Source organism: Arthrobacter sp. ok362 (genome assembly GCF_900102785.1).
In the GTDB taxonomy this organism is placed as follows: Bacteria; Actinomycetota; Actinomycetes; order Actinomycetales; family Micrococcaceae; genus Arthrobacter.
This window is the reverse complement of the sequence record NZ_FNGC01000004.1, coordinates 167,080-279,560: the sequence shown is the minus strand read 5'-3', so window position 1 is coordinate 279,560 and position 112,481 is coordinate 167,080. Positions and strand designations below refer to the sequence as shown.

Below are 112,481 nucleotides of genomic sequence, written 5' to 3'. Positions count from 1 at the left end.
CAGCCGTGCTGGAGGACGGCCAGAAGGTCCTGGTGCCCATCCGCGGCGAACCAGATCAGGCCGATGCGTCCACGGGTGGCTCACCTGCGCCCGGTTCCGCCGCAGGCGGCACGAGGCCAGGCGGCGGTGGCGGAAAGGTCAACCTCAACACCGCCAGCCTCGAGGAATTGGGGACTCTCCCGCGCGTCGGTCCGGTCTTGGCGCAGCGCATCGTGGACTGGCGTCAACAGCACGGGCGCTTCAAGACTGTGCAGGAGCTCGACGCAGTTGACGGAATCGGTCCGAAGTTGCTCGAGGCCCTGGTCCCGTTAGTGGGCATCTGACATGGCACGGCGCGACGCCGACGTGGGGCGGCATGACGTGGCAGGGCATGACGTGGCACAGCGTGACGCGGCACGCCGTGGCGTGGGTCGGACCAGTCTGCGGGGTCCTGCCGCAGCCCCACAAAGCCGCTGGCAGCGCTACGTCGACGCAGCCGTCCATTCCCCGGCGCGCACGGAACGCGATGCCCCGGTGGGCGCCGGTCGGGTCCGCGGATCGGGCATGCTCACGCCAGAAGCCCACGGTCGGCTGCCCGGTGGCAGCTCGCCTGTGAGCCAGCCTGCCAAGCGCCTCTCGGGCACCCCGGGGCGCCGTGTGCGGCTCCCTCACGGGCACCTCACCGGCCGCCTGCTGTCCCGCTCGACGCGTGACACGGCCTTGCGTCGCCGCCTAACGGAACGGACACGGCGGACGGACCTTCGGCTGGTGCTGCCCGCCCTCCTTGTCTGGGGGACCGCTGTGTCCGGAAACTGGCTGTCCCCTGCAGAGCTGGCGGGTCTCTGCGCGGCACTGACGGCGGCCGCCGGAATCCTGCTCCTCTTTGCCGGTCGCGGCAAAGTGGGCCGGGTGGGGTTCGGTCACGGCAAAGTGAGGAGCGCCAGGCTTCGGAGCGCAAGGGCTGTGCGGGCAGCGGCCGGGCAGGGCCCCCGTCCCGGGCCGGCGGCAGCACGTAGCCTTCGCGCCACGGTGGCTGTGGCGCTGCTGCTGTCCCTCGCGGCGGGCGCACATGCCGCCCTGGAGGCGTCCCGGCGGCATGAAGGCGCCATCGCCGAGGCCGTGGCCGCCCGCGCGGCCGTCGTCGCGGAACTGGAAATTGCGGGCGCCCCGCGGCGGCTCAGGATACCCGGGCCCGGCGGACTGGCGGACCGCTGGGCAGTCCCTGTGATGCTGAAGACGATGACCTTCGGCGGCCACAAGGTTGCCGGAGGCGCCCGGCTCGTCGTCATGGGTGGGGCGGCGTGGGAACACGCAGTCCCGGGCCAGCGCCTGCGCGCCCCGGGCAAGCTCCGGCCGGCAGCGCCAGGGGAGCCGGACGCGGGAATCCTAACAGCCACGTCCGCTCCCACGGTGTTGCGGGGGCCCGGGCCCTGGCAGCAGGGTCCCGGTGAGCTGCGCCGCGCCTTCACCGCCGCGGCGGCACGGTTCGGGGGCGACGCCGCCGGGCTGCTGCCCGGGATGGTCACCGGCGACACCAGCGCCCTGGACGCGGAATTGGAAGCCGCCATGAAGACGGTGGGGATGACGCACCTGACTGCCGTCAGCGGTGCGAACTGCAGCCTGATCCTTGGCACCCTGCTGCTCGCTGCCCGCACGCTGCGCCTTCCGCGCACAGCAGCCGCCGTGGCCAGTCTCGCGGGGCTCGCGCTCTTCGTCCTCATGGTCGGACCGGATCCCAGTGTGCTGCGGGCCGCGCTCATGGGCAGCGTCGGCCTCGCATCCATGACCTTTGGCCGCGTAGGGCGCGGACTCAGCCTGCTGTGCGTTGCCATCATCGCCCTGCTGTTGGCACAGCCGGTCCTGGCCACCAGCTTCGGATTCCTGCTCTCGGTGCTCGCCACGCTGGGCATTGTGGTCACCGGACGTCGCATCATGGACTGGCTGCCACCCGCGGTGCCGCGCTGGGCGGCAGCGGGCGTTGCCGTACCACTATCCGCCCAGCTGTTCTGCGCTCCGGCGATCGTGCTGTTGCAGCCGCAGTTCGGCGCGTACGCCCTGCCCGCGAACGTGGCCGCTGCGGGGCTCGTGGCGCCAGTGACACTCCTCGGCACGGCCGCGGCGGCGCTCCTGCCCGCAGTCCCTGCCGCTGCGGAGCTCCTGATGGCCGCTGCTGCTTTCTTCGCGGGCGCTGTGGCGGGGATCGCCCGCTGGTTCGCGGCACTCCCGGGCGCCGCACTGCCGTGGCCGGAAGGGGCCTTCGGCGCAGCCACCATGGGCATCTTTTCCGCGACTGTGCTGGCAGCGGGGTGGCTGGCCCTGCACCCGGCCGCGGTTGTTCGGGCCGCTCTGGCGGCACACGCGCGTGTCGTTGCCGCCCTCGAAAGAAGGTCGCGTGCGGCGGCACGGACGGCAGCCCGGCAGGCCCTCAGGCGCGGCTTGGAGCACCGGTCCGGGCGTGGGACGCTTAGAGTCCGCAAACCAACTTCCGGGAGGAATCACGAGTGGCTGCTGCCCAGACCCAACGGCCCAGGACCTCGGCGTCGAACACCGCCACCTGGCGCGACGTGACACCGGCTGCCGTAGTCCTGGTCGGCGGCCCGGAAGACTATTTGGGCTCGCGTGCCATGGACCGTATCCGCGGGCAGGTCCGCGAGGCGGCGCCCGACGTCGAAATTACCCGGCTCAATGCCGGCAGCTACGCGGCCGGGTCGCTGGCCATGAACGTCAGCCCTTCACTGTTCGGCGAACAGAAGCTCATCGAGGTCGACGGGGTCGAGACGATGAACGATGCCTTCCTCGCCGATGCCCTGAAATATGTGACGCAGCCGGAACCGGACGCCGTGCTGGTGCTCCGCCACGGCGGGGGAGTCCGCGGCAAGAAGCTGCTGGACGCCATCAAGGCCGCGGGCTGGCCTGTAGTCGACTGCCAGCCGCTCAAGAAAGACGCCGAGAAGATCGCCTTCGTCACTGCCGAGTTTAAGGCGGCCTCCCGTCGTATCGACCCCGACGCCGTGCACGCCCTCGTCAATGCGGTCGGCGCGCAGCTCGCGGAACTCGCCGCCGCCTGCAGCCAGCTGATCGCTGATGCCAGCACCGGCGTGGACGCCGCCATGGTGGACAAGTACTACGGTGGCCGGGTCGAGGCAACAGCCTTCAAGGTCGCCGACGCCGCGATGGCCGGCAACGGCCCGCTGGCCCTCTCCACGCTCCGCCACGCCCTCGCCACTGGCGCGGACCCGGTACCGATAGTGGCGGCCCTGGCCTCCAAGCTGCGCTCCCTTGCCAAGGTGGCCGGCGCGCAGGGATCGTCCTCGCAGATCGCCAAGCAACTGGGAATGCAGCCGTGGCTGGTCGAACAGGCCCAGCGGGAAGTCCGGCGCTGGACGCCCGAGGGGCTGGTCCGCTCCATTCAGGTCACCGCCGAGGCCGACGCCCAGGTCAAGGGGCTCTCCCGGGATCCCGTCTATGCCGTTGAACATGCAGTAACGGTGATTGCCACCTCGGCCCGCAGTTCCTGACGCAGGGGTTCGGATCACAGGCGTTCGGACACCTGCCCGGCGTCTGCAGTTAGACCCGGCCGCGGCCAGCTGGCGGCCGCCGGGGCTAGGGACGCAACTTGCGGCTTAACTGGATGTGGCCGGCACCCCACGGGGTGCCGGCCACAATCATCAGTTCGAGTGAACTGGAAACCTTAGAGCGCGTTGACCTTCTTGGAGATGGCCGACTTGCGGTTTGCAGCGTTGTTCTTGTGGAGAACGCCCTTGCTGACAGCCTTGTCCAGCTTGCGGCTGGCAGAAAGCAGTGCAACAGCCGCAGCATCCTTGTCGGTGGACTCAACGGCGGTGTTGACGGCGCGGATGGCCGTCTTCAGCTCGGACTTGACTGCGTTGTTGCGCAGGCGAGCCTTTTCGTTGGTCAGGATGCGCTTCTTCTGGGACTTGATATTAGCCACGTGTGAACTCTCTTTTTCAATGCGGAAAATGGTCTAGAGGGCTTTCAGATTGGCCATTGACTGAGCGGCGTGGGGATACCTATGGCGACCAACCATCTGTGGCCGTCGACCTGCACGGACACACAGCTGTAAATAATAGCAGAGATGAACGTGCAGGCACGAGTACGGGTGGCGGTCTGCCGCCGCACCCGGGCTCTGGCGGGTCAGCTCCAGCCGCGGCGCTCCCGCAGGGCCGCTGCGATGAGGTTGAAGCGGCCTACGTCCAGGATCGCTCCCTCACGCCGGATGTCCTTGGCGTTGATCTGCAAAACCCGGTCCAGCTTCGCTTCGCTGGGCCGCCACTGGCGGTCCCAGGGGCCCGTGCCGATGTCCACGTAGTCATCCGACCGGCGGGAGTCGCCGTCGTGGTCCTTGCTGGTCAGCATCAGGCCCAGCAGATACCGGCCGCTGGTGCCCACCAGCAGCACCGGACGGTCCTTGCCCTGGGAATAGTCCTCTTCATAGGGCACCCACGTCCACACGATTTCGCCCGGCTCTGGCAGGCCGTTGGGCGCGGGGGCGTAGCGGACGGCCGCCCGCCCCAGGAAGTCGCCGGGATACGTCCCGGTCAGTCCGGCAGCCGGGGCGCCAGCCCGCGCCTGGCCCGGCCGCCGCTTCCCCGCCGGCGTCCCCGCCGGCTTCCCGGCAGGTTTTGCTGCCGGCCCGCGGGTGGTGCCCGGTGCGGAGCCGCCCAGTTTGTCCAGGTAGCGCAGGGCGTCGCGGACCGCGTTGCCGATCGATAGTAAGTTCCAAGCCATGGGGAAACCATACCGGCAACCCCGGCCCCGAGAGGGGAGCGGGAAGGCGGCGGGCAGGCGGCAGGTTGCCGGCCCGTGGCGGTCCCAGAGGCCACGCTGTGCTGGGAGATCCGCTGGGAGATCCGCGGGGAGGATCGCGGGCAGAGCCGCACGGGAATCGCGCGGAGAATCCACGGGACTGGCAAGAGCCCGCAACGCAATGCAGGGATGCACTGCCACCGGCCCGGACGTGGGAGACTATAGGAACGACAAATGCGCCACGTCGCAGGATGGGAAACCAGCATCCGGGCCGATCCGTGGACAAGCCAACCTTAATGCCAACAGTAAGGACCCTGCGTGTCTCCCATGGCCCGCACCGCCCCGGTGCCCGCCGCAACAGATCCGGCCATCATCCGGAACTTCTGCATCATTGCGCACATTGACCACGGCAAATCCACCCTGGCCGACCGGATGCTTCAATTCACCGGTGTCGTCCAGTCCCGTGACATGAAGGCCCAGTACCTGGACCGCATGGACATTGAGCGCGAACGCGGCATCACCATCAAATCCCAGGCCGTCCGCATGCCCTGGGAACTCGACGGCACCAGCTACGCGCTGAACATGATCGACACCCCCGGGCACGTTGACTTCACGTATGAGGTCTCCCGCTCGCTCGCGGCCTGCGAAGGTGCGATCCTGCTGGTCGACGCGGCCCAGGGCATCGAGGCCCAGACCCTCGCCAACCTCTACCTGGCGATGGAAAACAACCTCACGATCATCCCGGTCCTGAACAAGATCGACCTCCCGGCAGCCCAGCCGGAGAAGTACGCGGCGGAACTTGCCAACCTGATCGGCGGCGACCCCGACGACGTGCTCCGCGTCTCCGGCAAGACGGGCATGGGCGTCGAGGTCCTGCTGGACAAGATCGTCCGCGACCTCCCGGCCCCAGAGGGCGACCCGAACGCCCCCGCCCGCGCCATGATCTTCGACTCGGTCTACGACACGTACCGCGGTGTGGTCACCTACGTCCGCGTGGTCGACGGCATGCTGCACCCCCGCGAACGCATCCAGATGATGTCCACCCGCGCGACGCATGAGCTCCTCGAAATCGGGGTGAGCTCCCCGGAGCCCACCCCCTCCAAGGGCCTCGGCGTCGGCGAAGTCGGCTACCTCATCACCGGTGTGAAGGACGTCCGCCTGTCCAAGGTGGGCGACACCGTCACCAACCTGGCCAAGCCGGCCACCGAATCCCTCCCCGGCTATGCAGACGCCAAGCCGATGGTCTTCTCCGGCCTGTACCCGCTGGACGGCACCGACTATCCGGTGCTCCGCGATGCGCTGGAGAAGCTGATGCTCAACGATGCCGCGCTGGTGTATGAGCCCGAGACGTCCGCCGCGCTGGGATTCGGCTTCCGCGTGGGATTCCTGGGCCTGTTGCACCTGGAAATCACCCGCGAGCGGCTCGAACGCGAGTACAACCTGGACCTGATTTCCACCGCCCCCAACGTGGAATACGAGGTGACGCTGGAGGACAAGAAGATTGTCCACGTCACGAACCCCAGCGAATACCCCACCGGCAAGATCGCTGAAGTCCGCGAGCCGATGGTGTCCGCCACCATCCTTGCGCCGAACGAGTTTGTCGGCGCCATCATGGAGCTGTGCCAAAGCCGGCGCGGCGTCATGGGCGGCATGGACTACCTCTCCGAGGACCGGGTGGAAATCCGTTACCGCCTGCCGCTGGCCGAAATCGTTTTCGACTTCTTCGACATCCTCAAGTCCAAGACCCGCGGCTACGGGTCGCTGGACTGGAAGGCCGACGGCGAGCAGGTGGCCGACCTCGTCAAGGTGGACATCATGCTCCAGGGCGAGCAGGTTGATGCCTTCTCCGCCATCACGCACCGCGACAAGGCCTACGCCTACGGCGTGATGATGACCGGCAAGCTGCGCGAACTCATTCCGCGCCAGCAGTTTGAGGTGCCCATCCAGGCCGCCATCGGCTCCAGGATCATCGCCCGCGAAAGCATCCGCGCCATCCGCAAGGACGTCCTTGCCAAGTGCTACGGCGGTGACATCACCCGAAAGCGCAAACTGCTGGAAAAGCAGAAGGAAGGCAAGAAGCGCATGAAGATGGTGGGCCGCGTCGAAGTGCCGCAGGAAGCCTTTATCGCCGCGCTCACGACGGACGAGTCCAAGGACAAGGCCAAGAAGTAGCGGTGCTGGTAATGACTGTTGCTGCAGTGTCGGCAGGCCGGGCCCGTGCCTAGCGTTCTTCCTCTCGGTGACCCGGCGCCGCCGGACGGGCTCCTGCCCGCCCAGGCGCGCCAGGGCGCCGATCAGCGTGCCTTCGGGCTGTACGTGCACATCCCGTTCTGCGCGGTCCGCTGCGGGTACTGCGACTTCAACACCTACACCGCCACCGAGTTGGGCGGCGGGGCCTCCCAGGACGCCTACGCCGCCACGGCGATCGCGGAAGTGGGTTTCGCCGCCGAGGCCCTGAAGCGCAGCGGCCTGCCCGCGCGCACCCTCAGCACGGTTTTTTTCGGCGGCGGCACGCCCACGCTGCTGCCGGCTGAGGACCTGGCGCGCATACTCACCGCCGCGATTGGCGCTTGGGGCCTGCAACCCGGGGCCGAGGTGACCACCGAGGCAAACCCGGATTCGGTCACCCCCGACTCGCTGCAGCTGCTGGCCGACGCCGGGTTCACCCGGGTGTCTTTCGGTATGCAGTCTGCCGTGCCGCACGTCCTGAAGGTCCTTGACCGCACCCACACGCCCAGCCGGGTGCCCGAAGTGGTGCGGTGGGCACGGGACGCGGGGCTCGCGGTCAGCCTCGACCTTATTTACGGGACGCCGGGGGAGTCGCTGGAGGACTGGCGCTGCTCCCTCGAGACGGCACTGTCCTACGCTCCCGACCACATCAGCGCCTATGCCCTGATTGTTGAGGACGGCACCAAACTTGCGGCGCAGATCCGCCGCGGCGAAGTGCCGGAAATCGACGACGACGACCACGCTGCCAAATACGAACTCGCGGATGAGCTGATTTCCGCGGCCGGGCTCGCCTGGTACGAGGTCAGCAACTGGTCCCGCACCCCCGAACAGGCCTGCCGGCACAACCTTGCCTACTGGCGGGGGGACGACTGGTGGGGCATCGGACCCGGGGCGCACTCGCACGTCGGAGGCGTGCGGTGGTGGAACGTCAAGCACCCCATCGCCTATGCCAGCCGCCTCGGCGCCGGGGTCTCACCCGCGGCCGGACGCGAAACGCTGGACACCGAAACCCGCAACGTGGAACGCGTCATGCTCGAGGCCCGGCTGAACTCCGGACTCGACATCCCGAGCCTCGGTGGCCTGGGGGACACCGGCCGGCACGCCGTCGCGGGGCTGATCGCCGACGGCCTGGTGGACCCCGCGGCCGCTTTCAAGGGCACGCTCGTCCTGACGCTCAAGGGCCGGCTGCTGGCCGACGCCGTGGTCCGCAGAATCCTGCCGGACTGAGCGGGCCGACTAAGGCACGCGGGGTTGCCCGGCCGCCGGCCACAACGATGCAGCCACACAAAGAGAGCCGGCCGCTAGCCCTGACGGGCAGCGGCCGGCTCTCTTGCTTGGGTCCGGGCTGGGCTATTTGATCCAGCGCAGGTTGAATTCGTAGCGGTGCGGCTGGCCACGGTTGACGTGGATGCCGGCCGCCACCGAGAAGCACGTCACGGCGATCCAGATCACCGTGGCGAGCACGGCGAAGAGGTTGCCCACCACGGGAATAAAGACGAGCAGATTGGCGAGCACTGCGGCGATGGTCGGCGGCAGCGTGAAGTTGAGGGCTTCCTTGGATTCCTGCGCCGTGAAGGGGCCCCGGTCCTTGAAGATGAGGTAGATCAGCAGCGACGGCACGCAGCCGAGGATGCCGCCAAAGTGCGCCAGCGTGGCCCACTGCCGGTCCTCGCTGGCCGTCAGCGGCAGCGCATTAGCCGGAACGCCATGGTACGGGGGCTGGCCATGGCCGGCCTGGTTGTCCGTGTGTTCGCGTGCGTTATCTGCCACGGTGTAGCCCTTCGGATTGCGGTGATGCGTTGCTGCCTGGGTTGTGCCTGGAATAGCCGGAACCGCGCTGGGAGCGCGGCCGCCGTTCCAAGAATACTTGCTCGGGCGCGGAAATGGAGATCAGGGGGCGTCCGCCGCGGCGGTCTAAGGCACGGTGAGGAAGTCAATGACCTCTTCCACGCGGCCCAGCAGGGACGCCTCCAGATCCGCATAGCTGCGGACAGCCCCCAGAAGTTTCTGCCAGCCGAGGCCGATGTCCTCCTTTGTGGTGTGGGGCCACCCGAAAGCCATCAGGATCCCTGTCTTCCAGTCAACGCCGCGGGGGATTACCGGCCACTGCTCAATACCGAGGACCGCGGGCCGGATGGCCTGCCACACGTCCACATAGGGGTGGCCCACAATCAGGACGTTGCCGGCGGCGCCTGGTGAGGCCATGACGGCGTTGGCGATCCGTGACTCCTTGGAGTCGGCCACCAGGTGGTCTACGAGCACGCCGAGGCGGCGGCCCGGGCCCGGACCGAACTCCGCCACGGCGGCCGCGAGGTCGTCAATGCCGTGCAGGGGTTCGACGACGATGCCCTCCACCCGGAGGTCATCGCCCCAGACCTTCTCCACCAGTTCGGCGTCGTGCTTTCCTTCCACCCAGATGCGGCTGGCCCTTGCCACCTGTGCGCGGTGCCCCGCCACCCGGACCGAGCCCGACGCCGTGCGGCCGGCGCCGGCGGCCGGCGCCGCCTTCTTCGGGACCGGCGGCATCAGCCGGATCGGCTGGCCCTCCAACAGGAAGCCAAAGCCGAGGCGGAAGGACCGGGACTTACCCCTCCGGTCCTCCAGCGCCACCACATGCATGCCGCCGGACTTCTCCACCCGGGTCACGGCACCCACCCAGCCGGACTGGACCTCTTCGAGGACCATCCCGCGTTCCACCGGGACTTCCGGCAACTGGGTCTTGGCGGGGGCGGACAGGTCCTGGGGTCCCCAGTTCTGGTACGACATCTCTACACGCTTACTTTGCACTCGGAATGTACGGCGGTCGGTGGAACTCTCCGGGCCCGAACCGGACCGCGACGGGGCGGCAACGGCAGCGGCTGCCACGGTCTCGGCACCGGCGTGACGGGAATCGCGACCCCTCGGGCCACGCCTGGAGCGAATCCAATGCTAACAACGCGGCGACTCATATTAGACTGGTTAGCACTTAGGCATGTCGAGTGCTAACCCTTGTCCCCAAGTGGGCCGTCTCTGTATTACCTGTGGGTACTACTTCTGGACGCGACCGGACAACGCGGGCGGCACTGACTGCGGGACAGTCGATTGGAGGTGGAGCGTGAGCGAACCGCGCAAACTCGAAGTGCTGCGCGCCATCGTGGAGGACTACGTCCATTCGCGTGAGCCCGTTGGTTCCAAAGCGCTCGTGGAGCGGCACCATCTCGGCGTGTCCAGCGCCACGATCCGGAATGACATGGCGGCGCTGGAAGACGAAGGCCTGATCACGGCACCGCACACCAGCGCCGGCCGGATCCCCACCGACAAGGGCTACCGGCTCTTCGTCGACCAGATCTCAGCGGTGAAGCCGTTGTCACCGGCCGAGCGCCGGGCCATCCAGGCGTTGCTGGAAGGATCCGAGGACCTCGACGACATCCTCGACCGGACCGTGAGGCTCCTCTCCCACCTGACCAACCAGGTCGCCGTCGTGCAGTATCCGCTGCTTAGCCGCGCCAGGGTGCGGCACATAGAGTTCGTGCTGCTGGCCCCCCGGAAGGTGCTGATTGTCCTCATCGCGGACACGGGCAAAGTGGAGCAACGCGTCATCGACGTCGGGCAGGACCTTCCCGACGACGCCCTGGCCGAGCTGCGCACGCGCTTCCTGGCGAGCCTCTCCGGAACCCCGCTGAGCCTGCTGCCCCAGCTGCTGCCCGCCGTCGTCGCCAGTGGCCCGCCCGCGCGCCGTGGTGCGGCGCAGGCGCTGGCCCGCGGCCTGGAGGCCCTGGCCACGAGCAGCCGCGAAGAGCGCATGGTCATGGCCGGCACGGCGAATCTGGCACGATCCAATGTGGACTTCCCGCTCAGCATCGGCCCCGTGCTGGAGGCGCTCGAGGAACAGGTGGTCATGCTCCGCCTGCTCAGCGAAATGGCCGAAGACCCGCGCGGTGTGACTGTCAGCATCGGCCGCGAAAACCCGTACGACGGTCTCGCCGAGGCCTCGGTCGTGGCCACCGCCTATGGGCCGGACGCCACGGCCAAGGTCGGCGTCCTTGGACCCACCCGGATGGACTATCCCACCACCATGGCCGCCGTCCGCGCGGTGGCCCGGTACCTTTCGAGGATCCTGGGGCCCTGACGGGCCCGGGACCCAACGCGACTTCTTGCCCCACAGGCAATGCCCCAACTGCAGTACGAAAAGGAAGAGATACACACTTTGAGCAGCCACTATGACGTTCTTGGAGTCTCCCGCGACGCAACGGGGGAGGAGATCAAGAAGGCCTACCGGAAACTGGCCCGGACCCTGCACCCGGACGTGAACCCGGGAGAAGACGCCTCGGACCGGTTCAAGGCGGTCACCCACGCCTATGAGGTCCTCTCCGATCCGCAGAAGCGCCGTGTTTATGACACCACCGGCAACGAGAACGGCACCGACAACGGCTTCGGCGGCGGCAGCTACTCCGGCCAGGGCTTCGCCTTCCAAGACATCTTCGAGACCTTCTTCGGGGCGGGCGGCGGCCAGGGCGGCCCGGCGTCACGGGTCCGCCGCGGCCAGGACGCGCTGATCAGCGTGCGGATTGACCTCCGCGACGCGGTGTTCGGCGTGAACAAGAAGCTCGAGGTCGATACGGCGGTCATCTGTCCGACGTGCGAGGGCTCCTGCTGCCGCGAGGGCACCCACCCGGTGCGCTGCGACATCTGTGGCGGCAGTGGCCAGGTCCAGCGCGCCGTGCGCTCCATCCTGGGCCAGGTCATGACCTCGGCCCCCTGCGGATCCTGTGAGGGCTTCGGCACCGTCATCACGGATCCCTGCAACGAATGCAGCGGCCAGGGCCGGATCCGCAGCCGCCGCTCGCTGACCGTCAAGGTACCGGCCGGCGTCGCCACCGGCACCCGCATCCAGTTGTCCGGCCAGGGCGAGGCAGGGCCCGCCGGCGGTCCGGCCGGGGACCTGTACGTGGAGATCCGGGTCAACAACGACGCCACGTACGTCCGCGACGGCGACGACCTGCACGCGAGCCTCAACATCCCCATGACGGCCGCCGCACTCGGCACCGAAATCAGCCTCGACACCTTCGACGGGCAGCAGGAGATCGACGTCAGGGCCGGCACACAGTCGGGCGAGATCATCACCCTGCGCGGCCTCGGTGTCACCCACCTGCGCGGCCACGGACGCGGCGACCTGAAAGTGCACCTTCAGGTCGAAACGCCGGGCAAGCTCGATTCCGCCCAGGAAGACCTGCTCCGCCAACTGGCCAAGCTGCGCGGCGAACACTTCACGGCCGGAAAGCTCGCGGCCAGCGGCGGCGTCTTCGCCAAACTCCGGGACCGGCTCGGTAACCTGTAGCGGTGAGTAACCCGGTCTTCTTCACCGCCCCCGGCACCTTGGACCAGCAGGTCCCCGGCTCCGCCTTCGTCCTGTCGGGCCCTGAGGCCCGCCACGCCGTCACCGTCAAGCGGATCGCCGTCGGCGAGGCCGTGGACATCGCCGACGGCGCGGGTAAACGGCTGACCGGCACGGTGAGCGCCGTAGCGCCCGGTGAGCTGACCGTCGAGTGCCTCGACCTTGCGGATGAGCCCCGGCCCGGGACCAGGCTGGTCCTGGTCCAGGCCCTCGCCAAAGGCGACCGCGACGAACTTGCGGCCGAAACAGCCACCGAACTGGGCATCGACGCCGTCATTCCCTGGCAGGCGGAGCGGTCCATTGTGCGGTGGAAGGCTGAACGGGCCGCGAAGGCGCACGCCAAATGGCAGTCGGTGGTGGCGGCAGCGGCCAAGCAGGCGCGCCGTGCTTGGATTCCGGAGGTCCGGGCGGCGGTCGACGGCGCCGGGCTGCAGGCGGCCGTGGCGGCCGCAGACCTCGCGGTCATCCTGCACGAAGATGCTGTCCGCCCGCTGCGGCAAGTGCTGGAATCATGGCTGGAAACCGCGCCGCCCGGCGACGCCGGGTCCCGTGAAGTGCTGTTGATCGTGGGCCCTGAAGGCGGCATCAGCCCACGGGAGGTGACCAGGCTGTGCGACGCAGGGGCAGTCACAGCCCTGTTGGGGCACCATGTTCTGCGCTCGTCCACCGCGGGGCCCGCCGCCACCGTGCTGGTCAGCGACATCCTCGGCCGTTGGTGACCGGCTGCCGGCGTGGTGGCCTCTTGACGTGAAGGCTATTTGGCGCGCAGGACTATTCTTCGCGCCAGACTATATGACGCGCCAGACTATCTCCCAGACTATTTGACAGTGAAGCCGCGGGTGTCCTGGAACACTTCCTTGGCGCTGTCGGACGCGTCCACCTGGGACACCCGGACCTCGTAGCTGCCCGGGCCGAGGTTCACGGACAAGGTGAACAACCCGGACTGGGTGGAGTCGGCCGAGGCCGTGGCGTTGCCGTTGAGATAGGCCGTCTTAGTGTTGTCCCCGTCGCCGTCGACTTTAAGGATCGCCCAGCGGAGCTTCCCGCCCTGGACTGTGCTCCGGCCGCTGATCTTGACCGAACCGCCGGCCACGGACGTGCCTTCCTGCGGATCAATGATCCACACAGGTGCCACCATCCCGGCGCTGCGGGACGTGGGCTCGCCCAGCCGGACATGGTTGAAGGCCACGTAGTCCGTGTGACCGTCAACCAGCACAACCACCTGGGCCTGCTGTCCGGCATCGATGAGGCCTGCACTGGCCGCGGCAGCCGTCGCCGTGTAGATGAGCTGCTGGATGGCGCGCTCGGCCATGGCCGCATCCACGTTGCTGTTGAAGGCATCCGCGGAGACATCCACCGTGATGACATTCTTGCCGGAAATCGACGTCGCCAGCTTCTTCGGGTTCTGCCAGGGCGTGAAGAAATCCGGGTCCAGCGGCGTCTGGGACATCATCACCCGAAGGGCGCGGGTGACGGGGTTGTCCTGATCCGGAACGTCACGGAACTCGCGGTAGAGAAACGCGTTGTCATTGCTCCGGCCGATCCAATACACCGGAGCCTTGTTCGACGTCTGGGCTGTTTCGAGCGGAGCGCTGGTGGTGGGGACGCCCGAGGCCGGGACCGGAATGAGCTCCGACGGGCTGCTGGAGTTTGTGATGCCGTCCTGCGGCGTCGCCACGCAGCCGGACAGGAGGAGGGCGGCGGGCAGCGCCAGGGCCAGCGCGACGCGCCGGACGCGCCCCACCGACGACTGCTGAACTTCACGCTTCCTGATGCCGCTGTCCCTTCCTGCGCCCCGCGTTCCGCGGCGATGATCCGTGTGTAGCCGTCGTAGACCGCCGGTGGCCGCGCATGCTTCACCTGCCGGAGAGCGGCCCGGCCATCCTGGGACGGCCGGATTCCAGCATGGCACACGGGCCCGGCGCGACAGCCGGGTTTCGGCCCCGGCGCCGGAACTGCAACGGGAACGATATGAGGCCGATACAAAGTTGATACCTAATTCGCGCCAGTCATTGGTTCCTTGGCCGGCGTGGAAGGCCGGCTCACGTCCTTCTACAGCTCTATCCTGCGATGAGCTCCCGGACTGGCCCTTCGTGCAGGGCCAAGTAAACATCGTCTCGGATCTGATTCGCCTCTGGATCTGTCATGGTCCTAGCGAGCGGACGCAGCACCAGGCGTACCAGGGCATTGGCCTGGCCATCGCAGATGCGAAGTCGCTCCTGCGCTGTTACGGGGAGGTCGCGATACGGAGTTAGGGCCAAGAGTTCGACGCTTTCCAGATCCTCGGCCTTTTCGCCTAATGCTGTTCGCACTCGGTCGCCGAGCACTTCAGGATCCGTTTCCGCGGGCACCACGATGGAGATGTCCCTGCGGATAGAGGGCATTTGAGAGACCGGTTTCCACCGGGACAGGTCCAACATCTGCCGTTCGATTCTCTCGTCCGTAGACCTAAGCAACCTGATGTCGGGGATGCCTTTGCGGAGCATCAGGGCCCGGTCCAAACCCATCCCCAGAGCCAGTCCAGACCACCTTGTGGGATCCAGGCCAGCTTCGGAGAATAGATGGGGCGCCATGAGCCCGCATTCTGCTAGTTCGAGCCACTCTCCTTCCATGAGGACGTCGACCTGCAGGCCTGCTCTGGTGTAGGGATGAACGGCTGGAACTGCGCGCCATCGTGCACCCGGAAGCACCGCCTGCACCAGCGATCCGATCATTTCCTGCAGGTTGTCGGCGTCGAGTTGTTCCCGCGAGCTGACGCGCCACAGGTCGACTTGGTGGGGAGTTCCCACGTGGGTGCGGTCGATGCAGTCGCGGCGATAGACCAGACCGGGGATGGCCCAGAGCTCGTCCATGGAAGCGTCGTCGTCCAATGCCCGCAGTTGCGACGGGATGGAAGCCGACGTGTGACTGCGGAGCATGACCGTTGGGCTGAGGTAGTGGGAGTATCTTTGATCCCGCGTTACGTCCGACGCGTCGAACCCCAAGCGGTCGTAATTATCGGCCACACTCACCAGGGGGCTGTGGCGGACGATTCGTGCTGGCACTCGCCATTCGCGGCAGAGGGCGTCGATGATGCCCTGCAACAGCGTCTGCATCGAATGGGGCCCGCCGTCCGGATTTGACAGATCGCGGATGGTCAAAGCGTCGTGGAGCTCGCAGGGACGGAGATAAGTGAGCATTGCAGGTCCTTGTGTTCGGATTCGAGTGGTGGTTTTCTCCCCCCGACTCAACCCGGCGCCAGGACCTAGGCGCGCGCCTCAGAGCCCTCGCGACCGGAGACCGGTCGGGGGCATGTAAATCGTCGCGTAGACAGCATGCGATGACTATACCCCCAGTGCGCAGCGCGAGCGCGTTTGCCGCGGATCAGCGGTCTGGTTCTAGTTGGCTCTGAGCGTCAGTGTGTCTGCTCCGCTCGTCCACTTGAGCACTCCGTCGGCAGATGTCATCTCGACGGGACGCTGCAGGAACTGCAGGACCCACTGCTCCCGGGCTCCGACGTCCCCGGCACATCCCATGGCGCCGACCGCAATATTCCCGACGTGGAGCGTATTTCCACTGATCGTGGCGGGACCGCTTACCGGGTTGCATGGAGTTTTGACCGCCAGTTGGAGCGACCCGGCCACAGTGGTTAGCTGCGCGGTCACTGCTCCGGAGGCCAACCAAGGAAGATTTTTGCCGTTGGCCGTGCCGGAGATGCTGGCGTACGGGGAACAGGAGGCTGACGGCAGGAATGTAGCGCAGGTTTCGATTGGGGCCGTGGACTCTGTCTGCGAATTTAGGGGCCCGGCGGGCGGGGTGGGGCCGGCCATTCCGGGACCACTCGTGGTCCTGGCTGCGCAGGACGTCATTAGCATCCCGCAAAGCAGGACGGAAGAGAGGCATCGCCAGAACTGAGTGCGCTTCATCGTGTTCCCCCGACGGCCGACATTTGTCGGAGCCTATCTGCGGGTGCGAACTTGTCACGAAGCGGCAATCTGTGTCCTCTTCACTTGCGTCGCTTGTCCTTCGCCGTCAGAGGTGTCGAAGTACTTCGGTGTAGGAATCGTGCGCGAGGGACAGTCCAAGGGCATCGTCAGGGCTGAGCCAGCGTATTTCGGAGTGCTCGTCCGTGGCCAAGTTCGCAGGATCGCCTGACCACGTGTCCAGGACCCACCCTGAGAGCGCCAACCCGTGAGGTGAGCCCTCGTTGTCCTGGACCGTAAACGTGGGAGCGTTCCTGGGCGGGACTACTCTGACTGCGACTTCTTCGAGGAGCTCCCTGGCCAGCGCCTCGCCGGCTGATTCGCCATCCTCGATGTGGCCGCCCGGAAAGTCCCACATTGCCGGGTACCACTTCGCTGACGGGACCCGGCGGCACATCAGAACGCCTCGTGGCCCAATGAGTACGCCGACGGCAATGCGGTGGGTCATCGCTTGTGATCAACTCGGTGAGCTGAAAAGACGAGAGAATCCCGCCACTCACCACGAATGAGCTTGTCCGCCCTCCGCAATCCAACCTGGACCATCCCGATCTTCTCAAGCACTCTCGCCGAAGCGGTGTTTTCAGGTCTGCAGGTGGCCGTAATGTCCCGCAGTCTGAGGGTTTCTTTGCCGAACCTGAGGAGCGAGGCTGCGGCCTCTGTCGCATACCCGCGCCCCCAGTGATCAGCATCAAGCACATACCCGAGCTCGCCCCGGCCATGATCAACGGAGAGTCCGACAGAACCAAAGGGATCGCGATTGGGAAAAGTGACAGCGAAAGTGAAGGCGGTCCGCACCGAGTCGCCTTGGGCTGCAACGCACATTTCGAGGAATTCCTGAGTGTCGCCGGCCGTATTGGGTCCCCAGTCCACGTACTCGGCGATTCTCACGTCAGAAGCAAACGAATGCACCGCCGCGAAATCACCCAGGGTGTACTCGCGAAGCAGGAGGCGTTCAGTCTGCAATTCCATGCCTCCATCATGCCGTAGCCGACGCATCGGCCTAGCGGATGGTCCGGCAAGAGGTCCGCGTCGCATACGCCTCGCGGCCACAACCTGGTTGATTCCCGGTTGAGCGTTGAATTCAGAGAATGGGACTCTCGCGTGGGTCAAAACCTGAGAATGTTCAATTCCCCGGCCGGCTCGAAACCCAGCCGTGCGTAAAAGTCGCGTGATTCGGCTGAGGGGGAAAGCACCATCCGTACGGCTTTGATGCTTTGCGAGAACTGGATCGATGCGTCCACGAGCCGGCCGCCGATTCCGGCGTTCCTGAATTCCGGAAGCACGTAGGCGTTTCCCAGATAGACCCACCGGGACGATTCCGTCCCTGGTTTGGGCATCCGCTCGAAAATCATCAGGTTGAGCATCCCGACTAGTTCGCCGCCGTCATCGGCCACAAAGAACTTTCGAGGACTTGCATCCGTCCATTCTCTAAATACGGCATCGAAGGCTGGATCGTCCTTGAGCGCAGGCTCCTGTTCGGCCGCCCACGTGGTTCTTAGCGTCGCAAGGCCGGCCACATCACTTGGGCGTCCTTCGCGAATGATGAGCATGGAATTACCCTACGTTGGCGGTGCGGCCGCATCCCATCGCTGGGTCCGCGGGGCGACATCAAAGGCGGATCTAAAGTCGATTAGGTTGAACATATGTTGATCACCAAGCTGCACGACGCAGAGCCTGACATCGACACACAGCAGGTCAACCTCATCGTCGCCTGGAACCTGCTCGAGGACGAGGGGCGCGCCGCATTTCGGGACGCTGCAGGCGTTGACCAGGCGACGTGGGAACGCGGCCGCGCCTGGGCTCTGTCGATTGGCGTCATTGCCTATCCCTACTATCTGCACACCAACCCAGCGTAGGCCCGGGTTTCGAGATATCAAATCGAGCAGGTCGTCACCGACATCTCGCGGACGGCATGAAGCATCTCGACTGCGCCCTTGAAGACCAATTCACCGGCAGTCATGGCCTGCGGACACGTCAACGCCCCTACGAGGGCCCGAAGGGTTTGTCGACGAGGATGGCGGCCTGCGGGTGGTTCTCCATGGTTCTTGGTGAACGCACAAGCTGGGCGCGCATCACAAAACCCTGCTCGGTGAACCGGAGCGCCACGTCGTCGGGGGCGTGCAGTTCTGCACGGAGTTGGACATCGTGTCCGTAGGCCCGGTCAATTGTGCGGTGACCGCTGCCGGCGTGGAAGGCGATCAGCGCCGAGCCGCCCGGGCGGAGCGCTCTCCAGAACTCGCGCGCGATCGCCGGCAGGGCTGTCGGGGGCGAATGGATGATCGAATACCAGGCGAGGATGCCGTCTGCAGCGGCGTCGGCCACCGGCAGGTCGGTCAGTTCTCCCACTTCGAACAACAGCTCCGGATGAAGCCGTTGCGAGACGCGGACCATTTCGGGCGACAGGTCGACACCGCTGACGTTCAGCCCGGCGTGGCTCAGGTAGCTGGTCATTCGTCCGGCACCGCATCCGACGTCGATCACCAGCCGGTCCGCCGCGGCGCGCATGTGGGCGATGAAGTGGTCCACCATGGCCATATCCAGAGGGGCCTCGAAGCTTGTATCCGGGAGCACAGTTGAATAAGCCTCGGCAACTGTGTCATACGCGGATCTGACGTCCAACAGGTTCTCGGAGTTTGCCATCGACCGAGCCTAGCGGCCGTGGCCGGCGAACCCCAGCTACCGGTGGATGGGTGAGTCATCTTCGGAAACACCTACGTGTAACGCCCGAGGCCGGATTCCCGTACGGCGTCGGGCGCGCCGCGCTGGCGTAAGATGGAAGGACCCGTTGACCCCGGCCGCGGGCGGTGCGAACCGCCGTCGGTACGGATCACGGCGACCGACCATATTCATACTGGAGGGGACCAGAGGCCCGCGGGCCAACACCATGACTGAAGCAGCGAACGGCAAGGCCCGGTTCAGCGCCCGAGAACGCACCGCAGGGGAATTCCCCCACTCCCTACCAGGGCTGCGGACGGAGGTGGTCGTGTTCGACGACTCAGAACAGATGGTCCAGTCGCTGGGCAGCCATGACGAAGCCCTGCGATTCATCGAAAACCAGTTCCCTGCCGTTGATTTCCATGTTCGGGGGAACGAGCTCGCCATCAGCGGTCCTGCCGCCGACGTGCCGCGCATCATGCGCCTGCTCAACGAGGTGCGCGGGCTGGTGGCCAGGGGCACTGTCATCACCCCTGCCGTCCTGCAGCAGCTCGTCTCCCTGCTCCGCAGCCAGTCACTGCAGAACCCCGTGGAAGTGCTGACCACCAACATCCTTTCCACCCGCGGGAAGACCATCCGGCCCAAGACGCTGAACCAGAAGAACTATGTGGACGCGATCGACGCGAACACGGTGATCTTCGGGATCGGGCCGGCCGGTACCGGCAAGACCTACCTGGCAGTGGCCAAGGCCGTCCAGGCCCTGCAGCAGAAGGAAGTCAGCCGCATCATCCTGACCCGTCCGGCCGTCGAGGCGGGGGAGCGGCTTGGCTTCCTGCCGGGCACCCTGAGCGACAAAATCGACCCCTATCTTCGGCCCCTGTACGACGCCCTGCACGACATGATGGACCCCGAATCCATCCCGCGCCTCATGGCCGCCGGCACTATCGAAGTCGCCCCGCTGGCCTACATGCGCGGCCGGACGCTCAACGACGCCTTCATCATCCTCGATGAGGCCCAGAACACCACGCCGGAACAGATGAAGATGTTCCTCACCCGACTGGGCTTCGGTTCCAAAATGGTGGTCACCGGCGACATCACCCAGGTGGACCTTCCCTTCGGCACCCGCTCGGGGCTCAGGATCGTCGAGGAGATCCTGCTGGGGATCGAGGACGTCAACTTCTCGATCCTGGATGCCTCCGACGTCGTCCGGCACCGCCTGGTCGGGGACATCGTCAACGCCTACAGCATCTGGGATGAAGTCCAAAGGAACCGGGTCAAGCACTCCGTTGCCCGGGAAACGCGGGGAGAACACGCATGAGCATTGAGGTCAACAACGAATCCGGCGTCGTCGTGGACGAGTCGGAGCTCGTGGCTCTGTCGCGTTTCATCTTCGAACGCCTCTACATCCACCCGCAGGCGGAACTGTCCATCCTGCTGGTGGACGAACCGGCCATGGAAAAGCTGCACCTCGAACTGATGGATGAGCCCGGCTCCACCGATGTCCTTTCCGTGCCCATGGACGAGCTCACCCCGGGCACGCCGGACAAGCCCACGCCGCAGGGCATGCTCGGCGACATCGCCATCTGCCCCCAGGTGGCCGAGGTCCAGGCCCGCAACGCCGGTCACTCCACCCAGGACGAGATGCTGCTGCTGGCCACGCACGGCATCCTGCACCTGCTGGGCTATGACCACGCCGAGCCGGAAGAAAAGGAAGAGATGTTCGGGCTGCAGCGCGAACTGCTGACCGCCTTCACCGGCAAGGCGGCCCCGTCCGAGACGGTTCAGTGACCCCACTGATCCTGGCCGGCATGGCGCTGGTGTTCCTTAGCTTTGCCGCGGTGCTTACCGCTGCCGAGTCCGCGTTCAACTTCCTGCCCCGGCACGACGCCGAACAGGCGGTCCTGCACAGCAGGGGCACGTCGCTCAAACGCATCCTGGCGCAGCCCGTGGGGCACATGCGCGCCCTCCGGTTCTGGCGCGTCTGGTTCGAGATGGCAGCCGCCGTCGCCGTGACTGTCCTCCTCTACAGCATGCTGGACAACGTCTGGCTCGCCGGCCTGGCGGCCACCGGCATCATGGCGGTGGTCGGTTTCGTGATTGTCGGGGTGTCCCCGCGGCAGCTCGGCCGGGTCCACTCCGCCGCCCTGGTCCGGTTCAGCGCCCCGCTGGTCCGGTCCCTCTACGCCGTGCTCGGCCCGATCCCGGGCTGGCTGGTGCGGCTTGGCAGCATCGTAGCCCCCGGCGCGCCCGCCGACAGCGAGGCGTTCTTCAGCGAAGAGGAATTCCGCGAACTCGTGGACCGCGCCACCGAATCCGACGTGATCGAGGACAACGAGGCCGAGCTGATCCAGTCGGTCTTCGACTTCGGGGACACCCTGGTCCGCTCCGTCATGGTGCCGCGGACCGACATCCTCACAATCGACTCCGGGTCCAGCCTGCGGCGTGCCATGTCGCTGTTCCTGCGCTCCGGGTACTCGCGGATCCCGGTCATCGGCGAAAACACGGACCAGATCCTGGGCATTGTGTACCTCAAGGACGTCGCCGCGTCGCTTCACAACCTCGGCCCCGACGAGGAACCGCCCGTGGTGGACGAACTCGCCCGCGAGGTCCGCTACGTGCCGGACTCGAAGCTTGTCAGCGACCTGCTGCGCGAACTCCAGAAGGAGTCCACGCACGTTGCGATCGTCATCGACGAATACGGCGGGACGGCCGGACTGGTCACGCTCGAGGACCTTATCGAGGAAATCGTCGGCGAGATTGTGGACGAATACGACACCGAAAGCGCCGAGGCCGTGGCCCTGGGCGACGGAAGCTACCGGGTCAGCGCCCGGATGAGCATCGATGACCTGGGAGAGCTCTTCGACCTCGAGCTCGACGACGACGAAGTGGACACCGTGGGCGGCCTGCTCGCCAAGGCCCTCGGGCGGGTGCCGATTGTCGGCAGCGCCGTCCAGGTCCACGGGCTGTCCCTCCGCGCCGACCGGCTCGAGGGCCGGCGGAACCGCGTCAGCCACATCATTGCGGCCGCCGTAGCAAAAGAACAAACTGACCTTGAAGACCTTCTCGACGAGGCCGCACCAATCCAGCAGGGAGTCTCACGTGAGCAAGCAGAATAAGTCCGACGGCGAAGCAGCCTACGGCGGCTACCGCGCCGGGTTCTCGGTGCTGGTGGGGCGGCCCAATGCGGGCAAGTCCACCCTCACCAACGCCCTGGTCGGCCAAAAGGTCGCGATCACCTCGGCCAAGCCGCAGACCACGCGGCACACGATCCGTGGCATCGTGCACCGGGATGACGCGCAGCTGATCCTCGTGGACACCCCGGGCCTGCACCGCCCGCGCACGCTGCTGGGGAAGCGGCTGAACGAACTCGTCGCCGACACCCTCGCCGAGGTCGACGCGATCGGCTTCTGCCTGCCGGCCAACGAGAAGATCGGCCCCGGAGACAAGTTCATCGCCGCCCAGCTCGCCGCCATCGGCAACAAGCCGGTCATCGCGATCGTGACCAAGGCCGACACCGTGGACCGCCAGGGCCTCACCGAGCAGCTGCTCGCCGTCGCCGCCCTGGGCCGCGAGGTGCTCGGCGAGGACGGCTGGAAGGACATCGTCCCGGTCTCCGCCACCGACGGCTTCCAGGTCGAAACCCTTGCCGACGTGCTGATCAGCCACATGCCGGCGTCGCCGCCGCTGTACCCGGACGGCCACCTGACGGACGAGCCGGAAGCCGTGATGATCGCCGAACTCATCCGGGAAGCCGCCCTCGAAGGCGTCCGCGACGAATTGCCGCACTCCCTGGCCGTCGTCGTCGATGAGATCGTTCCGCGGGAAGGCCGGCCCGAAGACCGGCCGTTCCTGGACGTCCGCGTCAATCTGTACGTTGAGCGGCCCTCCCAGAAAGCCATCATCATCGGCAAGGGCGGCGCCCGGCTGCGCGAGGTCGGGACCAACGCGCGCAAGGCGATTGAGGCGCTGCTCGGCGCCCGGATCTACCTCGACCTGCATGTGAAGGTCGCCAAGGACTGGCAGCGTGACCCGAAGCAGCTCGTCAAACTGGGCTTCTGAGCCGGGCTCTATTTAGGCCCCTATTTAGGCCGCTGGCCCTTCCCGCCGCTCCCAAGAGGGGGCCCATCGGCGTTTTCTCAGATTCGGACTCTAAAATGGGCTGACTCCCCGTTCGTTTAGGAAGGCTCAACAAGTGGTTCGACCCCGTGACAACCGTGCCGACGGATCCGCCCCGCCGGTTCGGTCAGCCGCCGCTGCCCGGCACACGGCCGATCCCGCCGTTGGTCCGGCCCGCCACCTCGGAGCCGTCCGGCGGACCCCTACCTGGCTGAAGGTAACCACGGGCGTGATTGCCGTGCTCCTGGTGGGCGTCATCGCGTTCGGTGCTTACTGGGCCATCCGGCTTCAGGGCAACCTCACCAAGGCCCCGCTGAGCGCCGGCAGCATCAAGTCCGAGAACGCCGTGAATGACTCCACGGACCGGATGCAGATCCTGATCCTGGGTTCGGACACGCGCGACGGCAAGAACTCGGAGTACGGCACCAGCGATGACGCGACCGGCTACGGGCACTCGGACGTGATGATGCTCATGGATATCTCGGCGGACAACAAACGGGTCAATGTCATCAGCTTCCCCCGCGACCTGCTGGTCGACATCCCCAAGTGCAAGGATCCGAAGACCAACAGGGAGTACCCGGCCCAGACCGGCGTCATGATCAATTCGGCGATGTCCGAGGCTGGCATCGGTTGCGCCGTGGACACCGTCAACAAGCTCACCGGCCTGGAGATCGACCACTTCATGATGGCCGACTTCAACGCCGTCAAGGAACTCTCCAACGCCGTCGGTGGCGTGCAGGTGTGCGTCAGCGACGCCGTGTACGACCCCGACTCGAAGCTGCGCCTGCCCAAGGGCACGTCCACGGTCCAGGGCGAGCAGGCATTGTCGTTCGTCCGAACCCGGCACGCCTTCGGCGACGGCGGCGACCTCGGCCGCATCAAGGCCCAGCAGGGCTTCCTGTCCTCCCTGACCAGGAAAATCAAGGACGACGGCACCCTCACCAACCCCGCCAGGATGCTCGGCATCGCGGACGCGATCACCAAGAACCTGACCATCGACGACGGCCTGGCCTCGGTGCCGACGCTGCTGACCGTGGCCAACCGGCTCAAGGACATCGACGTCAAGAAGGTGGCCTTTGTGGCCGCGCCGACCGTCCCAGCTGTTTCCGACATCAACCGGCTGCAGTTGGCCGAGCCCGCGGCGTCCCAGCTGTTCGACGCCATGCGCAAGAATGTTGACCTGACCGATCCGACCGCGACGCCCAGCGGGTCCCCGGCTGCCAGTGCAACCCGCACGCCGACCCCGAGCGCCCCCGCACCGGCCTACGACAAGACGCTGCAGCCCGTCACTGTGGCCAACGGCTCAGGCGTGCCGGCCCGGACTCAGGCGATCATGCAGGCCATCAAGGGCGCCGGCTTCACGCAGGTGGGCCAGCTGACGGCCCAGCCGGTCGCGAAAACGGCTGTTTATTATGGTGCGGACTACGCCGACGTGGCTGCTGACGTCGCGGCCGTGCTCGGCGTGGCGCCGGGCCAGGTGCTCCCGGCTGCCGGCGTCGCCGGAGTCCAGGTTTATCTGGGCAGCGACTTCGCCAACGGGACGCCGACAGCAGCTCCCACGCCGCAGCTGCCTTCGGACATCGTCAACCAGACAGCCGGCGACACCGTCTGCCAGCAGGCGAACCCGGCGCTGATCACCCGCTAGGCCGACGCCGGCGGCCACGACGACGCACGCAACGACGAAGGGCCGGCCTATGGCCGGCCCTTCGTTGGTACCGCAGGCGTCAGTCGCCGCCGGTGCGACAGCCCGAAGGCCTCACCAGATGCTGACGCGCTCCTGGGGTGCCATCCACATGCCGTCCTGATCGGTGACGCCGAACGCTTCATGGAACGCATCGAGGTTCTTGGCGATGGCGTTCGTACGGAACTCGTTGGGGGAATGCGGGTCCGTCGCCAGCCGGCGGATGGCTTCTTCCTTCCGGATGACCTGCCGCCACCCTGCGGCCCAGGATGCGAAGAACCGCTGGACCCCGGTCATCCCGTCGAGCACCGGGGGTTCCTGCCCGTCGAGGCTGATCAGGTAGGCCTTGTAGGCGATCGTGAGGCCGCCGAGGTCCCCGATGTTCTCACCGAGGGTGAGCTTGCCGTTGACGTAGTGGCCGGGGGCGGCCGTGGGGGAGAGGGCGTCGAACTGTGCCACCAGCCTCGAGGTCAGGGCCTCGAAGGCGGTGCGGTCTTCCTCGGTCCACCAGTTGCGCAGCAGGCCGTTGCCGTCGTACTGCGAGCCCTGGTCATCGAAGCCGTGGCCGATTTCGTGGCCGATCACGGCGCCGATGCCGCCGTAGTTGACGGCGTCGTCGGCGTCGGCGGTGAAGAACGGAGGCTGCAGGATGGCGGCGGGGAACACGACCTCGTTGAGCAGCGGGTGGTAGTAGGCGTTGACCGTCTGCGGGGTCATGAGCCACTTTTCGCGGTCCACGGGCTTGCCGACTTCGTCAAGGTGGCGGTCGACGTCGGCGCTGTGCGCGCGCTCCACGTTCCCGAGCAGATCGGCGGGATCGACCTGGACCGCGGAGTAGTCGATCCACTTGTCCGGGTAGCCGATCTTGGCGCGGAAGGAGTCCAGCTTCTTGAGCGCTTCGAGCTTGGTTGCCTCGCCCATCCAGTCCAGTCCCGTGATGGAGTCCCGGTACGCCGCGATGAGGTTGGCGACAAGGGTCTGCATGCGGGCCTTGTTGCCTTCCGGGAAATGTTCGGCCACGTAGATCTGGCCGACCGCCTCACCGAGGCCCGCCTCGACCACCGCGACGCCGCGCTTCCAGCGGTCCTTGATCCGCGGCGTACCGCTCAGGGTGGTGCCATAGAAGTCGAAGTTTGCATCCACGAACGCAGAGGACAGGTACGGGGCGGCCGCGCTGACGACGCGCATGGCGAGCCATTCCTGCCAGGCGGCCAGCGGTTCGCTCGCCAGCAGTGAGGCCGCACCGGAGAAGAAATCGGGGGTGCTCATCACGATCTCGGCGCGCTTCTCCCGCTCGATGCCGGCGGCGTCGAACCAGTCGGCCAGCAGCGGGAAGAGCTCCGCGGCCTCCCCGGCGGACTTCAGGTTGTACGTCTTTTGCGGATTCCGCAACGTCACGTTGTCCCAGTGGTGCGAGGCCAGTGAAGTTTCCAGCGCCACTACGCGGCCGGCCGCGCCCTCCGCGTCCGCCACATCCGCGAGGCCCAGCATGGCCTGAACGTGCTCCCGGTATGCCTGGACCATCGGGGCGAACTTCTCTTCCCGGTAATACGATTCATCCGGGAGGCCGAGGCCCCCTTGGCCGGTGTAGAGCAGCACCCGGTCCGGGTTTCCGGCGTCCGGGGCGGGGTAGATATAGAAAAGCCCCGAGACATCGGCGCGGAAGAGTCGTCCGGCCAGCGCCACGAGTGCGGGCACCGACGTCGTGGCAAACACCTCCGCCAGCCGCGCCCGGAGCGGTTCCAGGCCCTTGGCTTCCACCGCCGCTTCGTCCATGAAGCTGTTGTACAGGTCCCCGATCTTCCGCTCGATGCCCGTAGCCTCTGCACCACGCGCGGCGGCCCGCGCGATAATTTCCTTCACAGCGAGCTCCGAAGCGTCGCGCAACGCGGTAAACGTGCCCTCCAGCGGCCGGTCGTCCGGAATGACCGTGCTGTTGAGCCAGCCGCCGTTCACGTGCTGGTACAGGTCATCCTGCGGACGGACGCCGGCGTCGATGGTGGACAGGTCGATCCCCGAAAGTGGCACGGATGCTCCTTTGAGAGGCAGTCCGGCACCTGAACGTTTGTCGGCGCACGGTCTGCATGGTGGACGTTACGGTGGTCTGGCTCCTTCATCTTACGCACCCGTGTTACTGTGAAATTGTGCGCGCAGAACTGCTTCTTCTTAGCTGCCGCGGCGAGGCCTCAGACGCGATCTAGCGCAAGGCCCACCCTCGCTGCGGAGTTTGTGTTGCCCGGCCACCCTTTCACCAAGAATCACAGAAAAGGCCCCGATTGTAATGCGAAACGCACAGAAGCCCTCAGGAATGCCGGTCCACCGTTACATCCCGTTCCAGGACCAGATCACCGTTGAACTGCCGGACCGCACCTGGCCCGACAAAGTCATCACCAAGGCCCCGCGTTGGTGCGCCGTGGACCTGCGCGACGGCAACCAGGCCCTCATCGATCCCATGAGCCCGGCCCGCAAGCTGAAAATGTTCGAGCTGCTGGTCCGGATGGGCTACAAGGAGATCGAGGTCGGCTTCCCCTCGGCATCGCAGACGGACTTCGACTTCGTCCGGCAGCTGATCGAGGGCAACCACATCCCCGACGACGTCACGATCCAGGTGCTGACCCAGGCCCGTGAACACCTGATCGAGCGGACCTATGAGTCCCTGGTCGGCGCGAAACAGGCGATCGTCCATCTCTACAACTCCACGTCCGTCCTGCAGCGCCGCGTGGTCTTCAACCAGGACGAAGACGGCATCCTGGACATCGCCCTGCAGGGCGCCCGGCTGTGCAAGAAGTACGAGGAGACCCTCGTCGATACGCACATCACTTACGAATACTCGCCCGAGTCCTTCACCGGAACCGAGCTGGAGTACGCCATCCGCGTCTGCAACGCGATCGCCGACGTCTTCGAGGCCTCGGCGGACCGGCAGGTCATCATCAACCTGCCCGCCACAGTGGAAATGGCCACCCCCAATGTCTACGCCGACTCGATCGAGTGGATGAGCCGGAACCTGCACCCTCGGGAAGGCATCATCCTCTCCCTGCACCCGCACAACGACCGCGGCACCGGCGTCGCCGCCGCCGAGCTCGGCTACCTGGCGGGCGCAGACCGGATCGAGGGCTGCCTCTTCGGCAACGGCGAGCGGACCGGAAACGTCGACCTGGTGACCCTGGGTTTGAACATGTTCGTCCAGGGCATCGATCCGATGATCGATTTCTCCGACATCGACGAAATCCGCCGCACGGTGGAGTACTGCAACCAGCTGCCGGTGGCCGAGCGGTCCCCGTACGGCGGAGACCTCGTCTTCACAGCGTTCTCCGGCTCGCACCAGGACGCGATCAAGAAGGGCCTGGAGGCCCTCGAAAAGGACGCCGCCGTTGCCGGCAAGGACGTGGCCGACTACACCTGGCAGGTCCCGTACCTGCCGGTCGACCCGAAGGACCTTGGCCGCAGCTACGAGGCGGTCATCCGGGTCAACTCACAGTCCGGCAAGGGCGGTGTCGCGTACCTGCTCAAGAACGAACACAGCCTGGACCTGCCCCGTCGGGCCCAGATCGAGTTCTCCGGCGTCATACAGAAACGGACCGACACGGTTGGCGGAGAAGTCAGTGGACCTCAGCTGTGGCAGGTCTTCCAGGACGAATACCTGCCCTCGGGTTCGGCCGACACGCAGTGGGGCCGTTACGCCCTCGGCTCGATCAGCACCGAGACTGACGAGGACGGCGCCATGACCCTGACAGCCGCCCTGAAGGTCGACGGAAACCAGGTCCGCCGGACCGGGACCGGCAACGGCCCTATCGCGGCCCTGCTGAGCATCCTGCGCGAGGACGGCGTGGACGTCCGGGTCCTGGACTACAGCGAACACGCGCTCTCCGAGGGCGGCAGCGCCCTGGCTGCCGCGTACGTCGAATGCGCCGTGGGGGAGCGCGTGCTCTGGGGCGTGGGGATCGACGCCAACACCAGCACGTCCGCCCTCAAGGCCGTCATCTCGGCCGTGAACCGCGCTATCCGGGACGCCCGCGCCTGATTCGTCCGCCGGCACGGCATGCGCCGGCACGGCATGCGCCGGCACGGCAGACACGGTTGACCCGACGCACACTGCGCCGCCGGAACACTCCGGCGGCGCAGTGTTCTGCCGCGGCGTTTTACCTCGGAGGTGCTGCCCATGCCGTGATTCCGCAAGGACAGTGCGAAGATTGACTGTGGCCCAACAATCCTTCGCAGCGCGCGCCTACCGTGATGACGCCGTCGTACTGCGCACCCATAAGCTGGGCGAGGCCGACCGAATCATCACCCTGCTGACAAAGCACCACGGCCAGGTGCGTGCGGTGGCGAAGGGCGTCCGCCGGACCAGCAGCCGATTCGGCGCCCGGCTGGAGCCGTTCATGGTGGCCGATCTCCAGCTAATTTCCGGGCGCACCCTGGACGTCGTCACGCAGGCCGTGGCCAAGGGCGCCTACGGTGGGAACATCGCGGCGGACTATGGCCGCTACACGGTTGCGGCCGCCATGACCGAGACAGCGGAGAAGCTCACGGACGTTGACGGCGAAGCCGGAACCGCCCAGTACAATTTGCTGGTTGGTGCACTCGCGTCCCTGAGCCGGGGCGACCACGCCTCTGAACTCATCCTGGATTCCTACCTGCTCCGCGCCCTCGCGACCGGCGGCTGGGCGCCCAGCTTTACCGACTGCGCCCGGTGCGGTGCGCTCGGGCCGCACACTGCCTTTTCCGCGCCGCTGGGCGGCATGGTCTGCGCCGAGTGCCGGCCGCCGGGATCCCCGGCGCCGGCCGCGGAAACCGTGCTCCTGCTTGGTGCCCTGCTCACCGGGAACTGGACGACGGCGGATGCCTCCGAGTCGGTTCACCGCCGGGAAGCGGCCGGCCTGGTGGCCAGCTACCTTCAGTGGCACCTGGAGCGAGTCCTGAAATCCCTCAAACATGTGGAGCGAACGTAAAAGTGGCATTGGGAAGAAGCTTGGGAAGAAACCTGGAGAAGAGCCAGGGGAAGCAGGCCACCGTCCGGCGGCGGACCACCCCGGTGGTGGCTCCCTATCCGCATCCGTCCGGCGCTGTTCCGCCCGCGATTCCCGCGGAGTTCATTCCGAGGCATGTAGCGATCGTCATGGACGGTAACGGGCGCTGGGCGAACCAGCGCGGCCTGCCGAGGATCGAGGGCCACAAGGCGGGGGAGCCCGCCCTGCTGGACGTCATGGCCGGCGCGATCGAGCTGGGAGTCGAGCACGTCAGCGTGTACGCCTTCTCCACCGAGAACTGGCGGCGGTCCCCGGAAGAGGTGCGCTTCCTGATGGGCTTCAACAAGGACGTGCTGCGCCGTCAACGGAACCAGCTCGATGACTGGGGGGTCCGCATCCGCTGGTCCGGGAGGCGTCCGAAACTCTGGGGCTCGGTGATCCGCGAACTCGAAGAGGCTGAGGACTACACCCGCGGAAACAGCACCTGCACCTTGAACATGTGTGTCAACTATGGCGGACGCGCCGAGATCGCCGACGCCGTCGGCGCGATCGCGGAGGAAGTGGCGCAGGGCCGGCTCAAGCCGGGCGCCATCACCGAACGGACCATCCAGAAGTTCCTGGATGAACCGGACCTGCCCGACGTTGACCTGTTCCTGCGCAGCTCCGGCGAGCAGCGGCTGTCCAATTTCATGCTGTGGCAGTCGGCGTACGCCGAGTTCGTGTTCATGGATACCCTGTGGCCGGACGTGGACCGCCGGACGCTGTGGGACGCCGTCGAGATCTATGCCCAGCGGGACCGCCGCTACGGAGGCGCGGTGGACGCCGCCCCCGTGGCAGGCAACCAGGGCACCTGACCGGCTTGCAGGACCGGAACCCTGCCTGCGTGAGACCGGCCTCTGCGTACCGGAGGCGGGGCACCACCGCCGTCGTGGTTCGCGTCAATCGAACACGTACGCCCTGAGCCACCGGGACAGCCGGGAATAGGCGTCTGCGCGGACCCGCGGCGCGGAGAGGAAGACGTCATGCAGGGCGCCGTCAATCCGCTCCAGCGTGACGGTCCGGCCCAGGCTCAGTGCGCGGAGGGCGATCGTATTCACGTCCAGGACCGCATCGGTGCGGCGCATGGACTCCTTCCAGAACATCCCGTTGGCGCTGGCGCCCGAAATCAGCACCAGGATTGGCACATCGATGTTCAGGCCGCGCGCCACCTTGGACTGCCCGCTCAGCACGGCGCTGAGCCAGCCGGCGCGGACCGGAAAGGCATGCGGCGGACGGTAGGCATCGTCCAGGGCCCATTCGCCCTCCGCGGCGCTGCTGATGCTGCGCCAGTAGAAGGCACGCTCGGGCAGCCGGATCACCGACTCTGGCCAGAACCGGGCGAACGGCTCCACCATGGTCCGCGCGGCCCGGCGCAGTGCGGGGCTGCCGTGGACCTCCAGCCACGGGCTGTCCAGGACCAGCTGCGATGCCACCCGCGGATGCCGGTCGGCCCACAAAGCCGCGATCAGGCCGCCGGTGGAGTGGCCCATGAGTATCAACTGCGGCGCCGCGCCGGGCGGCCGGAGCGAGCCGATAATGCCGATCGCTGCGGTGATTTCGGCGTCGTAGTTGTCCAAGTCCGCGACGTAGCCGCCGTGCGTGCCAGGGCGCAGGCTGCGGCCGTGGTTGTGCATGTCGAGGGCGAAAAACTCACATCCCTGCCGGGCCCAGAATTCCGCGAGTTCCTCGTTGAAGAAGTAGTCACTCCAGCCGTGCAGGAACAGCACGGCCCGGGCCGGCAGCGTGGATTGTGCCGGCGCGAGCGGGGTATGGCGGACCAGGGTGGCAGTGCGCAGCACACCGTCAGGGCCAGCCGCCTCGAAGGCGCACGCCTGGAAATCATCCCCCAGTATGTCGGTCCGCCACTGCATCGACTTTCCTCCTGCGCTGTTGCCTGCGCTCCTGACTATGCTGCGGACGCCGCGGCGCGGCCCGCCGCACGTCCGGAGAAGAGACACCCGCCCAGGAACGTCCCCTCGAGTGCCCGGTAGCCGTGAATTCCGCCGCCGCCAAACCCTGCGGCTTCACCGGCGGCGAACAGCCCGGGTACGGGCGCCCCGGTGACGTCCAGGACCCGCGACTGCAGATCCGTGTGCAGGCCGCCGAGGCTCTTGCGCGTCAGGACCGAGAGCCGGACGGCAAGCAGTGGACCGTGGCGCGGATCCAGCAGCCGGTGCGGTGGCGCCACCCGCATGATCTTGTCGGTGGCGAAACGGCGCGCGGCCCGAATAGCCGCCAGCTGCGGATCCTTGCCCATCCCGCTGGAAAACTGCCGGTCCCGGTCGCGGACCAGCTGCTCCAGGGCCGCGGGGTCAATGAGGTGCCCGCCCGTCAAATCGTTCATTTGGCCGGCCAGAGCGGCGGGGTTCTCCGCCTGCAGGAAGTCGACTCCGTGGTCCACGAACCGCTGCAGCGGCGTGTCGCTGCCGGGCTTCAGCCTGGTGGCCAGCAGGCGCACATCCTTGCCCGTGAGATCCGGGTTCTGCTCAGACCCGGACAGTGCGAACTCCTTCAGGGCGATTCTCCTGTTGAGAACGAACCATGAATGGGCATGCCCCGTGGCCAGGATGTGGCGGAGGGCGCCGAGGGAATCGAAGCCGGGAAACAGGGGAGGGGGGAGCGTCCGTCCCGTCGCGTCCAGCCACAGGGCCGACGGCCCGGGCAGGATCCGGATGCCGTGCAGCGGCCAGACCGGGGCATGGTTGTGGATGCCCTCCGGGTAATGCCACATCCGGTCGCCGTTGATGAGGCTACCGCCGGCCCGTCCCACCGCCGGCAAGAAGTCCCCGTCCACGGAAGCGGGCACGCCGCTCAACATCTGCTCCGGCGCCACGCCACCGGGCCACTGCCTGCGGACCGAATCGTGGTTGCCGCCGATTCCGCCGCTTGTCACCACCACGGCGGCGGCCGTGGCCTCGAAACTGCCGGCCGGGCGCCTTGCAGAACTTTCGCCGCGCTCCGCACTGCTGGCCTCGAGTAGTTCGCCGCGCACGCCGCTCACCCGGCCCGCGGTCTTCACAAGCTCAGTGGCGCGGTGGCGGAAGTGGAAGGACACGCGCCCGGCGGCTTCGCCCTCGCGCAGTTTGGCAAGGAAGGGCGCCACCAGGGCAGGTCCCGTGCCCCACGCGACATGGAAGCGCGGGACAGTGTTGCCGTGGCCGTCCGGGCCGTAGCCGCCGCGTTCGGCCCACTGCACCAAGGGAAAGAGCCGGACGCCCAGCGATGCGAGCCAGGCACGCTTCTCCCCGGCGGCGAAGTTCACGTACGCCGCCGCCCACTCCTTCGCCAGCGCGTCCTCCGGCCTATCGAATCCCGCGGACGCATGCCAGTCGGCGAGGGCCAGCTCTTCGCTGTCCCGCACCCCGAGCCGCCGCTGTTCCGGGGAGTTGACCAGGAACAGCCCGCCGAAGGACCAGTGCGCCTGGCCGCCGACGGAGGCCTCCGGTTCCTGATCGAGCACCGCCACCCGCCGGCCGGCGGCATAGGCCTGGGCCGCCGCGACAAGCCCGGCCAGGCCCGCCCCGACCACCACGACATCGGCCTCGATCCCGCGCCCCGGCGCCCCGCGGCCACCCGTTCCGACACCATCATTGCTGGTCATGGCTTCATGCTAACTCGCCCCGGCGCTCTTCGGCCGACGGCCCAGGGCGCGGGGCGCCGCAGTCACAACCGGCTGTCACAACCGGCTGTCACAACCGGCCTCCGGCCGAGTGCTGGTTTGGTCTGCGCGGCCCGAACCGGAAAACTAGGGGCATGCGCGTATATCCCACATTCTTCCGGCTGGCCTTCTCATGGATGGACGCCGAACGCGCCCATAAGATCGGATTCAAGGCCATCCGGCTCGCCCACACCTGCGGTGCCGGGCGGCTGCTGCAGAAGTTCACCGACCCGGCGCCGTCCCTGCAGACCCAGGCGTTCGGCCTGACCTTCCCCTCACCGTTCGGACTAGCGGCCGGTTTCGACAAGGAGGGCCACGGCATCGAGGCGCTGACCGAGCTCGGCTTCGGCCATGTGGAAGTCGGCACCATCACCGGTCAGGCCCAGCCCGGGAACCCGGCGCCGCGGCTGTTCCGCCTCGTGGAAGACAGGGCCGTCATCAACCGCATGGGGTTCAATAACGACGGCGCCGCGGCGGTAGCCCCGCGGCTGAAGTCCGCCCGCGCCGCCCTGCAGCGCCACCGGCCCGGCGTGCGGCCCGTGATCGGGGTGAACATCGGCAAGAGCAAGGTGGTTGGACTTGAGGATGCGGTGTCTGATTACCTCATCAGTGCGCGCAGCCTGGCACCCGCGGCCGATTATCTCGTGGTGAACGTCAGCTCGCCCAACACGCCCGGCCTCCGGCTGCTGCAGGACGTGGAGACGCTGCGCCCGCTGCTGGCCGCAGTGGGCGAGGAGGCGGACAAGGCCGCGGGCCGCCACGTTCCCCTTCTGGTCAAGATCGCGCCCGACCTCAGCGATGAGGACGTCGACGACGTCGCGCGGCTGGCACTGGACCTTAAGCTGGACGGCATTATCGCCACCAACACCACAATTGCCCGCGCCGGGCTCGTCTCCAGCCCGGACAAGGTTGAAGCGTGTGGGGCCGGAGGTCTTTCCGGGGCGCCCCTGAAGCAACGGTCGCTGGAGGTCCTGGCCCGGCTCAAGTCCGTGACGGGCGGAGCGCTGACCCTCGTCTCGGTGGGCGGTGTCGAAACAGCGCAGGATGTGCAGGAACGGCTGGACGCCGGCGCCACCCTCGTCCAGGGCTACACGGCTTTCCTCTACGAGGGCCCCTTCTGGGCCGCCCGCATCAACCGGCTGCTGGCCATGCACCCGAGCCGTCGCTAGGCATCACGGGGCGAGCATGCCCCGGACAGTTCGTTGCAAGCGAGAAGCCCCCGGCAGATGACTGCCGGGGGCTTCTCGGTTTTAGAAGGCTAGGAGGGAATGTCAGGCGGGGAACTCGCCGCGGTTGACCTGGGGCTTGGGCAGGCGCAGGCGGCGGAACTGAAGGGAACGCATGGAGCCGTACCAAACGGTGCCGCGCTCGACCTCGCCGAACTTCTCGCCAAGGCGCTTCTTGAGCTTGCGGGAGAGGATGAAGACGTCCACGAAGACCGCGAGGAACATGACCCAGAAGGCGCCCAGAACGTAGACCATCTGCCCGCTGGAGGCTGGCACCAGCAGCGAGATGATGACGAACAACAGGGCACCGAACATGAGGTACTCGCCCAGACTGAAGCGTGCATCGACGTAATCACGGGCGAAACGCTTCTGCGGACCCTTGTCGCGGATGGGCAGGAACTTCTCGTCACCGCTGTCCATGGCCTGCCGCATCTTGAGCCGCTGCTCCGTGACGGCGGCGCGCTCGGCAGCCTTGGAAGCCTTGCGGTCCTCCGGAACGAGGGGCCGCTTGCGGGCCGCCACCTGGGCGCTGCGCTTGGGCGTGGGTGCGCCCTTGCCTGTCACGGCGCCCCGGGCTGCTGCCTCGGCTGCTTGCTGGTCAACTATGTCCTGCGCCGATGGCGCTTCCTTTTTACGTCCAAACACCCCTAAAGAATACCCCGCAGACACGGGTCCGAGACCCAGCCCACACGGCGTTGGCCCGGCGATGACAGTGTTTAAGGTTTAGCGTGATCCAGCGCACGGGTAGTGTTTTGGCCATGACTTCATCAACCGCGGGGAACCCGCTGACCACCATGGACCATGACGGCACCATCGACGCCGAGGCCATCCGCCAGGCCGTGGCCGAATCGTTCGACGAAACGATCGGCCAGCTGACGGACCTCGTTGCCATCCCGGGCATCGCCTGGCCAAGCTTTGATCCTGCCCCGCTGAACCGCAGCGCCGACGCCGTGGCCGCCCTCGTGCGGGCCAGCGGTTTCGACGACGTCCGGATCCTCCGCTGCGACAAGGAGGACGGGACGCCCGGCGGGCCTGCCGTCGTCGCGCGCCGCCCGGCCGCGGAGGGCAAGCCGACAGTCCTGCTGTACGCCCACCACGACGTCCAGCCCACCGGCGACCTGGCGCTGTGGGAAACCGAGCCCTTCACCGCCGTCGAACGCGACGGGCGGCTCTTCGGCCGCGGTGCCGCTGATGACAAGGCCGGCATCCTTGCCCACATCGCCGCCTACTCGGCCGTGACGCGGGTGCTCGGGGACGAGCTGGGCCTGGGCGTGACGTTCTTCTTCGAGGGCGAAGAGGAGGCCGGCTCGCCAACGTTCCGGTCGTTCCTCGAGACCCACCGCGAGCTTCTCCGCTCCGACGTGATCGTCGTGGCCGACTCCAGCAACTGGAAGGTGGGCATTCCGGCCCTGACCACCAGCCTGCGCGGCCTGGTGGACGGCACCATCGAAGTCAAGGTCCTGGACCACGCGGTGCATTCGGGCATGTTCGGCGGCCCGGTGCTCGACGCGCCGACCCTGCTTGCCCGCCTGATCGCGACCCTCCACGATGACGAGGGCAGCGTCGCGATCAAGGGCCTGGTGAGCCGGGACGACGTGGTGGTCGACCTCACCGAGGAGGAGTACCGCGCCGACGCCTCCGTGCTCGAGGGTGTGAAGCTCGCCGGGACCGGGAGCATTGCCTCGCGCATGTGGACCAAGCCGGCCCTGTCCATCATCGGTTTTGACGCCCCGGCCGTGGACGTAGCCTCCAACACGCTGCTGCCGCGGGCACGGGCCAAGTTCAGCCTGCGCCTGGCCCCCGGGCAGGACCCCGCAGCCGCCATGGATGCTGTCCGTAGGCACGTCGAGGACAACGCGCCGTTCGGCGCGCAGGTGGTGTTCACGCCGGGGGAGAGCGGCAACTCTTTCCTGACGGACACCAGCTCGAAGGCCGCGTCGGTGGCCATGTGGGCCCTGGGCGAGGCGTGGGGGGTGCCCGCCGTTGAAATGGGGATCGGCGGGTCCATTCCGTTCATCGCGGACCTGACCGAGCTCTACCCGGACGTGCAGATCCTGGTCACCGGCGTTGAGGATCCCGATTCCCGCGCCCACAGCGCCAACGAATCGCTGCACCTGGGCGACTTCCGGAACGCGATCGTCGCCGAGGCCCTGCTGCTCGCGCGCCTTAACAGCGAAGGTGCGCTCTAGCCGCCCGCCCCTCGGGACCCGGGGAACATCCAGCCGTCACACACGGTTACGTCAGAAGTTAGAGCTAGAAGGCTGCGCGAAGTAGCATGTAGCTATAGCCCATACCGTTTAAGTAGGGGCGGGCACCGTGCTAGCGGAGCCGCCACCACCGTTGCAAGAAGGTAGGCCATGAGCACTACAACCAATGAAAACAGCGCCGACGCCACTGCCGCCCAGGCCGGCGAGCTGGCCACGCACGAGGTCAAGCTGACCGACGTCGCGGCCGGCAAGGTCCGCAGCCTCCTGGAGCAGGAAGGCCGCACCGATCTGCGCCTCCGCGTTGCCGTGCAGCCCGGCGGTTGCTCCGGCCTGATCTACCAGCTCTACTTCGACGAGCGGCTGCTCGACGGGGACGCGGTGCGCGACTACGACGGCGTGGAAGTCGTCGTCGACAAGATGAGTGTTCCTTACCTCAGCGGTGCCAGCATCGATTTCGAGGACACCATCGCCAAGCAGGGCTTCACGATCGACAATCCGAACGCCGGCGGGTCCTGCGCCTGCGGAGATTCATTCCACTAATTCCTTCCACTGAGGCCGGGCATTTTGCCCGGCCTCAGTGCCGCAGGATCCTCAACGAGCGGCACCGGCAAAAAGGTCCCGACGCACGGTGCGGACATGTGGGCGAAAACTCCCGGGGAGCGGTAAGCTCTACACCGAGTAGTAAAACTTTTCGTTTGCCCTGCCCGTAATTCGCGGGGCAACAGCAACAAGTAGGAAGGGCCGTCTGTGAGTTCGCAGAACCGAACCGGCAGCCGACGCAAACAGATCACTACGATCACTGGCTTGGCACTCGCCGGCGCGTTGGCTTTGACTGGATGTTCACCAGAGGTAGAGAAGGGCTGGTTGCCCACTGATCGTGGCACCACCAATCACACTGGCCTCATCATGGACCTCTGGGTCAACTCATGGATTGCCGCGCTCGTCGTCGGCATCATCACCTGGGGCCTGATGATCTGGTGCATCGTCGCCTACCGCCGCCGCAAGGGCACCGTGGGCTTCCCCCGCCAGAGCAGCTTCAACCTTCCGCTTGAAGTGTTCTACCTGACGATCCCGCTGTTCATGGTCCTGGTGTTCTTCTACTTCACCGACCGCGACACGGCGCAGATCGATGACCGCTCCAAGCCGGCCGACGTCGTCGTCGACGTCCGCGGCAAGCAGTGGGCATGGGACTTCAACTACAAGAAGGGCGACGTCGTCACCGAGGACGTCCACGAAGCAGGCGTCCAGGCGCACCTGACCGGTAACGATGTGGACAAGGACAAGCTGCCCACCCTGTACCTGCCGGTCAACAAGTCGGTCGACCTTGAGCTCAACGCACGCGACGTCATCCACTCCTTCTGGGTGCCTGCCTTCCTGCAGAAACGGGACATGATTCCCGGCAAGACCAACTACATCCGGTTGACCCCCACCAGGGAGGGCACCTACGACGGCAAGTGCGCCGAACTTTGTGGCGAGTACCACTCCGAAATGCTGTTCCGCGTGAAGGTTGTCTCCGAGTCGGAGTTCCAGGCGCACATGAACAAGCTGCGCCAGGACGGGAACACCGGCCTGCTCGGTGAAGAGTACGACCGCAACCCGGCCCCGGCCGAAACCAAGTAAGGGGAGCGACGTGGCAACTTACACTCAATCCGCCGGGACCCTCGAGGCTCCCGTTGTACCGAGGTCCAAGGGACGCATCGTCGTCAACTGGATCACTTCGACCGACCACAAAACGATCGGGTACATGTACCTGATCGCGTCGTTCATCTTCTTCTGCTTTGGCGGCATCATGGCGCTGCTGATCCGTGCCGAGCTCTTCGAGCCCGGCATGCAGATCCTGCAGACCAAGGAGCAGTACAACCAGCTGTTCACCATGCACGGCACCGTGATGCTCCTGATGTTCGCGACGCCGCTGTTCGCCGGCTTCACCAACGTCATCATGCCGCTGCAGATCGGTGCTCCCGACGTCGCGTTCCCGCGACTGAACGCACTGGCCTTCTGGTTCTTCCTCTTCGGCTCCACCATTGCCGTGTCCGGCTTCATCACCCCGCAGGGTGCCGCGTCGTTCGGCTGGTTTGCCTACGCGCCGCTGTCCAACACGACGTTCAGCCCCGGCGTGGGCGGTGACCTCTGGGTCTTCGGCCTGGCGCTCTCCGGTTTCGGCACCATCCTTGGCGCGGTCAACTTCATCACCACCATCATCTGCATGCGCGCCCCGGGCATGACCATGTGGCGGATGCCGATCTTCACCTGGAACGCCCTCGTGACGTCCATCCTGGTCCTGATGGCCTTCCCGCCGCTGGCCGCCGCGCTGTTTGCCCTTGGTGCCGACCGCCGCTTTGGTGCGCACATTTTCGATCCCGAGAACGGCGGTGCCGTCCTCTGGCAGCACCTCTTCTGGTTCTTCGGCCACCCTGAGGTCTACATCATCGCGCTGCCGTTCTTCGGCATCGTCTCCGAGATTTTCCCGGTCTTCAGCCGCAAGCCGATCTTCGGCTACAAGGGCCTGGTCTACGCGACAATCTCCATCGCCGCGCTGTCTGTGACCGTGTGGGCACACCACATGTACGTCACCGGCTCTGTGCTGCTGCCGTTCTTCTCCTTCATGACGATGCTCATCGCGGTTCCGACCGGTGTGAAGTTCTTCAACTGGATCGGCACCATGTGGCGCGGTTCCATCACCTTTGAGACCCCCATGCTGTGGAGCATCGGCTTCCTGGCGACGTTCCTCTTCGGTGGCCTCACCGGCATCATCCTGGCCTCGCCGCCGCTGGACTTCCACGTCTCGGACTCCTACTTCGTGGTGGCGCACTTCCACTACGTGGTGTTCGGTACTGTCGTGTTCGCCATGTTCGCCGGCTTCTACTTCTGGTGGCCCAAGTGGACCGGCAAGATGCTCAACGAGCGCCTCGGCAAGATCCACTTCTGGATGCTGTTCCTCGGCTTCCACGGCACTTTCCTGATCCAGCACTGGCTGGGTGTCGAGGGTATGCCGCGCCGTTACGCCGACTACATGCCGCAGGATAACTTCACGTGGATGAACCAGTTCTCCACCATCTCCTCATACCTCCTCGGCGCCTCGCTGATTCCGTTCTTCTGGAACGTCTACATCACCTGGCGCAGCAACGAGCGTGTGGAAGTTGATGACCCGTGGGGCTTCGGTGCATCGCTCGAGTGGGCCACGTCCTGCCCGCCGCCGCGTCACAACTTCACGTCCCTGCCCCGCATCCGCTCCGAGCGTCCCGCCCTGGACCTGCACCACCCGGAGCTCTCCCAGTCCTACACCGCGGATTCGCCTGCTCCGGCAGCAGCGGCTCTCGGTAACGCCGACCAGAAGGACACCGCCAAGTGAAAATCGAATCAAGGATCTTTGGCCTCGGCGTCTTCTTCTTCGTGCCGGTGGCATTCATCTACGGCTACCTGACTCACTGGAGTGAATGGGTGGGCACGCTCGCCGTCCTGCTGGTCGGCGGCCTGGCCGGGATGATCGGCGCTTACCTCGGCTTCACCGGCCGGCGCGTGGGCATGCGTCCCGAGGACCGCAACGACGCTGAAATTCACGAAGGCGCCGGCGAACAGGGACACTTCAGCCCCTGGAGCTGGTGGCCGCTGATGCTGGGCATGTCCTGCGCTACCGGGTTCCTCGGCCTGGCCGTGGGCTGGTGGATCGTCTTCATCGCCGGCGGAATGGCAATGGTCGCCCTGGTCGGCTGGGTTTACGAATACAGCCGCGGTGACCACGCGCACTAGCGTCCACCCGGACTAAAAATTCAAATTGCACGACGGCGGGCCCCACCAACGGTGGGGCCCGGCTTCGTTTGTGCCTTCGGACCTGGTGCGGCGCGCCTTCGCACGTCTGGAATGATTGCGACGCGGGCCTGCAGGCCGGCCCTGAGGGCCTCAGGCAGCGGCTGCCGACTCCAGGAGGACCCGGAGTTCCTCGAGCGCACTCTCGGCCTCAACGAGGCTGCAGAAGGCCGGGAGGTCCTCCGCCGCGACGGCCAACTCTACCTCGCAGCCACACTCGAAGTCCTCGGTCATGACCTCCAGCAGCGAGCGGGCGTCGACGCCGGGCCTGCCGTCCTTGCTGATGGTCACCGCGAGGCCGGTGGCCGTGACGGCCCGGACAAAAACTGCCGCCGGACGGGCGTGGAGGCCGGTGGCGGCCGTGACGATTGCCTTGCGAACTGGCAACGGGACTCCCTCATGCTGGTGTTGGTTCTCTTAGTGGTGCCAGTGGACGGGCTGTCCCACACGACAGGCGTTCCGTACGGACTGGCGCTGCATCAGACTGGCGTTCCATCAGACTGGGCGGGCTCCATTGCTCCGCTCCGGTCTGTAACTTCAAGGGTAGCCGCGGGGGAGGGGCCCGCACGACTTGAGTCGGCCCCGTGGTCTAGACCTGCCGGGTTACTGGCTTACCCTTGAGCTATGAGTGTATTTCCCGCGCCGGCCCCAAATGGAGGCTGACCCATGGCGTCCTCTAATGCGTCCAAGATGATCGGCGAGATTGACCGCCAGAGCGGGGTGCCGATCTACGTGCAGCTGCGGGAAATCCTGCGGGCGCACATCGGTGCCGCCTGCCCGCCGGGATCCGCGTTGCCGTCTGAGCGCGACCTCGCCCAGCGCTTCGGCCTGGCCCGGATGACCGTCCGCCAGGCCATCGATGCCCTCGTGGGCGAGGAAGTCATTGAGCGCGTCGTGGGGCTGGGCACGTTTGTGCGCAAACCCAAACTGGATCTCCAAGTAAAACTCACCTCCTACAGCGAAGAGATGCAGCGCCGCGGCATGGTCCCGGCCGCCAAGGTCCTGAGCTTTGAGCAAATTAGCGCCAGCGCCTTCCTGGCCCGTGAGCTGCAGCTGGAGGAGGGGACGCCCCTGGTCCGGTTCCGGCGCCTCCTGCTGGCCGACAGCGAGCCCATGAGCGTGGACGAGAACTTCATTCCGGCCCACCGGGTCCCCGGCTTGCTGGACGGCGAGCCGCCCACATCCCTCTACAACGTGCTGAGCGAACGCTACGGGCTGGTGATGGAATGGGGCGAGGACATGATCGAGGCGACGGCCGCATCGCCGTCCACGGCCCGGCTCCTGAATGTCGAGGTCGGAACTCCGCTGCTGAAGATCCAGCGCCACGCATTTGTGGCCCGCGCCATGGTGGACTACTCGGTGTCCTACTACCGGGCTGACCGCTACAAGCTCTGGGTGCCCCTGCAGCGCCCCGGCGTCCGGCCCACCCGCAACTACGCCTCGGGGTACCGCCCGTAGCCACCACACAACGCTGTTGTTCGCGTGACAGCAGAAACAGAGGAAGGCCCGGTCCCCAAGGTGAACCGCTCCCCGAAAGTTGGACTGAGAAATCAGTTCTGACTTTCGGGGAGCAGTTTTATGCATGGAAGAAGTTCGTTGTCCGAGGAGCAGCGCGAGGCCGCGGTAGCGTTGTTTGAAACGGGTTGGGGTGCTTGGGCGGTCGCGACCCGACTCGGAGTAGGTAGAGGTGCCATCAAGCGTTTGTATGGTCGATGGCGGATACGCGGAGGTACGACGCTGGTGGCGAAGCCAACACGACCGGTCTTCTCGTTTGAGTTCAAACTTGATGCTGTGCAGCGATACCGCGCGGGTGAGCCCAAAGTCGCCTTGGCGAAAGAACTTGGGCTGTCTTCTCCACTGTTGCTCGAGAAGTAGGCGCGACAGTACCGGACCGAAGGCGAGGACGGGCTGCGCCCCAAGCCGAAAGGCCGTCCGAAGACGAATCCCGGGACAGCAAGGAACCCTGAGCCTGAGGTAGAGCGACTGCGCCGAGAGAACGAACGCCTTCGCGCAGAGGTGGCCTTCCTGGGAAAAGTAAACGCCTTGAGGGACGAGGAACAGCGCTAAAGGTCCGCGCTGTCATCGCTCTCAAGGCTGAACACCGGTTGGAAGTTCTTCTGGACGTAGCGGGGTTACCCCGGTCCACGTTCTTCTACCACCAGTCCCGCCTCCAAGGCCCCGATCCGAGGGCCTCCCTGAAGGCCGCTATTACAGAGATTTTCACCAAGAACCACGGCCGGTACGGGCACCGCAGGATCCACATCCAACTCCTCAAACAAGGATGGACAGTCGCCAAAAAGACCGTGCTGAAGCTGATGCGTTCCTTGCGGCTGGTCTGCAAGATCCGAAGCAGGAAGCGGTACAACTCCTACCAAGGCGAACAAGGCATCGTGGCCCCGAACCTGCTGAAACGCCAGTTCCAAGCGGACGCCCCAAGTCAGAAGTGGGTGACCGATGTTACCGAATTCAGCGTCGGTGACCGGAAGCTCTACCTCTCACCGATCATGGACCTTTTTGACCGGCAGATCATCTCCTACACGATTGGGACGTCACCCAATCTGGAACTGGCCAATGCCTCCCTGCGCGGAGCCTTGGGCACGCTGAAAAAGGGGCAGAAACCCCTCGTGCACTCCGACCAGGGATTCCAATATCAGCACAACTCCTGGCGCACACTCTTGGCGGACGCCGGCGCGGTCCAATCGATGTCCCGCAAAGCCAACTGCTACGACAACGCCGTCATGGAGAACTTCTTTGGACACCTCAAGGAAGAGCTCTTCCACCGTGTCCAATTCCTCAGCACGGAGGCACTTGCAGCAGCGCTGCACGAATACATCCACTGGTATAACGCCGAGAGAATCTCCACAAAGCTAAATGGCCTGTGCCCGATCCAGTACCGTGCTCAGATGCTCGCGGCTTAGGCGTCTAGTTAGCCGCAGAGCTTCTCGAGGGCTGTTTCGAAGCTAGATAGCCACCTGGCTCTTGTCTTCCGGGGGCAGGCACCATTGACCCGGCCAGGGGATCATCTGCGCCAACGGGCCGCTGTCCTCGTCCTCGTCCCAGATCGGCGGGGATTGTGGCTGCTGCCGCGCCGCCGCTGGCCGCTACTAGCGCGCTTGGTCGGCACTGTCGCCCGGGGCGGGGCGTCGAAGGGCTTCCCAAGCGGCGTCGGCGAGGACTCGTTCGGCGTGGGCGAGGTGTGCGGCCAGAGCGTCTGGCTCCAGTTCGGTGGAATGCCCGGAGGGTTCGATGGCGGCCCGAACGAGCTGTTCGGCGGGCCCGAGCCATAGCGCAAGGCTGTGCTCGTGCGGCAGCGCTCGTAGCTCCCCGGTCGCGGCGCGTTCGCCGAGCCAGCCGGCGAGCCGATCGTAAAAGCCTTGCTTGAGCCGGGCTTCTTCGCCTTCGGAGATCTCGACGACGTTGGGCTCGCGGCACTGATGCAGGTAGCCCATAGCCCGCGGATCAGCCCCGGCCCACCGTAGGTAGGCCACCACCACCCCGCGGACGGCGTCCTCGGTGCGAGCGTGGCGGTCAAGCTCGACGAGCAGGTCGCGCTGGAAGCGCTGCAGGTGTTCCAGATAGACCGTGGCGGCCAGGCTGAGCTTGTCGCGGAAGTGGTGGTAGAAGCTGCCCACGCTCACGCCGCCGGCCGCGGCCAGGATGTCGTCCACCCGGGTCGCCGCGACACCCCGTTCGAGGAACAGCTCGATCGCGGCGGCCGCGATGTCCTCGCGGCGCGAGCCGGGCCTGGCCCGGTGGCCCGTGCTGGGAGTGGGGGTCCTGGTCATTGGTCCATCCTACCCCGGGGTAGAACAATCCTCGGGATCTGTGCTAGAACTTTCCTCTAGAGGTTTTATCTGATGGTCCGGAAGGGTGAGTGTTATGGCGGAGTACGACGTGGTTGTGGTCGGTGGCGGGGTGGCTGGGTTGTCCGCGGCGATGATGTTGGGGCGGTCCCGACGGCGGGTGGTGCTCGTCGATGCCGGCGAACCGCGCAACGCCCCGGCTACCCACCTGCACGGCTTCTTGTCCCGCGACGGTATGGACCCGGCCGAGCTGCTGTCCACGGCCCGGCGAGAGGTCGCCAGCTACGGCGGAGAGCTACTGGCGGGCCGAGCGGTCGGCATCGACCGCCTCGACGGGGCGCGGTTCGCCGTGCGCCTGGCCGGGGGCGGGCGGCTGGGCGCACGCGCGGTGGTGGTAGCCACGGGGCTTCGCGATGAGCTCCCCGAGATCCCGGGCCTGCGCCAGCGGTGGGGCCAGGATGTGCAATTTTGCCCGTACTGCCACGGCTACGAGGTACGGGACAGCGCGCTCGGAGTGATCGGTGGAGAGGACCGTTCGTTCAGCCTGCGCCAGGCGCAGCTGATCCGGCAGTGGTCCGACGATGTGGTGTTCTTTCCCCACCGGATCGATCTGGAGGCCCACGAGCGGGAGCGGTTGGTCGCTCGCGGCGTGCGGATCGTCGATGGCGAAGTGACGCGGATCGTGTCCGACGAGACCGGCGTCCGCGGTGTCGAGCTCGCCGAGGGTCCGATGGTCGGACGCACGGCGCTGTTCGTCGGCCCACGCTTCGTACCGTCCGACGAGCTGCTGACCGCCCTGGGCTGCGAAGTAAATGATGAGGGCTGGGTCGCCACCGATCGCACCGGTCGTACCAGCATCGACGGCGTGTGGGCGCCCGGCAACGTCGTGGACCACACCGCCCAGCTGATCAACGCCGCGGCCGCCGGGTCCGCCGCCGCCATCGCGCTCAACAACTATCTGGTCGCCGCCGACGTCGAGAAGGCTCTCAACGGCCACACAGAGCCAGTACCAGCCAACTGAACGTCGGATGGCCTTCGTCCTTCCGGACGCGGAGCAACCCGGTGCGGACGGTGTCGACCTGAGCACAGGCGACCCCGCACAGCGCACGACAACGCTGCTCGTCGATGAAGGCGACGATCAGCCGTTGCGGGGGTCGAGCTCCCCGACGAAGAAAGTTGTGGCCGCCTTCAGGATCGCCACGTCCTCACGCAGCCGACGGTTCTCCGCCCGCAGCCGGCGGATCTCCTCGTTCTCCTCGATCGTGACCCCGGGCGTCTCGCCGCCGTCAATCTCGGCCTGGGCGACTGCTCGGACACCGCCAGTAACGCCGCGGTATTTGGTCGGGACCTGGTCGCCGCTTCGGCAATCCCGTGTGGTTGTACCGTCGAGCCGTCAAGCGCACCACCTAGAGAGACATATGCCAGCCAACATGCCCGCCGACAGCACCTGTTGATCACGGGCATACTGCCACGCGAAGAAGGCCCCGTCCCAAGTGGGGACGGAGCCTTCTCAGAAGAGCCGGTCGCTGGCCGCTAAAGTGGAGACCTCACAAATTTGAGAGTCCAACTTTCGGGGACCAGTTCAAGGGGACCGGGCCTTCCTGTGCATTGCTTGGTGCTGCCTAGTGGCTCAGCGTCTTCTCAGACGCTGCCGCTTCGACGGCCTCGTGGGCGCCGTGGTGGCCGTGAGCGGCCTCCAGTTCTGCCGGAGTGGCCGGGGCAACCCGGTCCTCGAAGAACCAGCGGGACAGCTTGGCGCGGCGCTTTTCCTTACGGTCAACGACGCCGTGCTCGTTCGGCACCGCGGGCAGCGGGACCGGTGACTCGAAGCCGACCAGCTTGTAGCGCTTGTATTCGTCCAGCGGGGCGTGGACCTCGATGAACTCGCCGTGCGGCAGGCGCACGATGCGGCCGGTTTCACGGCCGTGCAGGGCAATCTCGCGGTCCTTGCGCTGAAGTGCCAGGGCGACGCGCTTCGTGACGAAGAACGCGATGATCGGGCCAATGAAGAACAAAGCGCGCAGCCAGTAGGTCACATCGTTCAGCGCCACGTGGAAGTGGGTGGCGATGAGGTCCGAGCCGGCGGCTGCCCACATCACGCTGTACCAAACGAAGCCGGCCATGCCGATTGCCGTACGGGTCGGCGCATTGCGGGGACGATCCAGGACGTGGTGCTCGCGGTTGTCCTTGGTGATCCAGCGTTCGATCCACGGGTAGGTGAACATGACCGTGAAGAGGATTCCCGCCGGGACAAGTGCCGGAAGCAGGACGTTGAATGTGAACATGTGGCCGAACCAGATCTGTTCGACTTTCCAGTCCCCGATCGTGCCCGGCATCAGGCGCAGGGCGCCGTCAACAAAGCCGATGTACCAGTCAGGCTGCGTGCCTGCCGAAACCGGAGAGGGGTCGTACGGGCCGTAGTTCCAGATCGGGTTGATGGTGAAGAATGCCGCCATGAGGGCAACGACGCCGAACACGATGAAGAAGAAGCCGCCGGCCTTGGCCGCGTAAACCGGACCCAAGGGGTAGCCGACGACGTTGCCGTCGTTGCGGCCGGGGCCGGGGTACTGCGTGTGCTTGTGCACGACCACCATGAAGAGGTGCATCACGATCATCAGCAGGATGAGCGCGGGAACCAGGAGGATGTGCAGCATGTACAGGCGGCTGATGATCATGGTGCCCGGGAACTCGCCGCCGAACAGGAAGAACGAGGTGTACGTGCCGATGACCGGGATGGACTTGATGACGCCGTCGATGATGCGCAGGCCGTTGCCGGAGAGCAGGTCATCGGGGAGCGAGTAGCCGGTGAAGCCTGCAGCCATGGACAGGATGAGCAGGACGCTGCCCACCACCCAGTTCAGCTCGCGGGGCTTGCGGAACGCGCCGGTGAAGAACACGCGGAGCATGTGCACGGACACGGAGGCGACGAAAAGGAGCGCTGACCAGTGGTGCACCTGGCGCATGAACATCCCGCCGCGGACATCGAAGGAGATGTCCAGGGACGAGCTGTACGCCACGGACATTTCAACATTCTTCAGCGGCGTGTAAGAGCCCGAGTAGTGCGTTTCCGCCATGGACGGATCGAAGAAGAAGGTCAGAAACGTGCCCGAGAGCAGCAGGATGACGAAGGAGTAGAGCGCCACTTCGCCGAACATGAACGACCAGTGGTCCGGGAAGACCTTCCGGCCGAATTCACGGAGGATTCCGGAGCCGCCGACACGCTGGTCGACGAAGTCCGTGATGCGGCCGCCCGAAGTCTTGGCGACGAAGGCGGGGGCATCAGGCGTTGTTGTTGAGGACATGCTGCTCACGCTCCCAGTAAGTCGGTCCAACAGGTTCATGGAAGTCGCTCGTGGCGACCAGGTAGCCCTCGGAGTCAACTGCGATAGGCAGCTGGGGGAGGGGGCGGCTGGCCGGGCCGAAGATAACCTTGCATTGCTGCGTCAGGTCGAAGGTTGACTGGTGGCAGGGGCACAGCAGGTGGTGGGTCTGCTGCTCGTACAGGGCAACAGGGCAGCCAACGTGGGTGCAGATCTTGGAGTACGCGACGATGCCGTTGTACGCCCAATCGGCGCGTTCCGGGGAAGGGTGGAGCTCGTCCGGGTCCAGGCGCATGAGCAGGACAACAGACTTGGCCTTCTCGTTGAGCTTGCCTTCACTCAGCTCGTTCAGCCCTTCCGGGATGACGTGGAAAGCGGAGCCGATGGTGACGTCCGCGGCCTTGATGGGGGTGCCATCGGGGTCGCGGGCAAGGCGCTTCAGTTTGCCGTCCGGGGCCGGCGCCCACAGCGTGTGGGACAGCGTGAAGTCCGGCCGGGGGCCAAGGTCACCGAAGATGGCCAATGCCGGCAGGGGTGCGAGTGCGACAGCGCCGAGCAGGGTGTTGCGGATCAGCGGCCGGCGCTTGATGCCGGTTTCTTCCACGATGTCATCAACGATCCGGACGGCAGCCTGGCGGTCTTCCTCGGTGCGGATCGCGTGGCGCTCTTCCGAGACCTCGTGGTCCGGCATGAGGGCCTTGGCCCAGTGGACGATGCCGGTGCCGATTCCCAGCATCGCGAACGCGGTGCCGATGCCCAGCAGGGCATTCTGGAGACGGATCGTGGCGACCGAGGAATCATTCCCCAGATCGATCGCGAAGTACGACACCAGGAATATCAGGGTGCCAACGACCGAGGTGCCAAACAGAAGGGCTACCTGCCGTTCTGCTTTCTTTGCGGCCCTCGGGTCCGTGTCAGCCAGGCGCAAACGGTGCGGGGGAATTCCAGGATCCTGGAACTTCTCCACCTCATTCTGACCAGCCGTAGCTACGGTGCCCGAGTTGTTCGGACTGCCGTCACTATGGTTGCCCATAATTCGCCTCATCCTTCTCTCGTCTCGGCATCTGCCGAGTTAGGTTTCAATTCAAATGCTGACGGGTCAGCAGAAAATTCTTACAGGTGCAAGGTCCGCTTAGGAAGTGCGGGATGTGAGCCAGATGGTGAACGCGATGATGACGCCCAAGCCCGCAATCCAGACAAAGAGACCTTCGGAAACCGGTCCCAAAGCTCCAAGATCGGCGCCGCCGGGTGAACCGTTGGACTCGATCTGCTTGAGGAAGGTGATGATGTCGCGTTTTCCCTCGGGGGAGATGTTCGCGTCATTGAAGACCGGCATGTTCTGGGGGCCGGTGACCATAGCTTCGTAGATGTGCTGGCCGGAGACGCCCGCGAGAGCCGGAGCGAACTTGCCCCGGGTGAGGGCACCGCCGGCAGCGGCAGCGTTGTGGCACATGGCGCAGTTGGTGCGGAAGAGCTCTCCACCCTTGGCTGCGTCGCCCTTCTCATCGAGGACACCAGCTTCGGGGATGGCCGGGCCAGGACCGAGCGAGGCAACGTAAGCAGCCAGCTTCTTGGTCTGTTCCTCGTTGAACTGGGCGGGCTTCTGTTGGGCCTGCGGGCCGTTCATCTGCATGGGCATGCGGCCGGTGCCGACCTGGAAGTCAACCGCGGCGGCGCCGACACCCACGAGCGAGGGCCCGGACTGGGAGCCGCTGGCACCCATGCCGTGGCAGGTGGCGCAGTTGGCGGCGAACAGCTTGCCGCCTTCCTCTACGTCGCTCGCGCTGTAGGTGGTGGTGTCGGCCTTGGCCTGGTTGACGGTGGTGGCAACGGCGTACAGCCCACCCGTGACTAAGAGGCCCATCAGCAGCAGTGCAATTGCTGCCAGTGGGTGACGTCGCTTCTGCGAGAGTGCCTTCACGTGGTGGTTCCTTTATTCGATCCTGCGGTGGCTCCGGGAGCCGCTTCTTGAAATTCTGCCTCTTGTAGAAAAAGAGTCAAGGCTGGCTACTGGAGGACGTAGATGACCAGGAAGAGGCCAATCCAGACGACATCCACGAAGTGCCAGTAGTACGAGGTGACAATCGCCGAGGTTGCTTCAAAATGGCCGAACTTCTTCGCGGCGAAGGAGCGGCCCAGGATGAGCAGGAAGGCAATCAGGCCGCCGATGACGTGCAGGCCGTGGAAGCCCGTCGTTATGTAGAAGGCCGAGCCGTAGGCGTTGGAGGACAGCGTCACATGCTCGGAAACGAGCATGGAGTATTCGGTCGTCTGACCGGCCACGAAGAAGGCACCCATGAGGAACGTCAGGATGAACCATCCGTTCATCCCCCAGCGGGTGAAGCTGAAAACTCCGCCGGTCCGGCGCGGCTGAAGCCGTTCGGCAGCGAAGACGCCCATCTGGCAAGTAAAGGAACTTGCCACGAGGACAATCGTATTAACGAGCGCAAAGGGGAAGTTGAGCTTGGCTGTCTCATCGGCCCACATCAGTCCGGAAGTCGAACGGAGTGTGAAGTACATGGCGAAGAGACCGGCGAAGAACATCAACTCACTGGACAGCCACACAACGGTTCCAACAGAAACCATGTTCGGGCGGTTCAGCGTCGGGTGCGCCGGGGTACTGGGGGCATGGGTCGCAGATGTCACATAGACATTATGTCTATAAAAGTCCGTCCTGCCCAACGCAAACCGCGTTTTCGGAGGACTTTTTCTACAAAGACGCGAATTCGCGCGGAAAAGTTCCCGGAGGGGTTCACATTGGTCTTTGCGGGGCCGACCTCGATAGCATCGGGAGGTGACTTCACAGGCATCTGCACAGGCGGCAGGCAACACATGGCCGAGGCTCATCAACGCACTCATCAGCGGCGCCGATCTCACCGCCGGGAGCACCGAGTGGGCCATGAACTCCATCATGTCCGGCGAGGCGACGCCGGCGCAGGTGGCGGGATTCCTGGTGGCGCTGCGCTCCAAGGGCGAGACCGTGGATGAGCTGGCTGGCCTGGTGGAGGCAATGATCTCCAACGCCAACCCCATAGACATTGCCGGTGAGAAGCTGGACATCGTCGGCACAGGCGGCGATCAGCAGAACACGGTCAACATCTCCACCATGGCCGCCCTCATCGCCGCCGGCGCGGGTGCCAAGGTAGTCAAACACGGCAACCGCGCGGCGTCGTCCTCGTCCGGATCCGCCGATGTCCTGGAGGCCCTCGGCGTCAGGCTGGATCTTCCCATTCCCCGCGTGGCGCTCAATGCCGAAGAGGCGGGAATCACGTTTTGCTTCGCCCAGGTGTTCCACCCCTCGATGCGGTATGCCGCCGTCGCCCGCCGCGAACTCGGCGTTCCGACGGCGTTCAACTTCCTTGGCCCCATGATTAACCCGGCCCATGTCCAGGCCTCGGCCGTGGGCGTCGCCAATGAGCAGATGGCCCCACTGGTGGCCGGAGTGCTGGCCAAGCGCGGCAGCCGCGGCCTGGTTTTTCGCGGGAATGACGGCTTGGATGAGCTCACCACCACCGGCCCGTCGCGGGTGTGGGAGATCCGCAATGGTGAGGTCGCGGAAGAGATGTTTGATCCGCGCGACCTCGGCATCCGGACGACCACGCTGGAGGAACTGCGCGGCGGTGACGCCGTGGCAAATGCCGCCGTCGTCCGGGCTGTCCTGGGCGGTGCACCCGGGCCGGCCCGTGATGCGGCGCTACTCAATGCCGCGGCCGGGCTGGTGGCGTTCGACCTCGACGCCGTGGGTCCGCTGGCGGAGCGCATGGCCGCGGCGTTCAAGCGCGCCGAGCAGTCCATTGAATCCGGTGCTGCGGCCGCGGTGCTGGATCGGTGGGTCGCTTTGTCGCAGACCGCCTAGCGCGCACCAGGCTAGCGCGCCCCAGGCAGGCACGGAAGGCGCAGAGCAAAATGGACGGGCCCGGCAGATTCTGCCGGGCCCGTCATCCATTTTGCTGCTGGCTGCTACTGCTCGAAACCGAGGGCGAAGGCCGCGTCGAGGTCGTGCTGTGAATACGCGCGGAAGGCGATCTGCGTGGTGGTGTGGGCCACGCCCCGGACCTTCGAGAGCTTGTCCGCGATGACTTCCGCCAGGTCCTCGTGCTTAGCGACCCGGGCGATGGCGATCAGGTCCCACTCGCCCGTGACGGAATAGACCTCGCTGATGCCGGCGATGGCGGAGATTTCCTCGGCGGTCTCCGGGATGCGTGAAGCGTCTGTCTTGATCAGGACGAATGCGGTGACCACGTGTGAGCCTTTCCGGATCGGTTGCGCCGTTTGCGGGCCTGTCGGCGGCCCTTGCCGGGCGCTGCCATCTTCTGCAAGCCTAGTGCATCAGCCCTGGCGGCGGCGTGAACGCAATCGCCGCACGCCCGCGGCCACAAGCCGGTAACCCAGGAGGAAAACGCCCAGGCTCAGCAGGGCCACGATGATGAACGGCAGCACCACCGTTTGTCCGGTGACGGCTCGCAGAATCATGCCGATGCCGACGGTCCCGAGCCAGACGGCGACGCCGGCCGGCCACACCCGGAGGGGGTCATGCCACAGCCGGAGGACGAGCCAGGCCAGTGCCGCGCCCGCCAGGAACGGCCACGCCGTCGCAAAGACGCCGGCGATATTGTCTCCGCGCTGGTGCGCGTCGCGCCCAATCGCCGCGAAGAGCAGTATCAGGAGCGCATCCGCGGAGGCTGCCAGGGCGGCTGTCTGCGCGGGCCGGAGGCCGGTACTTGAAGCGTCCTGGGCGGACGGGCGGGGGAGTCTGGGGGTTGGAGAAGGCATGCATCCAAGCCTAGTCCCGTCCGGATGGGCCGGGCGGCGGAGGTCGTTGTGTGCCAACTCACCGTAAGGCTAGGCTCGGGCCCATGCCACTGATCGCCGCCGGACCAGCCGGTGGCACGGGCGAACGCAAGGGGAGCGCTGTGAGCGAAAAAATCACCACCTGCCTGTGGTTCGACAGCCAGGCCGAGGAAGCCGCCGAGTACTACGTCTCCATCTTCGACGACGGCAAAATCCTCGACGTCGCGCGGTATGGCGACGGCGGCCCCGGGCCGGCCGGCCAGGCCATCACTGTCCGCTTCCTGCTCGACGGGCGCACCTTCACGGCGCTAAACGGGGGACCGACCTTCACCTTCACGGAGGCGGTGTCCTTTGTCATCGACTGCGCGTCGCAGGAAGAAGTGGACCGGTACTGGTCGGCCCTGACCGACGGCGGCCAGGAAAGCCAGTGCGGTTGGCTCAAGGACCGGTACGGGGTCTCGTGGCAGGTTGTGCCGTCCGTGCTGGGGCAACTGATCGGTGGCCCCGATCCCGACGGCGCCCAACGCGCCATGCAGGCAATGCTCGGAATGCGCAAGCTGGACATCGCCGCGCTTCAGAGGGCCTACGACGGCGCCTGACGGCGCCCGCCGCCGCCGGCGCCCCAGCGCTGGTTGGCTTGGCGCGGCGGAATCCGGCTGCGCAGGAATCCGGCGCAGCGGCCGGCCCCACCGCTGACCCCCGGTCGGCGTGGCCCCCGGGCTCAGGGACGGTCCGCACATATGATCGTGGCATGAGTAGCGACGCCGTTCCGGAGGCTGTTGTCCCGGTGCAGCTGGATCCTCAGCTGGACGGCCAGCTGAGCATTAACGACATCCTGCTCGAACTCGGCCAAGCTCCCGTGGTACACCCATCCCCGGACGCGGCCAGTGAGCTGCACTTCTTCTAGGCCCGCCACCTCTAAGTCCGCCACGCGGTCCGGCTCCACAGTTCATTGGCCAGTTCGTTGACAACGAGTGCCCCGTGCGTAGGCTGGTGCCGAACCGGGTCCCGGCGTCGCACTTGCGCATGGTGGCCTGCCACGCCCACGGCCCGGCATCGCCGCTGAACACATCGATGTCTCTTCAAAAAGGTTTCGCGAAAGGCGAAGATCATGGGATTTTGGGATGTCATTTGGCTCATGTTTTCGTTCGTCATGTTTGCGGCGTATTTAATCCTGCTCTTTCTCGTCATCCGGGACATCTTTGCCGACAGCCTGCGGCCAGGGTGGGTAAAAGCCTTGTGGATTCTAGGGGTTCTGCTGTTCCCGCTCCTCGGTTGCCTGGCTTACCTGATGTTCTACGGACAGCAAATGACCATCAGACAATCCGCCAGGCAGGACGTCGCGAAGGAAGACATGGCTGAATACATCCGGTGGACCGCCAACACCAACCCGGCGGAACAGATCGCGGCGGCCAAGAAACTCCTTGATGAAGGCACAATCACCGGCGAAGAATTCCAGATGCTCAAGGCCAGGGCGCTCGGGTAGACGGCGCCTGGCTGCAGCCGCATCCGGGCGGCATATGGGCTCCGCCTCGGTAAAGACGGGCCTTATGGTCCTAACGGCGGATATCCCGGAGGACTACCTTGGCGCGTAAGGAATGCCAGCAGGGCTTCCTCAGAACGAAAGGATGGCTCCCGTGGAGCAATTCTGGAACGTCATTTGGCTGTTCTTTTGGGGATTCGCGTTCGTCGCCTACCTTTTCGCACTGTTTGCAGTTATCACAGACATTTTCCGGGACAAGGATCTCAACGGCTGGCTCAAGGCTGTGTGGATTGTGTTCCTCGTATTCGTCCCGTTCCTCACGGTTCTTGTGTACCTGATCGCGCGGGGCCGGAGCATGGCCGAGCGCCAGGCCAAGGGTGCAGAACAGGCCCAGGCCGCCACTAACGAGTACATCCGCTCCGTGGCCAAAGCATCCCCCACCCAGGAAATCGCGAAGGCCAAGGAACTCCTCGACGCCGGCACGCTGACGCAGAGCGAGTTCGAAGCTGTCAAGGCCAAGGCGTTGACCCAGGCCTGACCGGCCGGCTGTCCTGAGGGCGCATTCCTGCCCGTGTCATCGCCCGACGAGGCCCAATTGCGGGTCGTTGTGGCAAGCAGCCAGGGTCGGACCTCGACAGTTAGTTCGGCCGCCGGTAGCTGGCCAAGCCGTGTTCGTAGGCGAAAATGACGGCATGCACACGGTCGCGCAGCCCGAGTTTCATAAGGATGCGGCCCACGTGGGTTTTCACCGTTGATTCCGCCACGACCAGTCGTTCCCCGATCTCGGTATTGGTAAGTCCCCCAGCGATGGCCGAAAGTATTTCCAGTTCCCTGGGTGTCAGGACTGCAACGGCTTCGTCGCCCGCGGCGGGGGGACCGGAGGGAAGCCTTTGGCTGAAGAGGTCCAGCATCCGGCGGCTGACCCTGGAGGAGATGGCGGCGTCACCTCCCGCGACGGCCCTAATGGAGGCGAGCAACTCAGCTGGCCCGACATCCTTGAGCAAAAAACCACTGGCACCCGCCCGGAGTGCCCCAAAGGCATACTCGTCGAGATCGAATGTTGTGAGGACAATGACCCGTGACTGCGGGCACTCCTCGACAATGCGCCGGGTCGCGGCGATGCCGTCCGTGTCTGGCATCCGCACATCCATCAGCACCACGTCCGGTGCCAGACGGCGGCACATGTCGATGCCGATCCTGCCGTCAGCGGCTTCGCCGGCGACTTCCACCCCGTCCTGGGCATCCAGCACCATGCGGAATCCCATTCGGACGAGTGTCTGGTCATCAACGAGCAACACCCGGATCGGGCGCGTGGGCGAGGCAGCTACCGTTGCCATGGGGCTCCCTTCTGCGGCGGGAACCGGGCGGTCACGGACCACCCACCGTTGGTCAGAGGACCCGCGCGCAGCGTGCCGCCGTACAGTGCGACGCGCTCACGCATTCCCGCGACGCCCCGCCCAGCATGGTCGGCATGGGCAACCTCCGGTTGCCCATCGTCGGTCACCGAGACCAAGATCGGCTGCAGGCTGAACTGTGTACGAACCGTGACCGCTGTTGCTGCTCTCGCGTACTTAAGCGCATTAGTGAGCCCTTCCTGGACGACCCGGTAGATAGCCAGTTGGATTCCGGGATCGGCCGGAGGAACACCGGCCGACTGCAGAACCACAGGAAGGCCCGCGGAACGGAAGAGCCCCACCAAATCGGAAATATCCCCCACCCCGGGAGAGGGTGCTATCGCGCCGGCCAACTCCCCGGTAGTGCCTTCATTCAGAACTCCGAGCATCCGGCGCATGTCCGCTACCGCCACGCGCCCCGTCTCGGCGACTTGGCGCATCGCTTGGACGGCGCGGGCAGGATCAGTGGAGGCGATCTCGGCAGAACCATGGGCCAGGGAAATCATCACAGCCAATCCATGCGAGACAATGTCGTGCATCTCCCGAGCGATCGCGTTGCGCTCCGCGGCGGCCGCGATGCTGGCCAGATGCTCCCGTTCACGCATCAGCCGGTCTGCACGGTCCACGAGGGCGCTCACGTAGCCGCGGCGCGTGCGTACGTTCAGGCCGATCAGAGTCGCGATCACTAGTACGGCAATCGCCTGGAGGGCTTGGCCAAGGTCAATCAGCGACCGGGGCTGCAGGACCGCGGAGAGAAGGAGCATTGCACTGGTGCCCAGGAGGGCAAAGACGGCGTGCCGCGCGGACCGGTAGACGGCGACGGCGTACAGCGCCATGGCTGTCGCCACCGCTGCGAAGCTCGCCGGAACCGAGAACGTGATGAGCATGATGCCGGCGGTGGCAGCCAACGACGACATCGGGGCTTGCCGACGGAACAACAGTGCAGTGCCGGAAGCCGCCACCGCGAGCAACGGAAGAACGAAGCCTGGGCCTTCAGCCTCGTGACCGCGGAAGGCGATGGCTGCCGCCAGGGCCGGCGCCGTGTAGGCGGCGGCGACCACGAGGTCTGTGATGCGCGGGCGAGAGCGCCATCCGTGTGGCCCCAGCGGTTCGCTCGACGAAACCGGCGACGTCAAGGCCACTTCCGGCAGTGTTGCCAGGTGCGCAGTGTTCCTGTCCCGGTCATGCTCCGGACTCTACCGGTCGGGGAGTGCATAAGGGTCCTTTGGTCGTCTGTCAGGGAGATCAGTGGAGCGCAAGGACCAGGTAGAGGGCCGCGAGGGCCAGCGTGGTGGGGGTCATGATGAGGCGTTCTGGTTTGCTGCGGGAGATTCCGTTCATGAGGACGCCGAGCACGAAGTATGCCGTCATCACCCATATGGTGACCGCAGTAAATGAATCGCTGACCAACGGCGGGACCAGGCCAGCCTTGGCCAGCGCTGCATAGGCGAAGAGCCCATACACGGCTATGGATAGGCCGCTCCCGATTCTCAGTTTGGCAGGGAGGACGCGGTGTTGTCCGCCCCACGCCGCTTTGCCCAGCGGAGCTCCGGCGATAAGCGCGCCCTGGAAGATGGTCAGGCCGGCCAAAAGTGCGCAGGCGAGTATTGCCAAAAGCTGATCCAACGGCATCTATATCCATCCTCTTGTCCAGTCCTAAGCAGCAACGTGTGTCGTGTGTGCCGTGATCTTGATCAGTAATTTCCGCCGGCTGCGCTGATCCGGTTCCTCCCAGAGCTGCGCCGTGCGGTTCATGCCCTGTTGTGGTGGCTGTGGAGAGCATATTCGTGAATTCGGGGAAATCATGGCAACTGCCATCCGCGCCCCTCCCTTCGGCGCCGGATGGCACTTCGAATGACCGCCGGGAGAGAGCCGGTCAAAATGGCGAGCACCAGGCCGAGCGCGAGCAGTCCGGGAACCCGGGCAGAGGTTCCTCCGGCCGGAAGGAACAGACGCGCCGTGGGATAGTCGATCATCTTGGCTGCCGATACAGCGGTGGCACGGTCGGTGTGCTGCGCCAGATACTCGATGGCGCCGTCGAACCCGAGCAGTCCGTCGGCGCCGGCAAAGGCATCGACGGGCACGTTGCGGGACGCGGCCCAGTCACGCAATTGCGGATCGATATCCTGGTCCCGGAACGCGCCGGGGGCGATAAGCCGGTCCACCGAAGGTGCCTGGCGTTCCGGGACGGTCAGCAGAATGAGACCGTGTTTGGTGGTGACTGTGTCCGTGGCGCCGATTGCCACCGCCCGGGCCGCGAAGGACGCGTTGTAGACCTCGAATGCGCTGGCGACGTCGATTTCGCCGACCCCGTTGAAGAGCCAAACGCCGATCGTCGGCCGGAGCCACGGGATGAGGGCGTTGAGTCCGATGGGAATGTCCGAGGCGGTGAAGGACTGGACGGGTATCTGCGCTGTCGCCGCCAACTGCCAGCCCGGGTAGTTCAGGAGCCTGCCGACTCGTTCGGCTTCGACGGCGCCCGCCAGCTCCTCCATGACTTTCAGGGCGCCGGGGATGCCGGAGGTTACGCCGGCCGTGGTGGTGATCCTGCCGTCCTGGACGAATCGCAGACCTCCCACCCATTGGACCTGGGGATGGCTCCGTTTGAGGGCACCCAGGCGGGACCAATGGCTTGTCGCCTTATGCCCATCCAACAAACCGGCCCCGGCCAGGACCATTGATCCGCTGCAGACGCCCAGGATGCGGGCGCCGCGGCCGGATTGTTCCGCGATCCACTTCCGCATTGGGGCTTCTTCCGCGTCCTCCGGGGCGCCGACCGCCGGGACAACCACCACGTCCGGCTGCCGCGCCCTGCCCGATCGAATGTCCTCGAACGTGTACGTGGGCACTATCGCCGGGCCCCCGTCAACGGCGGCGGGGGCGGCATGCGCAGCGATTGTGTAGACCGAAAACTCCGGAGAGCTGGCAAATACTTCGTAGGGAGCCAGGACATCACTTCCCACGGTGCCTGACGAACCCAGGACAACGGCGACAACTATCGGGCCGGAGGAGGAGGGCCGATTCGTGGGCAGGTCCTGCAGCTCTTGAGAGGCGGGGCGGACGTGACCTTCCGCATCCGCCACCCCAGCGCCGACGAAAGCCAGCACAGCCACAGCGAGGAGGGACAATCCAACCGAGAGAGCGGCATGAATGAGTCGTCTAGAGAGGGAAGCCATGAGTGAGTCTCGATTCCGTATGGAGTTGCGGGGCCATCGCTTTCCATGTGCCCAGCGTTGCTCTTTCACGCTACGGATCGCCCATCGCACGGACATCGGCCCCGAGGACTCTCCTGATCAGGGACAACCGGTACCTGGGTACTAGACGACTGCTCCCTCGGATACTTCCTGTACGCCGCAGGTTGCACGTTCCACTCCATCGAAGGCTTAACTTGCGCCGTACTTTCTTCCTCGGCCTTTCCCGGGGGAAACCGGGGTACTGTGAGGCGCATGGAGATGCGCCTTGAGGTCGTACAGGTACCGGTCGCTGATGTGGACACAGCTAAGTCGTTCTATAGAGACCGGCTCGGTTTCGCCCTGGACCACGACGTGGAATACATACCGGGCATGAGAGTCGTCCAGCTCACGCCGCCAGGTTCCGCCGCGTCCATAGTCATCGGGACGGGAATGACCAGCATGCAGCCGGGCAGCCTGGAAGGCTTGCAGTTGGTGGTCCCGGACATGGCGTCGGCACGGGCTGAGCTTCTTCAACGGGGAGCGGAGATCAGCGAGGTCCAGGACATGGGTGGAGTCCTTTTCGCCTATTTCAGTGACCCTGACGGCAACCGCTGGGTCATACAGGAAGCTACGCCGCCGGATGTTCGGGAAGCCGTTCAGCGCTAGACGCAGCCGCAGCCCCACGGCATCGGCGGCCAGGGACGCCAGGGCGAGCAGGTCCGACGTCGGGAGACAAACTTTCCCACATTGTCTTACTACAGTCGACCCAAACTGCTGAATCGAGCCGGATGGGGGCGATTGGCTGCTGTGGTTCTGGTGGTTTGCTTGCTAGTGATGGGCCGCTCACAGAGTGCGCCAAGGCAGCGCGCGTGTGGGAAATTTCGTTGTTCGACAACGCCGGTTGGCGAGCGGATACTGAAGAACCATGAAGCCTACCCAAAGCGGGTTGCGCATCCAGCTTCTCGGCTCGTTCATCGTGTACGTCAACGGGAACGCCGTTGAGAACAGCCACTGGCGGCTGCAGAAGGCAAAGGCCGTGGTGGCGATGCTGGCGTTGGCGCGTGGTCAGCGTGGCCGTCGCGAGCAGGTACTGGACCGCCTGTGGCCTGACATGGAGCCGGTGGCGGCCGCACGGAATCTGCATCAGACCCTGTACATCGCTCGCCGTACGCTCGCTGGCGCTGGAGCCGGCACCGACGGGATGCTCGCCATCCGCGGTGAAGTGGTCGTGCTGGATGACACGGGCCCGGTCGATGTCGATGTCCTGCAGTTCGAGCGTTCGGCCGTGGCAGCGTTGGCTGCCGGTGTCGAGGCAAGCCTGCGCGATGCGGCCGATTTGTACAGTGGTGATCTTCTGCCGGATCTGCCGGATGCGGATTGGCTGACGACACGCCGCGATGAGCTCCGGGAAATCCATCGCGAGGTACTGGTGAAACTGGCGTCCACGGTGGCGCAGCGCGCACCGGAGGAAGCGTTGGTCATCCTCTCCCATGCGCTCGAATCCGATCCCGTCCACGAGGGAGCCGTGCGCGCGCAGATGGTGGTGCTGGCTGGAATGGGCCGGCGGTCGGAAGCATTGGCACGATATGAGCGGCTGGTCGACGAACTCCTCGACGCGTTCGGGACCGACCCGGACACCCGGACGACGGGACTGTTTCGCGAGTTGTTGACCGGCGCGCCGCCCGAGGAGCGCCTCCACCAGCCCGCCGGCGTGCCCGGCAAAGACGATGCCATCGGTTATCTGCCATCCCCGTTGACAAGCTTCATCGGGCGCGAGCGTGAGCTCGTTGACGTCGAGCGGCTGATGGGCCATGCTCGCCTGCTCACCCTCACCGGGGCTGGCGGCAGCGGCAAGACCAGACTGGCATTGGAGGCCGCGAAGACAGTTCGTCCTGAGTACGTGGACGGAGTCTGGTTCGTCGACCTCGCGGCCGTTGGGGAGTCGCTGCTGGTGGCCGATGCCGTAGCCGAGGTCCTCGGGTTGGATTCCGGCGCGGCGCCAAGCCGCGTGCAAGCGCTGGTCGACCAGCTGCGGCGACGCTCGCTGCTCCTCGTGCTGGACAACTGCGAACACCTGCTCGCGGCCTGTGCGCAACTCGTCGTCGCGATACTTGACGGATCCCCTGGGGTTAAAGTGCTGGCCACCAGCCGGGAGCCACTCCATGCCGACGGGGAGTACACCTACCGGGTGCCGTCGTTGCCCCTGCCCTCGCCCCTGCGGACCGACGCTCTCGACCTGGCCGTGCTGGGCCGTCTGCCCTCTGTCCGGCTTTTCGTTGAGCGGGCAGCGCAGGTCCGGCCGGGTTTCGCGCTCGACGCCGACAACGCGCAGGGGGTGACAGAGTTGTGCCGACGGCTCGACGGCTCGACGGGATGCCGCTGGCCCTGGAATTGGCCGCGGCCAGAACCGCCGTACTCGAACCCGCCGAGATCGTCCAGAGATTGGGCGGTGCTTTGTCCATGCTCGGCGGGGGAACCAGCGGCGTCACGCGGCACCAGACGCTGCGTGGCACCTTGGAATGGAGCCACGACCTGCTCACCAAACCGGAGCAGGTTCTGCTGCGCCGGCTATCTGTGTTCGCGGGTGGTTTCACCCTCGACGCTGTGGTGGCAGTCTGCGCTGACGCGCCCCTCCAGCAGATCGAACTGCTCGACCTGTTGGCCAAGCTGGTGGACAAGTCTTTGGTGGTCACCGAAAGGAGGGGCGCCGGGACCCGATACCGGCAATTGGAGACGGTCCGCCAGTTTGGCCAGGAGAATCTCGATCATGCAGGTGAGGCGGCTCAATTGGCGGCTGCGCATTGCGCCTACTTCCTTGCCGTCGCCGAATCCCACAATCCCGAACGGGCCACCGGGGTGGTCATCGAACAGCCGAAGTTGCTCGACCGCGAGCACGACAACCTGCGCGCTGCGCTGCGCTGGTCGTGCGCCCGCGAGCCCGAGACCGCGCTCCGGCTCGCGGCCAGCCTGTGGCGGTTCTGGTTCGTCCGCGGTCACGCGGTCGAGGGAGCACGTTGGGTCGAGCGTGCCTTGGCGGTGGCTCCCGACCCGACCCGGCCTCGCGCGGCCGCTCTGATCGGCCTGACCGGGCTGGACAGCCGGCAGGGCCGCGGCGATCGGCATCGGGCGCTCGGCGCGGAGGCCCTGGCAATTATGCGGGAGATCGGCAACCCCGACGAGGTGGCGATGGCCCGGCTCATTGAGACCTCGCTCGCCTGGAGCACTTTCGACTTGGACGAGGCCGAACAGCTGGCAGCCGACGTGCACACCGAGGCAGTCGAGGGTGGCAGACCCGAACATGCCGCTGCCAGCAGTTGGCTGCTCGGCCAGTGCGCGTTGTCACGGGAGGACGGACCACTCGCCGCCCGTCACCTAAACACCTGCCTGAGCGAACTCGCACAGTCTGAGACCAGCACTCCACCCTTCCTGCCGGTGATCACGCCCAGCCTGCAACTGGTCCCGATCGCCGGACGGTTGGTTCCCTGCGTCGAGGAGACCCTGCTGTTGGGCCGGCGGGTTGGCGTTATCCAAGCCAAAGGCTACGTGCTGTCCGCGATCGGCTACGCGGCCAGGCTTTCGAGAGACACGCAGTCTGCGATATCCGTCATCACGGATGCAGCCGAACATTTCGCCGAGTTAGGAGATGACCTGGCTAGGGCGCAAACACTTCACCAACTTGGCTGCATTCTGCGCGACTGTGGCGACCACAGCGCGGCCGATGAGGCCCTATCCTTGGCGCGGGAGCTTCGGCTCGGCCTGGGCGACCGGCGGGGCGAGCTGCTGACCGAGATCAATATCGCCCTGCTCCGCGCCATGGGTGGTGAGATCGACCGCGGCCTGACAGACGCTCGGCGTTGCCTTTCAGGGTTCGAGTCCGCGGGAGATCAGGTGGGGATGGGCGCCACGCTGACCATCCTCGGTGCCGCCGAACTGATCTCCGGGGAGGTCCGGGCAGCGCGGGAAATGTACAGGCAGGCAGCGGAAAAGGTCGCCCCATGGCGGCGACACACTGGCTGGCAACGGTTGATGGTGGCAGAGCTATCCAACGAGCTCGGCGACCCACATCGGGCGGCCCGCGAAATTGACAGGGCTGGGGCAATTTTCGACCGAACGAGATGCCTCATCGCCGGTCAGCGGCTGGCCGAACTGCGTAGGCGAGACTCGGATGATGATGTTGAGACGGCGTTGAGTGCTCGTTGAGGACGGTTCACTAGCGTTATTCCTGGATCTGACAAATGGATCAGACAAATAAACAGCAATCAGGAGGAACGCATCGTGACAACGACGCAGACTAGGCCGACCCGCATCGGCGAGGCCACCATCGCCGAGTTCGCCGCCGGCCTGCGCGGCACGGTCGTCCGGCCAGGGGACGCGGACTACGACCACGAACGCAGCATCTGGAACGGGGCCCACGACCGCCGCCCGACGCTCATCGCACGCTGTGCGGGTGTGGCAGATGTGATCCGCACGGTCGATCTCGCGCGCAGCGAGGGGTTCCCGTTGTCGGTTCGCGGTGGTGGCCATTCGATCCCCGGGTTTTCCACCGTCGACGACGGTATCGTGCTGGACCTTTCGCTGATGAAGGGGGTCCAGGTGGACCCTGCCCGCCGCCGCGTGGCGGCCCAGGCCGGGTGTACCTGGAAGGACCTGGATGCAGAGACTCAGCAATTCGGGCTTGCGGTGACCGGTGGCCTGGTGTCCTCAACCGGCATCGCCGGCTTCACCACCGGCGGCGGCATCGGCTGGCTCGTACGCAAGCACGGGCTGGCCAGCGACAACCTGGTCGGCGCCGACGTCGTCACCGCTGACGGACAGTTTATTCACGCCAGCGCCGACGAGCACCCCGATTTGTTCTGGGGACTGCGCGGCGGCGGCGGCAATTTCGGGGTGGTGACGTCCTTCGATTATCAATTGCACGAAGTGGGGCCCATCGTCCTTTCCGGCCTGGTTTTCTACCCCGCAGAAGAGGCGGAGCAGGTGTTGGGCGGCTATCGGGCGGCCTGTGCGGCGGCCCCCGATGAGCTGACCACGCTGGTCAACATGACCATGGCGCCGCCGGTCCCGTTCCTGCCTGAATCAGTTCACGGCAAGCCAGTCATCGCTGTGGGAGGGTGCTGGTCCGGCGATCTCGATGCCGGCGAGGCCGCCACCGCGCCCTTCCGGTCATTGGGCACGGTCATCGCCGATGTGTTCGCGGCCAACCCGTACGCGGGGTGGCAGCAGGCGCTCGATCCGCTGTACCCGCGGGGCGTGCACAACTATTTCCGCTCGGCATTTCTGCGCGCCGCCGACGACGCGTCCGTGCGCGTTCTGCTGGACTCGTTTGCGGCATTGCCCAACGCCATGACGCAGATTCACCTGCACCACCTTGGCGGCGCGGTCGGCCGGGTTCAGGCCGAAGCAACGGCCTTCGCACTCCGCGACCAGGAATTCATCGTCAATGTTATTGCGCGCACGCCGACGGCGGAAGGCTTCGCGGATGTCGTCGAATGGGCCCGGGGCGTGACGTCCGCGCTCGGTCCGGATGCGGCGGCCTACGTGAATTTCACAGGTGACGCGAATACGGCGGTCGTCCGGGCGTCGTACCCGGCGGATACCTACCGGCGGCTCGTGGAACTCAAGAACGAATACGACCCCACCAATCTATTCCGGCTGAACCAGAACATCGCCCCCACGGTGTGACAGCACTGCTGGACAATTTTCGCGTACACCGCCGAACCCAGCGCCGCCGCCGCCGCGCCGGCACTGGTTCGGCCTCGACGACCCGACACTGCAGCAGCGCATCGCACATGCGCCGCGCCTGGTGCACCTGGTGCCGCGTTGCGGCACTCAGGTGTAGGTTTTCCCGGCAAGCGTCGCGTTATTCATGTTTGACCCCTAAAATCTAAATAGTAGGGTGACTATTTAGACTTCCGGAGGATCCATGACCCGTTGGCCCGCACACGGCAGCAAGACGATGCCGTGGAAGTCGTCGGGAAGGCCGCCGCGCGAAGACCGGGAATTCACCGAGGTTGTGGTCTCGCTGCCACCCATGATCGCCGAGAGCTGGTTCGATCCGGGCCGCGAGACAATTGTCGCCCTGGAGGAGGCCGCCGTCGCCATAGCGTCCCTGGACGTCACAGCCGGCACCCGGATGGCCGCCATCAGCGGGTTCCTGCTCCGCAGCGAGGCCGTCTCCTCCTCCAAAATCGAGCACGTCAACGCCAACCGTGACGACTACGCCCGGGCCATGATCGGGCTCAAGGCCAGTGATGACGCCCGTTCCATGGTGGCTGCAGCCGACGCCGTACAAGGGATGATCGACGACGCCGGGCGAACCGGGGAGATCCGGCTGGAGGCAATGCTGGGCGCCCATCACACGCTCATGAAAGACGACCCGATGGACGGCCCGCACGCCGGCAAGTTCAGGGAGGTTCAGAACTGGATCGGCGGCAGCGACCGTTCACCGCGCGGCGCCATCCACGTCCCGCCCCCGCCGGAGCTCGTACCGGACCTGATGGAGGACCTGAAGGTCTTCTGCAACCGCCGCGACGTACCCATCATGGCGCAGGCGGCGATCGCGCACGCCCACTTCGAATCCATCCACCCGTTCACCGACGGCAACGGCCGGATCGGCCGGGCCTTGATCGGTGCGATTTCCCGGCGTCGCGGGCTCACAAAGAACACGGTCACCCCGATCGCGTCGGCGATGGTCGCCGACGTCGACACGTATTTCAGCCTCGTCAACAACTACCGCTCCGGCGACGCCGATCCGTTCGTGCTCTACCTGGCCCGTTCCGCGGTCCGCGCCTCGGACGCAGCCCGGGAATCCGTGGCCGCACTCGATGCCCTGCCGGCGATGTGGCTGGAGCTGGCCAGGCCACGCAAGGGATCCGCGGACGAGAAGATCATTCCGTGGCTGCTGGAGCGGCCCGTGTTCGAGGCCCACAGCGCTGCCCATATTGCCGGCGTCGCCGAAAGTTCCGTCTACGCCGCCCTGCAGAGGCTCTCCACTGCCGGGGTCATCACTCCGGTCACTCAGTCAAAGCGCAGCCGTGCCTGGGCGGCGACCGAAGTCCTCGACGAGGTGGACCGGCTCAACAAGCGGCTGGCCGACGCCGGGAAGGCTGGCTGAGGGGCCGACGACCTGTTGCAGGCGGCCGGGAGGGAGTTGATCCTCACGCGGCGTGAGGATCTACGGTTGTCACATGAAAGAGACGAGCGGTGCCGCAGGCCAATGGAGCATAGGCGAACTCGCCAAGGCCTGTGGCGTCACGGTCCGGACGCTCCATCACTACGACGAGATTGGATTGCTGTCAGCGGGCCAGCGGACGACTTCCGGCCACCGCCGCTACACCGAGGAAGACGTGCGGCGGCTGTACCGGATCCGGGCGCTGCAGATGCTTGGACTCCCGCTGGCCGATATCGGCGCCGCGTTGGCAACCCCTGCCGATGATATGGCCTCGCTGCGCATTCTCCTGGAACGACAATTGCTGCACATGAACCGGCACGCCGAGCAGGTCCAGGCCGTCCGGAACCGGATACGGGACCTGCTTTCACGCATCGACGGGGCCGCCATGCCGGCTCCGGAAGAGTTCATGTCAACTTTGGAGATGATCACCGTGCTTGAAAACCACTTCACACCAGAACAGCGCCAGGAACTGGCCGAACGCAGAGCCGAACTCGGCAGCGACCGCATCGAGGCCGCCAAGGCCCGATGGGCCGCGTTGGTCGAGGAAGGCCTCCGGCACGTCGAGAACGGGACGCCGGTATCTGATCCGTCCATTCGGGACTGGGCCAGGTCATGGGACGAAATCGGCTCCATGTTCCATTCAGGCGAACAGACCAAAGCCGCCGCCCGTTCCATGTGGCAGGACAACAGGGCCGCCCTCAGCGCGGATCTGCCATGGTCCTCCGAGCAGCTGGCCGGGCTCTTGGCCTACCTGCAAAAGGCAAGGACGCAATCTTGACCACATCCGACAGAGACGCTGCAACCGGTGCCGCCGCAGGCGGTGAGGACGCGCAGTTGGCCCGTGCTTCGTGACGGTGTATTTAGCAGTGCTTTTTGATGGGGCTGGATGCAGAATGGAAAGAAGCCGGGCTGATTCCTCAGCCCCCTCCAGCGTCGAGGACGGCACATCATGACGAGCAATAAGACACGGACTGCACTTGTGTTGGCCACCGTTTTGGTCGGGTTGAGCGGCTGTGCCGGCGGCGGCGGAACACCGGCGTCGGCCCCCGCCACGACGGCCGGGACCTCCCCGAGCATGTCGATGGAACCGTCTGCGCCGGCGGGCTCAACCTCTTCAGGGCCGGGAAGCGGGGCGGCAAACGCCGCCGCCGCGACAATCACGATCAGCAACTACGCGTACCAGATCCCTGGCTCGGTGGCTCCCGGTGCGGAGGTGAAGGTGACGAACATGGACACTGTCGAGCACACGGTGACAGCAGACAAGGATGCGGCGCTCTTTGATGTCGAGGTCAAGGAAAACGGCGGTACGGCCACATTCAAAGCACCTTCCGCGCCGGGCACTTACGCGTTTCACTGCAGGTATCACTCCAACATGCACGGCTCACTGACGGTCAAATGAGTACGACGCCGTGCCGCGTTACGTTACGTCCGGCCCGGCGGGAGGCTGCCGGGCCGCGTTCTTGACGGTCTCGATCGAGAAAGGTGCCTCGGTGTGGTTATCCAGACCCCCTCACCCTCGCTTGACCCATCCGTCGTCGATGACTTGAGTTCGGCTCTCCGCGGCCGGCTGTTCCGTCCTGGCGAATTCGGCTACGACGAAGCCCGGAAGGTCTTCAACGCGATGATTGACCGCCGTCCGGACGTGATTGTCCGCCCTGCTGACGCCGAAGATATTCGCCGTGCGGTGACCTTCGCCCGGGAAAACTCTCTCCCTGTTTCCATTAAGGGAGGCGGCCACAACGTGGCAGGGAACGCCGTCGGCGCCCATGGGCTCATGCTGGATTGCTCTGGCATGAAGAACGTTCAGATCGATGCCGCACGGCTCGTCGCCGTGGCTGGAGCCGGTGCGCTCCTGGCCGACCTTGACGTCGCCACTCAGGCATATGGCCTAGCCGCGCCGCTCGGAGTCGTCTCGGTTACCGGCATCGCCGGCTTAACTCTCGGAGGTGGCATCGGCTGGCTCAACGGCAAACACGGGCTCGCCTGCGACAACGTGCTCGCCGCCGACATCGTGACTTCAGATGGCGAGATGCTGACGGTGAGCCCCGACGAACACGCAGACCTCTACTGGGCCATCCGAGGTGGCGGCGGAAACTTCGGCGTTGTTACCTCCTTCACCTATCGTTTGCATCCCGTTGGGACCGTCCTGGCCGGAGCGCTCTCGTTCCCGGCCGAACGGACGAGGGAGGTCCTGCGGTTTTACCCTGAATTCGCCGCATCTTGTTCCGACGAGCTCTCGATGTCGGCCAGTCTGGGGTGCGACGCAGCGGGGCGTCCAGTTTTCGGCGTCACCGTCTGCTGGAGCGGAGGGCACGATGAGGCGGAGCTGGCGCTCCGACCGCTGCGCGATCTCGGCCCAGCTGTGGACGTGGTGCTGCCAACCGACTACGTCGGCCTGCAAAGCGCTCACGACGCGGACTTTCCGTTGGGCCAGAACCACTACTGGAAATCGAGCTTCTTCACCGACTTCACCGCCGACGCCATCGATATGCTGCTCCAGTTTGCGACAGAGATGCCTTCAGCGGCGAGTGGCGTCGGAATGCAGCAACTACACGGTGTGGCCGCTCGAGTCGACCCGGCAGCCACGGCATTTCCCCATCGCCGGTCCCAGATCGAACTCCTCATCCTGGCCCAGTGGTCCGACCCGGCAGAAACGGAGCGCAACGTCGGCTGGGCCCGCGCCTTCTTCGAAGCGATGCAGCCCTTTGCCGCGAGCGGGGTGTACGTCAACGATCTGGGCCAAGAAGGGGAGGAGCGGGTGAGGGCAGCCTACGGCGCCAATTACGATCGGCTGGCCGCCGTGAAAGCCAGATTCGACCCAGTCAACCTCTTCCGATCAAATCAGAACGTCCGCCCGATCGCATAGGAAGCTGCGAGCCGCCTCTGATATATTCGACGCGGTCAGCACCCGTAGGGGTACGGGGTCCGAGCGCCCTGGCAGCTCATGGGGACGTTACCGCAAAGAGTCATGCCACACCTTCATCGTGGTATCACGCGATTTGGAGCTACCAGCCATGGGGCCTGCTTGGCGGGACTGGTTGGGATTACCAGAGCAGGTCGAGGCTGTGTACGTCGATTCCGTGCCTGCTGGCCAGCCATGTCTCCATCGCTTCGCCGAGGTCTGATTCGTGGCCTGCGAGTCCAAGTCGTTTCGCATCCGATGTTGCGGGGATGTGGTTGTGTCCATTCTCGGGTTCCCCGTACGAGCATTTCGAGCACATCAACCGGATCCCGGACCACTCGTCGAGTCCGAGCCCCCGCTGTTCAAGGAGGTCTGACAGTGCCTGGATGTCGTCGGCGGACGCACCGATCACCTGGGCCTGCCACGTCGGCACGCCAGATTCTTCGAGACGTCCGAGTTCGTCGAAGACCGACACTTCCTGTTCGTCGAGCCGTCGGGTGTCTTTGGGTTCGCCGTCATGCAGGACAGTGTCTCTGAACCGGTGGCCGGACTCGGGCAACGGAACGCTGGCGATGACCGCATGGGCCGGGCTCCGACGCCAGCACCAGACCACCTCAGTCGTACCGGCCGCATACAGCACCTGGTGAGGGAGGCTGGGCCGGTCGGGATTAAGACGCACCGGAGCCATCCCACAATCAACGTCGATAGGCCCGGCTTCGCCCCCGAACCTTTCCAGGCCGTAGGCGACCCACGCTTGCCTGGCTGTGGCCCAGTCACCCAGTGCTGTTGATGCGATGCCGAGATTCCAGGCTGCCGGGTTGGCTCCGTTGAATTCGTCAGCATCCTTCGGAGTGAAGAGTTCCAGCGCCTGTACATTGCGTGCGGAGCTTTCCGGCCAGTTGCCAAAGGCCTTGGACAGCAGGCCTGCTTGAAACCAGCTGAAATATGACTTCGGAGTCAGCTGCAGCAACTCGGAGGCAAACGCGGCCGCACTGCCAGCGTCTCCTGCTTCGTCCGCGGCCTTCCAATCCGACCACACCTCATGAGGCCCCCGGTTTTTCCTAAACCCCGCCCAAATTCGTCCCACCCTCCGAACAATATGCAGTGCGCCCGGCTTCACCAGGACGCCACGCCCACCCGGGAAAGTTGCCGAGGCCTCGCAGCCACTCGGAGCGCTCCGGTCGGGGTCAGGAGCTCTCCCAGTACTTGTCGCCAACAGCTTCGAGATAACGAGTCAGGAACTCGGGTAGCGTCGACGCCACCCGCGGCCAATCAGTGCGCGGATCCAAGGGCAGCGCGACCAGGACGCCGCCGTTGGCTTCAAGCACCAAGAGGTCGGTGTCGCCGAGGAACTCGCCGACCACGGCGTCGGTCGCCTCAAAGTCGCCCGGTCTGCTCGTTCGCCCGGCGCTGGTGCGCGCCGCCGCCGCCGCGGGGTCGAGGATGTGCAGGCCCCATTGACCGTAGTCGATGTCCTGAAACAGCCACGCCTCGCGACTTGATAGCCAGAGTGCCTCCAGCTCGGGCAAAAGTGCGTGAGCGGGCCAAACTTCTGAAACCTCGTCGATAGAGGCCCGTGACTCCACCTTGCTGGCGAGCCGGAATGGGCTCGACCCGACTCCGTCGCGAGGCTCGGTCCAGCCGCGATAGGGATCGAGGGCAGCATTCACGGTCGGCATCAGGGGTCACTCCACCCTTCGTTGAGCTGGGTCTGATGCACGTCGGGTGGAATCGGCAAGACTACATAACGGGCAGCAGTTGGAGGACTAAAGATATCGAACGTTATCGGCCCAGGGGAGGGCTGGATTGACGAGCTGGGCTACGGCTCAAGCGTCAGGACAGCCCGCGCCTCTTGGCGAAGCGGGCCTTTGGCCATCGGGTTTGCACCCAGTAGCGTGATGGGATGGTCGAGGACGAGCAGGAACTGACAGGTGGAAATGCGTCGGAAAGTGTTGTGCGCATTGGTAACACCATCCGAAAACCGTGGTTGGAAAACTCTTCCGCCGTACAGAGCTATCTTGGCGCGCTCCGCTCATCCGGGGTGGATGTTCCTCAGCCCCTAGGCCGGGACGAAGACGGTCGACATGTAGTCGAGTACATCGAAGGCGTACTCGTGCTGGATCAATTGCCGCTCGGACCGGACGAGTTGCTACGGGTGGGTCGGATGATTCGGCAGATCCATGATGCGAGCGAAGGAGTCTTGATTCCCAATCCGGGCGACTGGAACATGCTGCTGCCCGCTGAGAATCCGAACCTGATGTGCCATAACGACCTCGCTCCCTGGAACCTCATCATGGGAGACCGCTGGGTATTCATCGATTGGGACGGCGCCGGGCCCAGCACTCGGCTGTGGGATCTGGCGTACGCCGCGCAGTCATTCGGCCAACTGTTCGACGGGCAACCGGCGGAAGATGCGGCCTTGAGATTGCGTGCCGTTGTTGACGGGTACGAAGCTGATGACGCATTACGCAAGGCCCTGCCGGCCGCTATGGCGAAACGAACAGCAGCGATGTTCAATCTCCTGAAGTCCTCGAACGAGACCGGATTCCAGCCCTGGGCAGACATGTATGTCAATGGACACGGCGGGCACTGGCGTGCCGCCGCTCAGTACGTCGTACGGAATCAAGGGGTCTGGGCACAAGCCCTCGCATAGCCGGTCTATCTGTTTTTAGTGCGTATCGGTCGGCAAGGAACACGTCTCATGAGTTGCAGGCTTGGTTGATCGTCGACGCCGTACACAGCTCCTTACCCTTTCGGCACTAATCGGTATAAGAACAGCGCCACGTACCGTTCCGACTCACAGCGAATCTAGGATGCCGGCATCGCTTGCTGCACAGTCAGCTCTCCTGGCGTGCTGCTCCAGGACGTCCCGGGCGGTCGTCCACTTCCGGCTGCCGTACCGGTCGTTGTTGATGTAACGCAGGTTCGCGTCGCCGCTGAACATGCTGGCGAAGTACTGCATGCCCTGCCACGGCGGGAACGGCTCGGTAGAGGCCGGCATAACGGCTCTGACTGCCCTACTCATAGCAGTCAGGGAACCAACACTGCCCGCGTATAGGAGCCGGAATTGCCTGCCCGTCAGATCGGTCATGGTGGATGCCAGGGTCCTTGCGGTGACCTGGTCCCCGGCGATCTGGAGGACACGGGGAGCCCGCTCGTCGAGGGCGGCGGCGGCAGTGTAGGTCGCAGTGTCGTCTTTGGTGGTGAAGTCGAGCACTTGGTCGGGGTCGGACCAGAAGAGCACCCGGTGCCGGGAGAACAGGATCATTGGTGCCTGCCCGGAGAGCATGTCGGTGAAGGCGCCGTTGAGGATCGACGTGGCCCGGATTTCGGATGCGTCCAGTATCTGTGCGAAGTCTCTGCGGAGCTGCAAGTTCCGGTTGCTTCGGGGCCGGATACCACGGTAATCGATGGAGAAATCGGAAGGGATGAAACGGGGCACGCCCGCCGCGGCCGCCGCCTCCAGCAAGCGCGATTGGGCACCTAAGATTGCGCTGTCGAGACCGTTGACCGCGGAGACCACGCAATCAACGTCCCTGCACGCCCTTCGGAGGCCGTCCGGATCGTCATAATCCGCTTGGATCACCTCGGCGCCCTGGGCGCGTAGCTGCGCAACCCGCGCTGAGTTGGTTTCTGGTCGTGTCAGGACCCGAACGGTGGCCCCCAGGGCGACCAGATGCCGAAGGATGAGTCCGCCGAGATCGCCGGTGGCACCGGCGAGAAGAACGGTGCCCGGATGGGGTGTCGTTGCGGTCATGGCTTGCACCTCAAGTGATGTCTGGAGGAATGGCGATAGTCGGCTAAAGACTACCAACAGTGGGGCAGCTGCGATTCCAAGGTTTGACTCGACGACGCCCCCGGCCCCAGAAGGTTCAGCTGATCAGTTGCACGTCTTTGACGCTGTGCCCCGCCCCCGGAAGAACTGCCGGATCCGGTCGGCTCAGGTGATCGTTCCGCACCGAAGAGAGCTGTCACTCAGCGCTGAAACTCGGAAGCTACCGAAATAAAGCGAAGACGCGCACGGGTTCCGGAGCGAAGTTCAGCCCCTCGGTAAATCCCATGGCTTCGTAGAAGCCGCGTTGCTCTGGATCATTGTCAGTGACGAGCACTGTTTGTCGGACATGCGCGTACCGTGCAGTGACGTGCTCAAGCAGAGCCCGCCCTACTCCGGCGCCTTGGAATGACGGCCGTACGAGGATGTCTTGCAGGTAGCAGATGGTCGCATCGTCGGACACTGCCCGCGCGAGGCCAACAAGCTCACCATCCTGATTCCGGGCCATCACGACAAACGAGGAACTTCGGATCGCCCTAGTGAGCAGCTCTGAATCCCGGGTATAGGCGGACCACCCCACAGATTCGTACAACGACAGAACTTCGCCATCGGAAAACTCGCTGGAAGTGAAGATGCTAAACGCCGACATCGGACCAGTGTTGCATGGCCCTTACCGTTTCTTCATGACCACCGTGTACGTCCGGGACCTGTCAGCCCTGGGCAAAGTGGGCGTTGAGTCCGTACTGGACTCCGACGGCGAGTCTGGTGCCACATCATCGGGGGCTTATCCCTCCAAATCGATGTCCCCAAGTGTCAGCGCCGGCGGCGAACTTCCGTCGATGTCCAGTACGCCGAGTTCCTTCGCAACCGCGGCGGCGATGAGCACCTGACCGGTTCGCGTCAGCAGGTTCGGATCGTGGAACAGCGCGTTGATCACGAGGCCGATGAATTCAGGGCTTTCGCTGGTCGAGAGATCGAACGCCCCACGTTCCGCCGCTGCCACGACCGCCTCGGTTCGAACCAGTCCGGGGTAGAGCGAGACTACCGGCACAGCGAACGGTTTCAGCTCGACGGCCATGTCGGAGGTCATCTTGTCCGTCGCCGCTTTTGCGACGCCGTAGATCGTGTTGCCGAGGTGACGCTGCGCCGACCAGAAGCTGATGTTGATGATCAAGCCGCGGTGCCGCGGCGTCATCAAGCGCGCCGCGTGTGCCGAACACACAAATGCCGCGCGTACTCCGGCGTCGATCATGCCGGTCCAGCGATGCGCCGGTTGATCCCAAAACGGCGCGGACCACGTGAATGCTCCACCTTCGACCATCTTCTCGTAGCCGCCCCAGGCGCAATTGACAAGGAGATCGAGGCGGCCGCACTCGGCCCGGATCGTTTCAAACACGCGTGCCGTCTCTATGTCTTTGAGATGGTCGCAGCGCAGGCGCCGTATCTCCCGCGGCAGGTCTGCCTGCTCGATCGAGCGGCCCGAGCCGTAAACTCGAAACCCCGCTGCCAGTAGGCCAAGCGCGATGCCCCGGCCGACGCCTCGGCTGGCACCGGTCACGAGCGCAACGTTTCCCGTCGGCTCTTCATTGCGTTCGCGTTCGTTGATCATGCCAAGCGGCCCCCGCTTGCGTTCCGTTCCGTGATCACCATGATAAGCCGGAGCTGGCGCCTTGGCGCCCGGCGCACGCACCTCGCTTCGCGCCGCTCAGCGTTCCTCCACCTCGAGGTCGTCGGGGGGGCGATCATGATCGTTGGCGGGTATCGGGGGTTGTGAGGATGACGAGTTGCTGGGTGGCCCGGGTCATCGCGACATGGCGAGCCTAGCTCCGACGTCGACCCGTGGACGACGGGGGTGCCGCTGCTAGGGATAGACGTCGGCACGTTGGCGTCCGGAAGGGCCGCCCTGATGACCGGCTCGGCTTCCGCCATGACTTCCTCGGGCGTTCGGTAGTTGATGCTGAGGGCCGCATCCAGCAGCGGAAGGTCGGACACGGTCCAGGCCTGCGGTTTCTGGCGCTGCAGCTTTCGTGACCTCGTCAGGGCGGAGCCAGGGGGCGTATGGCACCGTTACCCATCTGTGCGGCGTGGCAGACTTTCTGCCATGGAACCAATGGATTGTCTGGTCATCTACGTCCCCACCGAAGCTGCGCACGCGGTCCGACAGGCCATTGGCGACGCCGGGGCGGGCAGGCTGGGCAACTACTCGCATTGCTCCTTCAGCCTCGAAGGCACCGGGCGCTTTACGCCGCTGCCGGGCGCGAACCCGACCATCGGCACCGTCAATGTGCCCGAGGAGGCGCCGGAAACCAGGATCGAGGCGATCTACCCGCGCTCCCGGCGCAACGCCGTCGTCGACGCCGCGCTGTCGGCGCATCCGTACGAGACGCCAGCGTTCATGACCTTCCCGGTCGATGCCACTACTTCCGGAACGCGCCCACGTCCGCGCAGCACCCAAACTGGATAGCTAGCCCATCGGCCGATCGGCATACGCCTCAGGGCACTGCCGGAGCCATCCGGAGTGCCAGCATCCCGCCTTCGAGGAGCCGCTGTTCGACAATCCGCAACGTGCGCCGGGTTCCGTCCTCCGACAGCATCTTCTTGCCATGCCCGAGCACGATGGGGGAGACCAGCAGAACGTATTCGTCGACGAGACCCTCGTCCATGAGCGTCTTGACGAGCGTCGGGCTTCCCCAAACGATCACGTTCTCCCGCTCGCGAAGAGCACGGACCCGGCCGGGTATGTCGCCGGCGATAATCGTGCTGTTGTTCCAGTCCGCGTGGTCCATGGTGGTTGACACGACATACTTCGGCATGGCGTTGAACTTGTCGGCGGTGAAGTCGCCCGATCGCGACGGCCAGGAGGCGGCGAAACCGTCATACGTGACCCGGCCGAGCAGCATCGAGTCGGCCACGGACAGCACTTGTTCGTTGAATGCCACGGTGGCGTCGCTGAAGAACGGGCCAGACCAGAGCTGGGGCTCCTCAGCCACGTTGTCCAGAGTGGTGAAAGCGGTGACAGTGAGCCTGCCCATGAAGATCTCCTTCAGGTCGGTGGCGCCTGGCTGCTATCCGCGGCTTCTGAGCCGGAGTGTTCGTGCCTCGTGGATGGCGGCCAGGGCAACGGCGCTGGCTGTGAGTCTGAGGGCGTGGACCCTGTACCACCGCTTCAGCAGGGGGTTGCGGCGCGTCTCGCTGAGCGGTTGTGGGCTGAAGAATAGCTCGGGATTGATGGACCGGAGCAGATACGCGGTGGCGGCCGCACCTGTCGTCGAGCTGGCGGCAGCGACTATCAGCCATGGCCTGCTGTCGGCATGATTCCAGCCTGCCGCGAGGGCGGCGATGGCCGCCGGCGCGTTGATCGGTGCGATCGGGGCGTAGTAGCGGCCGGGGCTGCCCGCTCCAAAGGGCGAGCGGGGGAGTTCACGGCTTGCTTCCGCGGCCGCGACACGGTGAGGAATTTTGACGAGGGCCTCATAGAGATTGCCGAAGAACCAATGCGCATGGCTGAACTCCGCCACGCCTAAGAGTCGATCGGTGAGCAAATCCCGGCGGCCTGAGGAAGTCTGTCCCATGCCCACAATCTACCGCCGATGCTCCTCGCCGGCCATGCAGTCCAGATCACTCCCTCCGGGGCGTGACCATGGCGGGGGAGCGGGGGAGGGCCGCCAGCCGGGCAAGGCGTCCGGCCGTGTCGTCGGCGGCAACCTTTGCACGCTCATCTGCTTCAGGGGACGCCGTACATGCCGGCCCTGGACGGTGGCTGCTGTTCCTGGAAGACGACTATGAGAGCCATCCGGCAACGTTCGCCCGTGACCTGACGTCCCTCTTGCAGCTGCCGGATGCCAAAGGTATTCGGGGACTGGTTGTAGGCGCTTCCAGCAGGCAAGCCGGCTGCAGGAGCGTTCTGAAGGCCGCCCGTCTTCACGGCCCCGGCGTAGCGGCCGGATCCTCCATCGTGACGGTGCCGGCGTCGCCGTCCACGCGGATCCGCTGGCCGCTGGTGAGCCGATGGGTGGCCACCCCGGTGCCGAGCACGGCCGGGATGCCGTACTCGCGGGCCACGATCGAACTGTGGCTCAACGGACCGCCGACGTCGGTGACCACGGCGGAGGCCATCGCGAACAGCGAGGTCCATGCCGGAGTGGTGATGCGGGCGACCAGGACGTCGCCTGGCACCATCAGGGCGAAATCCTGGGGTCCCCTCAGGACTCGGGCCGGAGCGGTGACCCGGCCCGCGCTGGCGCCGACGCCTTTGATGATGTCGCCGGGCTGGTCCTGAGAGCCTGCGGGCATCATTTTCCCGAAGGCCCCCTCCATCCACCGGCTTTCCGGGAGCATTTGCGGGGCAGCGGCCTTGGCTTGGCCTCGCCAGAGCATCTTGCGCTCCTCGACGGCGTCGGCGCGGACGGGCCTGTCGGCTCCGGTAATTGCCACTGCCGCGGGTGCGCCCGGCGCGGCGAGGCCGAACTCGACGGCGCTTTGCAGCTCATGGCGGCGCAGCCAGAACACGTCGGCGGCCTCGGCGATGACGGCGGAGTCAACCAGCCGTCGTCCGAGCTCGAGCAGCATGCGCCGCAGCAGCGGCCAGGCCAGACCGACGTCGGCCAAGGCGTCCTCGCGGATCGGCGCGGCGTTCTGAGCCCACCGGAGCAACCGGAGGAACGCGGCCTTGCGCTTCGGTCCGAGCCGGGTGATCGCTTGGTTGGTTTGGTTCTCCCTGCGCTCGGCCGACAGCCGCTGGCGCTCGTGTGGGTCATTGCCCTGTCCCCGCAGGTAAAACTTCACCGTCCCCAGCAGGGTCGAGGGATCGTCGGCCGGTAACGGGCTGACGAAGTCGAGGTTGTAGACCGCATGGCCGAACCGGTCGAGGTGATCCCGGAAGCGGGGATGCCATTGCTGCCAGAGCGCCTGATCCACACCGGCCGGCGGGACCCCGGTGCGCTGCGCCTCGACGAGTGCCGCTGTCGGTGCGTTGAGGATTGCCGGGGCCAGCCCGGGAACGTCCCGGGCCCAGGCTGCGAGGTCGTACAGCGACTTCTCCGCCCGGATGGGTTCGCTGTCGTAGCCGAGGAGGAAGGTCTGGGCGGGGGGATCTCCGTTGCGCCGAACCAGCCTGTCGTAGTACGTCCGGAAGGAGATTTCGCTTGTCGCGGCGATGGGAATGATTGACTGCACGGCCGTGTAGTACACGGTGCCGGCGTCCAGCAACGCCTGCGCGCCGTCGAACAGTTCCTCGCCGGAAAGCTCCTCGACGGGCGTCGCGGACCAGTCCTTGATCACCTGCTCGTAGCGGGGATGCGAAAATTCCCGCCAGCCGGCCACTCCCATGTGCGCCTTGCCGCGGACCAGCGCCCGTACTGCGGTCAGCGACTTGCCCATCACCCGCCACATTCCCGAGGTGCGGTAGTAGTAATAGGCGTAGCCATTAATGGTGGGCAGTCCCACGTCGTCATCGCGGATGACGTTCTTGCCGACGGCCTCGGCCATCAGGGCCCGCAACGAACGGGCCACGGAGCCGTCAATAAGGTCTGCGAACAGCGGCGAGAGCGGGTCGGGCAACTGTTCCACTATGCTCGCCCGGAAGTAGAGCCCCTTCGGGTAGGGCACCGTCCAGACATCCGGGGTGTCAGCCGTCGGCTCAGGCAGTGCCGTGACCGGCCGGGATTGAAGGATGAAGAATTCGCCGCCGGCTTGTGCCCACTCGATGTCCTGCGGCGCCCCGAAATGATCAGTAATCCGTGTCCCATAGCCGGCCAGCGCGGCCGCCGCCTGGTTATCCAGGACGGGCTGACGACGGCGCGCCGCCGGCACCGCCTGCTCCCGCGTGCCGTGGTCCGCATAGACCGTCATGACCTCCTTGGCAGCCGTGCGGCGAGACAGCACCCGGCCCGTGCCTGCCTCGACGACGACGTCATCCGTGGTCACGGTACCGCTGACCACGGACTCGCCCAGACCCCACGCGGCACTGATCACGATCTGGTCGCGGCGCCCGTTAGCCGGATTGGTGGTGAACATGACCCCGGCCGCCTCGGCCTCCACCATCTGTTGGACCACTACCGCGAGGCGTACCGCGTCCGGCCCGATGCCCTCACGGGCCCGATAGGCCATGGCACGAGCCGTCCACAGGGAAGCCCAGCAATCGGTGACGGCCGCGGCCAGGGCCTCCGTCCCGCGGACGTTAAGGTAGGTTTCCTGTTGCCCGGCGAAGCTGGCCGAGGCGAGGTCCTCGGCCGTGGCAGAGGAGCGCACTGCCACGGCCGAATCCCCCTTGCCCAGGCGCCCATAAGCAACGCCGAGTTCGGCTGCGATCACTGCCGGCATGGTGCCGTCGGAGAACAGGGCGCGGATCCGCTTCGAGGCATCCTCGTAGTCTTGTGGCGCCGCCAGCGGCGACAGCTCGGCCAGCTCACGGATGCCGGCCTCGAGCTCGTTGGCAGCCACAAAATCCGCGTAGGCTGCGGTGTTCAGGACAAACCCTGGAGGAACCGGCAGCCCAGCCCGGATGAGACCGCCCAATCCGACGCCCTTGCCGCCGGCCACAGCGACGTCGCCTTGTCCCACATCGCCGAAGTTGTTGATGTAGGTCATGACCGTGCGTCCTTTCTGCCCGGAGCCGGGGTGCCGTGATTGAGCCTGATTCCCAACATACTGGCACTGCAACAGGCAAGAGGCCATAGCTGCACCGGGCGGCCAGCCTTAGTCCTTGTCGAGTTCGTCGAGGAGGGACTTCGCTGCTTTGGCGATGTCATCGTGGTCGTTCTGGGCGGCCCGGTTCTCGATGGCAAGAATCGCGCAGCGGTGCAGCCGCCGGAAATCCCCAAAGGGAAAGCTGTAACGTCCCTTGGTGTCGGCTGTTTTCTCGGTGTCTTCGCCCAGATGCCACGTGCCGTACTCGGTGTAGCCGTGCTGGTCGATGAACGCGTTTTCCTGGTCGGTGTCGGGGGCGTGCTCGCTCCAGTCGCCCCGGGTATCCCGGGCGATCCTTGTGTCCTTGATCAGCCGCCGGGCATGCCGCAGCGCCGCGTTGTTGAGCTTGATTGTCATCTGGTCGTTCCCGCTCTGTCCTGCCGGTCAGGTCACGTAGTTTTCGGGTGCTTCCGGTGACTGGCTTCCACCACGGGAGACGTGGACTTTCGTGGCGGACGTTCCGGACTGCTCCGGGAGCTGGGCACGGATCTCGAGGACACCGTCGACGTAGCTGGCCTCAACAGCCTCGGGGTTGGCCCCGCGGGGCAGCGGGATGCCGCGCGAAAATTCGCCGTAGCGCACTTCGCTCCGGTAACCCGGTTGATCCTTGTGGGCTGGTTCCGTGCGCCGGGCAGCAATGTGCAAGGTGCCGTCGGTGACGGTGATATCGATGTCATTGTCGGGGTCGATGCCGGGGATATCGGTTCTGATGACCAAGGTGCTTCCGTCCCGGTATTCCTCGACTCTGAGCCAGGTATCTGTCTCACCTTGCAGGAAGCGCCGGACTGGTTCGGGCACGTCGATGCCGGTGCGGCGGAATAAGTTTTCCATGTCCATCTCCTTGCTGATTTTGCATCTCTGGTCACCGTGGTGCCGGGCGCGCGGAGCGGCGACTTCGGCCGCTTCGCCGGTGTACCGGGGACGCCGATCAGCGTGGCGCGCACCCCGTTTTCTGCCGCCCGGTCAAGATGCGCGATTCGGCGTCGGCGCCGTTCGCATAGTAAGGCGAAGGTGACGACGGCCCCCTTAAGGACCTGCCCCCGGGGCGCCTCCGGAGCCTGCGCTCGACGAAGTGTTGCGGGCAGCGGGGCCGGTCATGGTCCTGGGCCTCATTCAGTGTGTGCCTCCGGCAGGTTCGGGCTGAGCACCCCGGGCGTTGCTTCCCGGGGTGTCACAGCACCGGCCAGCAGCCGTCTAACAGAAATCGCAGACCGCCCTCACGGGATGATCATGCATGCGAGGGCTCTATGCCCTGGTTCTGCGGCCGGCAACGGCGCCATAGATCACGAGCACAATAACGGACCCGAGGATGGCGAGGAGCCAGGTTCGCAGGTCAAAGAAGTCACCGAGCCCTCCGCCGAAGATCAATGAACCGATCCAGCCGCCGAGGATTGCGCCCACGACGCCAAGAACGAGTGTGATGACCCAGCCGCCTCCCTGCCGGCCGGGAAGGACCGCCTTGGCGAGAGCTCCTGCGATAAGGCCGAGAATGAGGAATGCAAGAATGCCCATTGCTGTACTTCCTTTCGGTAGTCCGGTCGTAGAATGCGGCCGTAACCGCGATTTAATCAGCATGCGTAGTGTCGTGCAATACCCGGTGTCGCGGCCTGCTGTCGAGCCTCGTCCCTCGCGGCTCTGCCTGTAATGGTTGCGTCGACTGGCCATGGGCGACGGGTGGCAGGTAGGACGGGATCCGAGCGCAGGAGTCTAGTCCCTTGGAGCTGCCGGGTCTGGTTTGGGCGCCGGAGGGGCGCCGGCGCCTGGAGTCGTCCTGGGCTGGGGGGTCTGGAAGAAATCCACGAACCGGGCGAGTTGTTCCGACAGGGTCTCCCACCCGTCGAAATCCGCGGGGACGGCAGCTCTCTCGGCCTGGCGGGCCGCTCGCAGGGCGTCATTTCCGGCGTCGGTTATCTGGACTTGAAATTGGCGTCGGTCAGCTGGGTTTCGTGTCCTCGTGACCAGACCTCCCTCTTCCAGCCGAGCGAGGACGCGCCCGAGGGTCTGGCTCTGTACGTGAACCTTTGCGGCGAGCTGTTCCTGGTACATGGGGCCGGGTGCCACGGCTTCCAAGGCGATGACGGCGGCACGCGTCAGCCCCAACGGTGCCAGGGCGTCGTCGTGGAGACGCTGGACTAGACGGGCCGCTGCGGTCAGAAGCCGGTAACCGTCCCAGGCGTGGGGCTCAGGGGCGAGGATCACGAAGAGAGCCTTCCTGATTGGGTGGCAACGAAATCACGTTGTCGGGGACGGCGCCAATATGGGCCGACGTCCACCTCCACACTAAGCATGCCTTGCATCCATTTTGCAAGCATGCTTACTATTTTTCATGCAGGAAGCCCGCGCCGCACGCTGTTTGCGGTTCGCCTCCCGTCTGATTTCGGCGAAGGCCTTGCGGAACATATAGAAAGTGTGCTTACTATTTAGTTAGTAACCGTGCTTACTAATTCATCCGGAACCGCCAGCCACGATCCCAAGCGGACCATTCCTGAAAGAGAGCAACGATGACAGAGAACCCATGGGCCCAGACAACACCCCCGGCTTCCACTGACGAGTACGCCCAAGTCGGGGTGGTGCCCGCTGAAGGTGCCCAAAGCTCTGCCTCTAAATCGGAGGCAGCCAAGGAGGAAGCGGCGGACGTAAAGCGCCACGCCGCAGACGCGGCGCAGAATGTCGCGGAAACGGCCAAGACGGAGGCAGTCAACGTCGCCGCCGAGGTCAAGACCAATGCCCGGGACCTGCTGCACCAGGCCAAGTCTGATCTCACCGATCAGGCAGGAACCCAGCAGCAGAAAGTTGCCGAAGGCCTGAGATCCGTCGCCGGCGAACTCCATTCCATGGCCGCTGCCTCCGATCAGCCCGGCGTGGCCACCGACCTCGTCCGCCAAGCCGCAGAGCGGTCCTCCGCTGTTGCGTCCTGGCTCGATCGTCGGGACCCGGGTTCGCTCCTGACCGAGGTAAAATCCTTTGCCCGCCAGCGCCCGGGCACGTTCCTCTTGCTCGCGGCCGGAGCCGGTGTACTGGCCGGACGTCTGAGCCGCAGCCTGAGCACCGGGGCCCCCGAAACGACGGGCACCACCGCTACCGGAACGTCCGCCGCCGGGCGGATCCCCGACACCGGGGTAGCGGTTCCGCCGCCGCCGGTGCAGATGCCGGCTCCGCAAACCACGACGGCGGGCTTTGCGGACACCTACCCTCCGAATCCGCTGGACTCCGAGTTGGGCGCTACCGATCCACTCGGGGACGCCGGGCCGGGCCTCCGGGCCTCAGGGCCTCTTGCCGGCGAGCCCTTGCGGCCGGCTGATCCGCTTCGCGATGAGCCCTTTGACGGCGGCCGTCGATGAGCAGCGAAATTCCTCCCACCCCAGCCCAAGCGAAGGCTGACGCCTCTTCCCTGGGTGACCTTCTGGGTGAGGTCACGCGGGACATGTCCACCCTGATGCGGCAGGAAGTGGAGCTGGCCAAGGTCGAACTCAAGCAGTCCGCCACCCGCGCCGGCAAAGGCACCGGCCTGCTGGCTGGCGCCGGCGTAGCGGGCCACTTTGTGCTCCTGTTCCTGTCTTTGGCGCTCTGGTGGGCGCTGGGGTACGTGATCGGTCTGGGTTGGTCCGCTGTTGTTGTCGCCGTCATCTGGGCAATTGTCGCCGCCATCTTGGCAGCCATGGGCCGAAAGGAACTCAACGCGATCAAGGGCATGCCGAGGACCGCGGAGACCCTGCAGGAAATCCCGCCCACACTTAAACCCAACTCTTAGATCCAGCGAGGTAACACGATGAGTGAAAACCCGGATGTCATCCGAGCAGATATTGAAGCAACCCGCGCACGCCTGGGCACAAACGTTGACGCCGTCGCTGACAAGGTCACGCCGTCGCACATCGTCCAGCGGCAAACCGACAAGGTCAAGGACGCAGTATCCGGAGTGAAGGAGAAGGTCATGGGAGCCGCCGACCACACCGCGGACAACGTCCATTCAGCCGCCGGAAGCGCCGGCGCCCACGTGAGTGACGCCGGTTCAGCAGTCGCTGCCGCTCCCGCACAGCTGAAGACAAAGGCGCAGGGAAACCCTTTGGCTGCCGGGCTGATCGCTTTCGGCGCAGGCCTGCTTGTGTCGTCCCTGATCCCGGCCAGCCAGAAAGAGCGTGAAGCCGCTGAGGCCCTCAAGTCGGCCGCCGAGCCGCTCACCACGGAACTGACGGACGCCGCAAAGCACGTGGCTGAGGGACTCAAGGAGCCCGCTCAGGAAGCCATGGAGAACGTCAAGGCCACTGCCGCGGACGCCACCGATCATGTCAAGGCAGAAGGCCAAACCGCTGTGGCGGACGTCAAGGATCGGACCGCCGAAGCTAAGGACAACGTTCAGCAGGCCTAATGGCCGCATCTGAATATGGCCGGCTGCCCTCGCTGATGCGCTGGGCGGCCGGCCACTTCGCTTAACCCCCCAAGAAGGATTTCCCATGGCCAAGAACCCTGCCAAGGCAGAAAATGACTCCATGACCGACGCTGAAACGGACGAGAGCAGCACCGCCAAGGCCCGCACGGCGCCCGCTCCGGACGACTCCCGCAAACCGGACAGCCCCGCCGACGTCACCAAGCCCTCGTGGAAGTACATCGCCAAGAAGACTCTGCGTGAATTCACAAAGGACCAGTGCCCGGATCTCGCAGCCGCCCTGACCTACTACTCGGTCCTCTCGATTTTCCCGGCGCTGTTGGCCCTCGTGTCGTTGCTGGGCATTTTCGGGCAGGCCGAGAAGACCACATCCGCGCTCCTTCAGATCGTCCAGGGTTTCGCGCCCGGTGACACTGTGGACGCTATCCGCCAGCCAGTCGAGCAACTCAGCAGCTCCTCCGCCGCCGGACTCACCCTAGTGATCGGCATCGTCACCGCCCTCTGGTCCGCCTCCGGATACGTCGGCGCGTTTGGCCGGGCAATGAACAGGATCTACGAAATCGATGAGGGCCGGCCCTTTATCAAACTTCGCGGCACGATGCTCGTCGTCACGATTGCCACCGTGCTGATCGTCCTCGTGCTTTCAGCCATGCTCGTCCTGAGCGGACCGGTGGCCGAGGCCGTCGGCAACGCGGTCGGCCTCGGCGGGGCCGTCCTAACGGCGTGGAACATTCTCAAGTGGCCTGTGATCATCTTGCTCGTGATCCTCGCAATCGCCATCCTCTACTACGCCACCCCGAACGTAAAGCAGCCCAAGTTCCGCTGGATGAGCCTGGGATCCACAATCGCCTTGGTAATATTCCTGCTTGCGTCCCTGGCCTTCGCCTTCTACGTGGCCAACTTCAACAGCTACGACAAGACCTATGGTTCGATCGGCGGCGTCATCATCTCGCTGCTGTGGCTGTGGATCCTGAACATGTCGCTGCTGTTCGGTGCCGAGTTCGACGCCGAAATGGAGCGTGGACGGCAGCTCCAGGCCGGCATCGAGGCCGAAGACACCATCCAGCTGCCACCACGGGACACGAAACAGAGCGACAAACTCCAGGCCCGCGAGGAAGACGACATCCGTCGCGGGCGAGAACTGCGGGAACAGCACGGGAACCAGGCTGAACAGCAGGAAGGCAGCAAGCTCCCCGGAGACACCGATGGGGTGGACCGCACCTAACGCTCAAGTTGGCGGGCCGGTGGGCGCTCAAACTCTGTGGCCGGAGGGCGGGTTCGTCTCCGGCGGTCAGGCGTCACCTATGGCGGCGAGTTTCACGCTTTCCGTTTGTCCTTCCCAGGTACCGGTCAACGTGAGCCGGCCGACTGGTTGCTCGGTGAGGTCCAGTCGCCGGGTAACGAGTATGCGGAGGTTGGCAGTCTCGATAGCAGTGCCGGCGTCGGTGGTGCGGGGTGTCGGCGAAGAGACGTCAGGAACTGCATCGTGCTTCGGTCCGGTGCTGTGCACGAGGACCGACTGCGCCAGGAGTTGTTGCTTTCCCTCTGCTTGGAGGTATTGATCTGCCTGCGGACGGCCCAGCATGATGCTCGCCGCCAACGCTGCCACGTAGATTGGATCGGCGCAGGCATCGTAAACCCATCTCGGGCCGAGAACCGAGTGCTGCATCGTTCCGACTAGCCATGGTTCCGCGCCGGCCAAGGGCTGGGCCCTGTACGTGAGTGGAACTTGAACGGTTGAGCTGCCCACCGAGACGATGATCGTTTCTATGCCGACTTCGCCGGCGGGGTCATCGAACCGGTAGGAGCCTACTTTGCGGAGTCCTGCCGTGCCGGGCTCAGTGAACCACGGCTGGCGGGGCAGCCACTCTTCAAGAAGTTCAAGTTTCGTCGGCTGCAATTCTGCCTGATGAATGATCGCCATGGTTGCAAGCCTAACCGCGGCCACGGGTGTTCCGGCAGAACTCGTTGTTCTGGGTGCGGCTGCCGCCGCTGGGGCCGGCCCCCTTCTGACGATTGCCGCGGCGGGAACGAAGGGCGCGGCCTGATCCCTCCGTGCGGAAGATGCCGTCAGGCTATGCTCGACCTTCATCTGGACATCTTGGTAAGGGTTGAGGGTCTTCGGCACTGTCGTAGACTACCTCCTCACAGATAGCACTCGCCAAGGCGGCGGCCCGTTCTTGAGCGCTGTGAAGATGACGTCTCTGAGGAGTTCCGCAGCGCGGGGATCGTTTTTTCTTCACCGTGCTGTGACGTGTCCGCGTCCTGCGGTCTTGAGCACGGCGGGGCGGATGCCAGAGTCGTACCTTAGCTCTCCCGGTCGATCTGAAGGTAGCTGAGTCCACTGACATCGAGCCAGAATTTGGTCGGAGTCTCTACGAGACGCAGCAGGACGCCCCCGCAGGAACTGCAGCGCACAACTATTCCCGGGGCGTCGGCATATACCGCTGCTTCCCCGAAGACCCTGACAGCGCCACAGTTCTTGCACCGACCGATCGCTGCAATGATGTCAATGCGGAACAATTCCCACAGCTGTCCTGCTGCCGCGTTCCCGTCAAGATGAGGTATTGGATTGCCTGCGGTTCCGGCGATGTCCTGGTCCTCGAGGCGCGGGTCCTCAGCACCAGGGGAAGCGGAGCTGTTGTTGCCAGTCACCGTATTCCTCCCGTTCCGCCGAAGCGTTCGGTTTTAATCGAGGCGGTCGGATAGCCCGCCTGCACCATCCACTCTGTGACCGTTTCGACAAACATTGTCTGACCACAGATGAAAGTGTCGGGGGAAACATCCGCCGGCAGGACGTTTGCCAACAGTGTTTCAGCGGTGAGTCGCTTCGGGGCGCTTGGCCAGCCCTCCGGAACTTTGCGTGTATAGAAATAGTCGACGGTCAGCTTGGGAGATTCCTGTCTCAAGGTCAGCTCCTCCCGATAGAACCCTGCCTCGGGGGATTTGAGCGAGTACAGCAACCGGAACTGTGAGGGATTCTCGGATGCCTCGTGGGCGCGGATCATGGACATGAGCGGGACGACGCCGGATCCTCCGGCGATCAGCTGAACCGGGTTCGGGTCCGTCGGCCGCCAGACGAACCAGCCGCCGACGGGGCCCCGGATCTCCAACTGGTCTCCGACCATCAGGTCTCTGACCAGATAGGGGGAGACCTCCCCGTTGGCCAATTCGTCGACCGTGATCTCCAGGATTTCGTCCATCCCGGCTGTGGCCACGGAGTAGGACCGCACTGCCGTGTAACCGTCGTCGGCCGTGAGCCGGATATCGATGTGCTGGCCGGGAAGGTTGCCGTTCAGACCGTCTACGCGCAGCCCGATGGTTCTGGACGATTCCGTTTCGGGAACGCCGCTGACCACCTCGGCGACGCGCCACAGGGTGCTCATGTGTCCTGCCTCATGAGTAGCGCTCCTCGCGCCACGGGTCGCCGTAGATGTGGTAGCCGTTAGATTCCCAGAAGCCGGGAACATCGTGCGGCATCAGCTCGATGCCATTGATCCACTTCGCACTCTTCCAAAAGTACAAGTGGGGTACCAGCAGGCGGGCAGGGCCGCCGTGGGCCCGTTCCAGTGGCTCACCGTCGAATTCCCAGGCCACCCATGCCTGGCCGCCCAGCAGGTCCTGCAGCGGGACATTGGTTGTATAGCCGCCGTAGGAGTGAGCCGTAGTGAACTCGGACGTTGTTTCCACGTCCTCGAACAAGGTGTCGAGGGACACCCCGCGCCACGACGTGTCCAGCTTGGACCAGCTGGTCACGCAATGAATATCGGTCCGGACATCAACCTGTGGTAGCGCCAAGAATTCATTCCAGGACCAGGCGCGGCGCTGCCCCGTCTCCGTTGTAATGAAGAATTCCCAGTCAGCGGTGGCGATATAGGGTGCAGGGCCCGCCGTCAGCACGGGAAAGCTTGCTGTCTCGTATTGGCCGGGTGGTAACGCTGGATTGCCGGTGCGCCGTTTTCCGTGAAAACCAGACGAGATGATTCCCATCTTGTACCTCCGATGCGGAGCTCCGCCGGTCGAATGTAATCCGTGCCCCAACGATATGGCAACGGCGGGACAGAGACCAGACTTGCAAACGTTCTCCGGTCCAGTCTTTACCCGCTGAACTCTCCATGAAGCTCGGCAATCCAACGACGGAATCTCGCGGCCGCCCCTTAGGCCTTCTTGCTAGCGGGGTCGTTCGGGTGCGGCTGCAGAGGGATGATTTCGACCGTCATCCATACGTGCAAAGGCATGCTTGCGAGGATGCCCATCAGCTCGCTTTCATTTTCCGCACTCCAAAGGCCGATACTTCGCCACTCACCCGGTGCCGCCGGGGGCCGCCACAGCCGGAGAAGATGACCGTCGGACGCTAGTTCTGCCGCCCTGATCGCCTCCCGCGACCTGGTCTCGTCCACGGTCGCGTCCGGTGTTCCGTCGGGAACAGTGGTGACGAGGTGGGTCAGAAATTCCATTACGGGCTTCTTTCTTCTTTCTTCTTTCACGCCAAAAATTAATTGGTGAGCTGGCTGGCTCAGCGTGTGGCGACCTCCCCAAGGTGTGAGAAGGGCAAATCCGATGGATTTTGCGAGTCATCAGCCCGCCGTTTGTGGTCCCGCGCCTATGAGTTTGTGGCTGGCCGCGATCTGTCCGCGGAGGGCTTTGAGCGCGGCGATGTAGATCTCCGAAAATGTCGGGAACGGTTGGATGGTGTCGCTCAGGACGTCCAAAGGGATGTGGGCCCGGATTGCCAGTGTCGCCTGCTGCAGCCACTCGCCGGCTTCCGGGCCGAGCGCGTATGCGCCGGTGAGCTTGTCGCCGTCGCTGAGGAGGGTGAGGAAGCCGTTGCTCTCGGCGTAGGCGCGCGTGTAGGTGGCGGTCTTCGGCAGTTCCGAGACCGGGACCGTGGCGCTGAAGCGGCCCTCGGCGGCGCCTACCGCCGCGGCCTGCGGGTCCGTATAAGTGACCCGCGGAACGGCCTCATAGTTTGCCTCCCGCGCCTCCCCGAGGATGTTCGCGGCGACGACATCGCCCTGATACTTCCCAACGTGGGTCAGCGGCCAGATGCCGGTGACGTCGCCGATCGCCCACAAACCCTCCGCCACGCGCAGGCGCGCATCAACGGGCACTCCGTGGGCCTCCGGCTCGACGCCAACACTCTCCAGGCCGATCCCGCGGACCCGTGGGCGCCGCCCCGTGGCGACGAGCAGCCGGTCACCGCGCAGCTCGCGCCCGTCGTCGAACTCGACCACGAAGTCCTCACCCTCCCGCCGCACTGCGGACGCGCGCGCGGACAGGACGAGCTCGATGCCCTCGCGGCTCAAGACCTCGCCGAGGGCCTCGCCCAGCGGTGCCGGCTCCCGGCCGAGGACGTGCGGGGACATATCCGCCACCGCCACCTCGGCGCCGAGCCGGCGCACCGCCTGGGCCATTTCGACGCCGACCGGCCCCCCGCCGAGGATGAGCAGGCGGCGGGGGATGCCGTTCATGGAGGTCGCCTCGCGGCTCGTCCAGACACCCTTCAGCCCGCTCAGGCCCGGGACCGGGGGCACGACCGGTTCGGCACCGTTGGCGAGGACCAGGTGGCGGGCGGTGTGGCGCACGCCGTCGACCTCGACGACGCCCGGACCGGCGAGCCGCCCGGTGCCGCGCAGCAGGTCGATGCCGTGATCGGCCAGCCAGCGCTCCTGCCCGGCATCGGAGTAGTCCGAAACCATGAAGTCGCGCCACGCAAGCGCCGCCTCGACGTCGACCTCGGCGGTGGCGGCAGCCTCGCGTGCCGCATGGACCGCCTCACCGGGCCGCAGCAGGGTTTTCGACGGGATGCACGCCCAGTACGAGCACTCGCCGCCGACCAGTTCGCGCTCCACGACCGCCACGCGCAGGCCGCCCTCGGCGAGGGCGCCGGCGCAGTGTTCGCCGGGGGAGCCGGCGCCGATCACGATCACGTCGTAGTCGCTGTTCATGTCGGCAACTCCTCCCCGGCGTGCTCGCGCACCATGTAGAGCGCGTACCAGTCGGGCCAATCCGGGTCTTCCTGGCCGGTTAGCTCCTCGTGCTTGCCGTGCGCTTTCGCGGCCCGCCTGAGGGCTTCCGCAAGGTCGCCCACGGACTCGTAAGTGGTGGCCATCAGCCTCTCCTTTCAGCGTTGATTGCTTCAGCGGCCCGGAAGCCGGGTCTTAATCTCCTGAAGAATCCAGCCGTTGCCGTCCGGGTCGCTGAAGGAGGCGAACGAGCCGTAGTCCTTGTTCCCGGGAGCCGGACCGTCCAGGCGCCCTTCGGTCCCGGCGTGGTGGAATACGCCCGTGGCGTCGTGGAATGTCTCGCTGACGTCGACCCCGCGCGAGATGAGGTCGGCTCGGGCAGCGTCCATGTCGTAGACCGCGAGGTGCAGGCCCTGGGCCGAGCCCGGCGCCGCCGAGGTGACGCCCGCGCCAATGATGATCGAGCAGCCGGAACCCGGAGGCGTCAACTGCATCAGCCGGTAGCCGTCCTCGACGGCGACTTCGGCGTCGAGGCGCCAGCCCAGCAACTCGTAGAAGCGCTTGGCCCGGTCGACGTCCGAGACCGGCACGACGATGACCTCGAGCCTAAACTCCCCGGGCTTCACCGGCCGGCTGGCGATGGCGCTTTTGCTGCTTGTATCGAGACTATTCATCTCGGCCTCCCCTAAAGTTGGGCCCGCCAAAACAGGGCGATACCAGGGGTGGTGGACCTGGGAACGCGGCCGAACGCCGGCCAACATGCCGACGCTGCGGCACCGCGCTGCGGGTTCGCCGCCAGCTTTTCCTGGCCGCCCCCCCGGCCGGTCTGCGGACCGGGGACGCTGCCCTCGGAAGCCCACATTTGTCCGCCTCCGGGCGAAAGTCAAGGACAAATTCCTGTCCACTGCGGGCCCCTTGCTGGCCTACCGGCGTCGGCGTAGGCTCGCCCGCAGGAGCGGCGGTGTTACTGCGCCGGCAACTGGGCACCCTTCCATGGACGGAACCAGCGGGCACGGCCGGATCGTGGAGTCGGTAGATGGCACGGAAGGACCTGCGATGGACGCGGCTGAAGTTCCTGGCGCTGGCGGCGGGTGGCCGGCACTCCGGGTCAATGACTGGATTCAGACCCGGGACACCGTGCACATGTGGACGCAGATTGTCGGCAAGATCCGCATGGCGCTCACTCCGATGCTGAACCACTGGTGGCACGTGACGCTGTACGTCACGCCGCGCGGACTGACGACGTCGACGATCCCCTACGGGGGCGGGGCCTTCGACATCGAATTCGACTTCTGCGACCACCAGTTGCACGTCCGCTCCAGCGATGGAACTGCCGGGACCATCGTCCTGGAACCCAAATCGGTGGCAGCATTCCATGCGGAAGTGTTTGAGACCCTCGGCAGGCTCGGCATCCAGGCATCCATCCGTGCGGTCCCGAACGAAGTGGAACCGGCCATACCCTTCGCCGAAGACCATCAGCACGCCTCCTACGACCCGGGTGCCATCCGGACGTTCTGGCAGCAATTAATCGAGGCGGACCGGGTCCTGAAAGAATTCAGTTCCCGCTTCAGGGGCAAGGCCAGTCCCGTCCACCTGTTCTGGGGAGGCATGGACCTGGCCTACGCGCGCTTCTCCGGACGCGTGGCGCCTGCTCACCCCGGTGGGGTTCCGAATTGTGCCGACTGGGTCATGGTGGAGGGCTATTCCCACGAGCTGAGCAGTTGCGGGTTCTGGCCCGGTGTGGGGGAGGAGGGGGCCTTCTATGCCTACACGTACCCAGAGCCGCCAGGCTACGCCGAGTATGTGAACGAAGCCGACGGCGTCGTATATCGCCAAAGCGACAGGCTATACCTCTTTCCATATGAAAACGTCCGCTCCGCGCCGGACCCCGACAGCAAGCTGTTGGGGTTCCTTCATGCCACCTACGAGGCGGCCGCGGAGACAGGGCACTGGGACCGCGAGGCCCTTGAGGTGGATCGGGACCGTTGGCGGCGGTGACGCCACAACCCAGCAGCCGGGGCCAGGCACTTCAAGGGGCGATCCGCACGACTCCTGCACTGACGACGGGACGGTTGCTGGTACTGCCTTCAGTGAGAGAGGCCGGCAACCGCGGGTGCGGGTGTTAACTGGGAGGGTGAGTTCCCTACCGTCGGCGCGTACGCAGAGGCTCGTGCTTTGGATCGCAATTCTCGCGTCCTTCGTGTCGTTTCTCGACAGCAGCGTCATCAACGTGGCGCTGCCGGCCATTTCCCGCGAATTAGGCGGCGGACTTACGACGCAGCAATGGGTTGTCGACGCCTACCTGATCACCTTGGGTTCCCTGATCCTGGTTGCCGGTTCGCTCTCTGATTTGCTCGGACGCGTTGTGGTTCTCCGGGCAGGGCTGATCGGGTTCGGCGCGACGTCAGTCATGTGTGCGCTGGCACCCACGGCGGAGGTGCTGGTCCTGGCGAGGGCGCTTCAAGGCGTCGCGGGCGCCTTGCTGGTGCCCAGCTCCCTGGCCCTGATCACGTCAAACTTCGACGAGGCCCCCCGGGCGAAGGCGATCGGCCAGTGGACAGCCGGCACAACCGTGGCTTTCATCGCGGGCCCCCTGCTCGGCGGGTTGCTGGTCGATTCGGTGGGCTGGCGTTGGGTCTTCGGAATCAACGTCCTGCCCATTGCTGTGACCTTGTACCTGTTAGCCGTGCTGCGGGCCAAGGATGTTCGCGTGGAGGGGGTGCGCATCGACTACCCGGGCGCTGTGCTCTGTGTGCTCGGGTTGGCGGGGCCGGTCTACGCGCTGATCGAACAAGGCAACTATGGCTGGGGGAGCCCGCCCATTCTGATGCCCTTCGTTCTCGGCATCCTGTGCCTCGCCGGGTTCATTTGGCGGGAAATGACCGCGCAGCAGCCGCTCCTGCCACTCAGTCTTTTCTCGGTCCGAAACTTTGCCGTCGGGAATGTGGCTACGGCCTTCGTCTACGCCGCTCTGTCGATCGGGGGATTCATCATCGTGCTTTTCCTGCAGCAGGTTGCCGGGTTTCCGGCGACGCTTGCCGCACTCGCGTTGCTTCCCGTCAGCATCGTCAACATCCTCCTGGCGTCATGGTTTGGCTCCCTGGCCGGGAGGTTCGGGCCGAGGTGGTTCATGGCATTCGGACCTGCTCTCGCCGGAGTTGGCTACCTCCTGATGCTCGCGGCCGAAATCCCGGTCAACTATTGGACCCAGCTAATGCCTGGGATCCTCCTGTTCGCAGTCGGGCTCTCGGCGACCGTCGCACCGCTGACCGCCGCCATTCTCGGTTCGGTTTCGGAACAGCAGGCCGGCATCGGCTCGGCAGTGAATAACGCCGTCAGCAGGGTTGCCGGTCTGATCGGCATCGCGCTGGTCGGCTTGGTCGTGGGCGGCAAACTTGAGCTCGACGGATTTCACCGGATGGTGACCGTGACGGCGGTGCTGCTCATCCTCGGGGGCATCGTTTCCGCCGTCGGTATCCAAAACCCGCGCAGGCGGCCTGCGGGCCGGGTAAGACAGAAAACCCCATCGCAGAGCACACGGAGCTACCGCATTTTCAAACCTGGCCGATAGAGGTTCGGAAGTTCAGTGGGCTGTCAGGCCGACCCGCTGATGCGGTACCCGTGTCGCGTGTCGCAGCGGATCCGGGGAGCACCGGTGCGCCCACGAGGCGACCGTCGCGAGGATGAGGCCCTGGAATCTAGAGTCGGCTCCGCCCGCGACTTTGCCCGGCATGAGGTGAATTTCTGCTTTCACACCGGCGGCACCGCGGGCCAGCTTTCCCTGCGCAACTGGCCCGCCAGCGATAACGGTGCGGATCCGCCACAGGGCCGCCGTCGCATGCAAACCGCGGCGTGAACCTCCCGCTCCATGGGCAACATGAAAGACACATTGGCCAGTGTCAGACGGGCCTTTTGGGGATGGGGCAGCAGCCCGCACGCTTCACAAGCCAACACGGAGGCTGACTTGCCCCGGTCACGTCGTTTCATGCCTCCTCAGTCGCGGATGGACCCTGCGGAGAGGTGGCGGCAGTACCAACAGCGAATCAACCATCGACCGGTTCTTCACCCGCTGCACATCCCCGGGAACGCTTGCCCGCAGACCCATTCGCCACGACGGGTTGGATATCCGCTGCCCTCTCGATCGCGCCGGCGCCGCCGGACGCCCGGGAATGGGAGGCCGGACAGCCACCGGACATGGTGCCCGCCGCAATACCGCGTCAGGGAGCCTGGCGCCAGCCGTTGCGGGCACGGACGGGGAGCTGCTCCACCGGGAAACGCATCTGTCAGACACCCCAAGAAATGTCTTCGACATGCATGCATGCATGCAACGGCGAGGACTTCGTCGACCAACCCTTGCCTGCGGTGATTCGGGTGCGTGAGGAGCAGTGAAGGTTTGCATCGGACCATTCCGCCCCAGCGTCGCATCGGCGGTAATCAGGGCGGCCGTGTTGTGTCCGCCGGAGTCGACGCTAACCAGGGACATGCCGGGGGGACTGGGCTGTCATGGACTCCACCCCGGCGTTGGTCGTGAGCACGCCAGCCGGGCTGCTGGTCCCGAGCAGAAAAGCCGTGCAGCGGATGCTAGTCCAGAGGCAGTGTTATTGTCACACAGGTTCCGGCGGCGGCGGACGAATCGATGGTCATCTCTCCGCCAGCAAGGACTACGGCCACTCGCATGAGGCGCAGCCCCATGCCGGTGTGCCGAGCAATCATGGCTGTCGGCACGTCGAAACCACGGCCGTCGTCTGACACTTTGAGCTGAACGCCGTGGCTCATGCCTTGGGTGACGCCGCCCAGCCGGAGCGTCACAGTTGATGCGTGAGCGAATTTGTAGACATTGCTGAGGAGCTCCTGCGCCGCTCGGTACAGAAGGGTTGCGGATTGCCGGTCTACTTCCATCCTGTGGTGCGGAGTCTCCAGATGCACCACGGTCCCGCGTTCGCGGAGGGGAAGCGTCAAGCGGTCAATTGCACCGGTTACCCCAAGAGCGTGGAAATCGACCGGGTGTGTATCGGTGAGGACGCCACGTAGGGCGACGATTTCATCGCTTAGTAGTGATTTCATACTGCTACTGTGCGCTTGTGCCGTTGGCATTCTCCTATGCCGCGCCGCGGATATTGAACCTTGATTCTGCAGGCCACACCAGGAATGTTGAACAAGAGCAACGGGGCAATGAGGCTTTGACGCACTAAGCTTCAGTTTGTGATCTCGAGTTCCGCCCCTTGCCTCGCAGCGGCCGGACATCGGCGCGTCAGACTGGGGGCTGTAGCGGGGATGGCGGGGGCAGTCCTTTTTGTCACCGTTTTCACTGTTTATGGGTGGCTGTGCCCGGGTTACTCCTGGACCAGCATGTTCGTCAGCGAGCTGTCCCTTGGCCCCTACGGCTGGGTCCAGATGCTCAACTTCGTGCTGACCGGTGCCCTGGTATTGGTATTCGGTCGCGGTCTCGCGGCTCACTTCAATACCGGGGCGGCTTCTCTGGCCGGGCCGGTGCTTGTACAGTGTATCGGCGTCAGCCTGATTGCGTCCGGACCATTCACCACCGACCCGTCCGCCATGTTCGACCAAATAAGCACCCATGGCGTCGTGCACGGCATCTTCGGGGCCCTCGTCTTCACGTTCGCGCCTCTAAGTTGCTTCGTTTTCTACAGGCGCTTCCGCGGCGACCCGCTCTGGCGCACTCTGGCGGGGTGGACGCTGACCGCTGGTGTAGTCCTGACCCTCGGGATCGGCCTGCTCAAGTTCAGCCAGCAGCCCGGGAGCGCACTGTTCGAATGGAAAGGTCTGGTGCAACGAGTCATCCTGGTCACGTTCATGGCCTGGATTTTCGCGGTCGCGGTCCGGTTGCGCCGCCGCTATCGGGGCGGGGAACCCAGCCTCTAATCGCGCGCCGGTCTCCGGTCTGTCAGTCATCGTTGCCTGAGTGCTTGTCATCGCCCGGCTCGGGTTCGCCCTGGCCCGGTCGTCAGAGACGAACGGGCTCGGCCACGATGTCGGGCTGCAGTCAGAACGACTAGGACCTCAAATCATTGCAGCGATTTCTTCAACTGCCCGGGTCAGTGCTGCCATGGATGCAGGGCCGCCATGCCCTTCGTCTTCTCTGACGACGAGTCGGCTTGACTCCCAGCGTCGGTGCAGCTCCCATGCAGTGATGGCGGGTCCGCTGATGTCGCGCCGGCCATGTATAAGGTATCCGGGGATGCCGTTGAGCTCGTGAATCCGCGGGATAAGTTCCTGCCCGTTGGACAGGAATCCGTCGTTCGCCCAGTAGTGCGTAACTAGAAGAGCAAACGTCATGCGCTCTCGCTCGTCTTCAAACAGCGGGCCAGGAAGCCAGTGGGGGTCCAGCGATATGTGCGTGGATTCCCATCGGTCCCACGATAGGGCGGCGCGCCGGGCGTCTTCGCGATCTTGACCGGCCAGTCGACGTGCGTATGCCTCGACCACGCGTTCGCCCGGTTCCGCGTTGCCAGCCTCCGCGAAGTCCGCCCACGCTTCGGGAAAGACGCGTCCGACGTCTTCAGTGATCCATTGGATCTCTTCCCGGCTGCTTGTTGTCACGGCTACCAAGGCGATACCGAGGACCCGACTGGGATGTTCCAGCGCATAGGCGAGGGCAAGCGTGCTACCCCACGAAACGCCGGTGAGGACCCACTTCTCTACACCTAGGTGCTCTCTCACGGCCTCAATGTCTTCAATCAAGGCTTGCGTCGTGTTCCCCGACAGGTGGTCAAGGTCGTCCTGGGCAATGGGAGTGCTCTTGCCACAACCCCGCTGGTCTAGGCCGATAATCCGGAACCGGTTGTGGTCGTGGCGTTTACGGCTGGCCTTGTGCACCTCAAGCGCTTGGAGATCGGATCGATGAAGGGTCTCTCCGGGTTGGGCCCACTCCTAGAAGCGCCGTGCCTGGAGGAATTGTTGCTCATTCGGGCGGTTGCTCTGTCGGGTGCGGATCCGGAGGGAATCGCGGCCCACCCGACGATTCGGGCCTTTGAATGGTTCGCAGAAGACGTGCCGGTGAAGACTTGGGTCCCCGTCGTAGATCGAGTGCGACGGCCGAAAGCGCGACCCATGAAGGCCTCGGACTGGTTCGACTTGAATCCGTGATCGGGTCACGTCGGCCGATTTCAATCGCCCAACAACAATCGTGCATGTACTGCTATATCGGCGCAATTCCACAAAATCCGAGGCTGCTGTCCGAAGGATCAGATGCCCGGCCGGTTGTGAGAGCAGCTTTGGCGGCAACGTGCTGCAAAGAGAGCACAACAAAACATGGCGGTATCGCCGGGCGGTCGGGGTTCTGGGCGCTCACGGGCGGTGGGCGGTGAACGTGAGGGTGCCAACGCCGCGTCCCACCGGTTCGCCGTGATATCCGCCGAACACGTCGTCGACGGCGAGCCCCGCCTCATGAAGCATGGCGCGGAGCTGGTCTTCTGAGCGGAAGCGGAGAGGCCCGGACTCGACACGTTCGATCCCATCCGGGCCGATCTCGTGCGCGCAGAAGTCCACCACACCGGCTTGTTCATTTACATAAGTGGTTTGGTACCAGTGCTGGCTATCGCCCCGAGGGAGGTGGACCATCTTGTGGGTGCGTTCCTTGGTCCAGGCCTCCCAGCCACGGGCATTCGGATCGCGTGAATCGAAGGCGAGACGACCTCCCGGGACAAGATGGGCCGCGATGTCAGCCAATGACCGGGCAAGCTCGTCGTCGTCGAGAATCTCCTGAACGACGTTGGAGGACATGAGGGCAACATCGAAAAGCGCACTGGCGGGAATGGCCCGGGAGTTGCCATCGATCCATACGACCCTGTCGGCGCCCGGCTTCGCGCGGGCTGCCTCGAGGGACGGGCGGTGGGGATCAACGCCCGTGACGGCGCATCCTGCTTTCGCGGCGGCGATTGGTATACCGCCAGTCCCGCAGCCGAGGTCAAGGACGCGTGCGCCGGGGATGGTCGTCACGAAGCCCAGGAAAAAGTCGTCGCTGGGCCCCCAGTTGTTGACTGCGTCGTACAGGTCGGTAGCGTGATTCTCCGTCATCGTGTCCACGCTATAGAACGCCCCGGCTTTTGGGCCGGTATGCGCCGAAGTGGTTCTGGTGTGTCGGTGTACTGGGGCCGAATAACAACGGGCCGGCGAAGTACTCGCCGATCAGGGTGGCTTCGTAATCGCCCGGGTAGAACACGGCAAAGGTGTTCCTGCCGTCGGGTATGTTCGGCGATGACGGGTCTTGACTGGTCGCGTGTTCGAAACACAACCTGGAGACCCGGCGTCGCGGCCTGACATCGCGCTGCGGAACGAAGGGGGAGCGCCTCGATTTCCGGCGTTGAGCCCAACCAGGCGGTCGACTGCTGGGTGTCAATGTAGAGGATCAAACGACGCCCGCGTTAAGGGTTTGTCGATCCGTGGTCATTGCTTCTGGGACGCCGCCGCGGACGGTTCAAGATCGGAGAGACTGAGCGGATGCGCAGGGGAGTCCGGGAAAGGACAGGTGGAGGTCACCGCCAGTAATGGGCCAACGTGCACCAGCTCGCCGGATGCCATGGGTCGCCAGCCCGGGTTGTGATCCATCGGTTCGGTAGCGAAGAGGACATGCGGGGAACGGGCAAGATCCGTGCTGCGGGCGTGGATTCGAATGCTCCGGGCGTCCATAGGGGCCGCCGGAGCCGGAGCAGCGGCAGGGTCCCGTTCAAGAATGTGTAACTCGTGGGTTGCCGGGTACCTGAGCGACCAGAGGTCCGTGGCAGTGGTCACGATGAGGTTCAGGCTAAAGACGGGCAACTCCTCGGCGATCCACCTAATGGCCCGGGCAATGCCTTCTCCGACGTCGCCGCGGGTCCGACGGCTCTCGGCAGTGATGAGCGCGAAGAGGCGTTCGCTGTCGGTCTGACCCTGCACGAGGTCCGTAACGCCGAGCTCGGCCAGATGCTGATCGAGCCGTTTGAGATCTCCGAAGGCGCCGTTGTGGGCAAACAGCCGCCCGTCCTGCTCGAACGGGTGCGTGTTGACCAGAGCATGGGCTCCGGTGCTGGCATACCGCACATGGGCAAGGAACGTTGTGCTCTTCAGAACCCGTGCCTCGCGCGCGAACGCGTGGTCCTCCCAAGCGGCAAGCGGCTGCTTTGCCACGTGGGCTCTACCGTCAGCGTCGAAGGTGCCTATGCCGGCGCCGTCGGGCTCCCGCCGGCTCTGCTCGGCGAGGCTGTCCGGGGCGTCAAGGAGCCAGAACGTCGCCCTGACCGGCTGGGGACCAGCGTGCAGGCCGAAAAGTCGACACATGGCAAGTTCTTTCTTTGATGTGCTGGCTAATGGTGGAAGGCCTGGGTTAGAAATCGCCCGGCCGCGGCGGCAGCACCACCTGCCCGTCGTTCAGGCTACTCGGGGTGGCCCCTCCGGCCAACCCGCTTCCGGACCATCGGCTCGATTATGAGGGAGGGCCGGGACTAATTCGGTGAATGGTGCCGTTATGCAGTCGGGGCCGGAACCGGTTCTGCGCGAAAGGCCCCCTTTGGGCTCCGATTGGAATGAGGTCACATGACGACTACGCCTGCCGAGGGAGTCGGCTTCCGGTCCAAACGCGGCCCGGTCCTCATTGCCCTGATGCTCTCGACGGGTCTGGTGGCGATTGATGCGACGATTGTGGCGACAGCCGTGCCTTCGATCGTGCATGACATTGGCGGGTTCACGTCGTTCCCGTGGCTTTTCTCCGCCTACCTGTTGGCCCAGGCTGTGTCGGTACCTGTCTACGCGAAGCTCTCCGACGTCATTGGCCGCAAACCGATCATCCTCATCGGAATAGGTTTGTTCCTGCTCGGCTCGGTCCTGTGCGGGGTCGCCTGGAGCATGCCGGTGCTCATCGCCTTCCGCGTCGTGCAGGGACTGGGCGCGGGAGCGGTCCAGCCGATGGCCATCACCATCGCCGGCGATATCTACACGCTGGCAGAGCGGGCAAAGGTGCAGGGCTACCTTGCGAGCGTGTGGGCCGTCTCCTCAGTGGTTGGCCCAACACTGGGGGGAGTGTTTGCCTCACTCGGCATTTGGCGCGGCATTTTCCTCGTGAACATTCCGCTGTGCCTGATGGCAGGGTGGATGCTGGTCCGGTCGTTCAACGAGGATATCGAGCGCGTGAAGCACAGGGTCGACTATCTGGGGGCGGGGCTACTCACGGTCTCGCTCACCCTGCTCATCCTCGGGGCCCTCGAAGGCGGCCAGGCCTGGGCCTGGAACTCCGCCATCAGCAGCGCAGTGTTCGCAGGCGGTGCCGTCCTATTCGCCGCGTTCATCCTCGTCGAGCGGAGGGCAGCGGAGCCGGTCCTGCCGCCGTGGGTAGCGTCCCGGCGGCTGCTGGCGACGACGGCGATGATCGCCTTCGGTGTGGGAGCGGTCATGCTTGGCCTGACGTCTTACGTTCCCACGTTCCTCGAAGGTGCCCTCTCGACTTCCCCGATCCTGGCCGGACTAGCCCTGGCGGCGTTGACCATCGGGTGGCCGATTAGTGCGTCCCAATCTGGACGCTTGTATCTTCGGATCGGGTTCCGGAACACGGCAATGATCGGCGTCACGGTCACCGTCATCGGCACAGCAGTCCTTGCCCTCACCGCTTCTGCGCCCAACATTGCGCTGGTGGCGGGCAGTTGCTTCATCGTCGGGCTCGGACTCGGGCTCGTCGCGACTCCGACCCTTATAGCCGCCCAGACGAGCGTCGAATGGAATGAGCGCGGCGTGGTCACCGGCACCAACCTTTTCGCCCGATCGATCGGCAGCTCCATCGGTGTCGCCGTATTCGGGGCGATAGCTAACGCCGTCTACGCCAGCTCCCCGCAGGCCGACACGGACCCCCAAACCATTGTGGCGGCTTCCTCGGCCGTGTTCCTGGCCGTCATGATCTGTGCCGTACTCACGGTCTTGGCCGTCATCGCGATGCCCGCCACCAAGCCCGTGAAGGCCTACGTCGGCGCGCGAAGGTAATCGCAGCGTCGAGCCCTGCCGCCAGGATTCTGCCAAACGGTGCGGGCTGCTCAAGCATCATGCAGTGCCCGGCACCAGCCAGTGTCGTGAACGTGGCAGCTTCTTCGCGGGCCCAGGCGGGCACATGAGTCGGCAAACCATCTGGCAGGGCGGAAACAGCCGACCTGCCGGGGTCACGAATGGTTTGCCCGTGGAGCGGTATTTCCTACGTTCCACTGCGCAGCAGGTAATTGGCCACGCCATCGGGGTTTGCTAGGGCGAGGAGGTGGCCGCCAGGCACGACGTCGGGCTCCATGCCGAGGCGTTCGCGGGCGACCTGTCGTTGGAAATCCAATGGAAAGAACCGGTCTGCCTCTCCGGTAAGCACGCGGGTTGGGACCCTGGGCCAGTCTGTGAAGTTGCAGGCCGACTCGAAGACCGCGTTCGCTTCAGGGCGTTGATGCGGTTCCCCTTCGGCCGCGACTTCTGGTGGTACGTCGTGCAGGAAGTAGGTGTCTGTGTCGAACTCGGTACTGTACCCGTGGGCCTTCGCCGCGCTTTGCTGCGCTGCAGCCCAGCCGGTGTTGTCCCACCATGCGCCGGGGGTCTCGCCGGGTACCGGGATCATCGCATTCACCAGGACAAGCTCTCTGACGGAAGCCCGTTCACAAACGAGCGGGGCGGTGAAGCCCCCGAGCGACTGCGCAACGAGCACCACGTCGTGGCGCCCACCGATGGCTTCGAGAACCAGGCGCGCGTACTCGGGCAGCCCGGCGCTTTCATCGTCGCCGGGAAGATCGACCGCCACGGCTCCGTGACCGGCCCCCTGAAGCAAAGGAAGGACACGGCTCCAGTACCAGGCTGCACCGCCCGCTCCCGGTATCAGGACGAACGTACTCACCGTCGTACCGGCCAAACGCCGACGACGGGACCCCGGCGACGGACCGGCAGGTGGCGGCCGTTGGGCCGACTTCGTTTCATCACGGATCTCATCTCCCCATTTTCACCCCGACCGCATGGACGCCGGCACCCCCGCACAACCGGGAGGCAGCGCAGACAGGAATCCCGGCGTTCTTGTTGGCTGCAGCCGGGAGGGGCCTGTTTCGACGGCGCTGGCCGCCGTAGGCTATGGGGATCCGACACATCGAGGAGGCATTCATGCGCACGACAACACGCACCGCCCAGGCCGATCAGGTCCGCCATCTTTCAGAGAATCTCATCACGCAGCTCACTAAGGGAAGGGAGTGGGCCACTCCCGGGGTCGAGGCGGCATTGCAAAGAGTGGTGGTGGGGCTCGATAGCGGGATTGAATCTGCGTCGCCGATGATCCAGACCGGGCTGCGGCGGCTCGCTGACGAGCTCGCCGGTGGAGTGGAAACTCTGGCTCCCCGTGTTCACGAGGGCCTGAAGCGGGCTGAAGCGAAAGTTTTTCCGGTGCCCGCCCCGGCCAAGTCGCGGCGGACGGGGTCAGGGAAAGCATGGTTGATTGCCGGGGTGGTGGCCGTCGCGGTGACCGTGGGAGTCGCGGCCTGGCTCTCTTTCCGCCGGGCGAATGAAGAGCCCGTGCCGTCCGTGGATGTGCGGCGTACCGGCGGCGCAGGCCCCGACGCGGACGCCGCCCCCGCAGGGGCCCAGGCCTGAGGCAATTGCGGCGGCATAGGGTCGCCCTACCGGCTCGCTTCGGTCCGCGGACGTGAAGGGCGGGTCGTCGAAGGGTCCGAACCCCTGCGACCTGTCTCAACCCGGCGGATCAACTGCGGGTCTAACCACCTGCGCGGCGGGGACTTTGGAAGGAATTCACAAAGTGGGAGAGCTGGTCCCGAAGGATCTCCCATCCATCGAAGTCTGCAGGAACGGCGGCGCTCTCGGCCTCGCGGGCTGCGCTGAGGGCCGCTTCCCCGGCATGGGTTATCTCAACCTGGAACTGGCGGCGGTCATGGGGGTTTCGTTTCCTCGAGACCAGGCCTCCTGACTCCAGACGCGCCACAACGCGGCCCAGGGTCTGGCTTTGAACGTGGACCACTGCCGCGAGTTGCTCCTGGTTCAGGGGGCGGGGCGACACGGCTTTGAGGGCGATAACTGCCGCCCGGGTCAGGCCCAGTGGCGCCAGTGCGTCGTCAAGCCGGCGCTGAACCAGGCGGGCCGCCGTGGTGAGAAGCAGATAGCCATCCCGGACGTGGGCCGGGGGGTCGAGAGGCATCGATGACGGCCTTCCTTGAGCGGAACAGAGGTCAAGCAGGAAGGGCAGGCCAAGGCCGGCGTGAGCATGACCCTGGCCTGCCCAGATGGCTATCGACGCGCGTCGCCGTCGCCGTCGGTTTCGATACGTTCCTTGCGGACTTCCTCATTGACGGTAACTTCGTCCGTCACGGTTTCCGTGTCGAGACGGACGCGTTCGACCGGCACCGTTTCCTTCTCAACAACGGGGCGCTCCTCGTGGAGGGTGACTTCGTGTTCTTCCTCGCTGATGTCCGGGCCGGACAGCGCCGCCCCGCGGTTGGCGTCCGTGATGGGTTCACGTTCGAGCCGGACCTCTTCACGCTGCACCGGAACGGTCTGGGTGACATTTTCGGTGGTGACATACTTGCGCAACCGCACCCGTCCGGCGGCTTCCGTCTCGGTGCCTACGTTCAGGCGTTCCTCCGAACGTGTCATGGCATCATCAGTGGTGGGGCCTGAGGTGTCGCGTCCTACGGTGCCGCTATCGGTATCCGCATAGTCGGCTCCGCGATAGTCCGCATCCCGGCCGGCCGTCGCATCGGTGTAGGTCCGCCGTCCGCCGCCCAGACCATAGTGGGCGTAGAGCCGATTCTCCTCGGCAGGCTCGAGGTGCCCGTCGGTGTCCACACGCGGGGCGTCTTTGACCTGGTCCTTGGTGTATGGGACGAGGATGTCGTCCCCTTCGGTGCGGGCCCCTTCCAGCGGGACGAAGGATTCCGAGGTGCCAAACAATCCGGTCTTGGCCGTTACCCACGTGGGCTGGCCGTTGTCGTCGTCCGCGTAAACCTGGCCGATGGATCCGATCTTGGCCCCGTCAGTGGACAGGACGTTTCCGTTGCGCTGAAGCAGGTCATCGATATGTTCCTTGGCGAGCATGATGTCTCCTTGGATCTGTGGTTCGATTTGGGGTTGCAACGACTCCGTGTTGAACGCTGCATGACTCCACCATAAGCATGCTTAGTAACCACTTGGCAAGCCTACTTACTATTTTGTCCGGTGGAGCGGGGGGTGCCTTGCGGAACAGACAGGAAGTGTGCTTAGTATCTAATTAGTAACCGTGCTTACTAATTCACCGGCACCGCTGGTTCACGATTCACCTGCGGACCCTTCCTGAAAGAGAGCAACGATGACAGAAAACCAATGGCCCCAGACGACTCCATCGGCGTCCACGGACGAGTACCCGAGCACCGGCGCAGTGCCCTCCGGTGGTGCGGCGGGCTCTGCATCCACAAAAGAAGCAGTGAAAGACGAAGCAGCAGCAGTGGCGGGGCACGCCGCAGGGGAAGCCAAGAACGTAGCTGAAACCGCCAAGGCTGAGGCTGCCAACGTCGCCTCGGAGGTAAAGACCAGCGCCCGCGACCTGCTGCACCAGGCAAAAGCCGACCTGACGGATCAGGCGGGCACGCAGCAGCAGAAGGCTGCTGAGGGGATCCGCACCCTGTCGTCGCAGCTGCACACGATGGCCGATGCATCCGACCAGCCCGGCGTCGCAACTGATCTTATCCGCCAGGCCGCGGAACGCTCCCAATCCGTGGCTTCGTGGCTTGAAAACCGGGATCCGGGATCTCTGCTGGAGGAAGTGAAGTCCTTCGCGCGCCAGCGCCCGGGGACTTTCCTCCTGGCCGCAGCCGGCGCCGGACTGCTTGCCGGCCGGCTGGGACGAAGCCTGCAAGCCGGAGCGCCAGATGCGCAGCAGGCGCCATCGAAACCCGCGCGCCTGTCCTCCCCGGCGGCGGCCCCAGCCCACCAGGAGACGGTTTTCGCCGCCGGCTCCGGCGACCGGTTCTTCGACGAGCCGGGCCTTCCCGGCACGGCGGGTCCTGTTTCGACCCAAACACTGCCGTCCGGCACGGCAGCCGAAACAACCCTTCGGGACGATGTCCCCTTCCCGAGCCGAGAAGGGGGCCAGCTGTGAGCCACCAGCTACCAGAGGTACCTCCCACAGCCGCGCACGCGAAGGCGGAAACTGCCTCCCTTGGGGACCTCCTGGGCGACGTCACACGCGACATGTCCACCCTGATGCGCCAGGAAGTCGAGCTGGCCAAAGTGGAGCTCAAGCAGTCCGCAACCCGGGCCGGCAAGGGCAGCGGACTGCTCGCCGGCGCCGGAGTCGCCGGACACTTCGTGCTGGTGTTCCTCTCCGTGGCGCTGTGGTGGGCGCTCGGAGACCTGATGGGCCTCGGTTGGTCCGGCGTTGTTGTCGCCATCATCTGGGGCATCATTGCCGCCGTCCTGGCCTCCACGGGCCGCAAGGAACTCAAGGCGGTCAAGGGCATACCTCAGACCGCCGAAACCCTGCAGGAAATTCCCCCCACGCTTAAGCCCAACTCTTAGATCAAGCGGAGGAAACAGTATGAGTGAAAACCCGGATGTCATCCGAGCAGATATTGAAGCAACCCGCGCGCGCCTCGGCACGAACGTCGACGCCGTAGCGGACAAAGTCACCCCGTCGCACATCGTCCAGCGGCAAACCGACAAGGTCAAAGACGCCGTCTTCGGCGTTAAAAACAGAGTCATGGGAGCAGCCGACCACACGGCCGAAAGTGTGCATTCGGCCACGTCCAGTGCCGGTTCGCACCTTGGTGGTGCAGGCTCCGCCCTTGGGGATGCACCGACCCAGGTCAAGTCCAAGACTCAGGGAAATCCGCTGGCAGCAGGGCTGATCGCGTTCGGGGCAGGACTGCTGGTGTCTTCCCTGGTTCCGGCCAGCCAGAAGGAGCGCGAAGCAGCCGAGGCGCTCAAGACGGCCGCGGAACCGCTCGCGACGGAACTGACGGATGCCGCCAAGAGCGTGGCTGAGGGGCTCAAGGAACCCGCTCAGGCAGCCGTTGAGAACGTCAAGGCAACAGCCGCGGACGCCACCGAGCACGTCAAGGCCGAAGGCCAGGGCGCTGTGGCCGATGTGAAGGACAAGGCTGCGGACGCTAAGGACAACGTCCAGCAGGCTTGAGCACGCAGGATCCCGACCGGCCGCTTCTCACGGATGTGAGGGGCGGCCGGCCGCTGCACTGAAACCCACAAAGGATGGTACCCATGGCGAAAAACGACGCCGCAGAGAACGCCCCTGCCAACGCGGAATCTGAGGAAAGCAGCACGGCCAAAGCCCGCACGGCGCCTGCCCCGGATGACTCCCGCAAGCCCGACAGCCCCACCGATGTCTCTAAACCGTCGTGGCTGTACATCGCCAAGAAGACGCTGCATGAGTTCACCAAGGACCAGTGCTCCGACCTCGCCGCTGCCCTGACCTATTATTCGGTCCTCTCGCTCTTTCCCGCGCTTTTGGCACTGGTGTCGTTGCTGGGCATCTTCGGGCAGGCCGAGAAGACCACCGGGGCGCTTCTGGAGATCGTCCGGGGCTTCGCTCCGGGCGACACGGTGGACGCCATCCGCGAGCCAGTTCAGCAGCTCAGCAGCTCCTCAACGGCCGGTCTAACCCTGGTGATCGGCATCCTCACCGCCCTCTGGTCCGCCTCCGGCTACGTCGGAGCCTTTGCCCGGGCCATGAACCGGGTCTACGAAATCGACGAAGGCCGGCCGTTCATCAAGCTTCGGGGCACCGTGCTCGGCGTCACCGTGGTCAACATGCTGATCGTCGTCGTGCTGGCCGCCATGCTCGTCCTGACCGGGCCTGTGGCGGAGTCCGTCGGCAGCGCGATCGGCCTGGGCGACGCCTTCCTCACCGTTTGGAACATCGTAAAATGGCCGGTCGTGGTGGTCCTTGTCGTGCTGGCGATCGCCATCCTCTACTACGCCACTCCGAACGTGAAACAGCCCAAGTTCCGCTGGATAAGCCTGGGGTCGTTCATCGCCCTGGCCATCTTCCTGCTGGCCTCGCTCGGCTTCGCGTTTTACGTGGCCAACTTCAGCAGCTACAACAAGACCTACGGCGCGATCGGCGGCGTCATCGTGTCCCTGCTGTGGCTCTGGATCCTGAACATGTCGCTGCTGTTTGGCGCCGAGTTCGACGCCGAAATGGAACGGGGCCGCCAGCTCCAGGCCGGCATCGAAGCCGAGGAAACCATCCAACTGCCGCCCCGGGACACAAAGAAGAGTGACAAACAGCAGGCAAACGAAGAGGACGACATCCGCCGTGGCCGCGAGCTCCGCGAACAGCACGGCGACGCTGACGATGAACTGACGATACAACGGGACCGGAGCGCTCCCCTCAGCGGCGCCAGCACAATGGATCGCACCTGACATCGAAGCCCGCCTCCGGTAGAGCGAGCGGACGCGTGCTGGGTGCGCCAGTGTTCACGTAGCGTGTCGACTCCAGGGCCATGTCCCACCTCAACTGCCATTTGTCAACAGCCTGGAACAAATCGCCTCAGTAGCCGACCGGTGCTGGCAGAGTGCCTCCGGGTTTACCTTAGATGCATGGAGCACCTGAGGGGTCCCTTGTATCTGGACATCGCAGCGAAAGGCCTGTCCCTGACGGGCGTAGTGATGATGGTTTTCGGGCAGGACGGCTGGTTCACCGCCGGTCTTTTCACCGTGTTCATCGGCGTGCTGATTGGGGCATGGGCCATGGTTGCCGTCCGTCGGGTGAGGTCACCGAACGGTCCCTCCCGCCCGGCACCCTTCGGCGCATGGCGCCGGAGGGACGGCGCTACGAAAGAGGACAGAAACTCCTAAAACGTGAGGACTCGCCGAGGCCGGAACTCAGTCTTGCAACCCCGTGGTGGGTTTGGGTCGCCTGATTCCCGGGCGTCACTTTCCTAAGACGGCGTCCGGGGCCCGCGGTGCGGTGATCGGGTCTGCGTGGCGGTGCACGAGTGCCCAAGTATCGCCTTCGAGGCGATAAATGCTCGTTACCCGCAGAACAAATGGCGATATTTTGTCGGCTCCTCCGACCTTGGCCTGCCAGTGTTCTATGTCCAGGAAGCAGGCCAGATCGATGGTGACGTGCTTGGTGAGGGCATCAAAGGCCGTGACGCGTCCATCCTTGAATCGTGCCGCCGCTGAGTCCAGGGCCTCTGATACTCGCTCCCAGCCCACCACGGGAGGGCCCCAGGGATTAGCCAGGGAAGCATCTCTGCTGTGGGAGAAAATGGCCTTGACGGGTTCCGGGTCGCCTTGCGCAAACTGATTTACCGCTTGATGAAACTGGTCGATGACCTCGTCAAGCTGCATTGGTCCCACCTTCTGACTCATCGGGGCGTCTAAAGGTCTGCGAATCCTAGCGGCTCCGTGCCCAGCCCGTCACCGGCCTCCTGACTCATCCAAACGTGCAGTGGCTGAAGCATGGGGAGCCTTGGGGCTCTAGTCTGTCCCCCCGTACACGGCGGATGAAGTCCAGGGTGTCGCTATTTTTCTTGCCTCCTTGTCGGTTCGGTCGCCGGAGGTGTGGCCGGAGGTGTCTCTCCGCCCGCTCGGCCCGGGGGCGTGGGTTCCTGCAGCCTCATGCGCGCATGCAGGACGTCGCCGATAAACCAGTCGTAGATCAGCACGCCGATCACTGCGCCGATGAAGGGCCCGACGATCGGCACCCAGAAGTACCAACTGAAAGCCCCATCCACGGTGCCCGGCAGCGCCGTCTGCCCCCATCCGGCCAGCCAGGCAAACAGCCGTGGCCCGAAGTCACGGGCCGGGTTGATGGCGTAGCCGGCGTTGGCGCCAATCGACATGCCGATGGCTGCAACGGCCAGCCCGATCATGAACGGACCCAGGTTCGCCTGGACCGCGGTATTGCGCATGTCAATAATGGCCACCACGAACATGAGGAGGAAGGCTGTGCCGACAATCTGGTCGACCAGCGGCCCCACGTTGTTGCCGTTGAAGTAGGGTGCCGGGAAGGTCGCGAAAATGGAGTAGCTGGCAAGCCCCTTCGGATCCGCGCGCCCGGTACCGACGGCCCGGTTAAAGGCATCGATGGCGTCGTGATACAGCAGGTACACCATCGCGGCGCCGGCGAAGGCGCCCAGAACCTGGGCGACGATATACGGGCCCACTTTGTTCCAGGGAAATTTCCGCCGGACCGCGAACGCCAGAGTCACCGCCGGATTGATGTGTGCGCCACTCACGCCACCGGCAACGTAGATGGCCATTGTCACCGCCAGGGCCCATCCCCAGGTAATCAACAGCCAGTCTCCGGCGGCCAGGAAGATCGTCGTCGATGTCGCGGCCCGGCCGGATCCCGGCAAAGCTGCGACTGCCATGGCCACGACGCCATCGCCGAAAGAGATCAGCACGAACGTGCCGAGAAACTCTGCAAGAAGTTCACCCCAAGTGCCGCCCAACTGCTTGAGGCCGCTTCCGTTGCGGACCGCGTTCCGTAGTGGACTGATATCGCTCATCGCGAGTGCCTCCTCGAGTCATCCGATTTACTACGAAAATTGACAACCCCAGTAGCTTCATGATATGGAACCTGACTCCGATTTGCCATGGTCTAAAGACCCGTTCCAGTGGACGCACCTCAATGCTGTGGTACCCGGCGCGGCGGCCGCCCCGAGCTGCACCTGTTGGGGAGCGGCGCCCCTCGCTAGACTTAAATTGCGTAGCAAAACGCAGAGGTTGTTTCGGGAAAGGCAGGATCATGACCGACAACAGCGGCTTCAAAGACACCCCGGATAACGGTGGTGCGGACAAGACACCAGAAGAACCGGACCTGCGCGGCCGATACGTCAAAGGCAACTTTGGCAAGGCCGGTGCACAGCCCGGCCGCCATGCGGACGATGAGGAAGGCCAATACATAGGAGGGGATTACGGTGCGGCCGGCAGCGAAGGCGGACTGCCCGAACCCCTTGGCGACAAGGCCAGGGAATCCGGACGCTATGTGAAGGGGGACTACGGCGATGCCGGCGCAACAGAGGGCCGCACCGCTGAATCCGAAATCGGCGGGTACCCGGAGGGTAACTACGGAGAAGGCGGCAGAGTGAATCCCGTCCGCAAATCTGGCACCGATGCCGAGACAGAGCCCTAGTCAGCATCCTCCCGGCGGGATTGAGCGCAGGTGAAACCTGCGCTCAGTCCGGTTTGAACTCGAACCCCTCCGGAAAGAACCACTCCTGTACGGGACTCCCGTCGCCGCCGACTCACACTACGGGAGGCTCACCTCTCCTGCCACGTGCAACAAACTTGCAGGAGGCGGTCAAGATGGCGAGACCCATCAACACAATTCCTCCCGCGACACGCGGGGCTGTTAAGTCTGCCAGACTCACTACGGCGAGTATGAGGAGAAGGCCGACTTGCCACCAACTTGCCCGCGAAATCGCGCTAACCGCCCTGTGCAAGCCGCTCTACCGTCCATTTCGAGGTTTGGACTTATAGGCCGGGCGCATTAAGGCCATGAATGCAGCCAGCGTCGACAGGACCGAGATGCCAACGACAAGATACATTGCGACGCCTGGGACCTCTCCCAGGGGATGGCCGAAAAGCCAGGAGCTCAGGGTAGCGACCACCAAACCAACCGGGAGCATGATGGCTATGGCCACGACAACCAGCAGGCGGTAGCGGACGATGCTGCGACGATCTGGGGATCGCATCACAGTCCTCTCAGGTAGTTACCGAAGGCTTTGCCGGCCAAACCAAATCCCGTCGTTGCCGCACCGCTGACACGAGCCGGCGCGCGCTGCGCTTCTCTTGCTTGCCACGTTCCCATCAAGGTTTCCGATCGCTCCGTTGCCGCCGAATCCGAGACTTGAACAGCTTCGAACCGATGACTGCTAGGACGATGAGGCACACAATGAGAGCAGCACCGGACGTAAGTGTTCGCTCCGGAGTTTTCGACTCGGTGAAGACTGAAATGAAAATGAGCATGGCGATAACCGTTGCCGCCATCTGGAGATATTGCGATCGCCGGCCACGGTCGTCTTTGGGTTTGTTCACCACGAGGTCCTTAGGTCCAGCGCCCTGGGGCAACGAGGGGGAGGGCTGGCGGCTGCCTGGGTGTCGGCGCGGGTGGTGTTGCCGCGGGAATTCTAGGCGTAGCCTGCGGCGGCAGCCTGGGCGCTGTTGGTGGCATAATAGTGGAGCCCAGAGGGCCCCACTCATCAGGCCGTCGCAGACGAAGGTTGGCCCTGAATCATCCAGCCAACGGCCCAGTGTCACCTTTGTCTCCCCTTGATGGCAAAGGCTAGTGACAGGATTGCAGACACTACCGCTCCGACCACAGCTCCGGTTATTAGGGTCCGAGTTGAAACTACTTCGATAACTAGCCAGACTGCCATGAAGATCACGAACGAGGCCACCGCAATGAGGGCGCGGAAAATCCAGGGTTTAGTCGTCTTATCCGGCACAGGTGATCGGTGCCAGGCCTGGACCTGCCGCCCCGGGCTGAAGCCCGATCCCCAGGCCGGTGGGTATAACCCCGCGGAACAACAAAGCCGGCGGACCGTGGCCACCGGCGGATCGATCTGAACGTTGCGGCGTACGCCGCTTTCCCCCAATAAGCATCGTAGCTCCAGACTCGGAAATGAGTGATGACGATCACTTTACGACCGGGTTTTGTCCAATGACTAGAGAAGCATGCTTGTAATCTTCGTGACAAAAACTAACGCCCGTCTGTCACGTGGAACTTTCAACGTCACAGCGGCCCGGACAGCGTGGCGCGCTCAGCGCCCAGGGCGCAGGCGGCGGGAAGGTTCAAACGACCAAAAACCCTCGAGCGGCACGAACGTGCCGGGCGGAAGCCAGTTCAGCCGTCCTTCCGGGGAACGGAAACTGTAATTTTCCGCGGTATTTAGCGTGTATTTCGCGGCGGTATTTGGCGCGGTCAGGTGCCGATGAGCAGGGTTTCGCGGGCTGCATCGACGACTTCCTTGGTGATGCTGTTGAGCTGGTTGATGTCGCGGATACGGGTGATTTGGGTGAAGAGGCGCTGGATGAGCCGGAAGTTGCCGTTGGTGATGCGGGCGACAGCGGCGATGGCTTCGGCATCGGTGAAGTCCTGGGGGTCGATACTCAGGCCGAGTTCCTGCCAGCGGTTTGCCAGGACGAAGGTGAGCTCCTCGGTGCTGAGGGTCCGGTAGTGGTGGGCGAAGCCGATGCGGCTGTAGAGCTGGGGGTAGCGGGCGAGGCGTTTTTCGATGCCGGGCATACCGATAAGGATGACGCCCATGGTGTGGCGGTCGTAGTAGTCCCTGACCTGCTCGAGCGCTGGAGGTTTGAGCCGGTCGGCCTCGTCGATGATGAGGAGTTCGGTCAGGCCGGATGCCCGGGAGTCGCGGTGCTCGAAGACGTCGATGTTGCCTTCCCGGGCGTATTCGACTGCCCAGGAGATTCTCTGGCAGATCCGGGCAGTTGCCGATCGATCTCTCGGGGGCTGATGGTCACGGTGGGGGTCCAGAATGCTGTTCTTGCTTCGAGCACGCGGGCAGGGACGGGCTCGGTGTTGGTTTTGACCGGTCCGTTGCCATTGTTCCCATTCGGTCGCGCCGGCGTAGGCGCGTGCGGAGAGGGTTTTACCGACGCTGGGCGGCCCGTAGCAGACGCCGATGTGGCGGTTGGCGCGTACCGCGGTGGCGAATTCACCGATGGGCGCCCGGGCCCCAGGGAGGCCTAACGGTTCACGTGGCTGCGGCGGGGGCAGCGCTGGTTGCTGCATTCACGGGCGACAACGCGCCAGTCCGGCTGCGCCTCAGAACGGGCGCGCGTGTCACTCCAGATCGGAACCACCCGGGAACCGCAGTCCTAACACGGCGACTCAACGTGAGCGCGTCTCTGCGCTTTATTCATATTTCCCCTAAGAAATCTCAATGCTTAGGGGCTAAGCCAAAACCGTGGTGAATCCCGGATTCCTGCCCTTTGCTTTGTTGTGGCACTTCACCGGCGCCGTACCGTCCCGGCTGATCGGCGCCCTGGCAATGA

At 65.1% G+C, this 112,481-nt stretch carries 111 protein-coding genes and 3 pseudogenes (1 of these 114 running past the window's edge); 56 read left to right on the top strand and 58 right to left on the bottom strand.

The window, feature by feature from the left end:
* The 3 genes in view from BLQ10_RS22705 to holA are tightly spaced (at most 1 nt apart) and all read left to right on the top strand, a layout consistent with a single transcriptional unit that may run on beyond the window.
* A protein-coding gene (locus BLQ10_RS22705) for a ComEA family DNA-binding protein (protein WP_254785453.1) crosses the window boundary here: on the top strand, nt 1-323 show its 3' end. The gene continues 733 nt to the left of window position 1, outside the view; 323 of the gene's 1,056 nt are visible here — the last part of the coding sequence; its start codon lies off the left edge, out of view; the stop codon is at nt 321-323.
* A 1-nt stretch (nt 324) separates the two neighbouring features.
* The gene (locus BLQ10_RS07685) at nt 325-2,547 is read left to right on the top strand and encodes a ComEC/Rec2 family competence protein (RefSeq protein WP_254785452.1); all 2,223 of its coding nucleotides are present in this window, start codon (nt 325-327) and stop codon (nt 2,545-2,547) included.
* On the top strand, nt 2,481-3,497 hold the full coding sequence (gene holA / locus BLQ10_RS07680) for a DNA polymerase III subunit delta (protein ID WP_091560303.1): 1,017 nt from the start codon (nt 2,481-2,483) through the stop codon (nt 3,495-3,497). Before BLQ10_RS07685 ends, holA begins: the two co-directional genes overlap by 67 nt.
* 173 nt (nt 3,498-3,670) lie before the next feature.
* Here the strand turns inward: holA and rpsT are convergent, their stop codons facing one another.
* Together rpsT and BLQ10_RS07670 are read right to left on the bottom strand one after the other, a co-directional pair.
* A complete protein-coding gene (gene rpsT, locus BLQ10_RS07675; protein ID WP_018773112.1) occupies nt 3,671-3,931 on the bottom strand; it encodes a 30S ribosomal protein S20 in 261 nt (86 codons plus the stop codon).
* Between the two features lie 203 nt (nt 3,932-4,134).
* Entirely contained in the window at nt 4,135-4,728 is a 594-nt protein-coding gene (locus BLQ10_RS07670) for a type II toxin-antitoxin system PemK/MazF family toxin (RefSeq protein ID WP_091560300.1), read from the bottom strand.
* A 336-nt stretch (nt 4,729-5,064) separates the two neighbouring features.
* Here BLQ10_RS07670 and lepA point away from each other — a divergent pair, with 336 nt between their 5' ends.
* On the top strand, nt 5,065-6,918 hold the full coding sequence (gene lepA / locus BLQ10_RS07665; RefSeq protein WP_091560297.1) for a translation elongation factor 4: 1,854 nt from the start codon (nt 5,065-5,067) through the stop codon (nt 6,916-6,918).
* A gap of 45 nt (nt 6,919-6,963) precedes the next feature.
* Complete coding sequence (gene hemW / locus BLQ10_RS07660; RefSeq protein ID WP_091560294.1) at nt 6,964-8,202, top strand: radical SAM family heme chaperone HemW; 1,239 nt, start codon at nt 6,964-6,966, stop codon at nt 8,200-8,202.
* A 123-nt stretch (nt 8,203-8,325) separates the two neighbouring features.
* Here hemW and BLQ10_RS07655 read toward each other — a convergent pair whose 3' ends face one another.
* Entirely contained in the window at nt 8,326-8,745 is a 420-nt protein-coding gene (locus tag BLQ10_RS07655) for a DUF4870 domain-containing protein (RefSeq protein WP_091560291.1), read from the bottom strand.
* 144 nt (nt 8,746-8,889) lie between these two features.
* On the bottom strand, nt 8,890-9,741 hold the full coding sequence (locus BLQ10_RS07650) for a DUF3097 domain-containing protein (RefSeq protein ID WP_091560289.1): 852 nt from the start codon (nt 9,739-9,741) through the stop codon (nt 8,890-8,892).
* Between the two features lie 328 nt (nt 9,742-10,069).
* On the opposite strand from BLQ10_RS07650, the gene hrcA reads away from it, so the two are divergent.
* The 3 genes from hrcA to BLQ10_RS07635 all read left to right on the top strand — a co-directional run bounded on the left by hrcA (nt 10,070) and on the right by BLQ10_RS07635 (nt 13,068).
* Nucleotides 10,070-11,083 carry a heat-inducible transcriptional repressor HrcA gene (hrcA, locus tag BLQ10_RS07645; RefSeq protein ID WP_091560286.1) on the top strand — a complete coding sequence of 338 codons (1,014 nt, stop codon included), beginning with the start codon at nt 10,070-10,072 and terminating at the stop codon, nt 11,081-11,083.
* Nucleotides 11,084-11,161: 78 nt separating this feature from the next.
* The gene (gene dnaJ, locus BLQ10_RS07640; protein ID WP_091560284.1) at nt 11,162-12,292 is read left to right on the top strand and encodes a molecular chaperone DnaJ; all 1,131 of its coding nucleotides are present in this window, start codon (nt 11,162-11,164) and stop codon (nt 12,290-12,292) included.
* A 2-nt stretch (nt 12,293-12,294) separates the two neighbouring features.
* Complete coding sequence (locus BLQ10_RS07635; RefSeq protein WP_091560282.1) at nt 12,295-13,068, top strand: 16S rRNA (uracil(1498)-N(3))-methyltransferase; 774 nt, start codon at nt 12,295-12,297, stop codon at nt 13,066-13,068.
* Between the two features lie 98 nt (nt 13,069-13,166).
* On the opposite strand, the gene BLQ10_RS07630 is transcribed toward BLQ10_RS07635, so the two are convergent.
* The 6 genes from BLQ10_RS07630 to BLQ10_RS07605 all read right to left on the bottom strand — a co-directional run bounded on the left by BLQ10_RS07630 (nt 13,167) and on the right by BLQ10_RS07605 (nt 17,861).
* Entirely contained in the window at nt 13,167-14,093 is a 927-nt protein-coding gene (locus tag BLQ10_RS07630) for a GerMN domain-containing protein (protein WP_091560281.1), read from the bottom strand.
* 316 nt (nt 14,094-14,409) lie between these two features.
* Nucleotides 14,410-15,528, bottom strand: coding sequence for a PheS-related mystery ligase SrmL (locus BLQ10_RS07625; protein ID WP_091560279.1), 1,119 nt, complete (start codon nt 15,526-15,528; stop codon nt 14,410-14,412).
* A 198-nt stretch (nt 15,529-15,726) separates the two neighbouring features.
* Nucleotides 15,727-15,993: an META domain-containing protein gene (locus BLQ10_RS22700; protein WP_254785451.1), complete on the bottom strand. Its 267-nt coding sequence runs from the start codon at nt 15,991-15,993 to the stop codon at nt 15,727-15,729.
* Nucleotides 15,994-16,360: 367 nt separating this feature from the next.
* Nucleotides 16,361-16,759 (bottom strand): NUDIX domain-containing protein, encoded by a 399-nt coding sequence (locus BLQ10_RS07615; RefSeq protein WP_091560275.1) that lies wholly within the window; start codon nt 16,757-16,759, stop codon nt 16,361-16,363.
* The gene (locus BLQ10_RS07610; RefSeq protein ID WP_175558518.1) at nt 16,756-17,280 is read right to left on the bottom strand and encodes a GNAT family N-acetyltransferase; all 525 of its coding nucleotides are present in this window, start codon (nt 17,278-17,280) and stop codon (nt 16,756-16,758) included. Before BLQ10_RS07610 ends, BLQ10_RS07615 begins: the two co-directional genes overlap by 4 nt.
* A 137-nt stretch (nt 17,281-17,417) precedes the next feature.
* Nucleotides 17,418-17,861, bottom strand: a complete 444-nt coding sequence (locus BLQ10_RS07605) for a GNAT family N-acetyltransferase (protein ID WP_091560271.1) — start codon at nt 17,859-17,861, stop codon at nt 17,418-17,420.
* Nucleotides 17,862-17,954: 93 nt separating this feature from the next.
* Here BLQ10_RS07605 and BLQ10_RS07600 point away from each other — a divergent pair, with 93 nt between their 5' ends.
* Nucleotides 17,955-18,167 (top strand): hypothetical protein, encoded by a 213-nt coding sequence (locus tag BLQ10_RS07600; RefSeq protein WP_091560268.1) that lies wholly within the window; start codon nt 17,955-17,957, stop codon nt 18,165-18,167.
* A gap of 127 nt (nt 18,168-18,294) precedes the next feature.
* On the opposite strand, the gene BLQ10_RS07595 is transcribed toward BLQ10_RS07600, so the two are convergent.
* Complete coding sequence (locus BLQ10_RS07595) at nt 18,295-18,951, bottom strand: class I SAM-dependent DNA methyltransferase (protein WP_091560264.1); 657 nt, start codon at nt 18,949-18,951, stop codon at nt 18,295-18,297.
* A 244-nt stretch (nt 18,952-19,195) separates the two neighbouring features.
* Here BLQ10_RS07595 and BLQ10_RS07590 point away from each other — a divergent pair, with 244 nt between their 5' ends.
* The 5 genes from BLQ10_RS07590 to BLQ10_RS07570 all read left to right on the top strand — a co-directional run bounded on the left by BLQ10_RS07590 (nt 19,196) and on the right by BLQ10_RS07570 (nt 24,727).
* Nucleotides 19,196-20,284 carry a PhoH family protein gene (locus BLQ10_RS07590; protein WP_091560261.1) on the top strand — a complete coding sequence of 363 codons (1,089 nt, stop codon included), beginning with the start codon at nt 19,196-19,198 and terminating at the stop codon, nt 20,282-20,284.
* On the top strand, nt 20,281-20,754 hold the full coding sequence (gene ybeY, locus BLQ10_RS07585; protein ID WP_091560259.1) for an rRNA maturation RNase YbeY: 474 nt from the start codon (nt 20,281-20,283) through the stop codon (nt 20,752-20,754). Before BLQ10_RS07590 ends, ybeY begins: the two co-directional genes overlap by 4 nt.
* Nucleotides 20,751-22,082, top strand: coding sequence for a hemolysin family protein (locus BLQ10_RS07580; protein ID WP_091560257.1), 1,332 nt, complete (start codon nt 20,751-20,753; stop codon nt 22,080-22,082). Before ybeY ends, BLQ10_RS07580 begins: the two co-directional genes overlap by 4 nt.
* Nucleotides 22,066-23,025, top strand: coding sequence for a GTPase Era (era, locus tag BLQ10_RS07575; RefSeq protein ID WP_091560256.1), 960 nt, complete (start codon nt 22,066-22,068; stop codon nt 23,023-23,025). The genes BLQ10_RS07580 and era overlap by 17 nt, the downstream gene beginning before the upstream one ends.
* A gap of 133 nt (nt 23,026-23,158) precedes the next feature.
* Nucleotides 23,159-24,727: an LCP family protein gene (locus tag BLQ10_RS07570; RefSeq protein ID WP_091560253.1), complete on the top strand. Its 1,569-nt coding sequence runs from the start codon at nt 23,159-23,161 to the stop codon at nt 24,725-24,727.
* A 111-nt stretch (nt 24,728-24,838) separates the two neighbouring features.
* Here the strand turns inward: BLQ10_RS07570 and BLQ10_RS07565 are convergent, their stop codons facing one another.
* Nucleotides 24,839-26,791, bottom strand: coding sequence for a M13 family metallopeptidase (locus BLQ10_RS07565; RefSeq protein ID WP_091560251.1), 1,953 nt, complete (start codon nt 26,789-26,791; stop codon nt 24,839-24,841).
* Nucleotides 26,792-27,044: 253 nt separating this feature from the next.
* Between BLQ10_RS07565 and leuA the strand changes: the two genes are divergently transcribed.
* From leuA to BLQ10_RS07550, 3 genes are all read left to right on the top strand, one after another.
* The gene (leuA, locus tag BLQ10_RS07560; protein WP_091560249.1) at nt 27,045-28,784 is read left to right on the top strand and encodes a 2-isopropylmalate synthase; all 1,740 of its coding nucleotides are present in this window, start codon (nt 27,045-27,047) and stop codon (nt 28,782-28,784) included.
* 175 nt (nt 28,785-28,959) lie between these two features.
* Nucleotides 28,960-29,712 (top strand): DNA repair protein RecO, encoded by a 753-nt coding sequence (gene recO / locus BLQ10_RS07555; protein WP_091560456.1) that lies wholly within the window; start codon nt 28,960-28,962, stop codon nt 29,710-29,712.
* 20 nt (nt 29,713-29,732) lie between these two features.
* Nucleotides 29,733-30,584 (top strand): isoprenyl transferase, encoded by an 852-nt coding sequence (locus BLQ10_RS07550; protein ID WP_091560246.1) that lies wholly within the window; start codon nt 29,733-29,735, stop codon nt 30,582-30,584.
* An 84-nt stretch (nt 30,585-30,668) separates the two neighbouring features.
* Here the strand turns inward: BLQ10_RS07550 and BLQ10_RS07545 are convergent, their stop codons facing one another.
* Both BLQ10_RS07545 and BLQ10_RS07540 read right to left on the bottom strand, forming a co-directional pair.
* Complete coding sequence (locus tag BLQ10_RS07545; RefSeq protein WP_091560245.1) at nt 30,669-31,640, bottom strand: alpha/beta hydrolase; 972 nt, start codon at nt 31,638-31,640, stop codon at nt 30,669-30,671.
* A 35-nt stretch (nt 31,641-31,675) separates the two neighbouring features.
* Complete coding sequence (locus BLQ10_RS07540; RefSeq protein WP_091560242.1) at nt 31,676-33,370, bottom strand: FAD-binding dehydrogenase; 1,695 nt, start codon at nt 33,368-33,370, stop codon at nt 31,676-31,678.
* A gap of 152 nt (nt 33,371-33,522) precedes the next feature.
* Here BLQ10_RS07540 and BLQ10_RS07535 point away from each other — a divergent pair, with 152 nt between their 5' ends.
* Nucleotides 33,523-34,596: a quinone-dependent dihydroorotate dehydrogenase gene (locus BLQ10_RS07535; protein WP_091560240.1), complete on the top strand. Its 1,074-nt coding sequence runs from the start codon at nt 33,523-33,525 to the stop codon at nt 34,594-34,596.
* 102 nt (nt 34,597-34,698) lie between these two features.
* Here the strand turns inward: BLQ10_RS07535 and BLQ10_RS07530 are convergent, their stop codons facing one another.
* A complete protein-coding gene (locus tag BLQ10_RS07530; protein WP_091560238.1) occupies nt 34,699-35,298 on the bottom strand; it encodes a DUF3043 domain-containing protein in 600 nt (199 codons plus the stop codon).
* 149 nt (nt 35,299-35,447) lie between these two features.
* Here BLQ10_RS07530 and BLQ10_RS07525 point away from each other — a divergent pair, with 149 nt between their 5' ends.
* The 5 genes from BLQ10_RS07525 to BLQ10_RS07505 all read left to right on the top strand — a co-directional run bounded on the left by BLQ10_RS07525 (nt 35,448) and on the right by BLQ10_RS07505 (nt 40,610).
* Nucleotides 35,448-36,842, top strand: coding sequence for a dipeptidase (locus tag BLQ10_RS07525; RefSeq protein WP_091560236.1), 1,395 nt, complete (start codon nt 35,448-35,450; stop codon nt 36,840-36,842).
* A 168-nt stretch (nt 36,843-37,010) separates the two neighbouring features.
* Nucleotides 37,011-37,400, top strand: a complete 390-nt coding sequence (locus BLQ10_RS07520; protein ID WP_091560234.1) for a HesB/IscA family protein — start codon at nt 37,011-37,013, stop codon at nt 37,398-37,400.
* 207 nt (nt 37,401-37,607) lie between these two features.
* Complete coding sequence (coxB, locus tag BLQ10_RS07515) at nt 37,608-38,480, top strand: aa3-type cytochrome oxidase subunit II (protein WP_091560232.1); 873 nt, start codon at nt 37,608-37,610, stop codon at nt 38,478-38,480.
* A gap of 10 nt (nt 38,481-38,490) precedes the next feature.
* Nucleotides 38,491-40,212 carry an aa3-type cytochrome oxidase subunit I gene (ctaD, locus tag BLQ10_RS07510; protein ID WP_091560230.1) on the top strand — a complete coding sequence of 574 codons (1,722 nt, stop codon included), beginning with the start codon at nt 38,491-38,493 and terminating at the stop codon, nt 40,210-40,212.
* Complete coding sequence (locus BLQ10_RS07505; protein WP_091560227.1) at nt 40,209-40,610, top strand: cytochrome c oxidase subunit 4; 402 nt, start codon at nt 40,209-40,211, stop codon at nt 40,608-40,610. Before ctaD ends, BLQ10_RS07505 begins: the two co-directional genes overlap by 4 nt.
* Nucleotides 40,611-40,760: 150 nt before the next feature.
* Here the strand turns inward: BLQ10_RS07505 and BLQ10_RS07500 are convergent, their stop codons facing one another.
* Nucleotides 40,761-41,054: an HPr family phosphocarrier protein gene (locus tag BLQ10_RS07500; protein ID WP_091560225.1), complete on the bottom strand. Its 294-nt coding sequence runs from the start codon at nt 41,052-41,054 to the stop codon at nt 40,761-40,763.
* A gap of 279 nt (nt 41,055-41,333) precedes the next feature.
* Here BLQ10_RS07500 and BLQ10_RS07495 point away from each other — a divergent pair, with 279 nt between their 5' ends.
* Complete coding sequence (locus tag BLQ10_RS07495; RefSeq protein ID WP_091560223.1) at nt 41,334-42,125, top strand: GntR family transcriptional regulator; 792 nt, start codon at nt 41,334-41,336, stop codon at nt 42,123-42,125.
* A gap of 602 nt (nt 42,126-42,727) precedes the next feature.
* A pseudogene (locus BLQ10_RS22530) lies at nt 42,728-43,585 on the top strand (IS3 family transposase); the annotation flags it as partial.
* A 186-nt stretch (nt 43,586-43,771) separates the two neighbouring features.
* On the opposite strand, the gene BLQ10_RS07485 reads toward BLQ10_RS22530, so the two are convergent.
* Nucleotides 43,772-44,452 (bottom strand): TetR/AcrR family transcriptional regulator, encoded by a 681-nt coding sequence (locus BLQ10_RS07485; RefSeq protein WP_091560220.1) that lies wholly within the window; start codon nt 44,450-44,452, stop codon nt 43,772-43,774.
* A 94-nt stretch (nt 44,453-44,546) separates the two neighbouring features.
* Here BLQ10_RS07485 and BLQ10_RS07480 point away from each other — a divergent pair, with 94 nt between their 5' ends.
* Nucleotides 44,547-45,491 (top strand): NAD(P)/FAD-dependent oxidoreductase, encoded by a 945-nt coding sequence (locus tag BLQ10_RS07480; protein ID WP_091560217.1) that lies wholly within the window; start codon nt 44,547-44,549, stop codon nt 45,489-45,491.
* Nucleotides 45,492-45,582: 91 nt separating this feature from the next.
* On the opposite strand, the pseudogene BLQ10_RS22695 reads toward BLQ10_RS07480, so the two are convergent.
* The 5 genes and pseudogenes from BLQ10_RS22695 to BLQ10_RS07460 all read right to left on the bottom strand — a co-directional run.
* Nucleotides 45,583-45,782, bottom strand: a pseudogene (locus tag BLQ10_RS22695) (IS3 family transposase); the annotation flags it as partial.
* A 310-nt stretch (nt 45,783-46,092) separates the two neighbouring features.
* Nucleotides 46,093-47,772: a cytochrome bc1 complex cytochrome b subunit gene (locus tag BLQ10_RS07475; protein WP_091560214.1), complete on the bottom strand. Its 1,680-nt coding sequence runs from the start codon at nt 47,770-47,772 to the stop codon at nt 46,093-46,095.
* Nucleotides 47,750-48,823 carry a cytochrome bc1 complex Rieske iron-sulfur subunit gene (locus BLQ10_RS07470; protein ID WP_091560213.1) on the bottom strand — a complete coding sequence of 358 codons (1,074 nt, stop codon included), beginning with the start codon at nt 48,821-48,823 and terminating at the stop codon, nt 47,750-47,752. Before BLQ10_RS07470 ends, BLQ10_RS07475 begins: the two co-directional genes overlap by 23 nt.
* 99 nt (nt 48,824-48,922) lie before the next feature.
* Nucleotides 48,923-49,711 (bottom strand): cytochrome bc1 complex diheme cytochrome c subunit, encoded by a 789-nt coding sequence (locus BLQ10_RS07465; RefSeq protein ID WP_091560210.1) that lies wholly within the window; start codon nt 49,709-49,711, stop codon nt 48,923-48,925.
* Between the two features lie 86 nt (nt 49,712-49,797).
* Entirely contained in the window at nt 49,798-50,436 is a 639-nt protein-coding gene (locus BLQ10_RS07460; protein ID WP_175558517.1) for an aa3-type cytochrome oxidase subunit III, read from the bottom strand.
* A gap of 148 nt (nt 50,437-50,584) precedes the next feature.
* On the opposite strand from BLQ10_RS07460, the gene trpD reads away from it, so the two are divergent.
* Complete coding sequence (gene trpD / locus BLQ10_RS07455; RefSeq protein ID WP_091560207.1) at nt 50,585-51,646, top strand: anthranilate phosphoribosyltransferase; 1,062 nt, start codon at nt 50,585-50,587, stop codon at nt 51,644-51,646.
* Nucleotides 51,647-51,750: 104 nt separating this feature from the next.
* Here the strand turns inward: trpD and BLQ10_RS07450 are convergent, their stop codons facing one another.
* Together BLQ10_RS07450 and BLQ10_RS07445 are read right to left on the bottom strand one after the other, a co-directional pair.
* Entirely contained in the window at nt 51,751-52,032 is a 282-nt protein-coding gene (locus BLQ10_RS07450) for an Lrp/AsnC family transcriptional regulator (protein ID WP_090580900.1), read from the bottom strand.
* An 87-nt stretch (nt 52,033-52,119) separates the two neighbouring features.
* The gene (locus tag BLQ10_RS07445; protein WP_091560204.1) at nt 52,120-52,563 is read right to left on the bottom strand and encodes a DUF3054 domain-containing protein; all 444 of its coding nucleotides are present in this window, start codon (nt 52,561-52,563) and stop codon (nt 52,120-52,122) included.
* 140 nt (nt 52,564-52,703) lie between these two features.
* Here BLQ10_RS07445 and BLQ10_RS07440 point away from each other — a divergent pair, with 140 nt between their 5' ends.
* The 4 genes from BLQ10_RS07440 to BLQ10_RS07425 all read left to right on the top strand — a co-directional run bounded on the left by BLQ10_RS07440 (nt 52,704) and on the right by BLQ10_RS07425 (nt 54,602).
* Nucleotides 52,704-53,180, top strand: coding sequence for a VOC family protein (locus BLQ10_RS07440; protein ID WP_091560454.1), 477 nt, complete (start codon nt 52,704-52,706; stop codon nt 53,178-53,180).
* A gap of 152 nt (nt 53,181-53,332) precedes the next feature.
* Nucleotides 53,333-53,488, top strand: a complete 156-nt coding sequence (locus tag BLQ10_RS22325; protein ID WP_018773067.1) for a hypothetical protein — start codon at nt 53,333-53,335, stop codon at nt 53,486-53,488.
* Nucleotides 53,489-53,692: 204 nt separating this feature from the next.
* Complete coding sequence (locus BLQ10_RS07430) at nt 53,693-54,067, top strand: PLD nuclease N-terminal domain-containing protein (protein ID WP_091560196.1); 375 nt, start codon at nt 53,693-53,695, stop codon at nt 54,065-54,067.
* 142 nt (nt 54,068-54,209) lie between these two features.
* Nucleotides 54,210-54,602 (top strand): SHOCT domain-containing protein, encoded by a 393-nt coding sequence (locus tag BLQ10_RS07425; RefSeq protein WP_091560193.1) that lies wholly within the window; start codon nt 54,210-54,212, stop codon nt 54,600-54,602.
* Nucleotides 54,603-54,702: 100 nt separating this feature from the next.
* Here the strand turns inward: BLQ10_RS07425 and BLQ10_RS07420 are convergent, their stop codons facing one another.
* From BLQ10_RS07420 to BLQ10_RS07405, 4 genes are all read right to left on the bottom strand, one after another.
* On the bottom strand, nt 54,703-55,401 hold the full coding sequence (locus tag BLQ10_RS07420; protein WP_091560191.1) for a response regulator: 699 nt from the start codon (nt 55,399-55,401) through the stop codon (nt 54,703-54,705).
* Nucleotides 55,389-56,600: a sensor histidine kinase gene (locus BLQ10_RS07415; RefSeq protein ID WP_139164196.1), complete on the bottom strand. Its 1,212-nt coding sequence runs from the start codon at nt 56,598-56,600 to the stop codon at nt 55,389-55,391. Before BLQ10_RS07415 ends, BLQ10_RS07420 begins: the two co-directional genes overlap by 13 nt.
* A gap of 103 nt (nt 56,601-56,703) precedes the next feature.
* Nucleotides 56,704-57,090 (bottom strand): hypothetical protein, encoded by a 387-nt coding sequence (locus BLQ10_RS07410; protein ID WP_175558515.1) that lies wholly within the window; start codon nt 57,088-57,090, stop codon nt 56,704-56,706.
* Nucleotides 57,091-57,260: 170 nt separating this feature from the next.
* The gene (locus BLQ10_RS07405; protein ID WP_175558514.1) at nt 57,261-58,634 is read right to left on the bottom strand and encodes a DJ-1/PfpI family protein; all 1,374 of its coding nucleotides are present in this window, start codon (nt 58,632-58,634) and stop codon (nt 57,261-57,263) included.
* Between the two features lie 270 nt (nt 58,635-58,904).
* On the opposite strand from BLQ10_RS07405, the gene BLQ10_RS07400 reads away from it, so the two are divergent.
* From BLQ10_RS07400 to BLQ10_RS07365, 8 genes and pseudogenes are all read left to right on the top strand, one after another.
* Nucleotides 58,905-59,297: a VOC family protein gene (locus BLQ10_RS07400; RefSeq protein ID WP_091560185.1), complete on the top strand. Its 393-nt coding sequence runs from the start codon at nt 58,905-58,907 to the stop codon at nt 59,295-59,297.
* 259 nt (nt 59,298-59,556) lie between these two features.
* Nucleotides 59,557-60,687, top strand: a pseudogene (locus tag BLQ10_RS23045) (BTAD domain-containing putative transcriptional regulator); the annotation flags it as partial.
* 317 nt (nt 60,688-61,004) lie between these two features.
* Entirely contained in the window at nt 61,005-62,831 is a 1,827-nt protein-coding gene (locus BLQ10_RS22685) for an ATP-binding protein (protein ID WP_254785448.1), read from the top strand.
* 75 nt (nt 62,832-62,906) lie between these two features.
* Entirely contained in the window at nt 62,907-64,313 is a 1,407-nt protein-coding gene (locus tag BLQ10_RS07385; protein ID WP_091560178.1) for an FAD-binding oxidoreductase, read from the top strand.
* 241 nt (nt 64,314-64,554) lie between these two features.
* Nucleotides 64,555-65,745, top strand: coding sequence for a Fic family protein (locus tag BLQ10_RS07380; protein WP_091560174.1), 1,191 nt, complete (start codon nt 64,555-64,557; stop codon nt 65,743-65,745).
* 73 nt (nt 65,746-65,818) lie between these two features.
* The gene (locus BLQ10_RS07375) at nt 65,819-66,580 is read left to right on the top strand and encodes a MerR family transcriptional regulator (RefSeq protein WP_091560171.1); all 762 of its coding nucleotides are present in this window, start codon (nt 65,819-65,821) and stop codon (nt 66,578-66,580) included.
* 171 nt (nt 66,581-66,751) lie between these two features.
* The gene (locus BLQ10_RS07370) at nt 66,752-67,201 is read left to right on the top strand and encodes a cupredoxin domain-containing protein (protein ID WP_368086502.1); all 450 of its coding nucleotides are present in this window, start codon (nt 66,752-66,754) and stop codon (nt 67,199-67,201) included.
* Between the two features lie 93 nt (nt 67,202-67,294).
* Nucleotides 67,295-68,668 (top strand): FAD-binding oxidoreductase, encoded by a 1,374-nt coding sequence (locus BLQ10_RS07365; protein WP_091560169.1) that lies wholly within the window; start codon nt 67,295-67,297, stop codon nt 68,666-68,668.
* A 178-nt stretch (nt 68,669-68,846) separates the two neighbouring features.
* Here the strand turns inward: BLQ10_RS07365 and BLQ10_RS07360 are convergent, their stop codons facing one another.
* Together BLQ10_RS07360 and BLQ10_RS07355 are read right to left on the bottom strand one after the other, a co-directional pair.
* A complete protein-coding gene (locus BLQ10_RS07360) occupies nt 68,847-69,824 on the bottom strand; it encodes a tetratricopeptide repeat protein (RefSeq protein WP_139164195.1) in 978 nt (325 codons plus the stop codon).
* Nucleotides 69,825-69,891: 67 nt separating this feature from the next.
* Nucleotides 69,892-70,383 (bottom strand): hypothetical protein, encoded by a 492-nt coding sequence (locus BLQ10_RS07355; RefSeq protein WP_091560166.1) that lies wholly within the window; start codon nt 70,381-70,383, stop codon nt 69,892-69,894.
* A gap of 224 nt (nt 70,384-70,607) precedes the next feature.
* On the opposite strand from BLQ10_RS07355, the gene BLQ10_RS07350 reads away from it, so the two are divergent.
* Entirely contained in the window at nt 70,608-71,357 is a 750-nt protein-coding gene (locus tag BLQ10_RS07350; RefSeq protein ID WP_091560164.1) for a phosphotransferase, read from the top strand.
* A 144-nt stretch (nt 71,358-71,501) separates the two neighbouring features.
* Here the strand turns inward: BLQ10_RS07350 and BLQ10_RS07345 are convergent, their stop codons facing one another.
* The 3 genes from BLQ10_RS07345 to BLQ10_RS07335 form a co-directional block, all read right to left on the bottom strand.
* Nucleotides 71,502-72,461: an NmrA family NAD(P)-binding protein gene (locus BLQ10_RS07345; protein WP_091560160.1), complete on the bottom strand. Its 960-nt coding sequence runs from the start codon at nt 72,459-72,461 to the stop codon at nt 71,502-71,504.
* Between the two features lie 238 nt (nt 72,462-72,699).
* Complete coding sequence (locus BLQ10_RS07340) at nt 72,700-73,125, bottom strand: GNAT family N-acetyltransferase (protein WP_091560156.1); 426 nt, start codon at nt 73,123-73,125, stop codon at nt 72,700-72,702.
* A 135-nt stretch (nt 73,126-73,260) separates the two neighbouring features.
* Nucleotides 73,261-74,085, bottom strand: coding sequence for an SDR family NAD(P)-dependent oxidoreductase (locus tag BLQ10_RS07335; protein WP_091560153.1), 825 nt, complete (start codon nt 74,083-74,085; stop codon nt 73,261-73,263).
* A gap of 501 nt (nt 74,086-74,586) precedes the next feature.
* Here BLQ10_RS07335 and BLQ10_RS07325 point away from each other — a divergent pair.
* Nucleotides 74,587-74,940 carry a YqfO family protein gene (locus BLQ10_RS07325; RefSeq protein WP_091560147.1) on the top strand — a complete coding sequence of 118 codons (354 nt, stop codon included), beginning with the start codon at nt 74,587-74,589 and terminating at the stop codon, nt 74,938-74,940.
* 28 nt (nt 74,941-74,968) lie between these two features.
* Here the strand turns inward: BLQ10_RS07325 and BLQ10_RS07320 are convergent, their stop codons facing one another.
* From BLQ10_RS07320 to BLQ10_RS07285, 7 genes are all read right to left on the bottom strand, one after another.
* A complete protein-coding gene (locus tag BLQ10_RS07320; protein ID WP_091560145.1) occupies nt 74,969-75,508 on the bottom strand; it encodes a dihydrofolate reductase family protein in 540 nt (179 codons plus the stop codon).
* Nucleotides 75,509-75,541: 33 nt separating this feature from the next.
* Nucleotides 75,542-76,048 carry a hypothetical protein gene (locus BLQ10_RS07315; protein WP_139164194.1) on the bottom strand — a complete coding sequence of 169 codons (507 nt, stop codon included), beginning with the start codon at nt 76,046-76,048 and terminating at the stop codon, nt 75,542-75,544.
* 349 nt (nt 76,049-76,397) lie between these two features.
* Entirely contained in the window at nt 76,398-79,064 is a 2,667-nt protein-coding gene (locus BLQ10_RS07305) for a PEP/pyruvate-binding domain-containing protein (protein WP_091560140.1), read from the bottom strand.
* 108 nt (nt 79,065-79,172) lie between these two features.
* Complete coding sequence (locus tag BLQ10_RS07300; RefSeq protein ID WP_091560138.1) at nt 79,173-79,520, bottom strand: hypothetical protein; 348 nt, start codon at nt 79,518-79,520, stop codon at nt 79,173-79,175.
* 27 nt (nt 79,521-79,547) lie between these two features.
* Entirely contained in the window at nt 79,548-79,994 is a 447-nt protein-coding gene (locus BLQ10_RS07295; protein ID WP_091560135.1) for an Hsp20/alpha crystallin family protein, read from the bottom strand.
* A 414-nt stretch (nt 79,995-80,408) separates the two neighbouring features.
* Nucleotides 80,409-80,675 (bottom strand): GlsB/YeaQ/YmgE family stress response membrane protein, encoded by a 267-nt coding sequence (locus tag BLQ10_RS07290; protein ID WP_091560132.1) that lies wholly within the window; start codon nt 80,673-80,675, stop codon nt 80,409-80,411.
* 195 nt (nt 80,676-80,870) lie between these two features.
* A complete protein-coding gene (locus BLQ10_RS07285; protein WP_091560128.1) occupies nt 80,871-81,362 on the bottom strand; it encodes a MarR family winged helix-turn-helix transcriptional regulator in 492 nt (163 codons plus the stop codon).
* A gap of 302 nt (nt 81,363-81,664) precedes the next feature.
* Here BLQ10_RS07285 and BLQ10_RS07280 point away from each other — a divergent pair, with 302 nt between their 5' ends.
* The 4 genes from BLQ10_RS07280 (at nt 81,665) to BLQ10_RS07265 (ending at nt 84,772) form a co-directional block, all read left to right on the top strand.
* Nucleotides 81,665-82,504, top strand: coding sequence for a hypothetical protein (locus BLQ10_RS07280; protein ID WP_091560125.1), 840 nt, complete (start codon nt 81,665-81,667; stop codon nt 82,502-82,504).
* Complete coding sequence (locus BLQ10_RS07275) at nt 82,501-82,914, top strand: phage holin family protein (RefSeq protein ID WP_091560121.1); 414 nt, start codon at nt 82,501-82,503, stop codon at nt 82,912-82,914. The genes BLQ10_RS07280 and BLQ10_RS07275 overlap by 4 nt, the downstream gene beginning before the upstream one ends.
* An 18-nt stretch (nt 82,915-82,932) precedes the next feature.
* Nucleotides 82,933-83,529, top strand: a complete 597-nt coding sequence (locus tag BLQ10_RS07270; RefSeq protein ID WP_091560118.1) for a DUF3618 domain-containing protein — start codon at nt 82,933-82,935, stop codon at nt 83,527-83,529.
* Nucleotides 83,530-83,614: 85 nt separating this feature from the next.
* On the top strand, nt 83,615-84,772 hold the full coding sequence (locus tag BLQ10_RS07265) for a YihY/virulence factor BrkB family protein (RefSeq protein ID WP_091560115.1): 1,158 nt from the start codon (nt 83,615-83,617) through the stop codon (nt 84,770-84,772).
* Between the two features lie 66 nt (nt 84,773-84,838).
* Here the strand turns inward: BLQ10_RS07265 and BLQ10_RS07260 are convergent, their stop codons facing one another.
* The 8 genes from BLQ10_RS07260 to BLQ10_RS07225 all read right to left on the bottom strand — a co-directional run bounded on the left by BLQ10_RS07260 (nt 84,839) and on the right by BLQ10_RS07225 (nt 90,187).
* Complete coding sequence (locus tag BLQ10_RS07260) at nt 84,839-85,675, bottom strand: CG0192-related protein (protein WP_254785447.1); 837 nt, start codon at nt 85,673-85,675, stop codon at nt 84,839-84,841.
* Between the two features lie 179 nt (nt 85,676-85,854).
* A complete protein-coding gene (locus BLQ10_RS07250) occupies nt 85,855-86,202 on the bottom strand; it encodes a DUF6510 family protein (protein WP_217635796.1) in 348 nt (115 codons plus the stop codon).
* On the bottom strand, nt 86,199-86,933 hold the full coding sequence (locus BLQ10_RS07245) for an FAD-binding oxidoreductase (RefSeq protein WP_091560107.1): 735 nt from the start codon (nt 86,931-86,933) through the stop codon (nt 86,199-86,201). Before BLQ10_RS07245 ends, BLQ10_RS07250 begins: the two co-directional genes overlap by 4 nt.
* Nucleotides 86,934-86,943: 10 nt before the next feature.
* A complete protein-coding gene (locus BLQ10_RS07240) occupies nt 86,944-87,537 on the bottom strand; it encodes a sulfite oxidase-like oxidoreductase (protein WP_091560104.1) in 594 nt (197 codons plus the stop codon).
* 167 nt (nt 87,538-87,704) lie between these two features.
* Nucleotides 87,705-88,004, bottom strand: coding sequence for a muconolactone Delta-isomerase family protein (locus BLQ10_RS07235; protein WP_091560101.1), 300 nt, complete (start codon nt 88,002-88,004; stop codon nt 87,705-87,707).
* A gap of 120 nt (nt 88,005-88,124) precedes the next feature.
* Nucleotides 88,125-89,495, bottom strand: coding sequence for a dihydrolipoyl dehydrogenase family protein (locus BLQ10_RS07230; RefSeq protein ID WP_091560098.1), 1,371 nt, complete (start codon nt 89,493-89,495; stop codon nt 88,125-88,127).
* On the bottom strand, nt 89,492-89,659 hold the full coding sequence (locus tag BLQ10_RS22315) for a hypothetical protein (protein ID WP_175558513.1): 168 nt from the start codon (nt 89,657-89,659) through the stop codon (nt 89,492-89,494). The genes BLQ10_RS07230 and BLQ10_RS22315 overlap by 4 nt, the downstream gene beginning before the upstream one ends.
* A gap of 27 nt (nt 89,660-89,686) precedes the next feature.
* Nucleotides 89,687-90,187 carry a VOC family protein gene (locus BLQ10_RS07225; protein ID WP_175558512.1) on the bottom strand — a complete coding sequence of 167 codons (501 nt, stop codon included), beginning with the start codon at nt 90,185-90,187 and terminating at the stop codon, nt 89,687-89,689.
* 382 nt (nt 90,188-90,569) lie between these two features.
* Here BLQ10_RS07225 and BLQ10_RS07220 point away from each other — a divergent pair, with 382 nt between their 5' ends.
* Both BLQ10_RS07220 and BLQ10_RS07215 read left to right on the top strand, forming a co-directional pair.
* Nucleotides 90,570-91,511, top strand: a complete 942-nt coding sequence (locus BLQ10_RS07220; protein ID WP_091560093.1) for a DUF5996 family protein — start codon at nt 90,570-90,572, stop codon at nt 91,509-91,511.
* 172 nt (nt 91,512-91,683) lie between these two features.
* Nucleotides 91,684-93,084 carry an MFS transporter gene (locus BLQ10_RS07215; RefSeq protein ID WP_091560090.1) on the top strand — a complete coding sequence of 467 codons (1,401 nt, stop codon included), beginning with the start codon at nt 91,684-91,686 and terminating at the stop codon, nt 93,082-93,084.
* Nucleotides 93,085-94,094: 1,010 nt separating this feature from the next.
* Here the strand turns inward: BLQ10_RS07215 and BLQ10_RS07210 are convergent.
* Entirely contained in the window at nt 94,095-94,577 is a 483-nt protein-coding gene (locus BLQ10_RS07210) for a sensor histidine kinase (RefSeq protein ID WP_091560088.1), read from the bottom strand.
* Between the two features lie 210 nt (nt 94,578-94,787).
* Between BLQ10_RS07210 and BLQ10_RS07205 the strand changes: the two genes are divergently transcribed.
* Nucleotides 94,788-95,396 carry a DUF998 domain-containing protein gene (locus BLQ10_RS07205; protein WP_091560086.1) on the top strand — a complete coding sequence of 203 codons (609 nt, stop codon included), beginning with the start codon at nt 94,788-94,790 and terminating at the stop codon, nt 95,394-95,396.
* Between the two features lie 138 nt (nt 95,397-95,534).
* Here the strand turns inward: BLQ10_RS07205 and BLQ10_RS07200 are convergent, their stop codons facing one another.
* From BLQ10_RS07200 to BLQ10_RS07185, 3 genes are all read right to left on the bottom strand, one after another.
* Nucleotides 95,535-96,350, bottom strand: coding sequence for an alpha/beta fold hydrolase (locus BLQ10_RS07200; protein ID WP_091560084.1), 816 nt, complete (start codon nt 96,348-96,350; stop codon nt 95,535-95,537).
* Between the two features lie 471 nt (nt 96,351-96,821).
* Nucleotides 96,822-97,550, bottom strand: a complete 729-nt coding sequence (locus BLQ10_RS07190; RefSeq protein WP_091560081.1) for a class I SAM-dependent methyltransferase — start codon at nt 97,548-97,550, stop codon at nt 96,822-96,824.
* A 369-nt stretch (nt 97,551-97,919) separates the two neighbouring features.
* Entirely contained in the window at nt 97,920-98,789 is an 870-nt protein-coding gene (locus BLQ10_RS07185) for a class II glutamine amidotransferase (RefSeq protein WP_091560078.1), read from the bottom strand.
* A gap of 255 nt (nt 98,790-99,044) precedes the next feature.
* On the opposite strand from BLQ10_RS07185, the gene BLQ10_RS07180 reads away from it, so the two are divergent.
* A complete protein-coding gene (locus BLQ10_RS07180; protein WP_091560077.1) occupies nt 99,045-100,478 on the top strand; it encodes an MFS transporter in 1,434 nt (477 codons plus the stop codon).
* A 205-nt stretch (nt 100,479-100,683) separates the two neighbouring features.
* Here the strand turns inward: BLQ10_RS07180 and BLQ10_RS07175 are convergent, their stop codons facing one another.
* Complete coding sequence (locus tag BLQ10_RS07175; protein ID WP_175558511.1) at nt 100,684-101,358, bottom strand: alpha/beta fold hydrolase; 675 nt, start codon at nt 101,356-101,358, stop codon at nt 100,684-100,686.
* 257 nt (nt 101,359-101,615) lie between these two features.
* Between BLQ10_RS07175 and BLQ10_RS07170 the strand changes: the two genes are divergently transcribed.
* On the top strand, nt 101,616-102,098 hold the full coding sequence (locus BLQ10_RS07170) for a hypothetical protein (protein ID WP_254785446.1): 483 nt from the start codon (nt 101,616-101,618) through the stop codon (nt 102,096-102,098).
* Nucleotides 102,099-102,219: 121 nt separating this feature from the next.
* On the opposite strand, the gene BLQ10_RS07165 is transcribed toward BLQ10_RS07170, so the two are convergent.
* Nucleotides 102,220-102,657 (bottom strand): MarR family winged helix-turn-helix transcriptional regulator, encoded by a 438-nt coding sequence (locus BLQ10_RS07165; protein ID WP_091560070.1) that lies wholly within the window; start codon nt 102,655-102,657, stop codon nt 102,220-102,222.
* Between the two features lie 89 nt (nt 102,658-102,746).
* Complete coding sequence (locus BLQ10_RS07160; protein WP_091560067.1) at nt 102,747-103,553, bottom strand: DUF2382 domain-containing protein; 807 nt, start codon at nt 103,551-103,553, stop codon at nt 102,747-102,749.
* A gap of 250 nt (nt 103,554-103,803) precedes the next feature.
* Between BLQ10_RS07160 and BLQ10_RS07155 the strand changes: the two genes are divergently transcribed.
* The 5 genes from BLQ10_RS07155 (at nt 103,804) to BLQ10_RS07135 (ending at nt 107,309) form a co-directional block, all read left to right on the top strand.
* Nucleotides 103,804-104,592, top strand: a complete 789-nt coding sequence (locus tag BLQ10_RS07155) for a hypothetical protein (protein WP_254785445.1) — start codon at nt 103,804-103,806, stop codon at nt 104,590-104,592.
* Nucleotides 104,589-105,011 (top strand): phage holin family protein, encoded by a 423-nt coding sequence (locus tag BLQ10_RS07150; protein ID WP_091560063.1) that lies wholly within the window; start codon nt 104,589-104,591, stop codon nt 105,009-105,011. The genes BLQ10_RS07155 and BLQ10_RS07150 overlap by 4 nt, the downstream gene beginning before the upstream one ends.
* 19 nt (nt 105,012-105,030) lie before the next feature.
* On the top strand, nt 105,031-105,627 hold the full coding sequence (locus tag BLQ10_RS07145; RefSeq protein ID WP_091560062.1) for a DUF3618 domain-containing protein: 597 nt from the start codon (nt 105,031-105,033) through the stop codon (nt 105,625-105,627).
* Nucleotides 105,628-105,710: 83 nt separating this feature from the next.
* Complete coding sequence (locus BLQ10_RS07140; RefSeq protein ID WP_217635795.1) at nt 105,711-106,874, top strand: YihY/virulence factor BrkB family protein; 1,164 nt, start codon at nt 105,711-105,713, stop codon at nt 106,872-106,874.
* A 177-nt stretch (nt 106,875-107,051) separates the two neighbouring features.
* Entirely contained in the window at nt 107,052-107,309 is a 258-nt protein-coding gene (locus BLQ10_RS07135) for a hypothetical protein (protein ID WP_139164192.1), read from the top strand.
* 75 nt (nt 107,310-107,384) lie between these two features.
* Here BLQ10_RS07135 and BLQ10_RS07130 read toward each other — a convergent pair whose 3' ends face one another.
* Both BLQ10_RS07130 and BLQ10_RS07125 read right to left on the bottom strand, forming a co-directional pair.
* Nucleotides 107,385-107,807 (bottom strand): YybH family protein, encoded by a 423-nt coding sequence (locus tag BLQ10_RS07130; RefSeq protein ID WP_175558510.1) that lies wholly within the window; start codon nt 107,805-107,807, stop codon nt 107,385-107,387.
* A 173-nt stretch (nt 107,808-107,980) separates the two neighbouring features.
* Nucleotides 107,981-108,970, bottom strand: a complete 990-nt coding sequence (locus tag BLQ10_RS07125; RefSeq protein WP_091560052.1) for an MIP/aquaporin family protein — start codon at nt 108,968-108,970, stop codon at nt 107,981-107,983.
* Between the two features lie 239 nt (nt 108,971-109,209).
* Here BLQ10_RS07125 and BLQ10_RS07120 point away from each other — a divergent pair, with 239 nt between their 5' ends.
* Complete coding sequence (locus tag BLQ10_RS07120) at nt 109,210-109,596, top strand: hypothetical protein (protein ID WP_091560050.1); 387 nt, start codon at nt 109,210-109,212, stop codon at nt 109,594-109,596.
* A 1,791-nt stretch (nt 109,597-111,387) separates the two neighbouring features.
* On the opposite strand, the gene BLQ10_RS07110 is transcribed toward BLQ10_RS07120, so the two are convergent.
* Nucleotides 111,388-112,218 carry an AAA family ATPase gene (locus tag BLQ10_RS07110; protein ID WP_091560046.1) on the bottom strand — a complete coding sequence of 277 codons (831 nt, stop codon included), beginning with the start codon at nt 112,216-112,218 and terminating at the stop codon, nt 111,388-111,390.
* Between the last annotated feature and the right edge of the window lie 263 nt (nt 112,219-112,481).

Excerpts from the sequence above, each read along its gene's own strand:
- BLQ10_RS07685 (WP_254785452.1), top strand. The coding sequence starts at position 325 with ATGGCACGGCGCGACGCCGACGTGGGGCGGCATGACGTGGCAGGGCAT.
- BLQ10_RS07670 (WP_091560300.1), bottom strand. The coding sequence starts at position 4,728 with ATGGCTTGGAACTTACTATCGATCGGCAACGCGGTCCGCGACGCCCTG.
- BLQ10_RS07650 (WP_091560289.1), bottom strand. The coding sequence starts at position 9,741 with ATGTCGTACCAGAACTGGGGACCCCAGGACCTGTCCGCCCCCGCCAAG.
- BLQ10_RS07625 (WP_091560279.1), bottom strand. The coding sequence starts at position 15,528 with ATGCTCACTTATCTCCGTCCCTGCGAGCTCCACGACGCTTTGACCATC.
- BLQ10_RS07615 (WP_091560275.1), bottom strand. The coding sequence starts at position 16,759 with ATGACCCACCGCATTGCCGTCGGCGTACTCATTGGGCCACGAGGCGTT.
- BLQ10_RS07610 (WP_175558518.1), bottom strand. The coding sequence starts at position 17,280 with ATGGAATTGCAGACTGAACGCCTCCTGCTTCGCGAGTACACCCTGGGT.
- BLQ10_RS07605 (WP_091560271.1), bottom strand. The coding sequence starts at position 17,861 with ATGCTCATCATTCGCGAAGGACGCCCAAGTGATGTGGCCGGCCTTGCG.
- BLQ10_RS07600 (WP_091560268.1), top strand. The coding sequence starts at position 17,955 with ATGTTGATCACCAAGCTGCACGACGCAGAGCCTGACATCGACACACAG.
- BLQ10_RS07595 (WP_091560264.1), bottom strand. The coding sequence starts at position 18,951 with ATGGCAAACTCCGAGAACCTGTTGGACGTCAGATCCGCGTATGACACA.
- BLQ10_RS07590 (WP_091560261.1), top strand. The coding sequence starts at position 19,196 with ATGACTGAAGCAGCGAACGGCAAGGCCCGGTTCAGCGCCCGAGAACGC.
- ybeY (WP_091560259.1), top strand. The coding sequence starts at position 20,281 with ATGAGCATTGAGGTCAACAACGAATCCGGCGTCGTCGTGGACGAGTCG.
- leuA (WP_091560249.1), top strand. The coding sequence starts at position 27,045 with ATGCGAAACGCACAGAAGCCCTCAGGAATGCCGGTCCACCGTTACATC.
- BLQ10_RS07545 (WP_091560245.1), bottom strand. The coding sequence starts at position 31,640 with ATGCAGTGGCGGACCGACATACTGGGGGATGATTTCCAGGCGTGCGCC.
- BLQ10_RS07540 (WP_091560242.1), bottom strand. The coding sequence starts at position 33,370 with ATGACCAGCAATGATGGTGTCGGAACGGGTGGCCGCGGGGCGCCGGGG.
- BLQ10_RS07535 (WP_091560240.1), top strand. The coding sequence starts at position 33,523 with ATGCGCGTATATCCCACATTCTTCCGGCTGGCCTTCTCATGGATGGAC.
- BLQ10_RS07525 (WP_091560236.1), top strand. The coding sequence starts at position 35,448 with ATGGACCATGACGGCACCATCGACGCCGAGGCCATCCGCCAGGCCGTG.
- BLQ10_RS07520 (WP_091560234.1), top strand. The coding sequence starts at position 37,011 with ATGAGCACTACAACCAATGAAAACAGCGCCGACGCCACTGCCGCCCAG.
- BLQ10_RS07495 (WP_091560223.1), top strand. The coding sequence starts at position 41,334 with ATGGCGTCCTCTAATGCGTCCAAGATGATCGGCGAGATTGACCGCCAG.
- BLQ10_RS07485 (WP_091560220.1), bottom strand. The coding sequence starts at position 44,452 with ATGACCAGGACCCCCACTCCCAGCACGGGCCACCGGGCCAGGCCCGGC.
- BLQ10_RS07480 (WP_091560217.1), top strand. The coding sequence starts at position 44,547 with ATGGCGGAGTACGACGTGGTTGTGGTCGGTGGCGGGGTGGCTGGGTTG.
- BLQ10_RS07475 (WP_091560214.1), bottom strand. The coding sequence starts at position 47,772 with ATGTCCTCAACAACAACGCCTGATGCCCCCGCCTTCGTCGCCAAGACT.
- BLQ10_RS07470 (WP_091560213.1), bottom strand. The coding sequence starts at position 48,823 with ATGGGCAACCATAGTGACGGCAGTCCGAACAACTCGGGCACCGTAGCT.
- BLQ10_RS07445 (WP_091560204.1), bottom strand. The coding sequence starts at position 52,563 with ATGCCTTCTCCAACCCCCAGACTCCCCCGCCCGTCCGCCCAGGACGCT.
- BLQ10_RS22325 (WP_018773067.1), top strand. The coding sequence starts at position 53,333 with ATGAGTAGCGACGCCGTTCCGGAGGCTGTTGTCCCGGTGCAGCTGGAT.
- BLQ10_RS07430 (WP_091560196.1), top strand. The coding sequence starts at position 53,693 with ATGGGATTTTGGGATGTCATTTGGCTCATGTTTTCGTTCGTCATGTTT.
- BLQ10_RS07425 (WP_091560193.1), top strand. The coding sequence starts at position 54,210 with ATGGCTCCCGTGGAGCAATTCTGGAACGTCATTTGGCTGTTCTTTTGG.
- BLQ10_RS07420 (WP_091560191.1), bottom strand. The coding sequence starts at position 55,401 with ATGGCAACGGTAGCTGCCTCGCCCACGCGCCCGATCCGGGTGTTGCTC.
- BLQ10_RS07410 (WP_175558515.1), bottom strand. The coding sequence starts at position 57,090 with ATGCCGTTGGATCAGCTTTTGGCAATACTCGCCTGCGCACTTTTGGCC.
- BLQ10_RS07405 (WP_175558514.1), bottom strand. The coding sequence starts at position 58,634 with ATGGCTTCCCTCTCTAGACGACTCATTCATGCCGCTCTCTCGGTTGGA.
- BLQ10_RS07400 (WP_091560185.1), top strand. The coding sequence starts at position 58,905 with ATGGAGATGCGCCTTGAGGTCGTACAGGTACCGGTCGCTGATGTGGAC.
- BLQ10_RS22685 (WP_254785448.1), top strand. The coding sequence starts at position 61,005 with ATGCCGCTGGCCCTGGAATTGGCCGCGGCCAGAACCGCCGTACTCGAA.
- BLQ10_RS07380 (WP_091560174.1), top strand. The coding sequence starts at position 64,555 with ATGACCCGTTGGCCCGCACACGGCAGCAAGACGATGCCGTGGAAGTCG.
- BLQ10_RS07375 (WP_091560171.1), top strand. The coding sequence starts at position 65,819 with ATGAAAGAGACGAGCGGTGCCGCAGGCCAATGGAGCATAGGCGAACTC.
- BLQ10_RS07370 (WP_368086502.1), top strand. The coding sequence starts at position 66,752 with ATGACGAGCAATAAGACACGGACTGCACTTGTGTTGGCCACCGTTTTG.
- BLQ10_RS07355 (WP_091560166.1), bottom strand. The coding sequence starts at position 70,383 with ATGCCGACCGTGAATGCTGCCCTCGATCCCTATCGCGGCTGGACCGAG.
- BLQ10_RS07350 (WP_091560164.1), top strand. The coding sequence starts at position 70,608 with ATGGTCGAGGACGAGCAGGAACTGACAGGTGGAAATGCGTCGGAAAGT.
- BLQ10_RS07345 (WP_091560160.1), bottom strand. The coding sequence starts at position 72,461 with ATGACCGCAACGACACCCCATCCGGGCACCGTTCTTCTCGCCGGTGCC.
- BLQ10_RS07340 (WP_091560156.1), bottom strand. The coding sequence starts at position 73,125 with ATGTCGGCGTTTAGCATCTTCACTTCCAGCGAGTTTTCCGATGGCGAA.
- BLQ10_RS07335 (WP_091560153.1), bottom strand. The coding sequence starts at position 74,085 with ATGATCAACGAACGCGAACGCAATGAAGAGCCGACGGGAAACGTTGCG.
- BLQ10_RS07325 (WP_091560147.1), top strand. The coding sequence starts at position 74,587 with ATGGATTGTCTGGTCATCTACGTCCCCACCGAAGCTGCGCACGCGGTC.
- BLQ10_RS07320 (WP_091560145.1), bottom strand. The coding sequence starts at position 75,508 with ATGGGCAGGCTCACTGTCACCGCTTTCACCACTCTGGACAACGTGGCT.
- BLQ10_RS07315 (WP_139164194.1), bottom strand. The coding sequence starts at position 76,048 with ATGGGACAGACTTCCTCAGGCCGCCGGGATTTGCTCACCGATCGACTC.
- BLQ10_RS07305 (WP_091560140.1), bottom strand. The coding sequence starts at position 79,064 with ATGACCTACATCAACAACTTCGGCGATGTGGGACAAGGCGACGTCGCT.
- BLQ10_RS07300 (WP_091560138.1), bottom strand. The coding sequence starts at position 79,520 with ATGACAATCAAGCTCAACAACGCGGCGCTGCGGCATGCCCGGCGGCTG.
- BLQ10_RS07295 (WP_091560135.1), bottom strand. The coding sequence starts at position 79,994 with ATGGAAAACTTATTCCGCCGCACCGGCATCGACGTGCCCGAACCAGTC.
- BLQ10_RS07290 (WP_091560132.1), bottom strand. The coding sequence starts at position 80,675 with ATGGGCATTCTTGCATTCCTCATTCTCGGCCTTATCGCAGGAGCTCTC.
- BLQ10_RS07280 (WP_091560125.1), top strand. The coding sequence starts at position 81,665 with ATGACAGAGAACCCATGGGCCCAGACAACACCCCCGGCTTCCACTGAC.
- BLQ10_RS07275 (WP_091560121.1), top strand. The coding sequence starts at position 82,501 with ATGAGCAGCGAAATTCCTCCCACCCCAGCCCAAGCGAAGGCTGACGCC.
- BLQ10_RS07270 (WP_091560118.1), top strand. The coding sequence starts at position 82,933 with ATGAGTGAAAACCCGGATGTCATCCGAGCAGATATTGAAGCAACCCGC.
- BLQ10_RS07265 (WP_091560115.1), top strand. The coding sequence starts at position 83,615 with ATGGCCAAGAACCCTGCCAAGGCAGAAAATGACTCCATGACCGACGCT.
- BLQ10_RS07245 (WP_091560107.1), bottom strand. The coding sequence starts at position 86,933 with ATGAGCACCCTGTGGCGCGTCGCCGAGGTGGTCAGCGGCGTTCCCGAA.
- BLQ10_RS07240 (WP_091560104.1), bottom strand. The coding sequence starts at position 87,537 with ATGGGAATCATCTCGTCTGGTTTTCACGGAAAACGGCGCACCGGCAAT.
- BLQ10_RS07235 (WP_091560101.1), bottom strand. The coding sequence starts at position 88,004 with ATGGAATTTCTGACCCACCTCGTCACCACTGTTCCCGACGGAACACCG.
- BLQ10_RS07230 (WP_091560098.1), bottom strand. The coding sequence starts at position 89,495 with ATGAACAGCGACTACGACGTGATCGTGATCGGCGCCGGCTCCCCCGGC.
- BLQ10_RS22315 (WP_175558513.1), bottom strand. The coding sequence starts at position 89,659 with ATGGCCACCACTTACGAGTCCGTGGGCGACCTTGCGGAAGCCCTCAGG.
- BLQ10_RS07225 (WP_175558512.1), bottom strand. The coding sequence starts at position 90,187 with ATGAATAGTCTCGATACAAGCAGCAAAAGCGCCATCGCCAGCCGGCCG.
- BLQ10_RS07220 (WP_091560093.1), top strand. The coding sequence starts at position 90,570 with ATGGACGCGGCTGAAGTTCCTGGCGCTGGCGGCGGGTGGCCGGCACTC.
- BLQ10_RS07210 (WP_091560088.1), bottom strand. The coding sequence starts at position 94,577 with ATGAAATCACTACTAAGCGATGAAATCGTCGCCCTACGTGGCGTCCTC.
- BLQ10_RS07205 (WP_091560086.1), top strand. The coding sequence starts at position 94,788 with ATGGCGGGGGCAGTCCTTTTTGTCACCGTTTTCACTGTTTATGGGTGG.
- BLQ10_RS07190 (WP_091560081.1), bottom strand. The coding sequence starts at position 97,550 with ATGACGGAGAATCACGCTACCGACCTGTACGACGCAGTCAACAACTGG.
- BLQ10_RS07185 (WP_091560078.1), bottom strand. The coding sequence starts at position 98,789 with ATGTGTCGACTTTTCGGCCTGCACGCTGGTCCCCAGCCGGTCAGGGCG.
- BLQ10_RS07180 (WP_091560077.1), top strand. The coding sequence starts at position 99,045 with ATGACGACTACGCCTGCCGAGGGAGTCGGCTTCCGGTCCAAACGCGGC.
- BLQ10_RS07170 (WP_254785446.1), top strand. The coding sequence starts at position 101,616 with ATGCGCACGACAACACGCACCGCCCAGGCCGATCAGGTCCGCCATCTT.
- BLQ10_RS07165 (WP_091560070.1), bottom strand. The coding sequence starts at position 102,657 with ATGCCTCTCGACCCCCCGGCCCACGTCCGGGATGGCTATCTGCTTCTC.
- BLQ10_RS07160 (WP_091560067.1), bottom strand. The coding sequence starts at position 103,553 with ATGCTCGCCAAGGAACATATCGATGACCTGCTTCAGCGCAACGGAAAC.
- BLQ10_RS07155 (WP_254785445.1), top strand. The coding sequence starts at position 103,804 with ATGACAGAAAACCAATGGCCCCAGACGACTCCATCGGCGTCCACGGAC.
- BLQ10_RS07145 (WP_091560062.1), top strand. The coding sequence starts at position 105,031 with ATGAGTGAAAACCCGGATGTCATCCGAGCAGATATTGAAGCAACCCGC.
- BLQ10_RS07140 (WP_217635795.1), top strand. The coding sequence starts at position 105,711 with ATGGCGAAAAACGACGCCGCAGAGAACGCCCCTGCCAACGCGGAATCT.
- BLQ10_RS07135 (WP_139164192.1), top strand. The coding sequence starts at position 107,052 with ATGGAGCACCTGAGGGGTCCCTTGTATCTGGACATCGCAGCGAAAGGC.
- BLQ10_RS07130 (WP_175558510.1), bottom strand. The coding sequence starts at position 107,807 with ATGCAGCTTGACGAGGTCATCGACCAGTTTCATCAAGCGGTAAATCAG.
- BLQ10_RS07125 (WP_091560052.1), bottom strand. The coding sequence starts at position 108,970 with ATGAGCGATATCAGTCCACTACGGAACGCGGTCCGCAACGGAAGCGGC.
- BLQ10_RS07120 (WP_091560050.1), top strand. The coding sequence starts at position 109,210 with ATGACCGACAACAGCGGCTTCAAAGACACCCCGGATAACGGTGGTGCG.
- BLQ10_RS07110 (WP_091560046.1), bottom strand. The coding sequence starts at position 112,218 with ATGCAGCAACCAGCGCTGCCCCCGCCGCAGCCACGTGAACCGTTAGGC.